This is a genomic window from Mucilaginibacter gynuensis, from assembly GCF_039541195.1.
In the GTDB taxonomy this organism is placed as follows: domain Bacteria; phylum Bacteroidota; class Bacteroidia; order Sphingobacteriales; family Sphingobacteriaceae; genus Mucilaginibacter; species Mucilaginibacter gynuensis.
Map to the genome: position 1 here is coordinate 57,672 of NZ_BAABFT010000007.1, position 115,343 is coordinate 173,014.

Annotated in this window: 118 protein-coding genes (1 of these 118 only partly in view); 69 read left to right on the top strand and 49 right to left on the bottom strand. The window is 44.8% G+C overall.

What is annotated here, in order from left to right:
* Nucleotides 1-361, top strand: the 3' portion of a protein-coding gene (locus ABD894_RS14705) for a lantibiotic dehydratase (protein WP_345211812.1). Its footprint begins 2,660 nt before the window's first position; only the last 361 of its 3,021 coding nucleotides appear in the window; its start codon lies off the left edge, out of view; the stop codon is at nt 359-361.
* A gap of 32 nt (nt 362-393) precedes the next feature.
* On the opposite strand, the gene ABD894_RS14710 is transcribed toward ABD894_RS14705, so the two are convergent.
* Together ABD894_RS14710 and ABD894_RS14715 are read right to left on the bottom strand one after the other, a co-directional pair.
* Nucleotides 394-1,116 (bottom strand): LytR/AlgR family response regulator transcription factor, encoded by a 723-nt coding sequence (locus tag ABD894_RS14710; protein WP_345211813.1) that lies wholly within the window; start codon nt 1,114-1,116, stop codon nt 394-396.
* A complete protein-coding gene (locus ABD894_RS14715; protein WP_345211814.1) occupies nt 1,113-2,201 on the bottom strand; it encodes a sensor histidine kinase in 1,089 nt (362 codons plus the stop codon). The genes ABD894_RS14710 and ABD894_RS14715 overlap by 4 nt, the downstream gene beginning before the upstream one ends.
* Before the next feature lie 75 nt (nt 2,202-2,276).
* On the opposite strand from ABD894_RS14715, the gene ABD894_RS14720 reads away from it, so the two are divergent.
* Complete coding sequence (locus tag ABD894_RS14720; protein WP_345211815.1) at nt 2,277-2,432, top strand: hypothetical protein; 156 nt, start codon at nt 2,277-2,279, stop codon at nt 2,430-2,432.
* 3 nt (nt 2,433-2,435) lie between these two features.
* Nucleotides 2,436-3,614 carry a hypothetical protein gene (locus tag ABD894_RS14725; protein WP_345211816.1) on the top strand — a complete coding sequence of 393 codons (1,179 nt, stop codon included), beginning with the start codon at nt 2,436-2,438 and terminating at the stop codon, nt 3,612-3,614.
* On the opposite strand, the gene ABD894_RS14730 is transcribed toward ABD894_RS14725, so the two are convergent.
* Nucleotides 3,559-3,798 (bottom strand): hypothetical protein, encoded by a 240-nt coding sequence (locus ABD894_RS14730; RefSeq protein WP_345211817.1) that lies wholly within the window; start codon nt 3,796-3,798, stop codon nt 3,559-3,561. The genes ABD894_RS14725 and ABD894_RS14730 overlap by 56 nt on opposite strands.
* A 123-nt stretch (nt 3,799-3,921) precedes the next feature.
* Between ABD894_RS14730 and ABD894_RS14735 the strand changes: the two genes are divergently transcribed.
* Nucleotides 3,922-4,182: a helix-turn-helix domain-containing protein gene (locus ABD894_RS14735; RefSeq protein WP_345211818.1), complete on the top strand. Its 261-nt coding sequence runs from the start codon at nt 3,922-3,924 to the stop codon at nt 4,180-4,182.
* A gap of 228 nt (nt 4,183-4,410) precedes the next feature.
* Here ABD894_RS14735 and ABD894_RS14740 read toward each other — a convergent pair whose 3' ends face one another.
* From ABD894_RS14740 to ABD894_RS14750, 3 genes are read right to left on the bottom strand one after another with little or no spacing between them, the layout of a single operon-like run.
* On the bottom strand, nt 4,411-4,734 hold the full coding sequence (locus ABD894_RS14740) for a hypothetical protein (protein WP_345211819.1): 324 nt from the start codon (nt 4,732-4,734) through the stop codon (nt 4,411-4,413).
* The gene (locus tag ABD894_RS14745; protein ID WP_345211820.1) at nt 4,731-6,092 is read right to left on the bottom strand and encodes a hypothetical protein; all 1,362 of its coding nucleotides are present in this window, start codon (nt 6,090-6,092) and stop codon (nt 4,731-4,733) included. Before ABD894_RS14745 ends, ABD894_RS14740 begins: the two co-directional genes overlap by 4 nt.
* Before the next feature lie 58 nt (nt 6,093-6,150).
* Nucleotides 6,151-6,723 (bottom strand): Crp/Fnr family transcriptional regulator, encoded by a 573-nt coding sequence (locus ABD894_RS14750; RefSeq protein WP_345211821.1) that lies wholly within the window; start codon nt 6,721-6,723, stop codon nt 6,151-6,153.
* A 266-nt stretch (nt 6,724-6,989) separates the two neighbouring features.
* On the opposite strand from ABD894_RS14750, the gene ABD894_RS14755 reads away from it, so the two are divergent.
* The 3 genes from ABD894_RS14755 (at nt 6,990) to ABD894_RS14765 (ending at nt 8,637) form a co-directional block, all read left to right on the top strand.
* The gene (locus ABD894_RS14755) at nt 6,990-7,847 is read left to right on the top strand and encodes an RteC domain-containing protein (protein ID WP_345211822.1); all 858 of its coding nucleotides are present in this window, start codon (nt 6,990-6,992) and stop codon (nt 7,845-7,847) included.
* A 64-nt stretch (nt 7,848-7,911) separates the two neighbouring features.
* The gene (locus tag ABD894_RS14760) at nt 7,912-8,145 is read left to right on the top strand and encodes a hypothetical protein (RefSeq protein ID WP_345211823.1); all 234 of its coding nucleotides are present in this window, start codon (nt 7,912-7,914) and stop codon (nt 8,143-8,145) included.
* A 180-nt stretch (nt 8,146-8,325) separates the two neighbouring features.
* A complete protein-coding gene (locus ABD894_RS14765; protein ID WP_345211824.1) occupies nt 8,326-8,637 on the top strand; it encodes a hypothetical protein in 312 nt (103 codons plus the stop codon).
* A gap of 1,276 nt (nt 8,638-9,913) precedes the next feature.
* On the opposite strand, the gene ABD894_RS14770 is transcribed toward ABD894_RS14765, so the two are convergent.
* From ABD894_RS14770 to ABD894_RS14790, 5 genes are all read right to left on the bottom strand, one after another.
* On the bottom strand, nt 9,914-10,288 hold the full coding sequence (locus ABD894_RS14770; RefSeq protein ID WP_345211825.1) for a GNAT family N-acetyltransferase: 375 nt from the start codon (nt 10,286-10,288) through the stop codon (nt 9,914-9,916).
* A 67-nt stretch (nt 10,289-10,355) separates the two neighbouring features.
* Nucleotides 10,356-11,318, bottom strand: a complete 963-nt coding sequence (locus tag ABD894_RS14775) for a proline dehydrogenase family protein (protein WP_345211826.1) — start codon at nt 11,316-11,318, stop codon at nt 10,356-10,358.
* Nucleotides 11,319-11,350: 32 nt separating this feature from the next.
* The gene (locus ABD894_RS14780; protein WP_345211827.1) at nt 11,351-11,740 is read right to left on the bottom strand and encodes a DUF4406 domain-containing protein; all 390 of its coding nucleotides are present in this window, start codon (nt 11,738-11,740) and stop codon (nt 11,351-11,353) included.
* Nucleotides 11,733-12,695, bottom strand: coding sequence for a nitrilase family protein (locus ABD894_RS14785; protein ID WP_345211828.1), 963 nt, complete (start codon nt 12,693-12,695; stop codon nt 11,733-11,735). Before ABD894_RS14785 ends, ABD894_RS14780 begins: the two co-directional genes overlap by 8 nt.
* Before the next feature lie 70 nt (nt 12,696-12,765).
* Nucleotides 12,766-13,557, bottom strand: a complete 792-nt coding sequence (locus ABD894_RS14790; protein ID WP_345211829.1) for a helix-turn-helix domain-containing protein — start codon at nt 13,555-13,557, stop codon at nt 12,766-12,768.
* Nucleotides 13,558-13,968: 411 nt separating this feature from the next.
* Between ABD894_RS14790 and ABD894_RS14795 the strand changes: the two genes are divergently transcribed.
* The 5 genes from ABD894_RS14795 (at nt 13,969) to ABD894_RS28175 (ending at nt 16,907) form a co-directional block, all read left to right on the top strand.
* The gene (locus ABD894_RS14795; protein ID WP_345211830.1) at nt 13,969-14,559 is read left to right on the top strand and encodes a Crp/Fnr family transcriptional regulator; all 591 of its coding nucleotides are present in this window, start codon (nt 13,969-13,971) and stop codon (nt 14,557-14,559) included.
* Nucleotides 14,560-14,604: 45 nt separating this feature from the next.
* The gene (locus ABD894_RS28170) at nt 14,605-15,042 is read left to right on the top strand and encodes an abscisic acid-deficient protein Aba4 family protein (protein WP_425562963.1); all 438 of its coding nucleotides are present in this window, start codon (nt 14,605-14,607) and stop codon (nt 15,040-15,042) included.
* Between the two features lie 23 nt (nt 15,043-15,065).
* On the top strand, nt 15,066-15,824 hold the full coding sequence (locus ABD894_RS14800; protein ID WP_345211831.1) for a hypothetical protein: 759 nt from the start codon (nt 15,066-15,068) through the stop codon (nt 15,822-15,824).
* Nucleotides 15,821-16,402, top strand: a complete 582-nt coding sequence (locus ABD894_RS14805) for a hypothetical protein (protein WP_345211832.1) — start codon at nt 15,821-15,823, stop codon at nt 16,400-16,402. The genes ABD894_RS14800 and ABD894_RS14805 overlap by 4 nt, the downstream gene beginning before the upstream one ends.
* A 334-nt stretch (nt 16,403-16,736) precedes the next feature.
* Nucleotides 16,737-16,907, top strand: a complete 171-nt coding sequence (locus ABD894_RS28175) for a DUF1810 family protein (protein WP_425562964.1) — start codon at nt 16,737-16,739, stop codon at nt 16,905-16,907.
* A gap of 243 nt (nt 16,908-17,150) precedes the next feature.
* Here the strand turns inward: ABD894_RS28175 and ABD894_RS14810 are convergent, their stop codons facing one another.
* Nucleotides 17,151-17,468 (bottom strand): hypothetical protein, encoded by a 318-nt coding sequence (locus ABD894_RS14810; RefSeq protein WP_345211833.1) that lies wholly within the window; start codon nt 17,466-17,468, stop codon nt 17,151-17,153.
* A 763-nt stretch (nt 17,469-18,231) separates the two neighbouring features.
* Between ABD894_RS14810 and ABD894_RS14815 the strand changes: the two genes are divergently transcribed.
* From ABD894_RS14815 to ABD894_RS28180, 5 genes are all read left to right on the top strand, one after another.
* On the top strand, nt 18,232-18,687 hold the full coding sequence (locus ABD894_RS14815; protein ID WP_345211834.1) for a hypothetical protein: 456 nt from the start codon (nt 18,232-18,234) through the stop codon (nt 18,685-18,687).
* A gap of 1,125 nt (nt 18,688-19,812) precedes the next feature.
* Nucleotides 19,813-21,369, top strand: a complete 1,557-nt coding sequence (locus tag ABD894_RS14820; protein ID WP_345211835.1) for a sensor histidine kinase — start codon at nt 19,813-19,815, stop codon at nt 21,367-21,369.
* Nucleotides 21,344-21,724, top strand: a complete 381-nt coding sequence (locus ABD894_RS14825; RefSeq protein WP_345211836.1) for a response regulator — start codon at nt 21,344-21,346, stop codon at nt 21,722-21,724. The genes ABD894_RS14820 and ABD894_RS14825 overlap by 26 nt, the downstream gene beginning before the upstream one ends.
* Before the next feature lie 48 nt (nt 21,725-21,772).
* Nucleotides 21,773-21,952 carry a hypothetical protein gene (locus tag ABD894_RS14830; protein WP_345211837.1) on the top strand — a complete coding sequence of 60 codons (180 nt, stop codon included), beginning with the start codon at nt 21,773-21,775 and terminating at the stop codon, nt 21,950-21,952.
* Between the two features lie 79 nt (nt 21,953-22,031).
* Nucleotides 22,032-22,127 carry a hypothetical protein gene (locus tag ABD894_RS28180; RefSeq protein ID WP_425562969.1) on the top strand — a complete coding sequence of 32 codons (96 nt, stop codon included), beginning with the start codon at nt 22,032-22,034 and terminating at the stop codon, nt 22,125-22,127.
* Between the two features lie 398 nt (nt 22,128-22,525).
* Here the strand turns inward: ABD894_RS28180 and ABD894_RS14835 are convergent, their stop codons facing one another.
* Nucleotides 22,526-22,891, bottom strand: coding sequence for a response regulator (locus ABD894_RS14835; RefSeq protein WP_345211838.1), 366 nt, complete (start codon nt 22,889-22,891; stop codon nt 22,526-22,528).
* 646 nt (nt 22,892-23,537) lie between these two features.
* On the opposite strand from ABD894_RS14835, the gene ABD894_RS14840 reads away from it, so the two are divergent.
* The 3 genes from ABD894_RS14840 to ABD894_RS14850 all read left to right on the top strand — a co-directional run bounded on the left by ABD894_RS14840 (nt 23,538) and on the right by ABD894_RS14850 (nt 24,591).
* Nucleotides 23,538-23,765 carry a hypothetical protein gene (locus tag ABD894_RS14840; protein ID WP_345211839.1) on the top strand — a complete coding sequence of 76 codons (228 nt, stop codon included), beginning with the start codon at nt 23,538-23,540 and terminating at the stop codon, nt 23,763-23,765.
* 106 nt (nt 23,766-23,871) lie between these two features.
* Entirely contained in the window at nt 23,872-24,162 is a 291-nt protein-coding gene (locus ABD894_RS14845; RefSeq protein ID WP_345211840.1) for a transcriptional repressor, read from the top strand.
* Between the two features lie 51 nt (nt 24,163-24,213).
* Nucleotides 24,214-24,591, top strand: a complete 378-nt coding sequence (locus ABD894_RS14850) for a PAS domain-containing protein (protein WP_345211841.1) — start codon at nt 24,214-24,216, stop codon at nt 24,589-24,591.
* 281 nt (nt 24,592-24,872) lie between these two features.
* Here the strand turns inward: ABD894_RS14850 and ABD894_RS14855 are convergent, their stop codons facing one another.
* Nucleotides 24,873-25,115 (bottom strand): hypothetical protein, encoded by a 243-nt coding sequence (locus ABD894_RS14855; protein WP_345211842.1) that lies wholly within the window; start codon nt 25,113-25,115, stop codon nt 24,873-24,875.
* Nucleotides 25,116-25,406: 291 nt separating this feature from the next.
* On the opposite strand from ABD894_RS14855, the gene ABD894_RS14860 reads away from it, so the two are divergent.
* The 6 genes from ABD894_RS14860 (at nt 25,407) to ABD894_RS14885 (ending at nt 29,968) form a co-directional block, all read left to right on the top strand.
* Complete coding sequence (locus tag ABD894_RS14860) at nt 25,407-25,862, top strand: ferritin-like domain-containing protein (RefSeq protein WP_345211843.1); 456 nt, start codon at nt 25,407-25,409, stop codon at nt 25,860-25,862.
* Between the two features lie 68 nt (nt 25,863-25,930).
* Nucleotides 25,931-26,260, top strand: coding sequence for a DUF3140 domain-containing protein (locus ABD894_RS14865; RefSeq protein WP_345211844.1), 330 nt, complete (start codon nt 25,931-25,933; stop codon nt 26,258-26,260).
* A 35-nt stretch (nt 26,261-26,295) separates the two neighbouring features.
* Nucleotides 26,296-27,603, top strand: coding sequence for a Gfo/Idh/MocA family protein (locus ABD894_RS14870; protein ID WP_345211845.1), 1,308 nt, complete (start codon nt 26,296-26,298; stop codon nt 27,601-27,603).
* 56 nt (nt 27,604-27,659) lie between these two features.
* On the top strand, nt 27,660-28,544 hold the full coding sequence (locus ABD894_RS14875; protein WP_345211846.1) for an AraC family transcriptional regulator: 885 nt from the start codon (nt 27,660-27,662) through the stop codon (nt 28,542-28,544).
* Nucleotides 28,545-28,555: 11 nt separating this feature from the next.
* Nucleotides 28,556-29,029, top strand: coding sequence for a VOC family protein (locus tag ABD894_RS14880; protein ID WP_345211847.1), 474 nt, complete (start codon nt 28,556-28,558; stop codon nt 29,027-29,029).
* Between the two features lie 39 nt (nt 29,030-29,068).
* Entirely contained in the window at nt 29,069-29,968 is a 900-nt protein-coding gene (locus tag ABD894_RS14885; protein ID WP_345211848.1) for a cation diffusion facilitator family transporter, read from the top strand.
* Between the two features lie 53 nt (nt 29,969-30,021).
* On the opposite strand, the gene ABD894_RS14890 is transcribed toward ABD894_RS14885, so the two are convergent.
* The gene (locus tag ABD894_RS14890) at nt 30,022-30,408 is read right to left on the bottom strand and encodes a DNA-binding transcriptional response regulator (RefSeq protein WP_345211849.1); all 387 of its coding nucleotides are present in this window, start codon (nt 30,406-30,408) and stop codon (nt 30,022-30,024) included.
* Nucleotides 30,409-30,472: 64 nt separating this feature from the next.
* A complete protein-coding gene (locus tag ABD894_RS14895) occupies nt 30,473-30,613 on the bottom strand; it encodes a response regulator (RefSeq protein ID WP_345211850.1) in 141 nt (46 codons plus the stop codon).
* An 83-nt stretch (nt 30,614-30,696) separates the two neighbouring features.
* Between ABD894_RS14895 and ABD894_RS14900 the strand changes: the two genes are divergently transcribed.
* The 6 genes from ABD894_RS14900 (at nt 30,697) to ABD894_RS14925 (ending at nt 33,470) form a co-directional block, all read left to right on the top strand.
* Nucleotides 30,697-31,134: a hypothetical protein gene (locus ABD894_RS14900; RefSeq protein ID WP_345211851.1), complete on the top strand. Its 438-nt coding sequence runs from the start codon at nt 30,697-30,699 to the stop codon at nt 31,132-31,134.
* 125 nt (nt 31,135-31,259) lie between these two features.
* Entirely contained in the window at nt 31,260-31,577 is a 318-nt protein-coding gene (locus ABD894_RS14905) for a polysaccharide deacetylase family protein (RefSeq protein WP_345211852.1), read from the top strand.
* 429 nt (nt 31,578-32,006) lie between these two features.
* The gene (locus ABD894_RS14910; RefSeq protein ID WP_345211853.1) at nt 32,007-32,222 is read left to right on the top strand and encodes a hypothetical protein; all 216 of its coding nucleotides are present in this window, start codon (nt 32,007-32,009) and stop codon (nt 32,220-32,222) included.
* A 152-nt stretch (nt 32,223-32,374) separates the two neighbouring features.
* The gene (locus ABD894_RS14915) at nt 32,375-32,755 is read left to right on the top strand and encodes an RNA polymerase sigma factor (RefSeq protein ID WP_345211854.1); all 381 of its coding nucleotides are present in this window, start codon (nt 32,375-32,377) and stop codon (nt 32,753-32,755) included.
* Nucleotides 32,742-32,996, top strand: a complete 255-nt coding sequence (locus ABD894_RS14920) for a hypothetical protein (RefSeq protein WP_345211855.1) — start codon at nt 32,742-32,744, stop codon at nt 32,994-32,996. Before ABD894_RS14915 ends, ABD894_RS14920 begins: the two co-directional genes overlap by 14 nt.
* Before the next feature lie 183 nt (nt 32,997-33,179).
* Nucleotides 33,180-33,470: a helix-turn-helix domain-containing protein gene (locus ABD894_RS14925; protein WP_345211856.1), complete on the top strand. Its 291-nt coding sequence runs from the start codon at nt 33,180-33,182 to the stop codon at nt 33,468-33,470.
* A 125-nt stretch (nt 33,471-33,595) separates the two neighbouring features.
* Here the strand turns inward: ABD894_RS14925 and ABD894_RS14930 are convergent, their stop codons facing one another.
* Entirely contained in the window at nt 33,596-33,910 is a 315-nt protein-coding gene (locus ABD894_RS14930) for a hypothetical protein (protein WP_345211857.1), read from the bottom strand.
* Between the two features lie 6 nt (nt 33,911-33,916).
* Nucleotides 33,917-34,591 carry a hypothetical protein gene (locus ABD894_RS14935; protein WP_345211858.1) on the bottom strand — a complete coding sequence of 225 codons (675 nt, stop codon included), beginning with the start codon at nt 34,589-34,591 and terminating at the stop codon, nt 33,917-33,919.
* Between the two features lie 11 nt (nt 34,592-34,602).
* On the opposite strand from ABD894_RS14935, the gene ABD894_RS14940 reads away from it, so the two are divergent.
* The 3 genes from ABD894_RS14940 to ABD894_RS14950 all read left to right on the top strand — a co-directional run bounded on the left by ABD894_RS14940 (nt 34,603) and on the right by ABD894_RS14950 (nt 35,501).
* The gene (locus tag ABD894_RS14940) at nt 34,603-34,977 is read left to right on the top strand and encodes a hypothetical protein (protein WP_345211859.1); all 375 of its coding nucleotides are present in this window, start codon (nt 34,603-34,605) and stop codon (nt 34,975-34,977) included.
* Nucleotides 34,974-35,138 (top strand): hypothetical protein, encoded by a 165-nt coding sequence (locus ABD894_RS14945; protein ID WP_345211860.1) that lies wholly within the window; start codon nt 34,974-34,976, stop codon nt 35,136-35,138. Before ABD894_RS14940 ends, ABD894_RS14945 begins: the two co-directional genes overlap by 4 nt.
* 63 nt (nt 35,139-35,201) lie before the next feature.
* Nucleotides 35,202-35,501 carry a hypothetical protein gene (locus ABD894_RS14950; protein ID WP_345211861.1) on the top strand — a complete coding sequence of 100 codons (300 nt, stop codon included), beginning with the start codon at nt 35,202-35,204 and terminating at the stop codon, nt 35,499-35,501.
* 6 nt (nt 35,502-35,507) lie between these two features.
* Here ABD894_RS14950 and ABD894_RS14955 read toward each other — a convergent pair whose 3' ends face one another.
* From ABD894_RS14955 to ABD894_RS14965, 3 genes are read right to left on the bottom strand one after another with little or no spacing between them, the layout of a single operon-like run.
* Nucleotides 35,508-35,705 carry a DUF2188 domain-containing protein gene (locus ABD894_RS14955; protein WP_345211862.1) on the bottom strand — a complete coding sequence of 66 codons (198 nt, stop codon included), beginning with the start codon at nt 35,703-35,705 and terminating at the stop codon, nt 35,508-35,510.
* 13 nt (nt 35,706-35,718) lie between these two features.
* Complete coding sequence (locus ABD894_RS14960) at nt 35,719-35,955, bottom strand: hypothetical protein (RefSeq protein ID WP_345211863.1); 237 nt, start codon at nt 35,953-35,955, stop codon at nt 35,719-35,721.
* Between the two features lie 28 nt (nt 35,956-35,983).
* Complete coding sequence (locus ABD894_RS14965) at nt 35,984-37,093, bottom strand: serine hydrolase domain-containing protein (RefSeq protein WP_345211864.1); 1,110 nt, start codon at nt 37,091-37,093, stop codon at nt 35,984-35,986.
* A 195-nt stretch (nt 37,094-37,288) separates the two neighbouring features.
* Between ABD894_RS14965 and ABD894_RS14970 the strand changes: the two genes are divergently transcribed.
* Nucleotides 37,289-37,579 carry a hypothetical protein gene (locus tag ABD894_RS14970; RefSeq protein WP_345211865.1) on the top strand — a complete coding sequence of 97 codons (291 nt, stop codon included), beginning with the start codon at nt 37,289-37,291 and terminating at the stop codon, nt 37,577-37,579.
* 103 nt (nt 37,580-37,682) lie between these two features.
* Complete coding sequence (locus tag ABD894_RS14975) at nt 37,683-38,816, top strand: alpha/beta hydrolase (protein ID WP_345211866.1); 1,134 nt, start codon at nt 37,683-37,685, stop codon at nt 38,814-38,816.
* Between the two features lie 114 nt (nt 38,817-38,930).
* Here ABD894_RS14975 and ABD894_RS14980 read toward each other — a convergent pair whose 3' ends face one another.
* The gene (locus ABD894_RS14980; protein ID WP_345211867.1) at nt 38,931-39,821 is read right to left on the bottom strand and encodes a hypothetical protein; all 891 of its coding nucleotides are present in this window, start codon (nt 39,819-39,821) and stop codon (nt 38,931-38,933) included.
* A 31-nt stretch (nt 39,822-39,852) separates the two neighbouring features.
* Complete coding sequence (locus ABD894_RS14985; RefSeq protein WP_345211868.1) at nt 39,853-40,749, bottom strand: DUF72 domain-containing protein; 897 nt, start codon at nt 40,747-40,749, stop codon at nt 39,853-39,855.
* A gap of 131 nt (nt 40,750-40,880) precedes the next feature.
* On the opposite strand from ABD894_RS14985, the gene ABD894_RS14990 reads away from it, so the two are divergent.
* From ABD894_RS14990 to ABD894_RS15030, 9 genes are all read left to right on the top strand, one after another.
* On the top strand, nt 40,881-41,468 hold the full coding sequence (locus tag ABD894_RS14990) for a Crp/Fnr family transcriptional regulator (RefSeq protein WP_345211869.1): 588 nt from the start codon (nt 40,881-40,883) through the stop codon (nt 41,466-41,468).
* 93 nt (nt 41,469-41,561) lie between these two features.
* Nucleotides 41,562-42,389 carry an NAD(P)H-dependent oxidoreductase gene (locus ABD894_RS14995; protein WP_345211870.1) on the top strand — a complete coding sequence of 276 codons (828 nt, stop codon included), beginning with the start codon at nt 41,562-41,564 and terminating at the stop codon, nt 42,387-42,389.
* Between the two features lie 897 nt (nt 42,390-43,286).
* A complete protein-coding gene (locus tag ABD894_RS15000) occupies nt 43,287-43,892 on the top strand; it encodes a diheme cytochrome c-553 (protein WP_345211871.1) in 606 nt (201 codons plus the stop codon).
* A 179-nt stretch (nt 43,893-44,071) separates the two neighbouring features.
* A complete protein-coding gene (locus ABD894_RS15005; protein ID WP_345211872.1) occupies nt 44,072-45,337 on the top strand; it encodes an MFS transporter in 1,266 nt (421 codons plus the stop codon).
* A 657-nt stretch (nt 45,338-45,994) separates the two neighbouring features.
* On the top strand, nt 45,995-46,288 hold the full coding sequence (locus tag ABD894_RS15010) for a hypothetical protein (protein ID WP_345211873.1): 294 nt from the start codon (nt 45,995-45,997) through the stop codon (nt 46,286-46,288).
* Between the two features lie 16 nt (nt 46,289-46,304).
* Nucleotides 46,305-46,730 (top strand): hypothetical protein, encoded by a 426-nt coding sequence (locus tag ABD894_RS15015; RefSeq protein WP_345211874.1) that lies wholly within the window; start codon nt 46,305-46,307, stop codon nt 46,728-46,730.
* Between the two features lie 132 nt (nt 46,731-46,862).
* Entirely contained in the window at nt 46,863-47,672 is an 810-nt protein-coding gene (locus tag ABD894_RS15020; protein ID WP_345211875.1) for an SDR family oxidoreductase, read from the top strand.
* A 173-nt stretch (nt 47,673-47,845) separates the two neighbouring features.
* Nucleotides 47,846-48,274: an acyl-CoA thioesterase gene (locus ABD894_RS15025; RefSeq protein WP_345211876.1), complete on the top strand. Its 429-nt coding sequence runs from the start codon at nt 47,846-47,848 to the stop codon at nt 48,272-48,274.
* A gap of 148 nt (nt 48,275-48,422) precedes the next feature.
* Entirely contained in the window at nt 48,423-48,605 is a 183-nt protein-coding gene (locus ABD894_RS15030) for a hypothetical protein (protein ID WP_345211877.1), read from the top strand.
* Nucleotides 48,606-49,253: 648 nt separating this feature from the next.
* Here the strand turns inward: ABD894_RS15030 and ABD894_RS15035 are convergent.
* The 4 genes from ABD894_RS15035 to ABD894_RS15050 form a co-directional block, all read right to left on the bottom strand.
* Nucleotides 49,254-50,489 carry a condensation domain-containing protein gene (locus tag ABD894_RS15035; protein WP_345211878.1) on the bottom strand — a complete coding sequence of 412 codons (1,236 nt, stop codon included), beginning with the start codon at nt 50,487-50,489 and terminating at the stop codon, nt 49,254-49,256.
* Between the two features lie 177 nt (nt 50,490-50,666).
* Nucleotides 50,667-51,449 (bottom strand): hypothetical protein, encoded by a 783-nt coding sequence (locus tag ABD894_RS15040; RefSeq protein ID WP_345211879.1) that lies wholly within the window; start codon nt 51,447-51,449, stop codon nt 50,667-50,669.
* Nucleotides 51,450-51,597: 148 nt separating this feature from the next.
* Entirely contained in the window at nt 51,598-51,963 is a 366-nt protein-coding gene (locus ABD894_RS15045) for a CoA-binding protein (RefSeq protein WP_345211880.1), read from the bottom strand.
* Between the two features lie 84 nt (nt 51,964-52,047).
* A complete protein-coding gene (locus ABD894_RS15050; RefSeq protein ID WP_345211881.1) occupies nt 52,048-52,956 on the bottom strand; it encodes an alpha/beta fold hydrolase in 909 nt (302 codons plus the stop codon).
* 237 nt (nt 52,957-53,193) lie between these two features.
* On the opposite strand from ABD894_RS15050, the gene ABD894_RS15055 reads away from it, so the two are divergent.
* Both ABD894_RS15055 and ABD894_RS15060 read left to right on the top strand, forming a co-directional pair.
* On the top strand, nt 53,194-54,489 hold the full coding sequence (locus tag ABD894_RS15055; RefSeq protein WP_345211882.1) for a glycosyltransferase: 1,296 nt from the start codon (nt 53,194-53,196) through the stop codon (nt 54,487-54,489).
* 130 nt (nt 54,490-54,619) lie between these two features.
* Nucleotides 54,620-55,495, top strand: a complete 876-nt coding sequence (locus ABD894_RS15060; protein WP_345211883.1) for an alpha/beta fold hydrolase — start codon at nt 54,620-54,622, stop codon at nt 55,493-55,495.
* 69 nt (nt 55,496-55,564) lie between these two features.
* On the opposite strand, the gene ABD894_RS15065 is transcribed toward ABD894_RS15060, so the two are convergent.
* From ABD894_RS15065 to ABD894_RS15100, 8 genes are all read right to left on the bottom strand, one after another.
* Nucleotides 55,565-56,212 carry a response regulator gene (locus tag ABD894_RS15065; RefSeq protein WP_345211884.1) on the bottom strand — a complete coding sequence of 216 codons (648 nt, stop codon included), beginning with the start codon at nt 56,210-56,212 and terminating at the stop codon, nt 55,565-55,567.
* Between the two features lie 43 nt (nt 56,213-56,255).
* On the bottom strand, nt 56,256-59,297 hold the full coding sequence (locus tag ABD894_RS15070) for a ligand-binding sensor domain-containing protein (protein ID WP_345211885.1): 3,042 nt from the start codon (nt 59,295-59,297) through the stop codon (nt 56,256-56,258).
* 188 nt (nt 59,298-59,485) lie between these two features.
* Nucleotides 59,486-60,421, bottom strand: coding sequence for a DMT family transporter (locus tag ABD894_RS15075; RefSeq protein ID WP_345211886.1), 936 nt, complete (start codon nt 60,419-60,421; stop codon nt 59,486-59,488).
* Nucleotides 60,422-60,431: 10 nt separating this feature from the next.
* Nucleotides 60,432-61,307, bottom strand: a complete 876-nt coding sequence (locus ABD894_RS15080; protein ID WP_345211887.1) for a helix-turn-helix domain-containing protein — start codon at nt 61,305-61,307, stop codon at nt 60,432-60,434.
* A gap of 81 nt (nt 61,308-61,388) precedes the next feature.
* Complete coding sequence (locus tag ABD894_RS15085) at nt 61,389-62,297, bottom strand: alpha/beta fold hydrolase (protein WP_345211888.1); 909 nt, start codon at nt 62,295-62,297, stop codon at nt 61,389-61,391.
* 187 nt (nt 62,298-62,484) lie between these two features.
* Entirely contained in the window at nt 62,485-63,528 is a 1,044-nt protein-coding gene (locus tag ABD894_RS15090) for a hypothetical protein (RefSeq protein WP_345211889.1), read from the bottom strand.
* 17 nt (nt 63,529-63,545) lie between these two features.
* The gene (locus ABD894_RS15095; protein WP_345211890.1) at nt 63,546-64,598 is read right to left on the bottom strand and encodes an LLM class flavin-dependent oxidoreductase; all 1,053 of its coding nucleotides are present in this window, start codon (nt 64,596-64,598) and stop codon (nt 63,546-63,548) included.
* A 5-nt stretch (nt 64,599-64,603) separates the two neighbouring features.
* Nucleotides 64,604-64,978, bottom strand: a complete 375-nt coding sequence (locus tag ABD894_RS15100) for a DoxX family protein (protein ID WP_345211891.1) — start codon at nt 64,976-64,978, stop codon at nt 64,604-64,606.
* Nucleotides 64,979-65,467: 489 nt separating this feature from the next.
* Between ABD894_RS15100 and ABD894_RS15105 the strand changes: the two genes are divergently transcribed.
* Nucleotides 65,468-65,737, top strand: a complete 270-nt coding sequence (locus ABD894_RS15105) for a winged helix-turn-helix transcriptional regulator (protein ID WP_345211892.1) — start codon at nt 65,468-65,470, stop codon at nt 65,735-65,737.
* Nucleotides 65,738-65,826: 89 nt separating this feature from the next.
* Here the strand turns inward: ABD894_RS15105 and ABD894_RS15110 are convergent, their stop codons facing one another.
* Nucleotides 65,827-66,726: a helix-turn-helix domain-containing protein gene (locus tag ABD894_RS15110; RefSeq protein WP_345211893.1), complete on the bottom strand. Its 900-nt coding sequence runs from the start codon at nt 66,724-66,726 to the stop codon at nt 65,827-65,829.
* 726 nt (nt 66,727-67,452) lie between these two features.
* Between ABD894_RS15110 and ABD894_RS15115 the strand changes: the two genes are divergently transcribed.
* Nucleotides 67,453-68,679, top strand: coding sequence for a DEAD/DEAH box helicase (locus tag ABD894_RS15115; RefSeq protein ID WP_345211894.1), 1,227 nt, complete (start codon nt 67,453-67,455; stop codon nt 68,677-68,679).
* On the opposite strand, the gene ABD894_RS28185 is transcribed toward ABD894_RS15115, so the two are convergent.
* Nucleotides 68,639-68,998 carry an MBL fold metallo-hydrolase gene (locus ABD894_RS28185; protein WP_425562965.1) on the bottom strand — a complete coding sequence of 120 codons (360 nt, stop codon included), beginning with the start codon at nt 68,996-68,998 and terminating at the stop codon, nt 68,639-68,641. The two genes, ABD894_RS15115 and ABD894_RS28185, sit on opposite strands and share 41 nt — an antisense overlap.
* Before the next feature lie 459 nt (nt 68,999-69,457).
* Between ABD894_RS28185 and ABD894_RS15120 the strand changes: the two genes are divergently transcribed.
* From ABD894_RS15120 to ABD894_RS15130, 3 genes are read left to right on the top strand one after another with little or no spacing between them, the layout of a single operon-like run.
* On the top strand, nt 69,458-70,972 hold the full coding sequence (locus tag ABD894_RS15120) for a glycoside hydrolase family 32 protein (RefSeq protein ID WP_345211895.1): 1,515 nt from the start codon (nt 69,458-69,460) through the stop codon (nt 70,970-70,972).
* Between the two features lie 18 nt (nt 70,973-70,990).
* On the top strand, nt 70,991-73,324 hold the full coding sequence (locus ABD894_RS15125; protein WP_345211896.1) for a LamG-like jellyroll fold domain-containing protein: 2,334 nt from the start codon (nt 70,991-70,993) through the stop codon (nt 73,322-73,324).
* A gap of 5 nt (nt 73,325-73,329) precedes the next feature.
* Complete coding sequence (locus tag ABD894_RS15130) at nt 73,330-74,922, top strand: glycoside hydrolase family 172 protein (RefSeq protein ID WP_345211897.1); 1,593 nt, start codon at nt 73,330-73,332, stop codon at nt 74,920-74,922.
* A gap of 98 nt (nt 74,923-75,020) precedes the next feature.
* Here the strand turns inward: ABD894_RS15130 and ABD894_RS15135 are convergent, their stop codons facing one another.
* The gene (locus tag ABD894_RS15135; protein ID WP_345211898.1) at nt 75,021-75,326 is read right to left on the bottom strand and encodes a helix-turn-helix domain-containing protein; all 306 of its coding nucleotides are present in this window, start codon (nt 75,324-75,326) and stop codon (nt 75,021-75,023) included.
* Nucleotides 75,327-75,528: 202 nt separating this feature from the next.
* Here ABD894_RS15135 and ABD894_RS15140 point away from each other — a divergent pair, with 202 nt between their 5' ends.
* Nucleotides 75,529-76,332 carry an HAD-IIA family hydrolase gene (locus tag ABD894_RS15140; RefSeq protein WP_345211899.1) on the top strand — a complete coding sequence of 268 codons (804 nt, stop codon included), beginning with the start codon at nt 75,529-75,531 and terminating at the stop codon, nt 76,330-76,332.
* 221 nt (nt 76,333-76,553) lie between these two features.
* Entirely contained in the window at nt 76,554-81,260 is a 4,707-nt protein-coding gene (locus ABD894_RS15145; protein ID WP_345211900.1) for an Ig-like domain-containing protein, read from the top strand.
* Nucleotides 81,261-81,341: 81 nt separating this feature from the next.
* Here ABD894_RS15145 and ABD894_RS15150 read toward each other — a convergent pair whose 3' ends face one another.
* Complete coding sequence (locus ABD894_RS15150; RefSeq protein ID WP_345211901.1) at nt 81,342-84,122, bottom strand: substrate-binding domain-containing protein; 2,781 nt, start codon at nt 84,120-84,122, stop codon at nt 81,342-81,344.
* A gap of 324 nt (nt 84,123-84,446) precedes the next feature.
* Here ABD894_RS15150 and ABD894_RS15155 point away from each other — a divergent pair, with 324 nt between their 5' ends.
* From ABD894_RS15155 to ABD894_RS15190, 8 genes are all read left to right on the top strand, one after another.
* Entirely contained in the window at nt 84,447-85,781 is a 1,335-nt protein-coding gene (locus ABD894_RS15155) for a sugar porter family MFS transporter (protein ID WP_345211902.1), read from the top strand.
* 19 nt (nt 85,782-85,800) lie between these two features.
* The gene (locus tag ABD894_RS15160) at nt 85,801-86,709 is read left to right on the top strand and encodes a carbohydrate kinase family protein (RefSeq protein WP_345211903.1); all 909 of its coding nucleotides are present in this window, start codon (nt 85,801-85,803) and stop codon (nt 86,707-86,709) included.
* 141 nt (nt 86,710-86,850) lie between these two features.
* Nucleotides 86,851-89,871 carry a SusC/RagA family TonB-linked outer membrane protein gene (locus ABD894_RS15165; protein ID WP_345211904.1) on the top strand — a complete coding sequence of 1,007 codons (3,021 nt, stop codon included), beginning with the start codon at nt 86,851-86,853 and terminating at the stop codon, nt 89,869-89,871.
* A gap of 21 nt (nt 89,872-89,892) precedes the next feature.
* Nucleotides 89,893-91,632, top strand: coding sequence for a RagB/SusD family nutrient uptake outer membrane protein (locus tag ABD894_RS15170; protein WP_345211905.1), 1,740 nt, complete (start codon nt 89,893-89,895; stop codon nt 91,630-91,632).
* Nucleotides 91,633-91,691: 59 nt separating this feature from the next.
* Nucleotides 91,692-93,881 carry a glycoside hydrolase family 32 protein gene (locus ABD894_RS15175; RefSeq protein WP_345211906.1) on the top strand — a complete coding sequence of 730 codons (2,190 nt, stop codon included), beginning with the start codon at nt 91,692-91,694 and terminating at the stop codon, nt 93,879-93,881.
* Between the two features lie 10 nt (nt 93,882-93,891).
* Nucleotides 93,892-95,106 carry a glycosyl hydrolase family 28-related protein gene (locus ABD894_RS15180; protein ID WP_345211907.1) on the top strand — a complete coding sequence of 405 codons (1,215 nt, stop codon included), beginning with the start codon at nt 93,892-93,894 and terminating at the stop codon, nt 95,104-95,106.
* Nucleotides 95,107-95,233: 127 nt separating this feature from the next.
* Entirely contained in the window at nt 95,234-97,147 is a 1,914-nt protein-coding gene (locus tag ABD894_RS15185; RefSeq protein ID WP_345211908.1) for a glycoside hydrolase family 32 protein, read from the top strand.
* A 541-nt stretch (nt 97,148-97,688) separates the two neighbouring features.
* Nucleotides 97,689-98,108, top strand: coding sequence for a DUF1810 domain-containing protein (locus tag ABD894_RS15190; RefSeq protein WP_345211909.1), 420 nt, complete (start codon nt 97,689-97,691; stop codon nt 98,106-98,108).
* 1,367 nt (nt 98,109-99,475) lie between these two features.
* On the opposite strand, the gene ABD894_RS15195 is transcribed toward ABD894_RS15190, so the two are convergent.
* Nucleotides 99,476-100,159 (bottom strand): DUF421 domain-containing protein, encoded by a 684-nt coding sequence (locus ABD894_RS15195; protein WP_345211910.1) that lies wholly within the window; start codon nt 100,157-100,159, stop codon nt 99,476-99,478.
* A 595-nt stretch (nt 100,160-100,754) separates the two neighbouring features.
* On the opposite strand from ABD894_RS15195, the gene ABD894_RS15200 reads away from it, so the two are divergent.
* Nucleotides 100,755-101,285: a 2'-5' RNA ligase family protein gene (locus ABD894_RS15200; protein WP_345211911.1), complete on the top strand. Its 531-nt coding sequence runs from the start codon at nt 100,755-100,757 to the stop codon at nt 101,283-101,285.
* A 35-nt stretch (nt 101,286-101,320) separates the two neighbouring features.
* Here the strand turns inward: ABD894_RS15200 and ABD894_RS15205 are convergent, their stop codons facing one another.
* A complete protein-coding gene (locus ABD894_RS15205; RefSeq protein WP_345211912.1) occupies nt 101,321-101,530 on the bottom strand; it encodes a hypothetical protein in 210 nt (69 codons plus the stop codon).
* Nucleotides 101,531-101,887: 357 nt separating this feature from the next.
* Between ABD894_RS15205 and ABD894_RS15210 the strand changes: the two genes are divergently transcribed.
* From ABD894_RS15210 to ABD894_RS15225, 4 genes are read left to right on the top strand one after another with little or no spacing between them, the layout of a single operon-like run.
* Complete coding sequence (locus ABD894_RS15210; protein WP_345211913.1) at nt 101,888-102,283, top strand: DoxX family protein; 396 nt, start codon at nt 101,888-101,890, stop codon at nt 102,281-102,283.
* Nucleotides 102,284-102,321: 38 nt separating this feature from the next.
* A complete protein-coding gene (gene fdhD, locus ABD894_RS15215; protein WP_345211914.1) occupies nt 102,322-103,185 on the top strand; it encodes a formate dehydrogenase accessory sulfurtransferase FdhD in 864 nt (287 codons plus the stop codon).
* Nucleotides 103,169-103,522 (top strand): DUF7009 family protein, encoded by a 354-nt coding sequence (locus tag ABD894_RS15220; protein WP_345211915.1) that lies wholly within the window; start codon nt 103,169-103,171, stop codon nt 103,520-103,522. The genes fdhD and ABD894_RS15220 overlap by 17 nt, the downstream gene beginning before the upstream one ends.
* A 1-nt stretch (nt 103,523) precedes the next feature.
* Complete coding sequence (locus tag ABD894_RS15225; RefSeq protein WP_345211916.1) at nt 103,524-105,830, top strand: FdhF/YdeP family oxidoreductase; 2,307 nt, start codon at nt 103,524-103,526, stop codon at nt 105,828-105,830.
* Nucleotides 105,831-105,944: 114 nt separating this feature from the next.
* Here the strand turns inward: ABD894_RS15225 and ABD894_RS15230 are convergent, their stop codons facing one another.
* The 8 genes from ABD894_RS15230 to ABD894_RS15265 all read right to left on the bottom strand — a co-directional run bounded on the left by ABD894_RS15230 (nt 105,945) and on the right by ABD894_RS15265 (nt 112,770).
* A complete protein-coding gene (locus ABD894_RS15230) occupies nt 105,945-106,328 on the bottom strand; it encodes a DoxX family protein (RefSeq protein ID WP_345211917.1) in 384 nt (127 codons plus the stop codon).
* A 10-nt stretch (nt 106,329-106,338) separates the two neighbouring features.
* Nucleotides 106,339-107,277 carry a zinc-binding dehydrogenase gene (locus ABD894_RS15235; protein WP_345211918.1) on the bottom strand — a complete coding sequence of 313 codons (939 nt, stop codon included), beginning with the start codon at nt 107,275-107,277 and terminating at the stop codon, nt 106,339-106,341.
* Nucleotides 107,278-107,378: 101 nt separating this feature from the next.
* Nucleotides 107,379-107,963 (bottom strand): Crp/Fnr family transcriptional regulator, encoded by a 585-nt coding sequence (locus ABD894_RS15240; RefSeq protein ID WP_345211919.1) that lies wholly within the window; start codon nt 107,961-107,963, stop codon nt 107,379-107,381.
* 295 nt (nt 107,964-108,258) lie between these two features.
* Nucleotides 108,259-108,507: a hypothetical protein gene (locus tag ABD894_RS15245; protein WP_345211920.1), complete on the bottom strand. Its 249-nt coding sequence runs from the start codon at nt 108,505-108,507 to the stop codon at nt 108,259-108,261.
* Nucleotides 108,508-108,937: 430 nt separating this feature from the next.
* The gene (locus ABD894_RS15250) at nt 108,938-109,204 is read right to left on the bottom strand and encodes a hypothetical protein (RefSeq protein ID WP_345211921.1); all 267 of its coding nucleotides are present in this window, start codon (nt 109,202-109,204) and stop codon (nt 108,938-108,940) included.
* Between the two features lie 786 nt (nt 109,205-109,990).
* Nucleotides 109,991-110,773 (bottom strand): hypothetical protein, encoded by a 783-nt coding sequence (locus tag ABD894_RS15255; RefSeq protein ID WP_345211922.1) that lies wholly within the window; start codon nt 110,771-110,773, stop codon nt 109,991-109,993.
* A 33-nt stretch (nt 110,774-110,806) separates the two neighbouring features.
* Complete coding sequence (locus ABD894_RS15260; protein ID WP_345211923.1) at nt 110,807-111,430, bottom strand: response regulator transcription factor; 624 nt, start codon at nt 111,428-111,430, stop codon at nt 110,807-110,809.
* Nucleotides 111,427-112,770, bottom strand: coding sequence for a sensor histidine kinase (locus tag ABD894_RS15265; protein WP_345211924.1), 1,344 nt, complete (start codon nt 112,768-112,770; stop codon nt 111,427-111,429). The genes ABD894_RS15260 and ABD894_RS15265 overlap by 4 nt, the downstream gene beginning before the upstream one ends.
* A 26-nt stretch (nt 112,771-112,796) precedes the next feature.
* Here ABD894_RS15265 and ABD894_RS15270 point away from each other — a divergent pair, with 26 nt between their 5' ends.
* Nucleotides 112,797-113,909: a carboxypeptidase regulatory-like domain-containing protein gene (locus tag ABD894_RS15270; protein ID WP_345211925.1), complete on the top strand. Its 1,113-nt coding sequence runs from the start codon at nt 112,797-112,799 to the stop codon at nt 113,907-113,909.
* Nucleotides 113,910-115,343 lie beyond the last annotated feature (1,434 nt).

A 115,343-nucleotide genomic window follows, 5' to 3' on the forward strand; every position in this document is an offset into this window, starting at 1 on the left:
AGCGATAATGCGGGATAGATTTCTCCTGGAATTTAAAGCTGATAAGAAAATGCGGATTAGCTTGGATCAAAAATATAGGACGCTTAAGACGGACCTGACGTCTATGCTGGAAGACGTTCTTACCGGCGGCAGGAACGATGTTTTAGTAAAGAAATTGAATTTGTTTGCCAGGGAGATGCAGGGGTTTAGGACTAACCAGTCATCGAGATCCCCCGAAAAAAATGATCAACTATTAGGTGACCTGGTGCATATGCAACTGAACCGGACATTTAATGAAATGCCCAGGCAGCAGGAATTGCTGGTTTACTATTGCCTGCATGAGTACTGGTTATCGGTGAAGGCCAGATCCCATAAGTATTGAGACGTCCGTCCCGGTTAACAGGCTGGGAGGGGTCATTTAGATTCAGGAAGAATATGCCCGGCCATTTTGTCCTTAAAATGTTGCCGGTAAGCACGACCGACCGGGATCCTGACTTTATCGTCAATCCAGACCTGTCCGGGTTCAATAACCCTGATACTACGATGATGGACGATATAGGAGTGGTGGATTCTGGAGAATTCCGCCCCGGGCAACCTTTCGAGGACTTCTGCCATGGACAGGTAGGTGATCAGCTTTTGTCCCGTCGTGAAAATCTCAATATAATTGGATGCGGCCTGTATATATAAAATCTCTGGGATATTGATTCTAACAAGTTTTCCCTTGATGCCGCTTTTGACAAATAAATATTCCGGCGAAGTGTTTTGCACTTCAGGTGCGTTCTTTCTCATTCGAATATTTTGTACGCAGGCAAGGAACCTATCGTATCTGATCGGCTTCAGTAAATAATCGGCTGCTCGTTTTTCGAACGCCTCCAACGCGTATTCGCGGAATGCAGTCGTAATCACTATTTCGATTCTTTGGGGGATCATTCCCGCGAGGGTCAGGCCTGACATTTGTGGCATGTCCACATCCAGGAACAATATGTCAGTTGGGCTAATTGTGCTAATTTCTTCAAGCGCAAATACAGGATTGGTGGATGAGCCTGCAAGCTTAAGGCCGGGAGTATTGAGAATATAGTCGCTCAGCACGTTGATGGCGTGATGCTCATCATCTATAACATAACAAGAAAGGCTCATAAATTGATCGATAAACGAGTGATAAAATGGGTTTCTGATTCGTCGACCTTCAATTTATAATTGCCTGGATAAGTGTGATCGAGCCGAATCCGGATATTAGAAAGCCCGATTTGCTTTCGGGGAGGTTCGTTACTTTTTTGTTTTTTAAGATTTTTCGCGTAGTAAGTCAGCACACCCTCACTGAAACCGATCCATATCCGTGCTGGTTGCTCGCTATCCTGCAGATTACCATGCTTGAACACGTTCTCCGTCAGTGTCAGCAAAACCAGCGGAATGAGGCGAAGGCCGGTAAAATCGCCATGAAAATTACAGGAAATAAATTGTTGCTGAAAACGATACCGGTTGATCTCGACGAGGTTTTCTATTTGCTCCAGTTCATCCTCAACGAATATTTTTCCGTCATCGTTATTGCTATCCAGGCTGAAGCGGAGGATATCTGCCAGCAAAAGGGCACAATTGCCGGCTTGCTCGGAAACCTTGTAAACGGAGCTGTGTATAAAGCTTAATGCATTAAATAGCATGTGGGGGCTGATCTGCTGTTGTAAATAAGCGTTTTCGGCAACAGCGAGACGGTTTTGCAGTTCCATTTGGCGGTTTTGTGTTTCCAGCCTAAGGCGTTCCAATTGTTCGGCTTTCTTTATGACCGCGTTCCTGTTCATTCCCACCCAGTAAAAGAAGGCAAGAATCGCAAAATAACTGAGACGGATCAGGCTTAGAATTAGAGTTGTACGGTCAGTTGCAATGCTATGAAAAGCGAAACCCCTGCCTTCAAGCAATGCGTCCAGTATATATTTAAAGGATAGCGAAATCAGAACCAACAAGATGAAATGGAATGCCTTCCTTAAGAAAAAAAGGAAATCGAACTTGAAGTTTCCATAGATGTGATGCGCCATCACATAAAAAAAGGAAATATTTATGCAGTAATAAAGCGCGTAATTAACGAGTGGTTCTAATTTTCCTAAAGAATATTGGATCAATGCTAATTCGTAATAAGCAAAAAGGAACCAGCAGCAAAAATGTTTTGCCACAGTAGATAAGGGAATAGCTTTCCAAAAGGAGTGAGTAAAAATAACTGACGTCGGCATAGGTAATCAGGTAGATGGCATAAAAAAAGCCATGTTCTTAAAAATCAATTTTAATTTAATAAAAAAATAACAAATATGAAAACATCAACAAAAAAACCATCAAAACTAGTAACAACCATTTTTTCGGCCTTTAAGAATGTTCACGATGGACAACCGGCAAGTTTGGAAACGGACCCTACAAATACCGTTACCCCAACACTGACCACTACGACACATTTTCATGCAAAATAGATCATGATGTCCTGCGAAGACCTTTTCCAATTAGAAAATGCTTTTGCGTTGCTCGTTAACCCTGAAACTACCCCGGGGAAAGCTGACCCCGTTCAGTCAATGGCCAGTGCAGCCAGTAGTATGTTTCGTTCATGGGAAAGGTCTTTGCTTTCCAATGCATCCGAACAAAGTCTCAAGCGATATTTTTCCCTGCACCTGGAATGCGTCGCTCATCTCCTACAAATACTGGATACGGTTTACAAAGATCCCTCATCCAATTCGCTACGCCATGTTCACTACACGGAGACGTCCCAAATTCTTTTATCCATTATTGATGAGTTGCTAAAACGACACCGTGGATATTTTAATTGTCGGATTCAGGCTCCTAATATATGGCAGGAAAAGTGGATTGGCAGCCATACTGATCTGTTGGATAGCGTGATAAATAGCGAGTTCAGAACCCTTGCCGGTGCAAATCTTTCGGAAATACTATACGTTTATTGCTCCGATCTGCTGAGCTCAACCATTAGTTATCACAACCTTTTCCATTCATTCATTTATACACTAAATCTTTTACAGGCATTACAAAGCCTGCATACTTCAGGCAGATTGAATCCAGAATCTCTTGCTGAAAAATTGTTATACCTGGATTTTAATTACCTTCCCTATGCCGTTGGTTTGCAGGACCAGATGCTGCATAAGGCTGGAGAATTAAGGGACAAAACAGAACAGTTGGCTTACTTTGAACAACAAAAGAGACTGGTCAGCTTACAGCAGAATACGGATGGTTTGAAATGCCAGACGCGGTGGCCATCATTGTCGACCATGTTGGGTGGCTGGCTGGACGAACAGATCAATAAGCTAGAATCTAAATTATTTCAGGAAGAGATCAACCTTCCTGTTGCGGGAAAGAAAGTTTTGTTGCAATTACCAGTGGCTCAGATCGCTTTTTTTGCCAGGCTTTTTGTTGACGGTAAATTACTAAACGGGCTTTCGCTTACAGAATTGTTTGACTTTATATCAAAAAACTTCAGTTCTAAGAAGCAGTCAGTCATTTCGCCCGGAAGTTTAAGCAAAGAATACTATAGCCCTGAACAGGTGACTGCAGGGCGCGTTCGAGGTTTTTTATTAGATATGGTTGCCTATATCAACCGCCATTTTTTTCCACTGCTGGCTGCAGGTATTGTATTAAACCATTTTTGATCAGGTACCTGCTCAGTTCGTGCAGCCAGGTGTAACTGAATAACGGATTTGCCAGTAATTTTTCCTCCCCCGATTCAATTATTTCTCTTAGTGTATCATAGCCCATTACTGCGCACTGCTGTTTAAACCCGGCATTAAAGTCAAGTGAAATGATCTTGCCGTCAAGATGCTCATCATTTTTCATTTGCTAACGATTGAATAAGTAAATATACCAAATCAATAGTAAATATACATATAAGTAGACTACATATATGTAGTCTACTTATAATTGGTTTTAGACGCCTGTTTTTTTCAGTTATTTTACCATATGACTGGCAGTTTTAAAGGTCCGAAAGATGAAAAGCTCTCCAAAGAAATAGTAAAACGACTTGGTGAAAGAATAAAACAGATCCGTATTCAATTGGGGTATGAAACTGCTGAAGCATTTGCCAATGCCCATGATATTCACCGTTCACAATACAGTAAATTTGAGCAGGGGCAGAATTTGACCTTTGTTACCATCGGCTTACTTATATCAAAGATGGGGGTTAAGTACAGGGATTTTTTTGAGGAGGGGTTTGATAACTGACAGTATCTGCAAGAGCTTTTTTAATTAAGACTTGCCTGATATGCAACCCTTTAGTTCTTTATATTATAAGAATCGTTAATACGATAATGCAATAAAAGGAAGCCGGGTTGGTTTCCTTTTATAGTATTAAGCCAGGTGGCAATTCGATATGTATGTAGTACATCTTCCCATTTAGAAAGTCGTCAAGCAATAAAAGAAAACGTTGCGTAGGCCTTAATTATCGGCCGCTTACTTTGTTGGTTCCTTATAAGGCAATGAGTAACGCTCGCTATGAAAGATCATTTGGTACCATTCCCAAAAGCGCCATGGTTTGATAGTGAAATTTCTGTACAGATTATTATCTCCCTGATCCTTTTCTGGATGCTTGCATAGGAAAAAACCATAACTTCTTTGGCATCCCCAGTAGGATTTTCCTTTACCGCCTTCCTCGCTATATGTAAAGGTTGCATCGATATTGCTGTAAGTATAGTTTTCTGTCAGAAAATAATTTATTGGTGGAAGATTAATTACTATAATGACGAGTATTAATATTACTAAAATTACTTTTTTCATGCTGCTTTATTACATGGTCCATTACTATTAGGCGTAGTGCCACCTTTTTTATTCACATTATTGGTATTCTGTTCCCGGATGCTTTTCCCGAGTCCGGCAGGGCACATGACCATTGGCGATCCGCCTGGGCCGCTCGGTCCTACAAAATTAAAAGAACTCGGCAAATCTATGCCTCCCTTCAAGCAGGCAATATCTACAAAAGTTGTGCAGTTGAATTTCAGCATATCATAGGTGGATGGTGGGTTAGCGATGTAATTCATAATTTTCTTAAAACTAGCTGCATTGATTGTATAAGTGATACTTACATCAAAATTTAGATCGCCACCATTATTGACTATTTTACTGGATCCTCCAAAAGCCGCCCGAGTCGTACTAGGATAATAACCTAACACTTGCGTAACCGAGCTGCTACCGTTACTTTTAGTGAGCCCGATCGCTGTATGTCCCACGCTATTTGGGCCGATGTTGAATTCCGTCCCCGGGAATGGTTCCTGGACGTAGACCGTTACCTTCATGGTAGCGCCCGCATCAGGAATATTGTCAAAGCAATTCATGAGTTCATTTGGCTTTACTTTGGTTCCTTTTTCACCCGGTAAATTCGAAGTAGGTGGAGGGGGAGTTGCAGGAGGGAGGTTTCCACCACCACCACCGCCGGTGACCGGTACTGATCCGAAACCGTCCGGTAGGGAAGGCGGGTTATCCTGCACGGTGGTATACGAGCATATCTTTTCAGAATAAATGACCAGTTCTCCTTCCGCGTTAGTATAGGATGATTGGTACCATGTACAGGTTTCGATCACACGAACCAGGTTAGTCGTCAGACTGTTGTTTTTAGTTCCCTTCGGTGTCCTACGGATCTCACCGGTCGCTTTACCGTTAGCCAGCACGATACCCGAAATCAAATGGTAGTCCAGGTCATATACAAATACGCGCCCAGTAAAATGGTCAAGACCGGCGTGTTCACCTTTTTGTAAACTTAAGAGGTCAGGTACGATTTCAAAGATGTAGGCGCTGATTTCTCCGGAAGCTAACCGGTAGAAAGCTAATTTTCGATAACCCGCTCTATACCCGCTCATCTTCGCCTGCCCTTTTAACGGGATCAGCCAGTAATTGCCGGATGCTTTTTGATGACTACTCGCTTTAATCCATTCCGGATCCCATTTGCCGTGATCTATGGATGAAGTATTTCCGGACGACCGGATTTTCCTTTCAGCATTCTGGTACCACTGCTTTGCACTGTTCAGCGTCAGGGTATCGCCCCGACTCGAAGCTGGTGCTGGATTATCAAGCGCATTTTCCTTCCGGCAGGCCACATTTACAAGCAGCAGGAATAAGGTGATAGAGGTGATCTTTTTCATAGGCATGGTACAAAGTTGGATGAAAATCCAGTTTGCTTTTTTGACAAAAGTCAAAAAGTCACTTTTTCCCGCGCACGCGGCTTAAGGTTTCCTGGCTGATACCCAGGTAAGAAGCGATCTGCCCCAGCTGTGCTTTTTGCAGGATACCGGGATGTGTTTCCAACAGCCTTTCATACCTTTCTTTAGCGCTCAGGGTGCGCAGCAAAATATTTCTTTCCTCTGCGAGAATATAGTACTTTTCGGTCAGCTGGCGGCCATGGAAATTAAATTCGGGATGTTCTGCGTAAATCCCCTGCAGCTGCTGCCAACTCATGGACAATAATTCACTGTCTTCCAGCAATTCTATGTATTCAGCAGCCGGTTTTTGTGTATAAAAGCTAAAGACGGAGATCATCAGGTCTCCTTTACCCATAAACCACGAAGTATACTCTTTGCCATCGGGCGTCAGGTAATAGGCACGGGCAAAACCGCTGTTGATAAAGTAAATATGCTTGCTTACCTGCCCGTCCTTCAGGAGAATCGTTTTCTTTCGGAAATATTCTTTTTTTACGCCTTCTGTAATGCGTTTTTGCAGGCGTTCATTTAAGGGTGAAATGAACGATAAGGTGTTGATCAGTAAATCGGTTTTCACGTGAAATTGTATAGGTTGAAAAATTTGACAATAGTCAACCCTTTCCGGTATTACAAGAATTTACTTTGTGTTAATCAAATAATGCTTATTAGTTAACGTTGGTTGGTTCAAAACTGTTGCCTTCACCGACGAATGATACGCTAGAAGCAAGTAAACTGGCATTTTTATGACAATTAGGACATGGTTTAGGCTGTTACAAGAATTTGACGAGAGTGCATAAGTTTTTAATTATTTCGTCTAAGGCAATATTTGATTTTACTTAAAATATGGAGAGCATACTAATGATCAATGAGTGGAGCCGCAAGGTTTTTGAACAAATGTTAGGAGAGCTGGAAAAAAGGGGCGAACTCGCAAGCGGTTCACTAATAATGTTAACGGAACGGATCAACATTATCCGGCAGTATTTGGTAGAACTACGCACGTACCTCGGCAGCTATTCCTTTGAATCCATAAGTGAGGAAATTCGTTTTTTTAAAGAAACAAAGCCAATGTTTTACAGCAGGCATATTTTTGAAGTCATGCACGCGCGCTTTCTCAAATCGATGCCTATAGGAACGGATGAGCAAGTTGGCCGGTACCTGGACTCCGAACTTATACGTGTTAACCTGTATTTTGAACGTTATTCCTTTTATTATGATTACTATCGTTATGGTGGGGATGAACTGGACCAGGTATACTTCCTGCGTGGACCAAAGGCAGCAATGGTTTATCAATCAGAATTCCCTGAATTATACACAGACCTATCCACGGGGCTGGATTATCTTTTTGCGAAATTTAGAGCTTACGAACAATTGCGGGAGATAATTTTGGAACAGATTTCCAGTCCTGGCCGTACGAACCCCACTAAGCATGTTGAATTTAAGGGTATGTTGAAGTGGACCGGTGCCGTGGTTAATATCGTGGAACTGGCTTACGGCATCTGGCTGACCGGGCAGATCAATAACGGTAACGTAAGCCTGAACCAGATCGTCCGCTGGCTGGAGGAAAGTTTACAATTGAAAATAGGAATCGTTCAGCGGCGTTTTACCGAAATTGAAAGTCGGAAACGAACCAGCCAAACCCAATATATAGAACAAATGCGGAAGGCTATCCTAGAGAAAATACACCAAGACAGTGCCAGGTGAGCCCGTTGTGAATTTCTGCAAACAAGAAATTAGGTTGACCGTTTTATCTTAAACTTAAATTGCTATGGAAACTCAAACGCCTGATAAGGAAAACATCAACAAGGACATCGTACCTGATTTTATAGAGGAGAATAATGACAAAGATAGCCTGCATAAAGACAAAATAACCGCTCATGAGCAGGAAAGTTTTCCGGAACTTGGGCGCCAAACGATAACGGGCAGTGCTACAGATAACAGTGACATGGAGACAGAGCCGGAAGATGATGGCGACCACAGCATTATTGGTCCTAAAGACTAAGGCTTAGCTATATGGGTTGTCGTGTTGTAATTTTTTAGTGGTATGCTTGGATTTAGCTATGGCTATTGGAAATGAAATAAATTTCTTTACGCCTGGCAGGAGCAGTGCAAATACAAATATATAGTTAAATGCCTAATCATAAAGGTCAGTTACCATTCACTCCTTTTACATTCATGTGCCATGCGGTCAACCACCTATTATCTTTTGGAAAACGCTCATCGTGACATTATCGTTCACGGGCAAAGCGGGCTGCGCGTCAATGTGTTTAACCTGGAGACAGAGGGATTTGAACCTAAAAGAGGGGAGATCCATATTTTTGGTGACGATCATGGTGAATGGCTGGCCTTTGAAACGGATGGATGGACAGTAAAGGACATTGACCTGATCAGCGGGGCAGTGCTTTGGTATGCCCGGTTGCTTGATTACCCAGAAATGGAAGTCCGGACGATGGATCCCCGTCCAGCTCACCGCTTGAGGATCGTGATCCATTAGTCTTTAATGTTTATTTCAAGGCGCATATGGTGATAAATGTAGTGGCCCTTATTAATCTCGACATTGCGAGAAGAAAAAGTCCCTTGCGCCCGTGCCAAAAGACTTTTAACCTAACCTATCAAAACGGTAAACAAGGTGCCTACCTATCATTTAAAGAGCAGTAATAAGGAAGAAATAGATATAATAAGTAAGATATGCTTAATTACTGACGACTTATACACGTCTTGGTGTTTATAAGCATTCATCTTGTTAATATATTGAAATCGATTTACAGACAGGGGCAATACCATAAATTGCAGCCATCTCACGTATAATGGTGACTTTTAATTTGCGTTAACCGGATGTTAAAATAACAATACCTAAGTTTGCTATGCAATGTATCCAAAACTGCATTGCGTGATAAGGTTTAGGTTTATATCCCCAGGCAGCGAGTGTTCTGGGGATTTTATTTTATAACTATTAAATGTGTATTACGTATAAGACACCATCGATATCGGAACAAATAATTTTGAAGTTTAAGGTTTAGGATGGTCTGCATTGGGGAGGGCATTCAGTTTTAAGGTTTTGTACAATAGTTCATAATTGTCCATAACAAAGAAATCTCCGGTCAGCGAGTGTACCGGAGGTTTTTACGACACTTTTTACAATAATACCCCGTTAATAGTTAAAATAACAAGTTTTAGCCGATCCGCAATTCAAAGGTGGTTTTCATAAAGCCACCTTTTTTATATTTTGGTCAATTGACTTTTATTTCAATGTATAAGCTTATGATTATCTTTATTTAAGCGGGTTTGCATATTCATCAGTGTGATATTCCATGATCATGACCGTGTTTATTCTTGAATCGTATCAAATTTCTTAATAAATCATAGAGTTTTATTTTAAATTAAAGACTCACCCTATGTAGTGTAAGGCTTGTGCAAATAAACTCAGCTGTTTCGTTGAATTATATGCCCAAACGCAGGCTATCTGGCCTTCACTAACTAATTTCCATTGTTTATTATCCTCAATTTCACTTCTTATCAGCGACGAGGCAAATAAGGGCCATTCCGCTACAGATTTAGTTCTTTAATATGCCGTCGCAATCTCATATAGTCTAAAAATTTCCGGCAAATCATCTAAGATGCTTTTGGTTATTTCCATTATTATAAGTCAATATTTATGTAAAACAGCTACATTAATTAATAGGCTGCTGTTTATTCAATAAGAGGTTCGATCATATTTTATTACAGCCGAGCGTCATCATCTGGTGAATATGATTAATAATGTTAGTCCATTAATGTTCAGTATTCCTTCTCAATTCCAGTACGGGATATGGTTTGCCAGCCCCATCGGTCAAATGCCGTGAAATTATTTGAAACCCCATATGCAAATAAAATCCAAGCGCCTTTGGATTCTGTTCGTTAACATCAACACGGGTAACACCTTTATCAATAGCGAAATTGATCAGCATTCTGCCATATCCTTTGTTAAAGTATTGTGGATCAATAAAAAGCATTTCGAGTGCTTCGCCTGAGATTCCAATGAATCCCCATATAACACCGTTTTCTTCAATATAATATAAGTCCAGCTCTTCCAGAAGATTATAGCTTATTAAATGCTTATAAAAGGTAATATCCTCTTCAGCCAGAAATTTATGAGTTTCCCGCACAGAAGCTTCCCATATTTTTAAAGATCGGGATGTGATTTTTTAGTGGCCTGAATAATTTGTGCGTTCATCAAACTAAACTATTGTTCCCAGGATCAATAATATCGTTAACAGCTGTGAAAAGGCTCAAGGGATTTTCAGCGATCCGGTTACATAAGTACAAATACCACTCTTTTCCATAAACGAAGTAAACCTTGGTAGGGTGTCCCTCATCTTTTAATTGCTTTAGTTGCCCGGGTTGAATACCGTAAAGCGACTCAAATTCATATTGACCCTTTTCGGCGTGGCAGGATGTGATGATCTTTTTTGCTTGTTGCTGAATATACGGATCATGCGTAGCAATAGCACACTTGTTTTTTTTAAGAAGTAGCTGGCTAAGAAAGTCGAGATAACGTTCGTTAAGTTCTTCACCTCTGGCAAGAGACAGACCGGGAGGGGTATCGAACGCACCTTTCACTAATCTGATCCGTCCCGGACATTTCATTACTTCCTGCAGATCGTCTTTACTTCTATGAAGGTAAACCTGTATGGTTATCGACAAGTTGCCGAATACCTTCGACGCAGCGAGGTAGGTGTTTAATACCCGGTCTGTTTTCTCTGTCCCTTCGGCGCTAATCGTCACTTCAATATTATTAGAAGCAGCCGCACTGCAAATAAGACTCAAATTTTCCAGGCAAAATTCCGATGATAATGTTAGCCCGATATGAGAAAGATCCAGCGATAATGCTGCATTTAGGCCGTCAGTATTGATTGCACTGCAAGCCAATAAAAATTCATTAGTTGCGCGCGTTGCTTCTTCCGTCGTCGAGGTATTTTCTCCCATAAACTCAATTCCGCAGCGATAACCAAGCCCATTCTGTAGGTGTACTTTGGAGAGTGTCTCTTCCAAAGTCTCGCCACCTATATAGCGATCTGCCGCTCTTTTTAGCACCTGGAACAATACATTAATATTTAAGATATAATTTTTAGCTTCTTGGTTTAAGGCGGCTTTACGCAAAGAAGCCGCTGTAGTATTCAATAGATTTTGCATCATTAATTCGTATTTATTGTGGTGCCGTAGTGCGTTTATTTATAAAAATCAGGTAGTTCTGCTATCGAGTGATAGATCAGCTTGCCTTTTTCATAGCCTTTATTTACCATTTCATCTGCTCCAGCAGATGATCCCCCAATGCGTAGAACAGCGTCACAGTGGTCAATAAGTTGCACAGCTACCGGGTGAAATATTTCATTGAATACTTCGTCACCGATCACTTTTGATCCTGTGGCTTCAATGAGCGGTAATGCAAACCACTCGCCCATAACCGGCAAATGGCCACAGCGATAGACCTCAAGTGCGGTATCGGTCATAGCGTTTACATTCGCCTGGATTAGTTTCGGATCATCATTTGTGCCTGATCTGTATGGGCCAGCTACCAGTACCATCATTTGCTTCATATATGTTGTTTTACTATTCATTGATATCATTATTGGTAAGCCATGCTACTTGTTGTTCTGAATTATGAGATGCGCCTATGATCGGTGCATATAAGTCCGGTCTTCTAGCATTTTTATATCGGTAACCGCCTGATCTCTGGAGATCCGTTTTATACAGCCCGGCAACCACAAATTCATTTTCAAGCGTTCTGCATTCGGCCATGATCTCTCCAAACGGGTTAATTATCATCGAGCATCCATTCTTTAACTGGTCATCATCCATGCCGATCGGATTAGAGAAAATAACGAAAATACCATTGTCATAAGCCCTCGCCGGCAGCCATTTCATTAACCAGTTACGGCCTTTATCCCCATCAAATTCTTGTCTTATTATTTCAGCATTATTTTCCTTGTCCCGCCAAAGCCCGGCGTCAACAAACCCTGCCCCAGGCCTTGGCGACGGTGTACACATGGTTACGTGCGGCATAAAGATTACCTCCGCACCCAATAAGGCGGTAGCGCGTACATTTTCAATAATATTATTATCGTAGCAAATCAGTATACCGCACTTCCAGCCATTTATTTCAAAAACTGTGTATGTGTCGCCGGGCAAAAGATGAGGATTAATAAACGGATGTAACTTACGATGCTTGGCAATAAGCCCATCACCATTAACACAAACATAGGTCTTATACAAATTATCGTTTACCTCTTTCTCAAACAGACCGGCAAGGATGACTACATTATAGCGCGCTGCGATGGCAATCAGCGCTGTAACCGAAGGGCCGTCAGGTATAAATTCTGAAAGCTCCAGCAGTGATTGCCGGCTCAGTTTTCTTGCAAAAGTATAACCAGTTATCGAGCACTCGTGAAACGAAACCACCTTTGCACCTGCACAGGCGGCCAGGCTTACGATGTGCTCTATTATTGATAGATTATAGACTTTGTCGCCGCTTGCATTTTCAAACTGTACAGTTGCTATATTTAAAGGTTCCATAGTTTTTTTCTGCAAATTTAGCGTCAGCACTGATGGTAGTATTGGATATTTCCGACAATTAACAAGTCTCTTATAACGTGTATAGATTTAGCGCTAAAGGGTCTGCCGCCCGCAGATAGGACAGCGGGGTTGTACCGGTAAAAGATTTGAAATGATTATTAAGATGTGCCTGATCATAATAACCCGCCTGTAACGCATGCTGAAGTGCCGAATTGCCGGGTTCTGCCCTTCGTATTAGTTTTAGGTAATTTGCAATGCGCAATAATCCCAACAACCTTTTCGGTGTCAAACCAATGTATTGATTGAATTTTCTTTCCAATTGTCTTTCTGTAAGAGGAAACGTTTTCATTATATCGGAAACACGAAGGTTACCCCGGCGTTCCTGTATCAACGCTAAGCAATGGATCATAATTTGATCTTGCACCGGTAACTGAACATGAAAGCGGCAGAAAAAGTCTTCCATTTCGGCAATCACTGATGAAGCATCAGTTTTCGCTTCAATACGTTTTTCTGCTGAAGCTTCCGGAAAAAGCTGGCTAAAATTAAAAATCCTGTTGTTGAGTAATTCGGCGCTCAATCCTGTCAGCATAGTTAGCGCATAAGGCTGAAGTACCGCTATGACCATTCCTGAAACTGGCGGAATTTCAATATCGACATACCGATCGAATATACCATACACCATCATTTTGCCATCCTGCTTATTTTTTTTGGATAGAAACGGTAAGGTGGAGTTATTGAGCGGCGCAACAATGCCCGGACTACCATCGGAAAAATAACGCATTGGCCTTGGCGCCCCGTTGGGATGATAGACCAAAAAGTGCCTGACCCAGTTTCGTACTTGTAATGAAGGCAGAATTTGCATATTGTTATTTATTTAACTTTACGGAATAAAATATTGATTTGTAACTACGCTCGCCAAAAGTATTACCTCAAGATATTACTCTGATGGTGATATGTTGGTCTTGACTTTATACCGCTCCGGTTCTTCCTGAGAACAATTGGAGTTAAAAAAATGAGAGTGGAGATATATAATTTCGTTCACATTGATCTGATTTTCCATTCAATATAAAGCCTCCAGGTTAATTAATATTCCCGTATATAATCTTATTTTGAGTCCGGAATTACTGAAAATCGGCGGAATATCTTGGTTTGATGTTGTTTAGCGGTGAGCGCATACAAATAAAATTAATATAATGGATATTCCCCTCTTTAAGCAGCTTAGTGGTTGACACAGATAACTGATTTCATTATCTTGTACCATCAATTTTAATAGATGGATCTGAAAACACTAAAATCCGCAGTAAGAAATCTCTGTCCAGAGATCGACGAAGACGATTTTAGCATATTTGCGTCCCATTTAAAAATCGTCGTATTGCCCAAGGGGGCTTTCTTTTACCGCGAGGGTGAAATACATAATGAAATCGCTTTTATATCGTCCGGAATTCTACGGTGTTTCTACTGGAATGATAAAGGCGATTTTAAAAATACGCGTTTTATTGCAGAAAACGATTACGCTGTAGATTACGAATCGCTGATGGATCAAAAGCCATCGCAACTTAACTTTGTTGCACTTGAGGATTCAAGTCTTGTTCTGATTTCCAGAGCAGATTTCTACAATGCGGCAGCCGTATCAAAAAAGTGGGAGAAGTTTGCAAGGAAAATGGCCGAACATGTTTTGCGGCGAACTCAAAAAAAATTAACCAGTCATCTGATAAAAACTCCTGAACAGCGCTACATAGATTTTATAAGAGAGCGTCCTGCCATGGCAGATAGAATTCCATTGTATCATTTGGCATCATACCTGGGTATTGAGCGGGAAAGCCTAAGCAGAATAAGAAAAAGAATTTCAAAATCACGAATGTAACCCAAGTCACATTATATATCCTGCCGGTTTTTCAAATTTTGCAGGATGACAAGCGAGAACTCATTTGCCGTACTTAGCATAATTTCCGGGCTTAACTGGTTATTGCTCATCCTTTTCCCAACGTGCTTATTAGTTAGACGACTGACACTTTACGGAACTGTCGCCTTATTGAGTTTATGCTATTTCTTATTAATGTGGAAGACAAATTACCTTTTTGTCACACAAGGGTTATCCTCATATCAGGCATACAAAACAGTTCTGGGCATTGACAATTTAGTTTTGGCCGGCTGGGCCCATTATTTAGCCTTTGATTTGCTCGTTGGGCTATATATTAATAAAATCTCGGAAGCAAATTCCCTTTCAAGGTGGTTGGTGGTTCCTATTATGGTCACAACATACTTTCTTGGACCAATTGGCTTTTTGGCCTTCCTGGTTGTCAAAACAGTTACAACTAATATCAAATCATTTTTTCACGAGTTATGATCACGATCAAAAAACTTCTACTTATGAACCCATTATTGATAGGTTTTGGCATTCTCAATTTACTTGCCGCTACGGTTCTTTACTTTTCTTACCCATATAACTATCAAATAGATCAAGGGGTCAACAGTTTGCTTAAACCTATTAAATTCGCTGTAAGCCAGTCTGCATTTTCCTTTACAATGGCCTGGATTCTATATTATCTTGAAGACAAAAAACGTGTACAAACATTTTCACGGTCTGCAGTAATAGTTTTAACCTTCGAACTTATTGCTATTACAGTTCAGGCCGTCAGAGGAGTACCGTCACATTTCAATAAATCTGGCTTCATAGGCATTATGGTCGCCATGTTAATGGGACTTGCAATTGTATGGCTCATGTTTCATACGCTTTATATCGGATTCTTATTTTGTCGGCAAAATAATATCAGATTACCACCTGCATTGGCGTTAAGCATTTGCATCTCTATTCCCGTTTTTTTTGTTTTCGCCATGGAGGGTGGCTTAATAGCTTACAAGCTTTCGCATACAGTAGGTGCCGTTGATAACGGACAAGGATTACCTATATCCAACTGGAGTATCAATCATGGAGATTTAAGAATTGCGCATTTCATTGGCATTCATTCTTTACAGATCATTCCACTTTTTGGATACTTGATAGCAAAAACGAAATATTCTCACGCTTTTCAAAAAATCTTATGCATTGCGTTCTCCCTTTTTTACATTCTCACCTGTGCTTTTCTTTTATATAATGCGCTTTTAGGCAATCCGTTATTTCAATCATGAAAATTCTGTTAAAATTTGCTTCTCTTGTTTCCTGGATGGGGCACCCCTTGTTCACCTCTGCACTAATGATCACGTTGATTAGCTTAAAACGATATCAATTCAAAGAAGCCTGTGTAATTGTGGCCATTTTGGTCTTCGGGGTTATCGTACCTGCAAACTTATATACCTTCTTAAAAGTAAGAAAAGGGTCATTCAGAGATTTTGATGTATCTAACGGTAAAGAACGATTATACTTCTATGTTGCGATAATTATTTTGATGAGCATGGGGACTGGAATGCTTTTATATTATCTGCCAAATACGGCCATAGCATCGGGCAGCGTGCTAACTGTTCTTTTATTTATAACAGCTTTTTTTATCAATCGATTTATCAAGGTCTCTTTACATGTGTCTTTGACCATATATTTTTCATTTATTATCGGACAATTCTATCCAGACCTTTACCTTGTGCTATTTGTTTTGACCATGTTGATCGCCTGGTCCAGATTGTTTTTAAAGCGTCACACCTCTAAAGAAATAATGGTGGGGACACTTGTGGGCATTATTTACGCCACAATATTGAATTATATTATAAAATAAAGAAGCGTTAGAAATCTATAACAACGCGGTGAAAATTATGAGTAGTATGGGGATCGAACTCTACAGCTGGATGATGACCAATTAAAGAATGGGTGCTCTATGATAATTAACCAGTTTGGAGAGCATGAACTGTATCTCATCCGGATCACGTCCATATTTTATGGCCGCCTCGCGAAAAGCATGGCGTTGCTGTAAACCGTCTTCGTAGGTGATTATGTCAATGCCAGGGGAACGCTCTACGGCCGGCCGGTTCATGCGCGTTAAGTCTCCGGCCAGCAGGGAAGACGATGGGCTGGCCTGCGGTAACAGTAATTAAAGCATTGAGAAAATAAGCATGCAACCGGAGTTTTTTCAACGGTATTTAGACGCACAGCAAAGTGTTTACGGGACTGCGCTGCATGAAATTCGCAGCGGACGGAAACGCACTCATTGGATGTGGTATATTTTTCCGCAGTTGAAGGGGCTATCATACTTGATTATAGTTCTTTCAAACTTAATAAAATAGATCAAATCATTCGGTTACCTATTTAATTATAAGAATATCAAATGTTTGATTGTGAAGCACACAAGCAAAAGCTAACGGACACCTACATTCCGGCAATCGAAAAATATGATAAAATTATAGTTTGCTAGTCACAGCCCCAATACAACAATACAAATTCTATCTTCGGCCAACCTGTTGCAGTTCTCGTTAAAAAAAGAGTGGTTTAATGTTAGATCCTTGTTGTTGATTCACTTGAGGTATATACTAATTAACAACATTTAACGTAGAAGTACTAATAGTCATTAGATACCGTTTAAAATGGGTTGAAAATTCGGTATGTTTTTTCGAGAATATCAACTTTAATTCATTATCAAAAACGTAAACCTTGATGGAATTACTTTGAATAACAACACCATACAAAAATCGTGTTTCGTTAATATTCCATTTGTCAGCTACTTTTATGTAACCACTGTATTCACCCTTACGGTAAAACATTGCTTTGTAGTATTTAGCTTCAATCGGGTTTAAAATTAGCTCATTTATAAACGCCTTGCGTTGAATGTATAAGTCTTCGGTTTTCATTGGTTTAAAAACTTAATAGGATAAACAACTACAACTTTCGGTTGTTTAACTTTTTGTTAATTTTTAAAAATATGAAAAAGACAATCTTGATGGCGTGCCTTTTAGCCGGGACCATAATCGCAGTGTATGTACCTATGTCAAAAATAGATGAGCATCCAGACACTGATATCATATTGGGCAAAGGCATAAACCCACATTTCATATTGAAATAATCCTAGTTAATTCTAAAACGTGTGATGTAAATAAGTACTCCTGCGATGGTTGAAATTACCAATACTGCTGCCATATGTTTAAAGCTTGGTTTAATATACAAAACTAAATCAGGTTTTGTTTAGATAAATTTTATTAAAAATCAGGAACAGAACCAAATTACTTGCATCATTCATTTTGATACCCGCATTGTTCTATGAAGGAAGTGATTGTCTAATCCAGAATGAAAAACAAAATGGAGAATTTATTTACCCGTGTATTGAACCTGAAATTGATTTTTAGTATGTTGTCTGCAAATGACAGAGATTGAATATTTGAACCGTATAATGGTTTATTTAAAACAGGAATTACCGCCCGTATATAGGGATAGGATAGTTATAAATGAAGGGGTATTAATTGTTAAATTGCCCGAAGATGTTTCTTTTAATGATACTTTTAATGTCCTACATCCTTTAATATTAAGTAATGTCCAAAGAGTAAGGAACAGGGAATATGATTTGAACTTTAGTGTTTGTAGTCCTAACCAGCTGAGGGACTTTAAAATATATAAGTAGTGCAGTCACAAGAACAAATTTATCAAAAGATGGTTACCACTTTGATTTTGTTTATGAAGTTTTTTACTACAAATATATTAGCTGTATTACTTTCAATTTCTACAATTGCAATAGGTTACAGTGTATTAATCGCTCTTTCCCAATTTTTTTTTGTCTATGTCTCCATGTGGGGATGTTTCTTCATAGCACCATTAATTTATTTTGGCTGCTTTGCCTTGACACGATTCAGTGTTATTAATGTTCCCTTAAAAATCTGCAAGTCAGATTCACTCGCACCAGGTCTTATAATAGTTACCTGCATGATGTTCTTCGGCGTATTCAATTTATTGATTTACGAAGAAATGAATGTTTATGAAATACCTAATTGGCATTTCATTATGATATTTGTAGCATTGATTTACGGAAGTTTATTGCAATTAGCCAAATCTCAATTGCTGATCAATTTACTTGATTAGGATAGTATTAGCTGCTCTTTTTCCCTGTTCACAAATAACTCCACTCAGCGTACCCCTACGCCGAGTGGAATCTGTTATGAGTTACATCCTGCCCGTTGACAGGCATAAACAAAGTTGAAAAATCTACTTTTAAAAATCAAGTTAGCCGTGCTTAATAGTTAAAAAAATAATCCCCGAAGCACTCGCTGTTCAGGGATTATATCGGCATCTTACCACAGAATAACCGATTGACGAAACAAATATGTGGGTTATCCACAGCTTGTTAATTAAACTTTAGGTTTAACATACTTCACCTGAAATTGTTGGCCCTATCCGTCTAGAAATTATGGATTTATAACTTCTATCATCAATACCATATTTTAATATCATTTTTAATTCCTAAAGATAACTCAACCTAAATATTATATCTTATTTTAATAAAGCAATAATCGACCTTATCTTATGAATTCTGAAATTGAAAAATTACAAGATTTATTAATCGGCACTTGGGAATACCAGCCTGATAGGTTCATAACATTTCCAAGTTATCAAACTAGTGATCAAGAGTTCGGGCATTTATTTTCCATCAAAGAGGATTTTTTTGACATACTAATATTTATACCGTCCATTGGTATCAATAGCGGTAAACTTGTATCCTATAATTACAGTTCCGTCACCATATTAAATACAACAACATCGGTGACTTATCAAGGATCATCCAAAGCTCCAGGATATTTTTTCTTGTTTTTTAACAATTGATATGTTTTTAGTTACATGAGTGAAGAATACAGGTTAAACGGTAAACCATATGATCCAAACTTGACAAAGTTGAATTTTTAAATAATGCGGAGAGGTAGAGTATAGCTTTGATAATCTAAAATCTATTACGGCTTTACCTAAGGTGTATTGAAGAATGAAGAAATGGGTTAAAGTTGAGAAATGTCAGTTAATTCAGTATCGGGAAAGCATACACTTTGTTTAAATATGGGGACACCGCTGACCAGTCAGTGTTTCAGACTTTACACCAATGTTTGAATTGCGCCAAGAATTTATGTGCATCTTAATTTAAATCCGTGTTTTCATTGATGCTTTATATGAATGGCAAAGCGTTTGTAACGTTCGGAAAACAAATAAAAAGGGTACAAATTGGATAGTTTAAAAAACGGGGAATTTTCATTTTCCAACGAGACAGTAAAAAAGGATCTTTCATTGCTGATCCAGGCATTGGATTCATCGATCTCCGGGGTCATTTTAACAGATAACCAGCAACCGGACAATCCCATCATCTATTGTAATAAAGCCTTTGAGCGCATTAGCGGATACCAGCGCCATGAGATCATCGGTCATAACTGCAGATTTCTGCAAAAAGAGGACCGCAATCAGAAACAGAGGCTCATCCTTAGAAAGGCTGTAGAAGACGGGACAGAATGTGTCGTAGAAATGCGTAACTACCAGAAAAATGGTACCCTTTTCTGGAACGAACTTTATATGTCGCCTATCAAGGATGCCCGTGGTAATGTTTGTTATTTCATTGGTGTGCAAAATGATATCACCCGTCGTAAGAAAGCGGAACAGGAATTACTGCACCAACAGTCGATCATGGAAGCGCAGATCCAAGAGCGCACTAAAAGCTTGCGGGAAAGTGAGGATTATTTGTCAAGTATCGTTCAGACGGTCAGGGAAAGCCTCGTGGTGCTAAATCCGGGTTTTAAAGTATTAAGTGTAAATGATCACTTTTTAAAAACTTTTAAGGTAACCAAGGAGGAAACCGAGGGTAAGCTGCTTTATGAATTAGGGAACGGTCAATGGGATATTCCCAAACTTAAAGAATTACTGGAAAATATTTTGCCGACTAATAACCCGGTGGAGGAGTTTGAGGTAGAACATGACTTCCCGCATATTGGCAAGAAATTAATGTTGTTGAATGCCCACCGCATAGAACTTGAAGGGCAATATAAAGACCGCATATTGATCGCGATTGAAGACATCACGGACAGGCGCGAAATTGAAAGGCGGAAGGATGATTTCCTGTCTATCGCAAGTCATGAATTAAAAACACCGCTGACGACGATAAAAGGATACGTCCAGGTCATGCAGCGCTTACTACCCGATACGGTCGGCGATAAATTCAAAGATATCCTGCGGAAAACCGGCGTGTATGTCGAGCGTTTGAATTCTTTGATCGCTGAGCTTTTGGACATGTCAAAGATACAGACCGGTAACATCGAACTGCACAAGGAGACTTTTGATTTCGACAGGGCTATACACGAAGCGGTCGACAATATTCAAAGCGCTACGAAAACGCACCGGGTCATCGTACGTGGCAAGGCCACGAACAGTTATACAGGTGACGAATCACATATTGTCCAGGTCATCAATAATTTGTTATCGAATGCGATCAAATATGCGCCGGAATCCGGGGAGGTGGAAGTTTATTTATCTCGGGTCAGCAACTTTTTGAAAGTATCCGTGTCAGATAAAGGTATGGGGATAAAAATAGAGGAGCAGAAAAAGATCTTTGATCGCTTCTATCGGGTCGGGGAGATACAGCAGCGTTTTCCTGGAATGGGTATCGGACTTTACGTCTGCGACCAGATCATCAAAAATCATGGCGGGACGCTTTGGGTGGAAAGTGAACCGGGCCAGGGTTCAACATTTAGCTTTACCCTACCTTTGGATGAAAGGAAGCCAGATGAGCAATAAAACGATTTTGATCTGCGATGATGATGAGGGGATCCTGGATATATTGGAGCTGATATTAGAAGAAACAGGTTACCGAATCATTCCGGTCAAAAATAGCCTGCAAATTTATGAGACGATCGAAAAGCAACAGCCTGACCTCATCCTGCTTGATCTTTGGATGCCTGTATTGTCTGGTGATCAAGTTCTGCGGACTTTGCGGAAAAACCCGGAAACACAAAGCCTGCCGGTGATCGTGATATCTGCAAGCCGTGAAGGAGAGAAAATAGCCAATGAAGCGGGCGCCGATTTCTTTATGGCAAAACCGTTCGACTTGGACCTGTTGGTTAACCGCGTGCAGGAAATAATTGCTGCATAAAATCATAATGGTACGGAAGATCCCGGCAAACGTCGGCGCATTTATGATGTGCTTAAAAAATTAGTAGACGCTAAAGCCCCTGCCCATGCCGTGGCCTGGAAGCGCACCGGAAGATCATCACCGGCAGGCTCACAGTTGCCGAAAAGTTTACTTAGCAATACCTGCTGCAAAAGCTGGAGAATTTTCATCTGGAACACTGTGAGAAGAAAAGAATTGGCAGCAGGGTAGAAATTAAAAACCTGACAGTGGAGCGCATGCCAACTATACGAATAAGGTCATTTACTTTAACGCCCTTGATACGGACCGGATCATAAAAACAGCTTGGAAAGGCAGAAGTCCGTTTGATGCCATCAAAATACAATTCTGTAGTTCAGACACAGGTGATTCAACTAATGCGAAATGAATGAGTTGTCCAGCTTTAAATGTGGCGGGCAAGAGTGCAGTGGAGATCCACCAACTTTCAGCAGCTGACATCGCAAAAGGAAATTAATTTCAAATGCAGCAGGAAAAAGCAAATAAGTCTGATTAAAATCAGTAAAAGATATAAACAATCCAGATGGCCGTCATCCGACAAGATAATTTAAATTGTCAAAATAGCTGTTACCCTCGACCAGCGGCGGCAAACCCTGGTTGAGACGGTATTCATATCAGCTAAGCAGAATTTAGCGATAAGGCACACTTAACTTGATGATTATGCCATTTCCCATGGAAAACTAGCTCAAGTAAAGAAGTATAGTTCTTCTTTTCGTATTCATATCAAAACGTTGTGTAGGTTCTCCGGTTGATTACATAACGGAAGCATCAACGCATTGATTGCAGCTGGGTTTTGACCAGCGCCAGAACTTCGGTCATATCGAACGGTTTTGCCAGGATCGCATCTGCACCTGCCGACTGGCCCGTTTCTTCCAGGTGCATGGTCGCCGACATGATTATTACGGGAATGTGCCGGGTTCGCTCATCCATTTTCAGTTCGCGGCAAAGATCGGCACCCCAGCAGGAACCCAAGCGGTGATCCAGGATGATCAGGTCCGGAAGATAAATCAGCGCCTGTGCAATCGTATCGTTTCCGGATGATTTGATTACGCGGTAATTTTCATCGTTGAACAGAAAAGTCATAATATCCAGGATGTCATTATCATCCTCGGCAATTAATATCGTTTTGGGCATAGCGTCAATCAAATGACGCAAAAGTACAATAATACCTGGGTTAAATAAATCAATTAGAAGTAAAATATGCCGATAGTTTCAACATGCAATATAGCCCGGATGGAAATATTCTGCGGCAGTCCTTTTATTTTTTGATGAACGGCGCAGGCTGCGGTAGCGTCCCGCATTTTCGATCAAATCATGGAAGTGAATTGCCGGCAAATGCAACAGCGGTGTCGTAGAAACGCTACGGGTATTCGTCAGATCTGGAAAGCGGTAACTGTCGTTTCGCAGACTGATGATTGATTGTCAAGATATGCATCTCATTTCAGGTAATAATACCGTCTTAAGGGCAGCCAAAACATTACGTTTTTCATCAGCAGTGACCTGCTACGTATTCAGCATCGTGCCGTTTGACGCCGCAGCGGCAAAAAGGTCTGGTCAATGGGTGCATTAGTTGGGGTCGCGGGCGTGGTGCACAATGTTGTAGCCTCTCCACATGTTGTCTAATTGATCAGTGCCGTAAAATAAATAATATTCCTGAAGGGAGTATGGATTTTACCCCTTTTGATGATGTATCTGCGATAATAAAAGACTCACACACCAATAATAGCCGTTGCCCGGTCGTTTACAGTGCCATTTTTTGGTTTTCATCACATCAAATACCATGCAATTAGTGATTGCCGATGTCGACAAAGCGGATTTTTACCTCGTGATATCAGGTATTCTAAATACCCGTCTGGCCGTTGACAGGCCAGCTATTGTTATCGTCATGAAATGTGTAGCGGTCGATACTTTTAATCTATGGTTAAAAATGAGCAGCAGGATCTGCCCGAAAGAGGTAACGGATCTGCTGAAGAAATGCCTGTCGGCCGCCAAAGACAACAAGGAATAGCTTCACCGGACAACCCATTTGTTCCTGGATTAAATACAGCCGGCAAACACAAGGGCCTATATTTTTGTAACTATAGTAGTTGCACCAATGAAAGTTCTTAAAGCATATGCTCGACAACGGTATATTTCACCATTCCGCTTCGTCCCGAAAAACCATCCGGGAAGATAAATCTGAAAGATTGAATGCCTCGATGATTGCAGTCATCAGGCTTTCAGCTGAACCTTTGAGTGCAGAGGATATCTTGTTTCATTTGCAGGAACAAAAAATTCCGATAAGCATCACGACCGTTTATAATCGCCTGAGGCAACTCGTTACTAAGGGCAGCGTGACCAAGCATAAATCATCTGGCGGGAGTTTTACCTACACGACGGGGGTAACGGAAATCGACAGGACCTGATAACGTGATTATTTTGTACCAGATATGCTCCCTTTCCACCTGATCCACCTGATGGCTGAAACAACGCAGCCGATGATCCTCCTGCGCGCAGATGCGCCACATTTTACTATCGTGGCCTACAATGAAGCTTATCAGCAGGCAACGAATACGCACCATCGTAATATATTGGGCTGGACCTTATGGGAAGCGTTTGATCCGGAAAGGGCCGGGGGAGGTGAAGGGGTTTTACTGGAGGCGCTGCTCCAGGCGATGGAAACCAACGACGCCTTCACGACGCTTCCATTTCATTATAATATCCCTGTTGTGCAGGATCAAATCTGGGAGGAGTGCTGGTGGCAGCTGGATGTGGTGCCGGTAGCGGATGAGGGAGCAGGCCCGGGCTATTTGCTGATCACCACGCATAAATTGAATGACCGGGTTGGTGAATAAAAAAGGGCGTACTTTAAATCAAATACGCCCTTTCATTTTTATCTGTTTTCATATTCGCCTGATCGATTTACGAAATCACTCTCCTAAAAGTTTTAGGTTGTTGTTGTAACAGTACCTTGATAATGGCAGTTTCGCCTTTACGGGCAGCTTGAATCAGTACGTCGTTATAATTGGTCATGATCGGATTTTAGAAGTAAAAGCCGGATCGTAGAAACTTACACCGTATGATGGTTTAATGCATAGCAGCAGTCTCATACAGCCTATCTGTTTTGAATAATGGATTATTGTCGGATTTTCCCGGTCGAATCCGCCTTGGTGCCGGTTATGGCGTGTCTACGTTTGCCCCCGGGGTGTTTCTTACTGCCGCTGGTATCTGCGGCACTGGAACCACTGGTGTCGCGCAGCGTATTTTCGCTGGAATGTTTTTTAGTTTTCCGGTGCTGTCCGCCACTGGTTTGCGCCATGCCCGACATCGTGCCGAAACTCAGCACAGTGGCCAGGATAATAGAGGTTGATTTTTTCATAAGATGAATGTTGAAGTAGTTAATAGCTGGTGATGAACTTTTAGTCTTTTTTACCAGAATTTTTTACGCAATTGGGGACGGTTTTGCCGTCTTTTCTTCTTGGTACCTTCTTTTTTGTAGCCTGTCCAGCATGGATCTTTTTTCTTTTTAGCGGCCATGGTCATTTAGGATTGGTGTTACCGTTTTACAGCAAACCTTGTTCCATTAATTTTAGGTTAAGATTTTAAATTAATCTTCATCTGGCACGGTATTAGGTATACGTTCAGCCTATCATTAAAAACAAAAAATAACATGGCAACTATAGCAAATGCAACAGGCGTACTGAACGACCTGATCGAAATTAATAATGACCGCGTAGCGGGTTTTGAAAAAGCGATCGCCGATATCAGGGACGAGAACATCGACCTGAAAGCGATTTTTCAGGGCTATGCGGAACAAAGCCGCAAGAATGGCCAGGAATTGGCCGCCATCGTCGGCTCTCCTGAAGAGGTAGAAACCGGCAACAGTGTTGGCGGTACGCTGCACCGTGCCTGGATCGACGTGAAGGCGCTATTTGGCGGCAGCGATCGTGCGAGTATCCTGTCGGAAGCAGAACGCGGTGAAGATGCGATCAAAAAAGCTTACCAGGATGCATTGACTGACGGTGGATTACCGGTCGAAACTTTAGCGATAATTCGCAATCAGGCGTCGGAGATCAATGCAGCGCATGACCAGATCAAAGCGCTGCGTGACGCGGCAAAAGTATAAATGAAAGGCAGGAGGATAGGGCCGCTTACACAAGTTAAGCGGACTTTTTTAGCCGTAATAATTTTTAGATGGATAAGCAGGAACAGGAAATAATTTACCAGGAATTTAAACAGGTGGTGAACATGACCGCTACCGAACTGGAAAAATGGCTGAAAACAGCAGAAGCGAAATCGGTCGGCTGGGATAGCGGTGACGGGGAGTCGATCGGTCATAAATCCGGTGAGCACATCACCCGGATATTGCATAAAAAGAAAGATGAACTCACCGCGGCGGATTATGAACATATGCGAAAAGTTCATGGGTATGTGAAAAGCCACCTGGTCCAAAAGCCCGGGCATCCGAAAGATTCCAACTGGGATTATTCCTTAAGAAACTGGGGTCATGATTATACCAAATAGCCGCCCATGACAGCACCACTTATAACAAGGAAATTATGAACACAACAGAACAATCCCTTTCTGGCTATAGCCGGCGCAGTTTTATTGAAACAGCCGGTAAGACCATGATAGCCACCGGCGTTATCGGGGCTTTACCTGCAGCGGGGGCAAAGGCGCAAACTTCTGCCTCCTCGGACACTAAGCGTACGGCCGACGCGATCAAGGTGGAACTGCCGCCGATCCATGCGGCCAGCGAAAAGCAGGATAAATGGCCGGCGATCTCGCCGCCGTCGAAACGCATCGGCTATGCCTTGGTGGGCTTGGGTAATCTTACCCTGCAACAACTGCTCCCTGGCTTTGCCGAGTGTAATTATTCCAAACCCGTTGCGCTGGTCAGCGGCGATGCGGCGAAGGCTAAAAAAGTAGCCGCCCAATATGGGATAGACCCAAAGAACATCTACAATTACCAGAACTACGACGAGATCAGGAATAACCCGGAGATTGACGCCGTGTATATTGTCCTGCCGAACAGCATGCACAAAGAATTCACCATCCGCGCGGCGAAGGCCGGAAAACATGTGCTCTGTGAAAAACCCATGGCGAATTCTTCTGCTGAGGCGCAGGAGATGATCGACGCCTGTAAAAAGGCCGGAAAAAAACTGATGATCGCTTACCGTATCCAATATGAGCCGCATAACCGGCTGGCCATGAAATGGACTCGGGAAAAGCGTTTTGGCAAGGTGAAACTGATCGACAGCGTCAATGTGCAGAATTCCGGGCCTTACGGGCAATGGCGGCTGAATAAAAAACTCGCGGGCGGTGGCTCGCTGCCCGACATCGGTTTGTACTGCAGCAATACCAACCGCTTCCTGACAGGGGAGGAGCCGCATACCGTGCTGGCCAGTATCTTTTCCACGCCGGGGGACGAACGCTTTAAAGAAGTGGAGGAAACCGTGATGTTCCAGCTGTTTTTCCCCAGCGGCACGGTGGCCAATAATGTCTGCAGCTATGGCGTGCACGACGCCAAACATTACCGCTGCTATGCCGATAACGGCGGCTGGTTCGGCCTGGACCCGGCATTCAGTTATGAAGGGCTGAAGATGGAAGCTTCACAGGTACAAGACGGTATGGAGGTTAAAATGGAGCCCAGCAATGGGGGCAGTAACCAGTTCGCGCTGGAGATCGATCATTTTTCGACCTGCATCATGGATGATAAAGTACCGTTTACGCCGGGGGAGGAGGGCTTGCAGGACCATAAGGTGCTGGAAGCGATCTACGAATCGGCCAAAACCGGTAAACCCGTAAAACTGGAGCGGATCGACAAGCTGGACGCGTTCAGGGGACCCCCGCCGGCAGAAGGCTAAGGAATATTGACCGGAAAACCTTATTTTGGCAGCATACCTGATGACGGTCATGGATCATGCAAAAAGCCAGTGAGCACTACCGCGCCCGGATCGACCGGGTGATCGATTATATCCGCACGCATACCCGGGATACCATATCCCTGGAGCAGCTGGCAGAGGTGGCCTGTTATTCTCCGTATCATTTCCACCGGGTCTTCCGCGCCGTGACCGGTGAAACCGTCAAAGCGTTCAGCAACCGGGATCGCTGCGAAAAAGCCGCCCGGCTGCTGCGCTTCTCCCATACCCGGATCAGCGATATCGCCCTGGCCTGCGGCTTTTCCTCGGCCTCCACGCTGACCCGCCTGTTTAGCCAATATTTCGGGGTCTCACCAGGGGCATACCGGAAAGGTTCGGAAATCAAAAACAGCAAGATCGGCAAAGACTTATTCCCGGTAGACGCCTATCATTGTGAGCAGGAATTTTCGGTCACGATCAGGCAGCTGCCCGAAAGGCAGATCGCTTATATCCGCGTAACGGACGCTTTCCGCGAAGGTGTCGTCCTGCAGGCGTTTGAACAACTGACCACCTGGGCCGGGGAGATGCAGTTATTGGAGGATGAAACCATCTTTGGCATGTCACCGGATGATCCGGAGGTCACGCCGAAAGCTAAATACCGCTACGAAGCCTGTATCACCTTGCCGGCGGGTTTCAGGGTGAGCAAAGATGCGCCGGTGGAGACGATGCGCCTGCCCGCCTGTAAGTACGCCGTGACCCGGGTATCCGGTGATCTGATCCTGGTCGGTCAGGCATTCAATTACCTGTTCGACCGCTGGCTGATCAACAGTGCCTATGAATGCGACCTGCAGCCCGGTATCGAAGTGTTCCTGGATAAGGAACATATCGGTGACTGGGCGCATTTTGAACTGGACATCATGATCCCGGTCAAAGCGTTAACACGATAGTCCTTATCAATATGAAAAAGTATGCCCTGACCCTGACATTGATCGCCGCGTCTTTCCTGGCGGGTTACGCGGTCAAAACCAGTGTAGATAAAAACGAAAAAGAACCTATGAAAAAAGTAACCGGAATCGGCGGGATCTTCTTTAAATGCAAAGATCCTAAAGCCATCAACCAATGGTATAACGAGCACCTGGGCTTTGATACCAGCCCGTATGGGACCGCCTTTGCCTGGCGGGATGCCGAAGATAGTACCAAAAAAGGACTGACGCAGTGGAATCCCTTCCCGGAAGACACGAAATACTTTGCACCCTCGGCCAAAGATTTTATGATCAATTACCGCGTGGAGAACCTGGAAGCACTCGTTATGCAGTTGAAAAAGGAAAACGTGACCATTGTCGACCAGGTGGAAACATTTGATTACGGCAAATTCGTGCATATCCTCGACCCGGAAGGCAATAAGATCCAGTTATGGGAACCGGCGGAATAAGCGGGCAAACAAAGGGGGACCTTTGCTGCTTTACAGCATATGCCTGTCTCGAAAACACCGATCTATACGGCCTTTGCCGCTAACCTGCTCATTGCCGCGACCAAGCTGACCGCCGCTGCTTTTAACGGTAGTTCGGCGATGGCATCTGAGGGTATTCATTCGCTGGTGGATACCAGCAACGAGGTGCTCCTTTTGCTGGGACTGAACCGGAGCAAAAGACCGCCCGATGACCAGCGGCCTTTCGGCTATGGCAAAGAGTTATATTTCTGGGCATTTATCGTTTCGCTGCTGTTTTTTGCCCTGGGCGGCGGGATGTCGGTTTATGAAGGTATCCTGCACCTGCAGCATCCGGAAACGATCCGCAAGCCGGTCTGGAATTACGTGGTATTAGGTATCGCGTTTGTTTTTGACGGTATTTCACTCATTACGGCCTTACGTGCTTTTAATAAACAGCGCGGCCGGACACCTTTCTGGCGGGCGGTAAAAAACAGTAAAGACCCGGCAACCTTCGTCGTGCTGTTCGAGGACCTGGCGGACGTGATCGGCATCAGCATCGCATTCGCAGGTATTTTGCTTAGCCAGCTGCTGCAAAACCCCCTCATTGACGGTATCGCATCGATCCTGATCGGTCTGCTGCTGACGGCCGTCGCGGTACTGCTCGTGCGGGAAAGCCGGAGCCTCCTGATGGGGGAAACTGTGGCCGCCGATGAACTCGCCGAGGTTAAAGCGCTGATGGAGCAACAGGCGGGCGTGCAAAAAACCATCCGGCAACGGTCCATGTATTTGGGGCCGGAAGAGGTCCTGTTACAGGCCGATGTTGTCTTCGAGCCGGCTTTACAGGCCAGGGAGATCGCAGGGATCATCCGGCGGCTCCGGGAACAGGTACAGCAGGCCTACCCGCATTACCGCCACGTGTTTATCGAGCCGGTGCTACCCTGAACGGGACAAGGGGATCTTCACACCAGGGTAGCGAGCCTTACCCGGAATCGTGTTCAGCGGAGCAGCGGGTGTGCCGGGCGGATGCCTTCCGGCAGACATCGCATGACCGTTTCGTAAAATACCAGCAGGTCAAAAGGCATTTCAATAAAATCGCAAAAACCATGTTGTTGGCAAAATGCCGAAACCAGCGAAGAGCAACCGGCGACGACCACCGGCAAACCGGGCATTTGCGAACTGATCTCCAAAAAAGTTTCCAGGCAGGCGGCGCCATCCAGCTGATGATCCAGGATCAGCAGGTCAGGTTTCCGCATAGCGGCGGCCCGGATCAAAGCAGGACCGGGCGCCGTGAAGGTATGCACGTCCAGCCCGTCCAGGTTAAGGATCATCTGCACGACATGGAGGATCTCCGGGTCGCACAATTGCACAAAAACCACTGGCATTGTTATTTCATTTAGGATGATTGGTTCTCAGGGGAAAGTTCGCAAAAGTAAATTTATACAACTTTTAGGAATGTTGCAAAAAAAAATGCGCGTCGATTCTGGTATAGCCGGAAACAATCGCCAGCAATTCCGCCAGGTCAAAGGCTTTGGGCAGCACGGCGTCTGCGCCGGCTGTTTCGTTTAGCCCCATGGTCGCCGACATCATCACCACCGGATATGGCAGGGTTATCCTTGAGCACACGACAAATAGGCGCACCCCGGCAAACCTGCAGCCGGTGATCCATCAGCATGAGATCTGCCAATAAAAATAATATTAAGGTAATAAGAGCCTTTGGAAAAGATGCTGTAAAACTTGCAGGAATAATGGAAGGTATTTCATATTTGTGCAGCAGCGCCGAAAGGCCCTGGCCGGTTTGTTTGTTTGTATGCTTAACTGAACTGAAAATGAACCCACTTGAACTTTCCCAAATCGCCGATCTCGGTGCGGCTGTCGCCCGGCTGACCAAAACTGATCTGATCACGGATGCTTCGGTGACGGCGGTTGCCAATCAGATCATTGTCGCTATCTCCCGCTTTGAGGTGGAAAACCGGCTGGGCCATCTGCTCCAGCAGATCTACCGGGCCGTTGACCAACATTTCCCAATCCGCAAGGAAAACCTGTCGCTGATCATCAAAGACCGGGACGGTAGCTATGAGCATTGTTTCAAGATCTGGCGATCATCTTAACCGTTTTCAAATTTGCCGCATCCCGGTGCCCCTGTCTGCTAAAAAAATGCTATGCAGCGCAAACTTGTGGTCAATGATTTGGTTTACAGTTATATGGCTACGTAAATACAAAGGGCTTGTTATCCATGCGCATTTTATTAACACCTGACTTACTCGATTTTCTGATCAGGCAGGGCTACCGGTATTGCCTTTGCAAGACCTATCCTCCTGACCGGGAAAAGGTCAGGCGCAGTATCGTGCTGACACCGCTGACACAGCGGGCCTGGCCGGCCGGCTGGTTAATGGATCACGATGCCTTGTTCGACCTCCGCAGGGAACCGGCACGCATGGCGGAAGGGATTGACGATTTCCTTGTCTTTGTCAATGTCCCTGGCTTTATTTTGCTGGCCTACCTCGATGCGGTGGTCAACCCGTTCGATTTTTCCGGTCACTACAAGGCATAAAAAAGGGTGTACCCGCCACACAGTATATACCCGATTTTAATTAAACCTGACTGATCAGGCGCGACCAAAATACGGATTTTTATTTTCCAGTTTCTAAGCGGTTCTGGAGAAGATACTTTCTTTCTTTAGGATTAATGTTATGATTCATCAACGCAAAAGAGACTTTTGGCGTTAAATCCCCAAAGTATTTTGAGCCTGGCCGGGACCAGTTTGCTGTTGCCGGAAATACCTTTGGTGTAGCCCGACACATGATATCATGGTAATACCGTCTCCCGGGCTGGCATTTACTGCTGCCAGTTTCCCTTCAGCCTTTCCTCCATTCTTTTTTTGGTATAATAAATATCCCGCAGGGACGGCTTAAAAGAAAAAGGGGCCAACTGAACGATCCTGCATGACGCATGTCTGACCGGTTGTTTAAAAACTACTTTCATGATCTGTAACTGTTATTTTGCTACAGCTAAAAGTATGCCAGACGGGGAGGTGCACGCTATACCGGGTACGCCTCCCCGTCTTTCTCCGTTTTCAGATCGCCTGCCCTTAAAACCATCGGGTGTGACCGTAAGTTTGGCTTACACCGCCAGGTTGGAGGATAGCCGGGTCTTTAAGGAAGCAGGATTTAAATACCCGCACCCTGCAGTTTTGTAACATTTGATTAAAACCCGTATCTAATCCCGCAAATTTGATCCATATTTATCCTTTTCCATGTCCGAGTTCGAACCTATCTATCAGCAGGATGCGCCCCAGTTTTACCGGGTTTGCCTGGGCTATACCAATGATACGGAGCAGGCGAGGGCCTGGTGCAGGAGACTTTTATCTCGGTCTGGAAGAATTTGGCTGGTTTCCGGAAGGAAGCGCAGCTGGGTAGCTGGATCTTCCGGATCGCAACCAACCACTGCCTGCGCGCGCTGGAGGTCGCCCGCCGTATGCCCCCCGGGGACATGCCGCTGCACCTGGCGGAGGTACCGGAGGAGTCACCGGAGGAAAAGCAGCGCTGGCTGTACCAGGCGATCGCAACCCTTCCTGAAACGGACCGTATCATTATTTCACTAGAACTGGAAGGACTGCCGCAGGCGGAGATCGCGGAGGTGGTCGGAATGAGTCCGGTCAATATACGGGTGAAGATCCACCGGATCAAAGAAAAACTGGCAATACAATTGAAGCTGTATGAACGAATTTAATCAACTCCGTACCCTTTGGCGAACCGCCGATACCGGCGCCCTGCCGGATTCCCATGCGATGCTGCGCCTGGTACGCACCTTCCGTACCCAAAAACTGCGAAAAAAATGGCTGGTGACCGGGTTGGCGGCACTTTTTTCAGCACTGATCATCGTCGTGCCATGCCTCGTACATTTTCACCTCCCCGGTACATACAGGACGGTTGTTTTTTGTTGGGCTCTCATTGCTTATAGAATTCAATAACTTATACCTGCTAAATACCATGCCGTTTATTTTTCGGCCGTCCCGGTCCAATGTTATTCAGGAAAGGTGTAGTATAATACAGACAGCGGGGATGCACTTCGGGAAATCAACTTATTTGCTGCACAACCGGTGAAACTTTCTGTCAATAAACCTGTGTCTTAGTCATTAATAAATATCTTTGACTTGGACATAAACGTAAAATTAAAAAAAGTGGCTGACAATATCCGTGAAGCGCGTTTGTTGCGGAACTATTCACAGGATTATATGGCCCTAAAACTCAACATATCCCAGAATGCCTATAGCAAAATAGAGCTGGGTTATACCCGGCTTACCTATAATCGCCTGGTGGAGATCGCCGAGATATTGAATTTTTCCGAGCAAAAACTGTTACCTTCTATGCCCATGAAACCGTGTCGGGAGTTGTTTCCATGTTCATTAAAAGCAACGGATACAAATTCACAGCAGGGCCGTTGAATCCATCGGAATATTTAGGCTAAGTATATTTAAAACCGTTGTGAATACTGTGTAGCGACGGGACATCCTGGTTTTTTCAGAACTTGCGGATATTTCAAAATTGCTGTTGCCTGCTATCTCGAAATTCACCTATCCGGATGTTTGCGTAAACGAAACTCCGGTCTCGGGTCTTCGGTTTGAATGGACATTTGTGGGTAATCGAGGTAACGCGCATACCAAAGCACGGCTTGCTGAATGACCTCGAAATGTTCACCGTTCCAGCCTTCGGTCTCAAAGGCCAGCCACTCGCCATGATCATCTCCAAAGATATGCAGCTCGCCCCTGGTTGGCTGGAATTGATCGACTTCCAGGCCAAATACATTGACTTTGACACCGGTTTCCGCATGAACGATGACATCGCGCTCCTGGTCGTTTAATAAAAAATAGCTGGTCGAATACATATTTGATCAAATAACCATGCCCAGCCTCGCGACCAAATTATCGTCCTGAAACAAGGCATGTTGGGTTTTCCAGCTGCCGTTAGCGGCCGGTAAGAGTAAGCCAACCGGTTCGTCATCGAAGTAAATTTGATACCCGCTTTGTTGCGGTACGAGCCGGACACGAATGACCTTGGATTTAAACGTTTCGATCACCATGATACTTCCATCAACCTGCAGGCCTTCTTTACCTTCGAAAGGGATCGTCGCAAAAACGTCTTCGCCCGCTTCGTCTTCTTCAAAGGTAAGCTCGGGCTCGAATTCAGCGTTAGTGAGGTATTCCACCAGCTGCGCCTGCTGCGCAAGGTTCAGGTCTTCCGGCTTACCGTCCCAGGTAAAGATCTGCGGGTTGGACAGGTCGACGTGCAGCATGCCCAGGTATACCCCGTGTGTATCGATATATGGTTCGGCGTCCCAGTGTCCCGCCTTTTCAAAGTGCGCGTCCACTTCGTCGTCGCTCATCGTATCAAAAGGCGTCAGGTCTTCCCAAACAGAATAATCACCATGGTCGATCAGGCCGCGTTCCACCTGTTCGTAATTGGATTGCAGCACCAGGTGACGGATGCCCTGTTCGGTCGCCAAGGAATAATCGATTTCTTTCCACATAGTGAACGAAGGTACAATAGCCATACCAATTGCCGCCATAACTATTTGAATTGTTTGGCTTTTACGCTATTTTGCCTGCGATGATGGAAGACAGGTTATCTCTATTATTTCCGGGTTTCCGGGTTCGTTCCCAGACGGCTGGTTGGCTGGTCGAAGGCGGGTTGCTGGGCTTTCCTGTAGCCTACTTGTTTCTGAAGCTGGACGATGAGGAAAAGTTGGACGCGGATTGCATCTGCCGCCTGGCTGAACAGATGCGCAAAATGGACCTCGCGCGGGCTTACCTTCTTCACACGCACCAGTTCAAAAAGAAAACGGCGGATTTGGCCGCCATACATGGGATTACCTTGCTGGAATCGTCCGCATTTTTAGCGGAAGATTGCCGCATTCAGCCGGGAATGCCGATAGCTATTTTTATCCCGCGTTGAAAACTGCCGAGGTCAAATTGGATGTTTATCTGAACAATCAAATGTCCCTGCATCCGCCGGACAAACTGGTCACCCGTCAGGAGGACGAGGGCATGGTTTCGCTGGATGGGGGCGCGACGGTGGCCCGGCTAAGCGACCATCTTGTGGCCCGCTATCTATAAAAGAAACCGAATATCGCAGCCTATGAAAAGCTCGATCTCCGTGAAGAAAGGATCTGGATCAGGATGAACGGCGCCTGGCTGCTGACGAATGTCCTGGTCGATTTTAAATGGAGCAAACCGGCATACCTGGTCTATCTGACACCGGACGAACTGGAGCAACTTAGCCCACACTGGCGCGGTAAAAAGATCAATAAAGATATTCCTTTGACGCCGGCACAGCTGCCATTGATGGACCATTGGGTCAAAGTAGGCAGCCCTTATGGCTGGCCGGTGAAGACAATCTTTCAGGCAGTCGGTCCTTTTGTTTTACCCCGGGACATGGCTGCCTGGATACCGGACCACATCAGCTATCACAGGGAATGACGGAATTTATTGGGGTTTATTTTCCGGCACTTCTTCGGGGTGGTGCTCGAAATGGACGCGTGCCTGTTTGAGCCCGGTAGCGATGGCTTCACCTTCATTACCGGTTGTTTTCAGCACTTCATTCGCGATCTCCGTGGCTTTTTCGCGGATATGTTTCGGTTGGTTCTTGTAGCTTGGCGGGTATTCTCCATCGTACCAGGGCATCGTTCCTCCTTATTTAAATCGTCACGTGAATGTTTTCCAGGTAAGGCAATAAGAACAGCGTATGTTCAAAGGCCCGGAAATGAATGATCAGGTATGACCGGCAATCGAAGAACACTTCGATGTAGGTCCGGTCCAGACTGTACAACCTGACGTACGCCCGGTCGGTGAACCGTTCGGCCAAAAAGGTCGCCTTTAATACCGTTTCGGTCTTATAGGTATAATCCAGGTTGTTGAAATCTTCTGAGCGCATAATCTTCACCAAGCAAATGGCGTGCCTTTTATGGTGGCGTAATGGTCGGAAGTTGCCAGGCCTGCCTAAATAAGATGGCGTTATAAGCTTCGTACACGCCGGAAGCACGATTATGGTTTTGGACATTTCGCAAGACAATGAGTGTTTTGTCGCGATCGATAAAACGGGCGATATGCGTGTCATATCCGCCCCAGGAACCATTATGCGCCACGCATTTTCCGGTGGTCGTATCACCGGTAACGATGCCCCAGCCAAAACCATAGCCGGCGCTGTTGCCGTTGTTGAGTTTGACCGGCGTAAACATCTGGCTCAGGGAATGGCTGCTGATCAATTTCGTGGTGTACAAAGCCCGGTCCCATTGCAGGAGATCGGCTGCTGTCGAATAAACGCCACCATCGCCGGCAATGCCGTCCAGGTATTTGACATACTGCCGGTCTTCGACTGCGTCCTGTGATACGGCCTTGCGGGTTTTTCGATCCATCACATAACCCAGCGCGCTGTTGGCTAATAGTTCGTGATGCGTTATCCGCGTCACAAAAACCCGGCTCCGGCGCATGTGCAGCGGACGGAAGATATGCCGCTTTAAAAATTCAGCATAGCTTATGCCCGACACTCTTTCAATGATCGAAGCCAGCAGGACATAGGCGGTGTTGGAATACGCCCAGTTTTCACCGGCCGCAAAATGAACGGCAGGCTGGTAGCGGGCCAGCAATGCGATCACGTCTTGATTCTGCGCGACATGGGACCTGTCCCAATGCGCTGCAAACCGCTCCTCGTAATCCGGCAGGCCGGAGGTATGCGTAAGGAGGTCTTTGATGCGTATATTTTTATAAAAAGACAGTTCGTTCAGGCAACTATCGAGCCTGGAATCCAGACTCAGTTTGTGCTGTTCTACCAGTATCATAATGGCGGTGGCGGTAAATTGCTTGGACAAGGAAGCCAGATTGAACAGTGTGTTGTTGTTCAGCGGGCGTTTATGCTCAATATCAGCATAGCCCAGGGATCTTTGGTAAACGATCTTACCTTTATCGGCAACCAGGATATGACCATTGAAGTCATCCTTTGCTTTCAGGAAATTAACAAGGGAATCGTAGCCGGTTTTCAGGGATTGACCTTCTGCGGCCTGACACATGATCATGAAAGCGATAATTAGCGGTCTTATTTGCACGGTTAAAATTAAGGTATTTTCAGGATATATTTAATGGGCGTTTGATCAGATTCGCTACCAGAAAAAAACAAACGTTGTCGCTGCTTGTCTTTATTAACAAATAATAACGTTATGATCAGCACCACCCCGGTTATCCTGCAAAAAGAGGATGGTACCTCTGAATAGATGGACATCGACCCGGTTTCTTCTGAGGAAGACGGGCAGACGATTTTCAACGGCGTATATATACTCACGGCTAGTCCTTATCACCCGGAAGGGGATTCCGCAGACGATGATGAACCCATGGACATTATCCCGGCGGGGGAGATCGCGATGCACCAGGACAATAAACATGAATGGGTATACGTCGGCAGATACCTGAACGAAGTAGAACAGGAGAAGATCGCCGAGGCTATTCAGGCATACGACGAAAAAAAGCCCTGGCTGCGGGAGGATAGCGATGATGTCCCTTTGTAGCCCTATCAGTTACACAACTTTAAGTTGTTCTTTTTCATGTTTGATCGGGGCAACCTTTAGGTTAACCCACTGTTAAATAGGATACATCTATTTAAAAAAAAACATGAAAATGAAACCATTTATGTACGCAGTGCTGGCCGCTACGGTCGCGCTGGCGTCCTGTCAGTCCAATGCCAACAAATCAGCCGGCGACAGTTCCGCTATTGATACCCTTGCGGTTGAAGCAGGCAATCCGGTATCCCTGAATAGCATTAGGCCCACAGGCGCCACACCGGCCTGGGCACCGGATATCCACCCGCAAATGCAGGCGGTGATGGAGAAACTGGCCGGCTATGGCGACAAACCGATCCCGCAGCTGACAGCTGTTGAGGCCCGTAAAAACCATACGCCGACTGATGCGGTCAAAGACCTGATGGCCCAATACAAGATCGCTGCGCCACCAAGTAATGTCGATACCTCCGGTAAGGATATCCCTGTAGCTGGCGGCACCATCCACCTGCGCATGTACACCCCGAAAAGCACCGGGCCATTCCCGGTGGTAGTGTATTACCATGGCGGTGGTTTCGTGATCGCCAACCTGGATGTTTATGACGCTTCGGCGCGTTCGCTGGCCGATAAACTGGGAGCCGTGGTCGTGTCCGTAGCCTATCGTTTAGCGCCGGAGAAAAAGTTTCCGACTGCCCATAACGACGCTTTTGCCGCTTATCAATGGGTGCTGGCTAACGCAGCGGCGATCAAGGGTGATGTTAAAAAGATCGCTGTGGCCGGCGAGAGTGCCGGTGGTAACCTGGCTTTGAATGCGGCGATAGCGGCACGCGATAAAAAGGTCGCTTTGCCAGTTCATATCCTGGCGGTTTACCCGGTCGCGCAGCCGGACATGAATACGCCATCTTACCAAAAATATGCGGCTGCCAAACCGCTGGATAAGCCGATGATGGCCTGGTTTGTCAAAAACTATTTGAACTCGATGGCCGAAGCGAAAGACCCGCGCATTAACCTGGTAGCGGCCAACCTGAAAGGCCTGCCGTCGAGCACCATTATCACCGCGCAGATCGATCCTTTGCAAAGCGACGGCGAAATGATTGCAGATAAGTTAAAAGCGGCTGGCGTGACCGTGGATACGAAAAACTTTGACGGTGTGACCCATGAGTTCTTTGGGATGGCTACTGTCTTACCGGAGGCGGTTGAGGCGCAAGCTTATGCTGTCGATCAGCTCAAAAAATCGTTCAGTAAATAGTTGAGGCCATAATGTTTGTACACCCGCGCCTTGAAAGGCTCGGGTGTTTTTGTTAGCACGTGTTTTATATAACTTTGTAAAGCAGCTTTCCATCATTACCATCGGTCGGATTGATCAATCTCGTGCCATCCGGCTGAAAACCAACAGGCGAACGCCGATCAGGTAGGGCATGATAAAGGGGATCGCCGGAATAGCTGCCAGATAACCTAAGGTCCCGAAGGGTTCAGGCAGGAAAGGCGGCAGTACGGCCAAAACGATGCCGGTCAGCGCAAAAACGATGTACCATCGACAGGCGCGGAGGCTTAAAACGCCTGCCCGTTTCAGCGAGATCGCCAACAAGAGGGCGCTGAGATAGATCAACGCTACTTCGACAACGGAGATCACGTAAAAAAGGGCTTTGACCGGCGGATACCAAGCTGGTTTTTCACCGGTGGGCAGGGTAACCAAATAGCGAAACACACTGGTCAGGTAATAGCCCCAGAATGCCATATTGATAATAAACAAAGGGATAGCCAGGCTCATTGCGGCAAATGCTAACATCGAAAAGGTTTGCTCTCCCTGTTCCTGCAATTTTGCCTTCAATAGCGCGAAACCCATAAGTGCAATGATGCCTCCGCCAATCAAAATACTATACCTGGCCTGTTGTTCGGTAGCGTATGCCAGCCAGGCGGCCATTGTCGCTGGTAGCGGTCCCATGCCGGCGAAAATGGAAAATAATAGCCAGGGAATGATCAGGAGCACACCGGCAGCGGCCCAAGCCCGGATGTTGTACTTTCTGCCAGCCTGACCAGGTCTGATCAGTCGCCAGACGGCTGCCGCCAGGATACCGGTGTTGATGAGCCACAGGGGGATATAGATCAGGTAGCTAACCTGGCCGATGCCAAATCCGATTATCGCGACCAATAACGGCAACAGGTATAAGTAAATCAATCCTGATTTTTGTAAACGATCCATGGTCATGTAGGTGAACACTAAAGCTATGAACTTTAGATGAATTAAGGCCATGTTTTAACAAATTTGCCCTTTGGGTCAGGTTTTATTTTCCGCTGATCAGTTCCGGCGCTTTAACTGCTATCCCCAGCCGGGTATTCAGTTTTTCAATAAAGTACACACAGGCCTGGGGCACAAAGCGCTCATTATTCTGGTGCAGGAAAAACCAGAGGCTTTGCAATCCCTGGTCGCCCCATTGGGCAATGCGCTCCACCCAGTTGTCGAGGCGCTGGTAGTCGGTGGGGTCGAGGTTGTTGCCGACGAAACGGATGAAGGCGTCGCCGGTCGTCAGCTCCATGTGCACACAGTCCCTTCGGCCGGTGGTATCGGAGATCACGGTACCGACATGCAGGCCGCGCAGCAGGTCAAATAGCTCTTTCCGGGCAGCGGTATCGGCAAACCAGTCCTTATGCCGGATTTCCACGCTCACTTTCACGGTGAGGTCCAATTCCTCCAAGAAGTTCCGGAGATTGGGAAGACTTTTTGGCGAAAAGTTGTCGCTCAGCTGTAAGAGCAATGGGCCCAGCTGCTCACCAAAGTCGCTTAAGCTCTGGTAGAACCTCGCCGTATGCTCCTCCGCATTTAGTAAGCGGCAGATATGGCTGATACTTTGGGGGAATTTCGGGCAGAATCTGAAATCCGGTGAGGCGGCTACCTGTGCGGTCCAGCGGCTGATCGCTTCCGCATCGTAAGCATTATAAAAGGTCGCGCCAAACTCGACGGTATTGAATTGCCGGCTATAGAGGCTCAGGAACTGATCAGCAGGTGCTTTGACCGGGTAGATGATCCCTTTCCAGTTCTTTTCGCTCCATTTCGGTGCGCCGATAAATATACGTAACGGATCTTCCGTGCTGTTTTGCTGCAGGGTGTTTTTCGTCGAATCCGTATCGGCGGTAAACGGAACCAATTCGAAGTTTTTCAATGATTCAATCATTAATTGCATATCGAAATAAAAGAGTTTTTATACCATTCCCCGTCAGTTAGCAGTTGTATGATAAGTCCTATCTTGAACTTAAAAAATAATCAGACATAAAAGACCCCGGTTGTTTTCCGATTGTTTTCTATTTTTGTTAGATGGGAGATTTTGACCAGATTCTTGCCTCCGTCGGAAAGTATATCGATCTTACCGACGATGAGAAAAAAATATTTATTTCAAAACTCCGGGTAAGAAAAATAAAAAAAAAGCAATTTATTGTACAGCCCGATTTTATTTGTAAATACCGGAGTTACGTGGTAAATGGTGCGCTGCGCTCATACATTATGTGTAACGATGGGCAGGAGCATACCATAGCTTTAGCAATTGACGATTGGTGGATCTCTGACTTCAACAGTTTTATTTATCAAACACCCGCAACCCTATTTGTCGAAGCTTTGAGCAACAGTACAGTAATTCAAATTACGTATGATGACGAGCAAAAATTGTTAGAAGAGGTCCCGAAATTTGAACGTTTTTTCCGCATCATCACCCAACGCGGATTTGCCTACCTGCAAAGACGAATATTGTCCAACTTGAGCAAGAGTGCAGAAGAACGCTACATTCATTTTTCTAAACAATACCCGGAAATTCTGCAGAAGGTGCCACAATATGCAATAGCATCCTTTTTAGGTATTACACCGGTTTATTTATCTCAACTTCGCAATCCTAAAACCGGAAAAAGTTAAACTACTTTAATCAAATTTCTTTATATAGCTGATTTTTTAACAGCATTTACTGTCGGAGTTTTGTGTTCTTGTTGATCATAAAATTAATTGAACATGCAAAACTCAAAAGATAAAAAAACAGTACCTGCGGGCGGTTCCGGCGGTATCATTAAAAAGAAAGTATTGATCGTTTTTGCCCATCCTGAGCCCACTTCGCTTACCAGGACGATGGTAAGTACGAGCATAGAAAAATTTGAACAGCTAGGTTACGAGGTCATGTTGTCGGATCTGTATGGCATGAAATGGAAGGCTGTTTATGACGAACATGATTTTCCGCAAAGGGTAAATGGAGATCGGCTCTCGTTTATCCATGAGTCCGGCAACGCGTATGCCACGCAAACTCAAACAACAGATGTGCTGGCTGAACAGCAAAAGTTGCTGGCAGCGGATGCGGTCATCTTTCAATTCCCTTTGTGGTGGTACAGCATGCCGGCTATTTTAAAAGGATGGATAGAAAGAGTTTACGCTTTTGGTTTTGCCTACGGCTATAAGAACGGTACAAATCAATTTCGTTTCGGGGAGGGAATTCTAAAAGGCAAACGAGCCTTAGTGTCAGTATACGCAGGCGGTCCGCAAGCGGATTACAGTCCAAGGGGTATTAATGGGCCTATTGAACAATTGCTTTTTCCTTTAACCCACGGAGCGTTATTTTATCCTGGAATGGAGGTACTGCCGACCCACGTCATCTATAGTTCGACATTTATTAAACCAGAACAAGTTGAAGATGAAAAAAGAGTATGGGAAAAGAGGCTGGAAGATCTGTTTACAGATGCACCTATCGCATACCGGGCGCAAAACGGTGGCGATTATCCAGACAGGCATGTGCTGGCGGCTGATGTTGATCCCCATAAAACCGGGTTACTCGCCCATATTGCAGATTAGAAAATGTATGTGAAAGGAGTGTGCACCTTCAGACAAATGCTGAATACTCCTTTTAAAAATTAGATAGTAAAAAAACATTGTATTTAGTAACTGCTATAGACTTAATGACGTTGCAAAGCTAGTTTTTGTGTTTGGTGCTGATTTATTGCTTATATGCCTCAACTTGTTGACATTAATTAATCTACACTTTGTGGATGCAAAAATGGAAGTTCAATTACTAAGTAGTAAAATTCATTTTAAGCCTCCCACACTGGAGATGATTAAAACCAATTCATTGAAAATTTAAAAACATTAAGTGGTTTATAACATTAGCTTTTCCACTGGCAAAGGGGACCTTTTTGGATAGGCCTATAGGGGTCATTTTGGTGCGTTTTATCCATTAGCTCACAGTGTTCGATCTTGCTTCCCTCTCGGTGACTCTAACGCTATCAAGAAAAAAATAACCAGTATTTTGGATAGGCCGATAGGGGTCATTTTGGTGCGTTTTCTCCAGCCGCAATAAAATGACATGGAAGCTGTTTTTAAAATTCTCAAAGTTTTCATAAATCGGTATCCATTATTGATTGAGTCACTCTTTAGTCGCAGATCGGTCGACCTATTGGCCAGTTGAATTGTGCTTTTTTTCTTAAATTATTCAGATGGAAGTTGGGACGCTAGCGGCGTCGTTTATCATGAATAATATATACTGCTTCGCCGCTGCTCTACCTCCATCACCATCTTAGTATACTGTGTAAAATATGGCCGATTTGAATAATCTGCAACTCCCTACTTTCGCTTAGATCATCAACATTACCGGTGGAATAAATACTCCACAGTTCCGGGCAACCCTTGACCGAATTAGGTGATAGCTTACGATCATATCATGAGCTTTCTTTGTGACCTAATCCAATCTGTCTAATGAAAAAGTACTTACTGATCTTTGCACCCGGACTGCTGATCATCCTCTTTTATATCTATTCCGGATCCTCAGTTTCGCCTTTGCGGCGATCTGCAAGGAAGTATTCCTCTGACACCAGTAGTGCCGCACTGATCAAAAGAGGCGAATATCTTGTAACGATTATTGGATGTAATGACTGTCATTCACCGAAATATATGGGGCCAAATGGTCCGGCCATAGATTCGTTAAATATGCTCTCCGGATACCCGTCCCATAAAAAAGTGCCCCCGTTCCCCACAGGAACTATAAAAAAAGGCCAGATCGTTCTTGCTGAAGGCGGCACCCTTGCAATGGGGCCTTGGGGAACCAGCTTTGCCGCAAACCTCACGTCTGACGAAACAGGTATTGGGAACTGGTCAGAGCCCCAATTTAAAAACGCGCTTCGTCACGGTAAATTTAAAGGGCTGGATGGAGGTCGGATGCTTGCACCCCTTATGCCCTGGCAGAATTTTGCGGTGATGTCAGATGAAGATTGTAGCGCGATTTTCAGGTACCTTAAATCGACCCGTCCATTTAAGAATGTGGTTCCTGAATTCAGGCCGGTAGCCGATAACGATAGCCGATAATATCCCAGAACATTGCCTCATCAAATTGCTAAGCATCTTAAGGTCTTCAACAAGTATAACGGGCTGAAAGATTTTCCAGCTTCGCCAATGCGACTTATGCCTTCCCGAAGATAATAATATTTAGTTCGGAGCCATTCACTTACCTGATAAGCCGATAATGCGTATCTAAAAATTAACAAATGCAACACTCAAATCCTAAGTTATCAAAATACAAATTGCCAGTAGCCGCTATCCTAGCGGCAGCACTTGGCTATTTCGTCGATGTATATGACCTGCTCCTTTTTAGCATCATCAGGGTGCCCAGCCTTCGCTCGCTCGGTTTAAATAGCGGATCGGTCACGCAAGAAGGGATATATCTATTAAACTTGCAAATGACCGGACTTATGGTAGGTGGGGTCTTGTGGGGCATACTAGGCGATCGAAAAGGACGTCTCACAGTATTATTCGGATCGATCCTGATCTATTCCCTTGCCAATATTGCCAATGGGTTCGTTCATTCTACTGAGGCTTATGCTGTATGTCGTTTCATTGCCGGCTTCGGATTAGCAGGTGAACTTGGGGCGGGGGTCACATTGGTAGCTGAATTGATGCCTTCCCGAAATCGTGGTTATGCTACCTGTTTTGTTGCTGTGGTCGGAATCAGCGGCGCTGTAGCCGCTTTTTTCACAGCAAAGCTTTTTGATTGGAGGATCTCTTACGTTGTTGGTGGTGCACTTGGAATAGCCCTGTTGCTGATGAGAATAAGTGTGGCTGAATCAGCGCTATTCCTTCAGGCAACTAAGACTAATGTAAAGAGGGGAAACATCATGATGATCATTGGTAATAAGGATCGCCTCCGCAAATATTGCCGCTGTATCATGATCGGCCTGCCGCTTTGGTTCGTCGTCGGTGTATTGATATCGTTATCACCTGAGTTTGGAAAAGCATTCAGAATAAACGGTGTTGTGAACGCCGGTACTGCGGTAGCCCTGTGTTATGGTGGATCAGTGCTTGGTGGAACGCTAAGCGGTCTTGCCAGTCAACTACTTCAAAGCCGGGTCAAAGCAGCTGTTGCCTTTACATTACTTTCTGCCGGTAGCGTCGTTGCATTCTTTTTAATGCAAAACGCCTCGCTGGCCGCCTTTTATGTGGTCACTCTATTTATGGGTATCTCTTCTGGTTACTGGGCATTATTTATTACCATGGTCACCGAGCAGTTCGGAACTAACGTTAGGGCGACCGTTTCCACAACAGTCCCCAACTTTGTCCGTGGCGCAGTCGTTCCTATGATGTTGCTCCTTAATTTCTTTACCACCTTTCTAAGTTCAATGGTTGTCGCAGCCATCATCGTTGGCATACTTTGTTTTGGAGTTGCATTGTGGTCATTAACGAAGGTCAAAGACACCTTTTACCTGGACCTGGATTACCTTGAGAACGATCTACATGAAATTAGAGAAAGTAAATGATACGCCGTGTTCAATATCAAACAATGTCATTCCCGGCAAATGAGTCACTCAACACGATTATTTAATTACCTCATGGTTGCTCTGAAGCCAGTATTCCAAGAAGTCTGGCGTGATGCTCGCTGGATATGCTAAAAGATCGACTAATGGTGTGTTGCCTCCTTATAGCGTAGAAGGCTTAATTTATAAAAAACCTCAATATACATCAGAGCGGGAAGATTGCATACAATTTAAATGCTTGGTTTCCTCCAAGACCTCTATTGATGACTATCAGCAATTCCAAACACTTTATGTCCTAAAGCCAATTAAAAAGATGTTGCAGAACTAGCTGGTGTAATCGATCAACTAATGTAAGATAGGGTGGTTTGCAGGACCCATGTTCCGTGTTTATTTCATATGCCGTTACGCAATCTACGGTATAACGGCCATATATTATAAAACCACCAAACACCTGCAACTCAAACTAAAATTTAAACATTCCAATCAATATTCACCGCTTTAGGGGATATGATACCCATCTTAAGGTATAGTTAACTCATGGCTCCGGTAATACTTTTGCAGCCACTATCGAACCATCAACAGTGTTTCATAGAACATCAATATTAAAAGAGCGTGCTGGTATAAAGGGCCGGTGCTCATTGTTTTATTAAAATAAGAAAAATGATAATAACTAGCGATCATATACCCGAGGGCTTCATAATTACCGCAAAAAATTTAGCTGTTGACCCCGGAGCAGAACAGCCTAGGAAGATATTACCTGAACAATTGGGCGAACAGATCGCGATTTTCCTCAGGACACGCCTGGAAAAACAGCCTGCCATCAGGGTTTCCCTAAGTATAGAGCATTGGGACCTGATGAACGAATTGGCGGTAACCAATTATGAAGTCAAGGCAGATCTCAGCACTACCCGAGGCAAAGATTATACCCGCAACTATTGGGTAGAAAATCAATAAACTATAACAGACCGTTATGAATTACTTTAAATTAAGTGCTGCCCTGATGATGGCGGCTTCCGCGTTCAATGCAGGTGCACAAATTAAACCTGCTGGCTATCCACAAAGCGCTGTAAATAATTATTCATCCATTATAATGCAGCTGCGTCCTGTGGCCATGCATGCGGATGAAAATACGGAGAAAGCTCAATACAGCATGGATGTTAGCAACATTCAGGAAATATTACCCTTTGCGATCGGTACAAAAACCATCTGGTTAAAAGCTGGAAAGAACAGTACTACCGCTACAGATCAGCCCGTAGTTGAACCGGAACGGCTTGTCCCGTTAATTATCGGTGCATTGAAGGAGCAAATTCTGAGAGTAGATAGCCTCGAACATGAACTACGCTTAATTAAAAGCAAAAATCCAGTGAGCAAAAAAACTGAAAAACTTTCCCGATAAAAAGGCCTAACCAGTGAACCAAAGGCAGTGCAGAAGGCTGCATGGATCATGCAGCCAACTCCTGCTGACCGTAACAGATATTTTAACCCAGGCAGAGAGCTTAATGGTTTCTACCGTTCAACAGATAAGAAGATGAAAAAAATAATATTAGTCACCGGTGCTTCCACAGGTATAGGGATGGCCACCGTTAGGGCTTTGGCCAAAGAAGGCCACAGGGTTTATGGCGTGAGCAGAACCATAACGAATAAACACGGCTATCCCTTTACTGCAATCCGAATGGATGTTACCGATAGCCGATCAGTCAAGGAAGTTATCAATAGCATCATTGCTAAAGAAGGCCGGATCGATGTTTTGGTTAATAATGCAGGGAACGGTGTCGCGGGACCCTTATATGACATGCCTGTCGAGGCTGCAAGGTCTCAGTTTGAGGTGAATTTTTTTGGTGTGGTAAGCGCGACAAGTGCTGTACTGCCTGGGATGATAGAGAGAAATGCGGGCCTGATCATTAATATCAGTTCCATTGCCGGACTTATCGGCCTTCCTTATCAAGGGCTATACAGCGCCAGCAAATTTGCTATCGAAGGCTATTCTCAAAGTTTAAGGATGGAATTATTTAGTACCGGAATCGATGTAGCTGTTATAAATCCCGGAGATTTTAAAACTTCTTTTACAGGTAACAGGCAGAAATTACCCTTTAGCTTTCCTAATGAAAAATTAGCCAATGATTTTAATGCCGCAATAAAGAGCATGGAAGCTGATGAGGATAAAGGAGGTGATCCGGCGGATGTAGCTGATAAGATATGTCATATCGTAGAAGCCGGTAAGCCAAAACAAAATTACCTGGTTGGTGCCATTGGACAAACGATCGCACCAACGCTCAAAAAGATATTACCGGGCAGGTTGTTCGTAAAATTGATGAACGATCATTACGGACTTCATTAAAAGTGGCAGGCAATATGGACTATGCGCTAATTGCCCGCCATTTTATTGACTTTCCCGAGATTGAACTTACTTGTGAAAAACGGCAAACAAAACTGCTGAATAAGTAGCCGTTAAGCCAAGGTTTTGCGTGATTTACAGAAATAACCTATCCACCTAATTTTAACAAATTTTTTATGTCCTATTCACAAATATATATTGCAAAAGAAGAACACATCGATGTTCAAGGTATCATGGATGGCCTCTATTACCCCTTTTACATGGAGTGGTGCCGTCACGACTTTATAAGAGAAGTTCTCGGATTTGATTTTGAAAACGAGGCCAGAAATGGCGTTTATATGGTCCTTTCCAGTTATTGCCTGAACTTTATCCGCTCTTTAAAAAAAGGCGATGAGTTCTCTGTCACCTGTGAGGTTTTCAGGGACAAGGATAAACTCCCAAAATTGCATTTTAAACAAACGATACTGCTGAATAAAAAAGTAGTAACTAAAGCGGTTTTCTCCGGTACCTGTATCCCCGCCGCCGGCGGTCGTCCTTATTTACCGGAAACGGTTCTGGAAAAATTAAAGGATGCATCAGAACTGGAAATATTACAAATGATCTGATCCGGGGAAGCCAAATATGATAGCTAGTGATTGAATCAGCGAATGTTTGATACCTAATGCTGATTATCATTGTTTAAAACAAAGCTTGATATACGGACTCAAGATCATCCTTCTCCTTTTTTATATACAGATTCACATCTAAGCCGCTATGATGAGCCATCATTTTTGCGATACACCATTTGTTGCGGATGCCTCTAAAAATCCACAAGATCACAACATAGTAGTAAATTTCAGGGATGACCACTTTTTCCGGACGGCTATCTGCGTGGCTACTCCTGCGTTTTACCGGGTACTTGAAAGGCAGCAATTTCAAAGCGACAAATGCTCGTAGAGAAAGGCACTAACGTTGCAGAAATACATTTGACCGGAATTACTACCGCCGCACCCCATTCTTCCTTTTTTCTACCGTATAATTAATCTCGTTAAGTATCGATTAAAAGCCTTTTCATCCTCTCCAAAAGTTCTGCGCTTTTTTCCGGGCATCCGTACCGGTACAAATGATACTTGATAATTGTTCGCTAGAGAATCAGCTTAAAGTTCAGGAAAAGTTTGACGGTAACCCTTTAACATACCGAGTACGAATGAATACATGTTGTTTTGAATGGGGCTGGAGGAAACCGGCAGTCAAAGCGAATATCAACTTCGATCCATCGCTTTCTCTAAACTACTTTTAGGAACGTATCACACGTCATACCAGCTATCATGGCGAAGTAACCAAAATGGAATTCTATGTCGATATAGTAAGTTTGAACAAAAAATAGGAAACCTAATATATTCAGCAACGCTAAGCACCAGGCGATTAGCGTTAGTATAATATCATCAGGCCGGTTCAAGTGGATAAATAGTATAATTCACTTGTCAAAGCGGTTTGATGTTGAAATTGTTTAAAGTGAATTTTGTAAGATACACCTAATAAAAAAACCCGCAATATCAATTGCGGGTTTTTCTTGTATTTCAACGTCGCTAAATAGAATCGGATCTAATTAGCTGCAACCTGCTCCAGTTCGCAGGCTTCGGCTAAAAGTGCTTCCATTTCGTCTAACATGCCTGGTATGGGATTATCACTAGTATTCGTTAGGCATAATGAACCGTTGCTACTGATCGCGCCAATCGTTTGCTCCATGCCCTTACCGGAACGCACCATGGGACCATAAATGGCTTTCAGCTTTAAGTCGCCAAAATCGGTATCGAATTTTACTCGGCCCAGATTAGTGACCATTAATTCCTGATTGAATGGCCCTTTCAATATCTCGATCATGTTATGAAGGTCTGAACTTCCGAATACGATGCCACGGAAAAAATTAATATAGTTTTTTACATGTTCTTCGGTGTCTGTACCTTCCAGGCCTGCTTTAGCAAGGCGGGCGATCTCCCAGAAAGACAATTCCTGCTCACCTTCGAAGTAAACGGCATGCGTGGTGATATTGAGACCATAATTATCATCCAGTTTCAGCGGTCTTCTTGAGCATATAGGAGAGATCAGCTCGATCTTCCGGTCGTTCAAATCAGCACGCATTCTTCTTGAAACGATCAATGCAGCCGCACACAAGGCTCCATGTACAGTTGTTTTTTCGAGTCTTGCACGTTCTAATATTCCCTGGCTCGTTCCTTCATCGATCCTTTTACTGGATATTTTCGGTGAGACCTTCTTGAAAACATTTGGCAATGATTGAACCTGGCCAGTGTTAGGGATCGCTATGTCTTCCGGAAGACCAAGCGTATCATCGTTTGATGGCTGCGGGTCCATCATCTGCAGTTCCTGCCCTGATACCGCTTTAATAATGTCCCGGAATAAATAACTGATCGAAGTTCCATCCGCAACCGCATGGTTCCCCGCCAGGATCAGCACAGTCGAATGAGGCTTTTGAACAAGTACTGCTCTTAACAAAGGACCTTTAGCAGTATCAAACCTAAGCGCAAGTTCCTTTTCAGCTTCCTGTTCCCATGAGTAATTGTCTTCAGCGTGTACGACGCGAAGAGGTATTGGCAGGTCGTCAACATGTTCAAACACCGGACGTGAGAACTCGTCAATTGTGATCTTCACTGATAAATTGGGGTGGCGGCGCTGAACTTGGTCTATCGCTTTCCGCCATTCCTCTGCGGGTTTCAGGCCATCTATTTCGCCGGCCAATACAAAGTCTTTTGAATCGATCTGATCCAATAACCAGAAAGTTTTTTCGAATGCACCTAAAGTGCGGTTTTGCTGTCTTTTCATTTTATCGTTATTGTTTAAAGTCTTACGGCCGTCCGGGCCGGTATTGAGGCCTGGCGTATGCAGCCATACGAACAGATTTATAATTGCAAATTTGGCAAAGGTCAGGTCCTGAAAGAATGGATATATATCGCGTTCTCAGGCACTTATTTCCCTTAATTCAATAGTTATTAAATGAATTTAATTGGATGAATAGGGCCTCGGTTCGCTGTAGATCAGGTCATCCATGATAACCATGTCACTGGTCGTGCCGTCCGTAACCCCGGCACTGATCGCCTTGTTACCGGTAATGATCTTGACATTGGTGATCTTATGACCTTTTGTATGAATACCCACAAATGAGAATTTTTTATCAGCTGCTGTTGGCCTGACTTTTCCCAACAGTGTATTTCCTTCATAAACTTCAACGGCTGTTGCACTTGCATTGTCAACATCCGAGAAGATCACACCGAAAGAATTAACATAGGCAGCGGTATTGGTTCCGGGAACAGTGAACATAAGTTCTGTTATCGTAGATCCTATCGGACTGAATGTTTTGCTTTTGCTAAATGCGCCGAACTGGCTACCTAAGGCGGGGTCGATGTCTGCGAAATTATTATCACTTACTCTAAAGGCGGTATTAGCCGGTAAGAACGATATGCCGCGCTTTCTCCCGTCAGCAGCATCCTTTTCTGTAGCATTGAAGAAATCTGACGGAAATGTATTCTTGTTCAAAAGATCTGCAGGGACGGCATCCCAATTGATCTCTCTTCGTCCGCCCGTAGCACCCGGGCTATTGTTTAAACTTTTACCTGCAAGTTCCCTGAAAGCAACAAGCTTACCAGCAATTGCCGAGCTATCACCTGAAGCAATTATCACATCGGCTTGAACCGGCTGATCATTGTAATCTCTTTCGTCTTTGCTGCATCCGACGATCGAAAGCCCGGCCAAGGCGATCATCACTAAATTTAATTTGTTTTTCATATTAATTTTTAGTGCAAAGATGCCGGACAGGCTGCCAGCCAACAATGACCAATGGCGGTAGGCAGGTCACTCAAACCGGGTACTTATCAGCAGGTAACCGGCCAGTACAATTGAGTTATAACTTACCTTTAGCCTCTATCCGGCCTGATCAATATTGACCTGTAGCCAAAAGAACAAGCGTACATGCGTTCTCAACGGCAATGCCTTGCTCTTGGGCCAACTCTTTCAGTTCTTCGTTCTCTGCTCCGGGATTAAAAATGATCCGTCTGGGTCTGGTTCGTAGAACATAGTCGTATAATGCAGTTTGATTATGTGGGGCGACGTAGATCGTGATCGTATCTATGTTGACGTGGATCTTGCCGGGAAGTTCAATGGGCGTTCCGGCTACAACGCCGTTAGAATGGCCGATGTTAATTATGGTATGGCCGTGGTCCAACAATCTTACAGCGGCCTTATAGGCATACCTTTCTTCGTTGCTACTTGCACCTAAAATAATGGTTGTCAAATTTTTCATATGATAAGATTTAATGTTAAAAAAGAAACAGGCACTGATAATCAGAATGCCTGTTCCATTTGATGTAAAATCGGATCTGATGCATTAAGATTTGGCGAACTTTTCAAGCTCGGTGTTGAATTTGTCCAATTCTTCTACGAACAAGGCGTGTCCGCTTTTCTCAAATTTTACGATGTAAGAGTTTTTCAGGCCTTTGTGCAATTGCTCGGCGAAAACGAAGTCACACAATTTATCCTGGGTACCGTGGAAAATGGCTACCGGTATTTTGATCTTGGCCAGTGAAGGACGCAGGTCAAGGTCACGCAGTGCCATGATGGCGCGTGCAGTTGCATAAGGTGAGGCATCAGCGCTCATGTTGACCAACCAGTTGGCAGTAGGGGCCGGCAAACTGGTCTCGGTAGCGCCGAAGGCTTTACCAAAACCTCCGATCACTTCCTGCCTGTTGGTCTCTAAGTTCCTGATCAGGCCGGCTGCACCGTCATCGGTAATACCGTAAGGATAGTCAGCGCGTTGTTTCCATGATGGTGCTGCTGCTCCGAATAAAGCCAGTTTGCTGATGTGGGCGCCGTTATATTTGGCTGCATAGTGGGTCACCACTGCGCCGCCCAGCGAAAAGCCGCCCAGTACGGCTTTTTCTATTTTCAGTTTTTCCAGCACTACCTTAATATCGTCTGAAAAGGTGTCGAAGTCGTATTTGCCATAAGGCCTGTCTGACTGGCCGAAACCTCTTAATGATATGCCGATCACACGGAAACCTTTATGAACGAAATACTGGTATTGGTACTCGTACATCGAATCGTTCAGCGGCCAGCCGTGGATCAGTACGATCGGCTGCCCTTCGCCAAGGTCGGTCACGTGCAGCTTTACATTCTTTTCTACTTCAATATACTCGTCACGGCCTGCAGATGCAGGTGTTCTTTTGGTCTGAGCATTTACACTTTGGCTGATGATCATTGAAGCGGCCAGGGCGATAGTTGAGATAAGTGTTTTCATTGTCTTAAGTTTTGTGGTTTTATGTTTTTTTGTTAATTGTTATTGTCGTTTGACATTACAAAGGTGCGCACTACACCGCAGCCAGGGAATGCACATTTGGCTGAGTGTGATGGAGATTTTTCCCAAAAGCGGAAATTGAAGACCACCTATAGTAGCTGCCCGATATTGGGGATGGATAAATTCCTGTTAAAAGGAGAATTTTGCATGAGAATATTTAGTATCAAATCAATAAGCAGGATGAAAGACGAACTCAGCGGAAAAAGAATATTATTTGCGAATGTTCCGACGGATGGGCATTTTAACCCACTCACCGGATTGGCAAAAGAGTTGCAGAAGAGCGGATGCGACGTACACTGGTATACTTCCAAAATATTCGGCAACAAGCTTGAGAGATTAGATATAGTTCACCACCAGTTCACTACAGCTAAGGAACTTAACGGCCAAAATATCCAAACGGCTATTCCGGAATTTAAAACAGCAACAGGCCCCGAAAAAGGGAAGCTCTATCTCAAGAATCTTTTTATTGACCGGGCTGAGGAATATTTTGAGGACATATCAGCCATTTATAATAGTGAATTCCGATTTGACTTAATTGTTGCTGACGGCATGTTTTCGGCGCTGCCCCTTGTTAGATACAAACTTGGCGTACCAGTTATCGCGGTAGGCGTCGTGCCTCTGATCGAAGATTCAATTGACACCGCGCCTGCAGGCAGGGGGCTACCCCCCGCCTATACGGATGAACTACGACAACATTATGCAGACCTGTATAAACAGAAATACAGGTTAATTGAAGATTTGATCGTCAAATACAGATCAGATCTTAATAATTATGGTGTGAAGATAAAGGGATCCTTTATTTTCGATTCACTAGTTAAAGAAGCTAATATCTATTTACAAATAGGTACGCCGGGCTTTGAATATAAGCGCAGCGACATGGGAAACAACATCAGATTTGTAGGTGCACTAAAGCCTTACAAAGCACCAGGTAATCAAATGTCATGGTTTGATGAACGGCTGAATAACTATAAAAAGATAGTACTCGTGACCCAGGGAACGCTTGAAGGTGATGTGAACAAATTATTGGTGCCGGTGCTACACGCTTTTAAATCTAAAGACATATTGGTAATAGCAACCACTGGCGGAAGCGGAACAAAAGAGCTCAGGGAGAAATATGGCGCTGAAAATATAATAGTTGAAGATTTTATACCATTCGACGATATAATGCCTTATGTATCTGTATTCATAACGAACGGTGGTTATGGTGGAACTATTCTAAGTATCAGCTACGGAGTACCTATGGTTTGCGCTGGTGTGCTAGAGCTTAAAAATGAGATCAATGCACGGGTTGAACACTTTGGATTAGGAATCGACTTGAAAACCGAAAGTCCGACCCCGCAAGCCATCTTTGCAGCAGCAAATTTAATCATGAAAAACCCTTCTTATCGCAACAATACCCTAAAGCTTAATGAGGAGATGAGGAATTATAATAGTCTTGATTTATGTAAACAATCCATAGAAGAATTGCTAAGATGAATTGTGTTCCAAGTGCTTATTCGATATTATGGCGAGGGAATTTAACCAATATCGAAAGTAATTAAGGAAGGGCCAGACAGCAATTGATAGCGCTGCAAGTATTTAAAAATAAGATAATAACGACAACATCATGAAAAGATTAACTCACCTGTTCTGTATCGTACTTATTCTTGCGACAACCGCCAAAGTACATGCGCAAAATTTTCGTAAAATGATGGATACTACCCATTACGGACGTAATAAAGCCGTTGGTAAATATGCAGATATACGAGGTATCAGGATGTATTACGAGGTATACGGTAAGGGGGAACCATTATTAATTATTCATGGCAATGGTGGCTCTATCAATAACTTCCTGTACCAGATACCTTACTTTGCGAAAAAATACCAGGTGATACTGGCTGACAGCCGCGCGCAGGGAAAAACCATTGACCATAAAGATTCCTTGAGCTACGAGATGATCTCCGACGATCTTGATGCACTTTTAGATCACCTGCGAATTAAAAATGCAAATGTCATCGGCTGGAGCGATGGCGGAATCGAGGGCTTGTTATTAGCGATCAACCATCCGGACAAAGTAAAAAAACTTGCAGTAACAGGCGCCAACCTTCGCCCGGATACAACAGCAGTAGACCCGTTTTTACAGAAAATGGTGATGGATGCATATCACAAAGGTGTGGATTCATTAAAAACAATCAATCAACCAGCAGTAGCTTTAAAAGATCATTTAAAACTGCTGCATTTATTAACTCATGAACCCCATATTAAGATCGAGGATCTGAAGAAAATTACCTGTCCCGTATTAGTCATCGGCGGGGATCATGATGTGATCAATACCCGTCACACGTTAGAGATATTTGAGAATATCCCCAAAGCTTATTTATGGATAGTTTCTGATTCGGGACATGCCACGCCATTAAATTACAAAGACCTCTTTAATAAGGTCGTCGGCGATTTCTTGAATAAGCCATACCGCTCAATTGAAAAGACAGACCGGTTAAATTGAGTGAGGTTCCGTGCTCATTTAAAAGATGTTTAGGCTATGATCTTAAATTAAAATAGCCTTCGGCAGCTATCAAACAAGCTTCTGATGTATCGCTTTAGCTACTACTTCTGTGAGCGATGCTACGTGTAGCTTTTCATAGATATTTTTCATATGACTGCGCACTGTTTCATAGCTGATACCAAGATCATGGGCAATCATTTTGTAGCTTAGACCGTTTACAAGAGCGGTAAGGACCTCTTTTTCACGTATGGTCAGTTTATAATCATCAATCGCATCTTGCTTTTTTCCTTTATAGCCTTGCTGCAAAAGATTTAAAACCCGTCTGGCGATGGAAGGACTCATTGGGGATCCGCCGCTTTGTAATTCTTTTATTGCATCCGTCAGGGAATTGGTCAATTGATTTTTTAATATATATCCGGAAGCACCGGCACAAATAGACTCGAACACCCGCTCGTCATCCTCAAACACCGTTTGTATAAGGATCTGAATATGGGGAAATTCTTTTGTTAATAATTTCACTGCCTGTATACCGTCAGTTCCAGGCATTTCAATATCCATTAAAATGACGTCAGGCCTCGACAACAGAACGTCCTGCACACAATTCTTTGCGTCACTGAATGTCCCGGCCATTTCAAATGCAGGATCTGTATTCAGTAGTAAAATGATACTGTTGCGAATGTTCTTGTTATCATCAAAAATTGCTACCCGTATGCTCATATTGATCTTTGGTTGTTAAGGGTTATTTGTAGAATTGCCAAGGTCAGATGTTAAATACAACAGAGATCCGCGTACCATGATCCGGTCTGCTGTTCCAATACAATTCGGCACCGAGTTCCTTTGCCCTTGAACTGATATTGGTTAAACCATTGCCTTCAAATGTGGAACGGGTATCTGAACTGGTATCAAAGCCAGTTCCATTATCCTCGATCAGCATTTCAATGACATAATGATGAAGGCGTATATCAACATTTAATTGACTACAGTCCGAGTGTTTAATGGCATTGGTGATAGCCTCTTTAATGATAAGGTAAAAGTTCTTCCTTGCTGACATCTCAAGTGTGAGCTTATGAATCTTAGCATCACAGCTAAATGTAAATTCTATGTTTTGGGCGGCGCACAATGGACGTGCATAAGATTGGATTTTTTGTATGATGCTGCTCACCTGATCATTTTTCGGATTGATCGCCCATACGATGTCTGCCATTTCAACAATGGTCTCACTTGCTGTACAACCAATGATCGTGAGCACTTCTGTCAACTTTTCTGGCTCCTTTTGCAACTGATAAACCTTCGCCACTTTACTATATACCGCTATGCTGCTTAGGGTTGAACCGATCTGATCGTGAAGATCCTGTGCGATCATATTGCGTATAGATTGCCGCTTCAGATATTCATTGATCCTGTACCGGTAGACCAGGTAAAGTAACCCGGTTATCAAGATCCCGGCAGCTACAAAAAAATACCATCGGCGGTAAAACGGCGGTTCTATGGTGATCGTAAGTGTCTTGATCTTATCGGTTTTATTCCCTTCCCAATTCGATGCTTTTACCTTAAAAACATATTTCCCGGGGGGCAAATTTGAATAGCTGGCAAAATTTTGGCGGTCAGCAACAATCCATTCGTTGTCAAATCCATCCAGCATGTAGGCAAATTGCACATGGTTGCTGTTATATTCAGGGGCAGCAAATTCAATGGAAAAATAGTTCTGAGTATGGATCAGCTTTATTTCTGAATGGTTGAGGAGTTGGCCATAAGACTTATTAAAGATTTTAAAGTCAGTAAAGTAAAGATTTGGCTGACTGGCTATTTTCGAAACGGCGGCGGGATCAAAAGTCACATAGTAATTTGTCCCGCCCGCATACAAAATACCATTGTTGTCGCGGTATATGTATCCTTTTATACCGCCATCATCCTTAACCTCCGGTAGATCGTAGCAGCTATATACTTTGTTTAGAGGACTATAAGCATGCAGGTGGCCATTCGACACCATCCATACGTTTCCATGCCTGTCTGTTTGAAGCCCTTCGGTCAGGTTATTTGACCCGTTGATATGGTCGAATGAAAAGTGCTTAGTGTCGAAGTGATGAAGGCCTCCCCCGTAGGTACTTATCCATAAGTTACCCGCGCCATCCTCCTTTATATCATAGATAGTTTTACTTGCTGTAAAAGAACGGTTATCAGATCGCCCATCAATGTATTTTATTGGTTGGCCGGTTTGCTGCCATTTGCCCAACCCGTGATGCTCTGTTGCGATCCAGATACTGCCGGCCTGGTCACGGTATAACTTTTTAACCGCATTCTCAATGACATCAAAATCGTCGGTATTTCCTTTTAAATGATCCGGCCTTAACACCCATTTTTGCTTTAGCAGATCATAATAGGTTAAGCCTGTCCCATTGGATGAGACGATCAATACCGGATGATGATCTACGCTGTCACTTATGATAGAAGTGATCCTAGAACTGGATGGCTTTTTCATGATGGGATCATGTGTTGAATCAGACAGCCTCGATAGCTTGTCTCTTTGTCGGTCATATTTAAATATCGATTGGTCTGTGCCTATATAAAAAACGCCATCTTTTCCATTGAAAAACTTGGTCACAGCCAAAGGAACACCACGGTAAGAAGTTCGCCTGAACTTGAACTGCCCGGTCTTATGCTCTCTGATGTATATGCCGTTATTCGCAGCTATCCAAAGATCCTCGTGGTCATCACGATAAAAATCATTGATCTCTACCGTTTTCCCGTTCGCATTGGCAGGAAGATAAAATTTCTGGAAAGGCGAATAAACCGGATCGTATATGCTGAGACCATTGTTTGTCCCGATCCAGATAATGCCTGACCGGTCGGTGACCAGGGTATTTACATGGTCGCTGGCTAAAGCGCCGTTGTTTTCTGAATGTCGGTAGGCAGTAAACTTTCCACTTTCTGGTTCCAGAACGGTGACACCGGTTTCTCTCCCGGCCAGCCATAAACGGTTGTTTTTATCCTCTGAGATAGAGACTACTTCACTGTTAAGCGGCAGCATCTTGCTATACTTATTTTCCCGTGACCTTCCTGGTATCGCGGCGCTTTGGAAAACTTGCAATCCGTTTTCCCTTGATGAGAACCATATCCGTTTTTTTGAGTCTATAAAAGCTGTGTTGACCGATCTGTATGCCGATCTTTTATCATCACTTTTACAATATTGCTCTAACACTGACTTAAGCGTTATCGTATTAATTATTAATGGGGAAGTACCTTCCCGACTGACCAAAAGCTGACCTTTATTAAGAAGTTCTATGGTCAATATTTTCCGTCTATTGCTTGGATCTACGCTCTTAAACTCATGTAGTTTTTTATTGAATCTAACTAAGAGGTTGCTTCCGGTTACCAGCCATAAGTTTCCGTTTCCGTCATCAACCATCTTGTCTATACGGTTGTCCGGTAAAGAGCCCGGCTGTTTCGGATCATGCCGGTATTGTCTGAATTTACCTGCAGCAGGTAAACGATGATCGTATCCTGTCAAACCGCCGTCAGCTGTAGCGATCCATAATATACCATGTTCGTCTTCATAAAGATCCGTAATGATATTACCGGAGAGCGAAGCGCTGTCGTCGGGACGGTTCCGGTAGATAGTGAACGAACGCCCGTCGTAACGATTGAGGCCATCTTCTGTACCTAACCAAATAAAGCCCCGTTTATCCTGTACGATACTGTTCACCTTGGCGTGAGACAGGCCGTGTTCCGGACCAAGGTGCCTGAAAAACAATTTGGGTTCAGGCCCATTGATCGCCATAGTTGATTGACTACCAATGATCATGGCAAAGCACATCAGTAATACATTACGGAATGTATACCTTAATAAGGAATATGTTTTTTGTCTGATCACGATTACCTAACATTATAAATCTCACCGAATTAAATCGATCCAAAATTAAACCCATGGCGATGGCCCATCTATCCCCAAATGCGGGTAGATTGTGAAGACTCCTCTTAAGATCTTTATGCTTAGTTTTTCAGGCTATGAAGTGTCATGCCCAGCATGACAAGTGCAATTCCTGTTATTCCGTAGATGTCGGGCAGGTCACTGCCCAGGAATATGACCTCACCAGCAAGCGCAAAAAGCACTTCCGTTGATTGGGTTGCTTCGACCGCTGCTAATTGTTTTTCATTTTTTCGCGCAAGATCAGTGGCAGAAAAAAATAATGCGGTTGCCATAACACCGGAAAATAAGGCAACGATGAATGTTTGTAAATATTGATCTTTAGAGGGTATAGCCTCCCCCGCGCTGATCTCATATAGATTGAGCATGATCCAAAAAGGCAGGCTACAAAGGGTCATTCCAAGCACCCGCTGATAAACAGTTAACCTGCCGTTGGTAAGCTGCATCATTTTCCTGTTGCCCAAAGGATAAGCGAAGGCTGCTACGAGCACGGGAATGACACCCTTCAAAATACTTTTAGCCGGAAGCGCCTCCGCATGCCTGACCTGCATCACAATGATACCCAACAAAATGATCCCCGAGAACAAGGCTGACGATCTGAACGTTTGCGGGCTTCCGGTTACATTACGATTGATCAAGGGGCTAAGAATAATGCCCGCGATGATCGTAAACTGCCAGGTACTGGCAAGCAACCATGAAGGTGTATATGCAGCGGAATAGGTAAGCGGCGCATAAAAAAGCCCAAAACCAACTGTACTCCAAATGATCCATTGAAGAAGATTTTTCTTCATCTCCCGGAACAACAGGCTGAGACCGTTCTGATACCAAACGATCAGCACGAAGAACGGCAGCATCCAATAGAAACGCAGCGAAGCACTCCATATCCAGCTCCCTCCATGAAGGGCCATTAAACGGTTAACGATAAATGTTACTGAAAAAAGAAGCGATGCAGCAAGACCCAGCCATAGCGCTTTATTTGAGGGCGAAATCATTGTATTCATTTTAAGAGGCCTAGGATGCTTGTTTGACAGGCGTGTTCATCAACAAATAACTTTCTCTGAAGCCTGAAGGCGAACGATCTGTCTTGATCTGAAAAATGCGGCTAAAATAGGCCGGGTCATCATACCCCAGTTCATAGGCGATCTCTTTAGCGGTTCTTTCCGTATAGACCAGTAGGCGTTTCGCTTCGAGTATGATCCTGTTTTTGATCACCTCACCAGGTTGTGGGAGATTGAGGCGTTTAAACTTATGGGTTAATGTCTTTGGTGCCAGATGCATCATTTCTGCATAATCTGCTACCGAGTGCTTTTCCTTGTAAAATACCTCGACCAATTGCACGAACTTCCTGAAAATCTCAAGGTCTTTATTTTCCACCGGATCATCTTCGTTCACGAATCGCTGCCGCCAGAAACGGGTGGATTTGATGAGCAACTGCTTTAAATAAGTGCGCAGCATTTCTTCCTGTGTCGGGTCCTTCAATAGAAATTCGTCATTGATCTGTCCGATCATGTAATGAATAAATGCAGCCTGCTCATTCGGTACAGGTGTCAGTCGCATGCGATTGAACTGACTGAAAAGCAAGCCGTCACAAGCTACCTGTTTATCGTTCAATTGGATGCAGTAAAAATCGCGGTTATAATATAGTAGGAAAGCCGAGCTGTCAGGTATGCTGTCGATGCGCAACAATTGATCCGGACTTATGAAAACCAGTGTAGGGCTTGTGGTCGCGAAGCTATCGATATCCACTTGGATATTAACCCCCTTCGGTATAAACAAGATCCGGATAAAATTGCTGTAAACATCTGTGTTGATCAGGGCCAATCCCTGAGAATCCAGCAGAACTGTTCCAATTACTTTCAGGCCGGTATCGTATATATTATTTTTCATGATGAAATCGTATCCTTAAAAATAGCTGAGGTTTCAAACTATGGCCTGCGGGCTCATTCCTGCAGGTCATAGTCTGGTGCATTAAGATCTGGCAAACTTTTCAAGCTCTGTGTTGAATTTGTCCAATTCTTCTACGAACAGGGCATGTCCGCTTTTCTCGAATTTTACGATGTAAGAGTTTTTCAGGCCTTTATGCAATTGCTCGGCAAAAACGAAGTCACACAATTTATCCTGGGTACCGTGGAAAATGGCTACCGGTATTTTGATCTTGGCCAGTGAAGGACGCAGGTCAAGGTCACGCAGTGCCATGATGGCGCGTGCAGTTGCATAAGGTGAGGCATCAGCGCTCATGTTGACCAACCAGTTGGCAGTAGGGGCCGGCAAACTGGTCTCGGTAGCGCCGAAGGCTTTACCAAAACCTCCGATCACTTCCTGCCTGTTGGTCTCTAAGTTCCTGATCAGGCCGGCTGCACCGTCATCGGTAATACCGTAAGGATAGTCAGCGCGTTGTTTCCATGATGGTGCTGCTGCTCCGAATAAAGCCAGTTTGCTGATGTGGGCGCCGTTATATTTGGCTGCATAGTGGGTCACCACTGCGCCGCCCAGCGAAAAGCCGCCCAGTACGGCTTTTTCTATTTTCAGTTTTTCCAGCACTACCTTAATATCGTCTGAAAAGGTGTCGAAGTCGTATTTGCCATAAGGCCTGTCTGACTGGCCGAAACCTCTTAATGATATGCCGATCACACGGAAACCTTTATGAACGAAATACTGGTATTGGTACTCGTACATCGAATCGTTCAGCGGCCAGCCGTGGATCAGTACGATCGGCTGCCCTTCGCCAAGGTCGGTCACGTGCAGCTTTACATTCTTTTCTACTTCAATATACTCGTCACGGCCTGCAGATGCAGGTGTTCTTTTGGTCTGAGCATTTACACTTTGGCTGATGATCATTGAAGCGGCCAGGGCGATAGTTGAGATAAGTGTTTTCATTGTCTTAAGTTTTGTGGTTTTATGTTTTTTTGTTAATTGTTATTGTCGTTTGACATTACAAAGGTGCGCACTACACCGCAGCCAGGGAATGCACATTTGGCTGAGTGTGATGGAGATTTTTCCCAAAAGCAAAATTTCACCTTATGCCTTTACCAATTTTTAAAAGATAAAGGCATAAGAAGCAGCTTCAATTTGTGTTCCTATAGAAGCGTTCAAGCTGCTCAACCCGATGTTTTACTGCCGGTGACGACATGGGCTCAAAGCGATAATCCTGCCTACCGTTTTTTGTAACCACGACCTGAAATGGTTGGTGCAGCACTTTTGTCAAGTGATAAATGGTCAGCAGCTCAGCCAGATCTTCGTGCCAGCTGGCTGTTGAGTATAACGAAACAAAGGGCATTTGGGCAAGACCTTTATATACACGCTCCGCCTCGTTAAGCGCGAACCGACGTCCGCTTGGTCTAAAAATGCTTTTGGCGGCCAGCGAGTCCGCGAACTGCCAGACGGGCAAGCGAAAATTTCCCCATATATTTTTAGCAAACTTATCCCTGAACTGATTAGCTACCGGGCGGCCCTGTATGGTATCTGTGCTGAGAAGGCCGACAGATCCGTCCACAACATGAGTGCCTTCATGAAGCATGACGTAAGTTAATGCACTTAACAGGCCCGCCTGAATTGAAATTGATATGGTCGAGTCGCCAACCGCAAAGCAAGTTCGTTCTTTTCCCGTTACCCAGTCGGAAATGCTTTGATGAAGGATACCAGCACGGAAAGTGATATGATAAAGTTTTGCACTTTCTTTGTTAGTAATTGGAGCGGTTAAAGCAGTATTGGGCATATTATCTAAAAAGCTGATGCTTTTTAAATGCTGTTTCAATACTCGCCGGTGTAAAGGCGGAAGCGCGGCAACAGCAGCAGCAACAATGTTAATCTCTTCTTCAGTCAGTATATGCGCTGTTGGTGACATACCGGCATCACGGAACATCTTGATCACACTGTCAGGCGTCTTTTCAATGCGTTTTTCTAACGGTTGATCCGGATCTAAACCATACTTTTTTTGAACTGATCGCAAGATCTTGGTATTATCAACTTGCTTACCCCTTTGCGCAAAGCTTTGTGAGGCAAACTGGCTTAAAATAAAAAGGCAGCTAAGAAAGCAGATACGTGATTTTTTCATGAAAATGCGATATTGATGGTGGTAGATAGAAAACAGATGTAAGCTAAACTCCATTTTTATATATTTATTTATTATTTTTTATCGATTAGCTTTCTGACTTCGGGAGCTACTTTGGTTGCTACCAGTTCGATAGATCGGGCAAGTTTATCAAAAGGTAGACCATTCATATCCATTTGCAACACATAGCGGTCGTGATCAAATAGCTCATACTGACGCATTATTTTATCGATCATCTCCTGCGGGCTTCCTATCGTAAGAGCCGTATCGGGGGCCGTCATTGCTTCAAAATCACCTCTGCCTATATGGTAATTTACACCCCGCAGCTTTTTCATTAGGTAAGCCATTGAATGGGAGAATGCTCCGTACATTTCTTCTCTGGCTTGTTTTGATGTTTCACCGACATAACTATGGCTGGAAACTGCTATTTTTAAGTCATTGACATCGTGACCTGCTTCGGCTGCTGAAGCTCTGTATATGTCAACTAAATGTTTGAATCTCTCGGCCGGGCCACCCAAGATCGCCAGGTTCATATGAGCTCCGGCTTTACCAGCTCTGGCTGCACTATCGGGAGAGCCGCCTACACCGATCCAAATTGGAATAGGTTTTAACGGGCGGGGTTCAATTTCTGCATCAATCAATGGACTACGAAACTTACCTTTCCAATTAACTACCGCATTATTGTTCAGTATATTGAGCAGTTCCAGTTTTTCAGAAAACAAGGCATCATAATTATTCAGATCGAAGCCAAAGAGAGGGAAGGATTCAGTGGTAGATCCTCTGCCTACAAGTATTTCCGACCTACCGTTTGATAATAGGTCTAATGTTGAGAACTCTTCAAACAAACGTACCGGGTCTTGTGTGCTTAATACGGCTACAGCCGTACTCAACTTAATGTTTTTAGTAACTTGTGAGATAGCTGAAAGTAACACCACCGGGGCAGACAGTACAAAGTCGGCAGTGTGGTGTTCTCCGATCCCTATCAGATCAAAACCTGCATCATCTGCAAGTCTGGCAGCCTCAACTATCTCTTTTATCCGTTGGTGCTGTGGCGTTTTTACCCCTGTTACAGGGTTAGGAACAATGTCCCCAAAAGTGTAAAACCCAAATTCAAATTTCTTATCCATGTCAATTATTGAATTTTATTCAGCAGTCTCTGTCTCAGTTCAGGAAAACGGATGTACGCAGTTAACCAGAGTATAATCTGAACGGCCACGGCCATTGCGATCGGTTGATGATGTTGCAAATGGGTAACGATAGCACCTCCCATATAAGCGATCAAAAGAAGCGATCCTAATACCCCGGTTCTTGGAGTAATGAACAGTACCAGCGAAACGATCTCAATTATTCCAATAAATTGGTAAATCCTTGCATCGATACCAAAAGATGCCGCTTGTTTTATTGCTGTCTCATTTAGGGTCAGCTTCAAAAATGCACTTAATGTGAAAATAAGCCCTAAAATGATCGTAAGTATTAATCCTGTGATTCTAATTGCTTTCAGTGACATATTTTCTGTTTTTTGTTTTACAAATTCTTGCTGTTTTCTGATCCGATAAGTTTAGCTCATCGTGTGCTTATTGAGTTGAAATATTTTTTACTATCGACCCTGTGACGATATCCACTATGCCCGGTTCAAGTCGGGAAATATGTCCAGCTTTAAGCTGACGCAAATTTCCAAACAAGTACTATACATTTGTTATGTGTTACAAAAAGGATAGTAGTTACAAAAAGAATACTATATTTAAATTGGCTTAATAATGCTGCGATGTCATTTCACTAGTAAAGTGGATAAGGATCATTGGGTATAGCCTTGTTGTTCATTGCAATTCCATGTTTTGGATCGATGTCCCGAACGTTGAATGAACACTATGCCTTAGTCAGGTCATACACATAGAACAGTATTAACAAAAAGATATTAAATGATGATACACTCAGCAAAAACGTGCAGTAAAGCTAAAATGGCAATAAGAGACACTTTGGATGTTGTTGGTGGAAAATGGAAATTGGTCCTGATAGCCGTTTTGAGAGGCGGAAGCAAAAGTTCAATGAGTTGGGCCGGGAGGCAGATATTTCTCCGCGTATTCTATCCAAAGAATTACAGGAAATGGAGATGGACGGTTTAGTCAACCGGGAAGTGTGCGATACAAAGCCTGTAACTGTTCAATATTCATTGACAGAGTATGCTGATACTTTGAACGAGGTTTTGTTCGCTATGGAAAAGTGGGGTTATTCGCACAGGCAGCACAATACCTCAGGAGATCTTTGATCAAAGAATCATTAACAGATAGACAGTTTTGTTCAAGCAGGCTGTTCGCTGCTTTGTCAGCGATACGCTATGCATCATTTAAACAATATCTATGCTTCTGATAATAAGTGGGGATCTCCCTTTGGGTTATTATTTTGTCCCAGGAATTTAGTTTTGAATGCTGAAGGCGAGTCCCCGGTTTTAATGTAAAATAAACGGCTAAAGTAGGCCGGGTCATCATATCCAAGTTCATAAGCAATTTCTTTAGCCGTCATGCTCGTGTGCACCAGGAGTCGCTTGGCCTCTAAGATAATACGATTTTTAATGACCTCGTTCGGCGGTGGCAAATTCATTCTTTTGAATTTGTGCGTTAGTGTTTTAGGTGCAACGAGCATTAGATCCGCGTAATCAGCAACGGTATGTTTCTCTTTGTAATGCGCTTCTACCAGTTGGGTGAAGTGACGAAAAGCTTCCGGGTCGTTATTTTGATCTGTTAATACTCCTTCAAAATGCTGCTGCTTCCACAACCGGGTTGATTTGATGAGTAATTGCTTCAAATAAGTGCGAAGCATCTCTTCATGGGATGATTCTTTTAACCTGAATTCGCTTTCGAGCTGGGTAAAAAGATAATTGATAAAGGTCGCCTCCTCCTCAGGTACGGCAGTCATCGGCATGTTATTGATATTATTGAATAATAAGCCATCGCAAGCTACCTCTTCGTCATGTATCTGGATACAATAAAAATCCCTGTTGTAAAATATGAAATAGCCAGACTCTGTACATAAACCTTCAATGCTTAGTACCTGATTAGGGCTGATAAAGAACAGCGCCGGCCCCTCGGTATCATATACGCTGAAGTCTACTTTAATCTTACAGCCTTTTGGAAGGTAAAGTGCTTTGATATAAGCCTTATAAGAATCGGAATTAATTAAATTCAGACTCTCTCCGTTCACGTGAAGCAAGCCTATCGTTTTAAGGCTGACATCAAAGATATTATTTACAAAAGCCATATAATAGGTTTAATGTTGTGGTCAAAACCGATAAAGTGACACTTATTGAGACCATTTTTTTGGATGCCTGGAAATCATAAACTGCCGTCGAATAGCCATTTCCTACACACATTTAGCCCTATTCTTAGAGTTATTTTATTCCGTGGTATTTTAGTAGACCCCTGGTCAATCACTGTAAAAATATGAAAACCGTCTTACTACGGTGACGAATATATACTATCCTTTTTGTAACTACTATTCGTTTTGTAATAAATATCAAACGTCATGAACTTGCTAGCCTACTTAGTAAAGTTATCCACATCCCGCCAACAAATTCATAACAAAAATAGCCTATTCAGGACGAAAAATTTGTGCTGATTTGTAACCAAAACATCGTAGCTTACTGATATCCAACTACGAATTACTTTCTGGATGCAAAAGTAAAAACTGCCTCATATTTTCGAGAAGGGCTTTCAGCATATACAAGCTTTCAGCCAAATCTGCATTGGCAAGGTGAGGTCAACGCATATTTTATGGTGCTGGATATATCCCGGTGAACAATTGCGTTGCTTTATGAGATTAAAATAGAACGATGTCAAAGCGCGACTTTTCGAGATGTATCGATTGTAAGTGAAATCGATAGCAATCAATTGTAGATACATGGACTGGTGTACTGTATATGATTTCGAAGTTATAGCTCAAAACATTTAATGTTATATTTAGGTCCAATTTAACCTAAGTATTATCATGAGCTACTTTTCCGATAACTATAGCAAAATTAATTATCCTATTAGTGATTCAAAGCTAAAAGGGCTACGCAATGCGCAAATAGGTGCGATTCATGCTATCGGTTCTCAATTCACCCTCTTTCCTAATGAGCCAGCATTGGTTATTATGCCGACGGGTTCAGGAAAAACGGCGGTTTTGAACTTATCGGCTTATTTATTAAGAGCAAAGCGCGTATTGGTTATTAGCTCAAGCGTTATGGTTCGCGGTCAGATTGCCAACGAATTCGGCACGCTTAAAACTTTGAAAGAGTCTAATGTTTTCCATAAAAACCTTGCCCTGCCGAAGGTCATGGAAGTTAAATCACCTATTAAAGATTTAGAGACGTGGAAGAATTTCAAGGTATTTGATGTCGTGGTAGGAATACCGAATAGCTTAAATGAAGGTATAAATGACAATTTTAAACCGCCTGTAGATCTTTTTGATCTTGTACTTGTCGATGAATCGCACCATGTCCCTGCATATACTTGGACAAATGTTGTTCAAGCATTTCCAAATGCTAAAAAAATATTTTTCACAGCAACACCATTTAGACGAGATAAAAAGGAGATAGATGGCAGATTGTGCTATAACTACCCCCTAACGAAGGCTTTTGAAGATAAAATCTTTGGTGAAATAGGGTACTATCCGGTAATTACAAATGACCCTGATCCCGATTTAGCCATCGCAAAAGCCACTGAAAAAATCTTCAACGAGGATAAAGCCAAAGGGTTTAATCATGTTCTAATGGTAAGGACAGAAACCAAAGATCACGCTGAAGTTCTAAACGTGTTATATGCGGAACACACTGAATTAAGATTAAAAAAAGTCGATAGCACTCAAACTTACCGTACAATCACCAAAACGATAGAGAAGTTAAAGGCCGGAGATTTGAATGGCATTATTTGCGTTGATATGCTCGGCGAAGGGTTTGACTTCCCAAATTTAAATATAGCTGCTATTCACAAGCCTAAAAAATCCTTGGCTAATACATTGCAATTCATCGGCAGATTTGCAAGAACAAATGCCGAGAATATCGGTGAGGCAAAATTTCTGGCAGTGCCCAATGATATCGAAATTGGTAAAATGATGCTTTACAAAGAAGGGGCCATTTGGAACGATATTATTAAAGATTTAAGTGAGGGCAAAATTCTTGAAGATGATAAGATTAAACCTTACGCCCCTGAATCAGATATTCAATGGCATTAATATGGTCCGCGTGAAAATGTGAAATAAAAAGAATGTCGATCGTTTCGCCCTTTCTGACCGAAGAATTTATTTTGACCTTCCTTAATTTGGACGTTAAAGTACTCGACCCGCAATCAAAAACGATCCTGTAAGGCGTTTGTGTTTCTGTAAAGGTTTCACTGAAAAAAGAGCCCTGACCAACCGGATGGAAAATTCGCTGCATGATGAAGATGTTTAGGTGATAAGTGTATGCTAAAGTAGCAAGGTTTATCTTAATCTCCAAAGCGGTGCGCCAAGGCTTTAATATAAAACAGTTTATTAGGTCGTTAACTCGGGTCATTTTACTGAATTCCTTTATACAGCTGACAGAAGCCCGGCCGCAAATGCCTCAAATCTACCTTGCGGACGCGCTTACTTACATTGACAGGGTATAGCGTTATGCTGTTTTTGAAGGCCAGCAAGAGTGAACGGGCTTGTTGCCGTATATCATGCAGATTTTCTTGTGGCGGGAACAGTCCACCCTTTGTAACTCCATCCTGAATGTTACAATAAAAATCTGTGTGCAGGCAACTCCAGCTTGATATGATACAATTTTGAATGTTTTTGACGGGATTTTAAACGCCTAAAACCTGACCAGACGATACCTTGCAGCCTTTAAACCAATCAAAGACCTGTATGAAAATTTTAATGCTGCTACGAGCGATCGCGTTTTTTGCGCTCCCGGGATATCACGTTGAAAAAGTTCGGCCTGTTTATTTGCTGATAAGAAACCAATAATTACCACTTTATAAAATACATTATGTTGAAAGTACTCAGTTGCATGGCCATGGTCGGCCTCATGCCCTTATTAAGCTGCGCGCAGCAGCGCCCCCAGCCAAGCACGGAAAAACACCGCCCGCAGATTCACTTCACGCCGGAAGAGAAGTGGATGAACGACCCGAACGGGATGGTCTATTACAAAGGAAAATATCACCTTTTTTATCAGTATTTCCCCGGCGGCACGAAATGGGGGCCGATGCACTGGGGGCACGCGAGCAGCAAAGACCTTGTTCATTGGGATCGCCTGCCTGTTGCGTTGTACCCCGACAGCCTCGGCCTGATCTTTTCCGGCAGCGCTGTCGTTGACTCGCTCAATACATCGGGCTTCGGAAAGGACGGTAAAACGCCGCTGGTTGCCATATTTACCCATCATGATATGAAAGGAGAGCGGGCGAAACGCAACGATTTCCAGAATCAAAGCATCGCCTACAGCCTTGACGAGGGCCTGACCTGGAAAAAGTATGCTGGTAATCCTGTGCTTAAAAACCCGGGCATCGTCGATTTTCGCGATCCGAAGGTGAGCTGGTATGCCGAGCAAAAGAAATGGATCATGACGCTGGCTACGAAAGACCGTATTACTTTTTACTCGTCGCCTGATTTAAAAGACTGGAAGAAAGAAAGCGAGTTCGGCGAAAAACTTGGTGCGCATGGCGGTGTCTGGGAATGCCCGGACCTGTTCCCGCTGATGCTGAACGGCAAGAAGTACTACGTATTGCTGATCAGCATAAATCCAGGGGCGCCAAACGGCGGTTCGGGCACCCAGTATTTTGTGGGGGATTTCGACGGAAGCAAGTTTACGCCGCTACAGGAAGAGACGCGCTGGATCGATTATGGAACGGACAATTACGCAGGTATTACCTGGGCGAATACCGGGAACCGCAAAGTTTTTATCGGCTGGATGAATAACTGGACCTACGCGAACGAAGTGCCTACCGAATCATGGCGCGGGGCAACTACCATCGCCCGCGAGCTTAAACTGTTCAATGACAAAAATGGCATCAGCTTAAGTACTGAGCCGGTGAAGGAACTCGCAGTGCTGGCGAAAGCTACAATTAATTTGCCAAAGGCGGTTCGTGCCGGCTTATCAAAGCCGCTGAACAAAACATCGCTTAGCGGTCCGTATAAGCTGCAATTGCAAACCAACGGCCTGGCGTCCTTCTCTGTCGTGTTGTCGAATACGGCGAAAAACAAGCTGGTAGTAGGATATGACAAAGCCGGTAACAGGTTTTACATTGACAGGAGAGCGGCCGGAAATAATGACTTTAACAAGGAATTCGCTAAAATTCATTACGCACCCCGCATTAGCGCTGGAAAAACCATAAGCCTGACGCTTTATGTAGATGTCGCTTCGGTCGAGCTGTTTGCGGACAATGGATCGAGCGTAATGACGGATATCTTTTTCCCTGAAAAGCCGCTTGGTCTGATCAGTGTACAGGCCCCGGCAGCATTGATTTTAAAAGATTTTAGCTACACACCGTTAAAAAGTATCTGGTAACCTAAAAAGACAAGATATATGAAAAAAATTGCTGCAGGATACCTGCTGGCATCCGCTGTGCTTTTATGTGCCGGTCTGCCGGCGAAGGCGCAGAAGGGCAACGGGCTTTCCGCTGTCTGGAGCTTTGATGAAGCTTCCGGGAAGCTGGTAAAAGAGCATGTCACCGGTCAAAGCGATTCCGTGCACTCCGTTTTCAACAGCGTGGCACCGTTCCAGGATCCTTTAAAGAGAAAGGGGATCAAAGGAGAGGCGCTGGTATTCGATGGAAGTACGAATTATATAGAGGTTGCCGAAAATGGGCCGAAGGTGCCACAGAACGGTTTTACGATCAGTGTTTGGATAGCGCCCAGGGCGTTCGAACATGGCGACGGCGGTAAGCTTTCTGCCATTATCAACAAGCAGGACAAATCTGCGAAAGCCGGTTTCGCTCTAGGCATGTTCCGGCACGGTACCTGGTCATTCCAGGTAGGCACCGGGGAAGAATGGATAGAGGTCTGGGATGAAAATCACCTGTTGCCGCAGGCGAAATGGTCTTTCCTGACCGCCACGTACGACGGCAATGCCGGGAAAGCATCAATTTATTTAAACGGTGCGCTGGTTTCTCAAAAATTCACGGAAAAAAACAGGCCGGTAAAGGAAGCTGCCGTTCCGTTGATCATCGGAAAGCACAACCAGGCCGAACTGTTTGACGGGCGCGGGCCCTGGCGACTGAATATGTTCAACGGCCTGATGGATGAGCTGCTGATTTTCGATCACGCGCTTTCAGACGCAGACGTGAGCCGCTACTACCGCGACTATCTGGCAGATCACGGGAATAAGGTGCCGCAGATCGCGTTCAGGGATATTAAGCTTGACCGAAGGCAGTACCTGAACGATCCCGAACGCCCGCAATATCATGCGATCCCGCCGGGACACTGGATGAACGAGCCGCATGCGCCGTTCTATTATAAAGGCAAATATCACCTGACCTATCAGCACAACCCTACAGGGCCTTTCTGGCACCAGATCCATTGGGGCCATTGGGTGAGTGACGACCTTGTTCACTGGTATGACGCGCCTGAAGCCATATCGCCGCGCCGCGATACGGTTGCGCCCGATGGTATCTGGTCCGGCAGCGCTTCATTTGACAAAAACGGTAATCCGTTCCTGATCTATACCTTCGGTAACTGGAGCAAGACGCTCAACCAGGGTGTCGCACTGGCCTTCCCGAAAGACATCAGCGATCCCGACCTGAAAGAGTGGATACCTGGTCCTGCGACCACGGTTGTCCAGCGTAAAGACCAGGGGCTGCAGGGCGAATTCCGCGACCCGTTCGTTTTCCGCGATACAGAAACCGGTAAGTGGATCATGTTGGTCGGTTCAGGCATCGAAGGAAAGGGAGGAACAGCGTGGTGTTATGAGTCATCGGATTTAAAGGACTGGGACCTGAAAGGGCCGTTCTTCCAATCTAACTACGAAAAATATCCTTTCCTGGGAAGTATTTGGGAACTGCCGGTATTCCTGCCGATCGGCAAATATAAGAACGGTGAGACCCGCTATGTAATGATCTGCAGTCCGAAAGGATTAAAAGAGAATGTGGAGATATATTACTGGCTTGGCCGTTATGACCGTGCCAACTATAAATTTATCCCGGACGAAGAAGAACCGCAATACTGGGATTATGGCATCAAAAGCAATATCGGCCCGAGTGGTATGATCGATCCGAAGACAGGCCGTGCACTGATCTTCTGTGTTGCCGCCTGGGCGCAGGGGCCAGGCTGGGCGAATTGCGCAAGCCTGCCAATGCATATCTTCCTTAATGAAAAAGGAGCGCTGGGTGTGAAGCCTATAGTCGAGTTAAATTCGCTTCGCGAGAAGCAGCTGTTGTCGTTAAAGAACAAAAGCCTGTCCGATGTGAACAACGCGCTTCGCAATATCAAAGGCGATATGCTGGAAGTCGAAATAGAACTGGAGTCCAGATCGGATAAGTTCGGCATGCTGGTGAGATCAACGCCGGACGATCTGGAAAATACTTTTATCTTCCATGACCAGGCTGCCAAAAAATTCGGCATCGACCTTAGCAAAACTTCGTTAAAGCAGCGCCGCATTAAAGACCCCTTGTCGGGTACGGACAAACGTGCCGACAAGATACGCCATTTCGACCTTGGTGGTCAGGCGCTGAAACTCCGTATATACCTGGACAAAGGTCTTATTCAGGCTTTCGCTAATGACAGTAAGATGGCTACCAACTGGATTCATCCGACGCGCGCGGATGCGCAAGGTTTGAAAGTGTTCGCTTCGAACGGCGAAGCTAGGATAAAGTCGATCAAAATTTGGCAGATGACGGCCAGTTACCCTAAAAATGAGCCATAACATATATGAAAGCATTAAAGATTTCCGCCTTAATTTTTTTGAACTGCGTATTCGTGGTCGGCGCCTCCGGCCAGTCACCGGTCACGGTGGCCGGACTGTTAAGCGATATGATCGATCCTGATGCTGTGGCCAGCTGGCCGCAGCATTCATTTCAGGTGAAACAAGCCAGCAGCTATGACCGCCGGTCCGTAGCTCCCGATACGGCAGGATGGGGCGCAAACGCGGACCAGGGGCAATATATCCGGACCGAAGAAACCGATGGACGGAAGGAACAGGTCATGCTGGATGCGGACGGTCCCGGCGCGATCGTACGGTTCTGGCTGACGACGTTTAAGCGCAACGCGACGATCAGGATCTATTTCGATCATAGCAAAACACCTGAACTGGTTATCCCGGCTTATGATCTGATGAAAAGCGGCCTGCCGCTCGGCAAGGCTTTGCTGAATCCTCACTCTTCTTACCAGGCAATCGAAAAAGGAGGCAGTACGCTTTACCTGCCGCTTCCTTTTGCAAAACATTGTAAAGTCACATTGGAGGACAGGGATACAGATCCGAAACAACCGCGCTATTACCAGATCAATTACCGGGTATATGCATCCGGAACCAGGGTTACTACTTTTAGAAAATCGCAGCTTAGATCATTGACGACTTTACTGGCTAAGGTTGATGCCAGCCTCTGGAGGCCGCCAACAAGGCAGGGAAGGCCAACAGGCGGGGTCAAAAGTATTTTGCCGGGCCAAAGTTATTCACTTAACCTGCCCGGCGGAAACCGTTCAATCCGTCAGCTTGCGATGACACTTAAAGAAAGCGATAAAAAAAAATACGCGCAGGCACTTCGTTCTACGGTACTGAAGATAGTCTTTGACGGCGAACAGACGGTCTGGTGTCCGATCGGTGACTTTTCTGGCAGCGGGGTTGGCGGAAAGCCAATTCAAAGCTGGTACAGGAAGGTAGATGCCAAGGGAACCATCATTGCCAGATGGGTGATGCCATACCGGTCGACAGCAAAAATAACCCTGGAAAACCTCGGTGAGGAAGCCGTTAATGTCGACCTCGCGGTCACCACAGCAAGCTGGAAATGGACAGACCGCAGTATGTATTTTTACACCGGATGGAAACAATCGCGGGAGGTTCCCATTACCCATGAAGAGGAAAAGGTAAAAGACTGGAACATGAGCACGATCACCGGCAAAGGCGTTTATCTGGGTAATACGCTGGCCGTTTATAATCATATGCACGTCTGGTACGGGGAAGGTGACCAGAAGATATGGGTGGACGATGATAAATTCCCCAGTGAATTCGGTACCGGTACAGAGGATTACTACAACACCTCATGGGCTCCGGTCGTGCTGTACCAGACACCGTTCGCGAATGCCCCCAGGGCGGATAATGAAGATTCGTTCGGCTACAATACCTTCACCAGAACGCGGATACTGGACGGCGTACCGTTCCGCAGCAGCTTTAAGATGGATCTGGAGATGCTCGGCTGGAAAACAGGATCGGCAGATTTTGCTGTGACCACCTATTGGTATGGATTCAAAGGCAACGCCTTTAAAAGCGGACCCATGAACGGAGAAGCGGCAGCGACCTTACCATAATATACCTTATCCAACATACTTCAATACTTCAGGGAATGGTCGTTTACGACCATTCCCTTTTTTGTTTAATAAAAGACCGGCGAAGACCCGGATGTCTGCTAATTGCCCGGTGCATGCGGACGGTTAAAGATCAATATCTGTTTTACTTTTTTTATGAATTTTGAAAAACCGTGAAAACTGATCACGGTACCGTATTTGGGTTTTGGCATGAGTATAAAAGGTGATATTTCCAGGATTTCGGCAATCTCGTAAATTCGTGTAAGGGTAATTTCGGACTCATCCCTTTCCATTTTTGAATAAGTCGACTGCGAGATATTCAGTTCGAAGGCCATATATTCCTGGTTATAGCCTTTGATAGTGCGTTGAATGCGGATCATTTCACCAATTTTTTTTGTGTTTTCCATGTTTTGTAAATAAGATTATTCCGCCCGGCAGGGAAACGGTTAACACCAAATTAACAGTTTGGGTATTTTCCCGAAATCCGAGGCCGGCAATGATAAAATATTGTACGCTTTTGAAATAAAATCGAAGAAGCGCGCGGGTTATTCGGGATAACTTGGCTCAGAAAACAAGTCCGGTCGGACTTTTCATTTCCCCTTAATTTATATGGAAAAGCAAATAGCAGCAAACAAACTTAAACAAGGACTCCTGATCGATATGGACGGCGTTATTTACAGCGGAGAGCAATTGATACACGGCGCAGACGCCTTTATCGGTTATCTGATCAGTCAACAAATACCGTTCGCCTTTATGACCAATAACAGCCAGCGTACCCCCCAGGAAGCGGTGGATAAGCTTAAGCGGATCGGCATCGACGTCGGCGTGGAACATATTTATACGAGCGCTATGGCGACCGCCAAATTTTTGAGTGATCAGCATCCGCAGGGAACCGCCTACGTACTGGGCGAAGGCGGACTGCTGTCCAGTCTGCAGGAACACGGCATCAGGCTGGTAGAGGCAGACGCCGAGTTCGTAGTATTGGGAGAGGGGCATAATTTTACGTTGCCGATGGTACAGAAGGCGGTCGACATGATCCTCGCTGGTGCGAAGTTCATTACGACCAACCGTGACCCGTCGCCGAGGAAACCGGGCTGGAACAACCTCGGCATTGCGGCGACGACGGCCATGATCGAAGAAGCGACGGGACGAAAGGCTTTTGTTACGGGCAAGCCCAGCCCGGTCATGATGCGGTCGGCAAGAAAATTCCTGGGACTGGAAACCGCCGGTACTACCGTGATCGGAGATACGATGGAAACGGATATCAGAGGCGGTGTACAAATGGGATATAAAACCATTTTGGTATTGTCCGGAATTTCCAATCAGGAAAGCCTTCAGCATTATGCCTATAAACCTGACCTGACCGTTGGATCGGTCGAACGTGTCAGCCTGCCTTTGAAATGGTGGGTATAGCAGGGTAGCCGTTGGTATGGCGGACCCGTTTTTATGCAATCTCCGGAGCGATCCCGCCGGGACGGTCGCCCGGGGATGTTTTAATTAACGGTTTATTATCTTCCCTAAGTTAAGTAGTTTGTTATTGAACGAAAACCATACGGTTTTGAAGGATTATTGAAAGCCCTTACGGCTCATACTGCGCAATTTTAGGCCGTCTAACCAACACCTAAATATTCATTATGAGAAAAATTCTATTAACAACAGTCATGTTGTCGGCGCTCTATTGCGCGCGGGCACAAACGCCGGTATTTTACCTGAAGTACAATGAGACGAACACGACCGCGACCACCAAGGAGGAGGTCAGCGGAACAAACCTTCCCGTCAATAACCAGTTCGGAAAACCGGAGCGTGTAACAGGTGTTACCGGTAACGGACTGAGGACCGACGGCTTTTCGACATGGGTGCAAACCAGTAAAAACCTTGGCCTCACCAATTCGCTGAGCCTGGAGACCTGGCTGGTACTCGAGAGTTATCCTGCTGACGCTGAAGTTCCCTATAACAGCCTGACCCCGTCGGCGATCATCAGCCAGACCGACGGCACCAACGGGTTTGCGCTGTTCATGAATGCCTTTGGCGTATGGTATATCACGGTCACGGTGAACGGGCAGAAATACACCTGCCAGGCGCCTGCGAAATTCCCCCTGTACAGCTGGACGCATGTTGCCGCAAACCTGGACGGTCCGGCGGGACAGCTGAAACTTTATCTTAACGGCGCGCAGGTCGCCAGTATCGCCACGCCTCAGAATGGTACGATCAACAGCGCTAACGTGCCCCTCATCATCGGGAAAGGCAATACTGACAAAACGGACGGTATCTTTCTGATCAATGCCATGAACGGTACTTATGATGAAACGAAGATCTATACATCCGCGATTTCCGCCGCCACGGTGACGGGAAATTATAACGCGGGTATCGCGTCGATCACGACGACAGGGGAGCAGGCGATTGCTGTTCCGGCCACGCGCTTCGCTTCCGATCTGCAGCGTCCCGCATTTCATGGCATGCCGCCTGCGAACTGGACGAACGAGCCGCATGGGATGGTGGAGTTTAACGGGAAATATCACTTGTTTTACCAGCGTACGCCAAACGGGCCATTTAAGACACTGATGCACTGGGGACATATGATCAGTACGGACTTCGTTAACTGGACAAATACGAAAGACGCGCTGATCCCTGAACTCAACTGGACGGCAACGACGGGTTATGATATGAAGGGTATCTGGTCGGGCGATGTGATCGTTAATAATGGAACAGCCCACGCCTTCTACACCGCCGTCAATCATTCCGGTCCGTTTAATCCGGGTATCGGCCATGCGACCAGCACCGATCCCGACCTGAAAGTATGGACGAAAACCACGCCGGTGATCGACAGGCAGTTTGTTAATGATTTTCGCGACCCGTACATCTTCAAAGACGGGACGACCTGGGTAATGATCATCGGTGCCGCCGTATCCGGTGGTGGCGGCCTGGACTGTTACACCTCCACCGACCTGAACAGCTGGACGCATAAAACCAACTTCAGTACAGTGCCGTATTCCTCCATGGATATCGGTTCGGTGATCTGGGAGATGCCGGTTTTCGAACCGTTGGGTAACGGCAAATATATCCTGATCGTGAACCCGATCGGCGGTTCCGTCACCAAGTACGGCCCCAAATATACACGCGGCGTTTACTGGATCGGGACGTATACGAACGGGCAGTTTACGCCTGATTATAACCAGCCGAAAATGCTGGACCTGATACCGGGACATCTTTCGCCCGCTATCGCGCGTAACGCCTCCTCACAGATGGTTGGTATCGGTATTGTTGATGAGCGGAGAAGTTCGCAGGCACAGCTGAATGCCGGCTGGGCGCATACTTTCAGTCTTCCGCGCACCTATTCTTTACTGGCAGATAATAAGACGCTGGGCCAGGCACCCGCTGCGCAAACGACATCGCTAAGGTCATCGGGCAGCCAGCAAACACTGACCAATATAAGTGTCAGTACTACCTCCAATGTTCCGGTCGCTGACGGCGCCAAAGCGGAGATCATCGCTACGCTGAACCCGGCGACACCAGCCAGCAGTTATGGACTAAATATCCGCCGTTCAAATGACGGGAGTGAAGTAACAAAGCTTTATTACGACGCTGTCGGGAAGAATATCATCCTGGACAAATCGATCTCCTCGCTATCCGGCAATGTGGAGGACAAGGTGTTATTAACGCAGCCTTACGACGAGGTAGCGTTTGGTAAACCGGCAACTTTCCATGTGTTCATCGATAACTCGGTCATTGATGTGTTCATCAATGAGAAAGCGGCTTTCTCTGCACGTATTTACCCGACGAAAGCCGATAGCAAAGGCGTACAACTATATTCAAATGGCGGGACGACGGTATTTACATCGGTAGTCACCTATGGTATCGGTACCAATGTCCAGATCGTTCCCGTTACGGGCGTCTCTCTTAACAAAACGTCGACTACCGTAGGAACGGGAGCAACCGAACAGTTGGTTGCCACCGTTGCGCCCGCTAATGCCTCTAACACCAATGTTACCTGGTCTTCCAGTGACAGCGCGGTCGCTACGGTCAGCGCGTCAGGCGTGATCAGCGGTGTAACGCCGGGGACAGCGACCATAACGGTGACCACGGTAGATGGAGCGAAGACCGCTACCATCGCGGTTACAGTTGTCCAGCAAAATTACCTTGCCTATGATTTTGAACCGGGGAACCTGACGGGCTGGACGGTGACGTCGGGCACTGCATTTTCGAATACGGGCGTAGTCACTGACCCGAACTGGGGCTGGGGCGGGCCGTTTACTTTCCAGGGGAATTATCATTACTGGGGGTATAAATCCGGCGGTGACACTGCTCTGGGTGAAATGAGAACGGCTAACTTCAACCTTGGCGGCGATGGTAAGATCACGCTGCTTATTGGTGGCGGTAATGATCTGACCAACCTGTATGTAGCGCTTTGCAATGCTGCGGGTACGGTGTTGAAAAAAGAAACAGGTCCGAATGATGAGGGCTATGTGTCACGTATCATCGATGCTTCCGCCTATATTGGCCAGAATTGTTTTATAAAGATCGTTGACAATACGGCGGGCGGTTTCGGACATATAAACGTAGACAACATCCGGATACCGGTATCGTCTGCAACGGTTCCGGTCACCGGCGTCACCCTGAACAAGACGACGACAAGCATCGCATCAGGCGCAACAGAACAACTGGTAGCTACCATAGCGCCATCGAATGCGTCGAATACGAATGTGACCTGGGCGTCAGGTAACCCGGCGGTCGCTACGGTTAGTGCAAGCGGCCTGGTTACCGGGGTTTCTGCAGGTACGGCAACAATTACTGTCACCACAGCTGACGGCGCAAAAACGGCTACCTGTACAGTTACTGTTGCCGCTACCCAGCAAGGCTACCTGGCGTATGATTTTGAGCCGGGTAATCTGACAGGCTGGACCATTACCTCCGGTACCGCGTTCTCGAACACGGGTGTAGTAACTGATGCCAACTGGGGTTGGGGCGGCCCGTTCACCTTTCAGGGAACCTACCACTACTGGGGACTCAAATCAGGTGGCGACAGCGCACTTGGTGAAATGAGAACACCGAACTTCACGCTTGGCGGCGATGGTAAGATCACGCTGCTGATCGGCGGCGGTAGCGATATCAATAACCTGTATATAGCCCTTTGCAACCCGGCAGGCACCGTGTTAAAAAAAGAAACGGGACCTAATGATGAGGGCTATGTATCCCGCACCATCGACGCATCTGCCTATATCGGCACAACGTGTTATGTCAAAGTGGTGGATAATACGAGCGGCGGTTTCGGCCACATCAACCTGGACAATATCAGGATACCGGTATCGACGTCGACCGTCGCTGTCACCGGCGTTACGCTGAACAAGACCGCTACCAGCCTGACGGTAGCAAAAAAAGATACACTGGTGGCAACCGTAAACCCTTCGAACGCCACTAATAAAGCGGTTACCTGGTCAACGAGCAACGCCTCCGTAGCCACGGTAAATCCGGCCGGTATCATCACCGCCGTAGCGGCAGGGTCCGCTAATATCACGGTCACCACGCAGGACGGCGCCAAGACCGCGGTGTGTGCAGTAACCGTGACCGCACAGCAATTTCTTGTGCTCGATTTCGAATCGGGGGATCTGAGCGGCTGGACGTCAACTTTAGGAACAGAATTTGTCGCCGCAAATGTCTGTACAGATGTGAACTGGGGCTGGGGCGGTCCTTTCAACAAACAGGGCAACTATCATTTCTGGGGTTTCAAGTCGACCGGGGATGCCGCTGTGGGTGCTATGAAAACGCAGAACTTCACGCTGGGCGGCGACGGTCAGGTCAGTTTTATGATCGGCGGGGGCAACAATATCAGCAGCCTGTACCTGGCACTATGCAGGGCTTCGGACAACGTAGAATTGCTGAAGGCAACCGGTGACGATAACGAGGCCTATACGACGAAAACCTTCAATGCCGCCAGCTTTGTAGGGACGTCATGTTACATCAAGGCCGTGGATAATTCCGCAGGCGGATTCGGACACATGAACCTGGATAATATTCGCATACCTGTCAGTTCAGGTTCGGGGATGGCAATGATGGCCTTGCCCGAAACCAATACGGCGCAAAAGAAAGCGTCTGCCGCGCCGGTGATCAGTATTTATCCAAACCCGGTTACGGAGCAATTTACGGTAGACCTGACGGCCGTGACAGACAGAGAGGCGGGTATAACGATCACCGATCTTAACGGGCACCCGATAAAAACACTGTCGGCATCAGGAGGGACGAAAGTGATACTTTCAGCCGCCGAACTGAAAATGAAAAAGGGGATTTATATCTTAAATGTCAGTTCACGGACGGTCAGCAAACCATTTAAGATCATCATCAACTGATCCGGGGAGTAAAAATGGTTTACTTTCCATAACTTATCAGCGTGCATGTTTGAAAGACATGCACGCTTTTTTGCTGAACTGTTACGTTCGTTGCTGTTTCTTGTATTCGGTCGGCGTGCAACCGTATTTCGCTTTGAATACCGTTGAAAAATAGTTCGGAGTCGAAAATCCGACCATATAAGTGATCATGGAGATCGTATGATCCTCATTCGTCAGCAGATACTGCGCTTTTTTCAGGCGCCTGTTCATAATGTAGTCCGTAATATTATAACCCAGTAAAGCTTTCACTTTCCTGTACAATTGAATACGTGACACGCCAATGGCTTTTGATATATCCTCTACATTGAGGTGCTCATTCGACAGATTTTGCTCGATGTAGCCCGCAAAATCGTTGATAAACTTTTTGTCAAGCGTTTTTGATACCGGTAGTCGGTCGTTAGTTTTGATCTCGCTCGTGTAGTGTTCCTTCAGGATATGACGGTTCCTCAACAGGTTGGTTATTGTTTCTAAAAGGAAAGGAAAATTAAACGGCTTGGTCATATAGGCATCCGCCATCGCTTTCATCCCCGCGATCTGATGCTCTAAGCTGATCTGGGCGGTGAGCAGGATGATGGGAATGTGCGAGGTTCTTATATCCGACTTCAGGCGCTCGGTCAGTTCGCGTCCGGAAAGTTCGGGAAGGACGACGTCGGAGATGATCAGATCCGGGACGTTCTCAAAAGCCTCGTTAACACCCGACCGGCCGTTCATGGCCGTGTAGATCTCGTAATGCTCCCCAAGTTTGCTGGACAGCAGGTGCAACAGGTCGTTATTATCTTCGATGATCAAGATAGAATGCTCCCTGGGCTCTTTAAAATTGTCGGTGGGGGTGCCTGTCGACGTAGTGGTTTCCAGTTCCGCAAAATATTGCGACGCTTGTTCGGAAATGCCTTTGGGGTCGATCACCTGTTCGAATTTCTCATCTTCTTTGAGATGTTTTTCACCCAGTGGAAGCTTGATCGTGAACACGGTCGATTGCCATTTTATACTTTTTACAGTTATGGAACCATGGTGAAGTTGAATGATCTCCCGCGTTAACGCCAGGCCGAGGCCGGAGCCCTTGGAAAGCCCGTTATCCGCCTGGTAAAAATGCTCAAAGATATGCGTAGCCTGATCGCTCGTCATGCCGATACCGTTGTCTTCGACATCGATCTGGACAGTATTGTTATAGACGTGAAGATGGATGAAAATATGCCCGCCGTCACCTACGAATTTGAACGCATTCGAGATCAGGTTAAAGAAAACTTTATCCAGCATATTAATGTCGAACCAAACGGTGCATTCTTTTTCCTGGCTGAATAATCTAAGATCGATGTTGCGTTTATGCGCTATATGACGAAAGTTACCGATAACTTCATTAATCAGATCGATAATATTGTTGGGCGACGCATGAATCGTCTGATTATCATATTCGATCTTACGGTAATCGAGGAGCTGATTAACCAGTTTCATGAGAATAAAAATATTTTTATGTGCCAGTTTTAAAAAGCCCAGTTGATCGTTATTAAGTTTCGCGGTATGAATGAGATCCTCGATAGGGCCGAGCATAAGCGTCAGCGGCGTTCTGAATTCATGGGAGATATTGGTAAAGAAATTAAGCTTGGCTTCGGTGGCCATTTCCGCCCTTGCCGACATTTCGATCAGCTCATTGCGTTGCTGGAGTATATGATCGTTTTTCGCTTCCAGGCTGCGGTTGATCTTACGGTTTTCCATCAGGAAATAGAAGGCGAGCCCCCCGGTAACTACCACCAGCACCAGCATGATGATCACGATGTTTAATACGGTCGCCTGACTTTTATAAATGGCGCGTTGCTCTTCCAGCAAATATTGCTGCCTTTCGATGTCTTTTTGCTGACTGTTAATGCGTTCCCATTGCATTTGCATTAACTGAACATTAGTAGAATCGATGACCAGTGACCGCAGGATGCTAACCTTTTCAAAGCGCTCGCGATTGAGGATGCGGAAGGCTGTTTGAACCGCTTCCTTTCCGCCGGTAGGGTAGAGTACGCTGGCCTGTATCATTTTGTTAGCGATCATTTCCAGTCCGCCGCCGGCACCGGGTAAACCATCGACACCCAAAATAAAGATAGGCCTATTAAGATTCATAACCTCCAGGGTACGTCGTGCGGATGCCGCCATGACGTCGTTGTGCGCGAATATAGCGTCCACAGATTTCAGCATGTCTTTATGTCTTGACAGCGCCCGGTCTGCGCTATTTTGTGTCCAGTTCCCGTTAAGTTTATAGAGCTTACGGATTCGTTTGGCAGCCGTCAGTGCATCGGCAAACCCTTTTGCCCTTTCGATAGCAGGGGAGGAGGCAGGCGAGCCGGTAATTTCCAGTGCATTGATCTGGCCTTTATTTTTGGATATAAAATAGTTGCCGGCCATTTTGCCGATCTGGTAATTGTCGGCGCCGACATACGCCGTAAAGTCGTTGGACGATGTTTTCCGGTCAATAACAACTACCGGTATGCCCTTCGCCAGCGTTTCTTTGACCACGATATTCAATGGCTGGGCTTCATTGGGAGAAATGATCAGCAGATCGACGCCTTTCTGCAAAATCTGTCTCACCTGTGCGACCTGCCGGCTGCTGTTTCCGCGTGCATCTGTGTAAACGAATTTCACGTCCGGATGGAGCGACAGTTCCATCTTCATTTCGTCGAGCATCGTCTTACGCCACAGGTCGTTTCCCACACACTGGGAAAAACCTATCGTATATACTTGGTTTTGTTTCTGGTCCCGGCAGCTTGCGATCAACAGGCATAAGATTCCGGCAAGCAGACAAAACGGCTTTCGGTTAAAATAATAAGAAGCGGATAACATAAGTTTATCAGGTTAATAACGGTGACAGATACGGTGGTCTGCCGAATCTTTAATAAACTTAGGGATTTTCAGCATTGCAGCCAAAAAACGGCCGGAACGACACAGCTGAAATCATGGGACGTCATGTATCAAATCTGTAGATTTTCTGTAATAATTTTGAACCTTTTGAAACTGCTGTTTTTTTGACATTTCTTAAAGTATTGTATTGCAGTTATTTATCAATGAGTGAAATCTGTACTATTTTGGTACGAAACTTATAACGGCCGCATAGCGTATCGCCTACCTTGCATTCCGATTAATAACCAATAATACACTAATTAATTTATGACGAAGAACGCTGTACTGGCCTGGTCTATGGTCGTAGCCCTCGGAGGCTTTCTGTTCGGTTTCGATACCGCAGTTATTTCCGGAGCAGAAAAATCAATTCAACAATTCTGGCACCTTTCGGTGTTCGAGCATGGCCTGACCATATCGATAGCCCTTATAGGTACGGTGATCGGCTCCCTGCTCGGGTCGCGTCCATCAGATAAGTTTGGCCGGAAAAACACTTTGTATTTTGTAGCCATAGCATACTTTCTTTCGTCATTGGGCACGGCCTTATCTAACGACTGGACGTTATTCCTGCTGTTCCGCTTTTTAGGCGGCCTTGGCGTTGGAACATCATCGGTAACCGCCCCCATTTATATATCCGAGGTTTCGCCTGCGGAGAAGCGCGGCAGCCTGGTCGGTTTATTCCAGTTCAACGTGGTGCTGGGCATCCTGATCTCGTACCTGTCGAACTACCTGATCAGCCAGGTAGATACGGATGCCTGGCGATGGATGCTGGGCGTACAGGCGGTTCCGTCGGTGATCTTCCTGATCCTGATCAAATTTATCCCGGAAAGCCCGCGCTGGCTGATATTACGCAGGGGAGAAGATGCCAAAGCGCTTTCCATATTGCGGATCATCAATCCGTTAAACTGTGATGACGAACTCAAAGCAATAAAAGCCAGTCAGAAAGCGAGCGAATCGGCAAATGCCGGCAGCGGCAACCTGTTCAACAGGCAATACCGGACGCCCGTATTCCTGGCGATGGCTTTTGCATTCTTTAACCAGGTGTCGGGGATTAACGCCATCATCTATTACGCGCCGCGCATATTTGAAATGGCCGGCCTAGGCGCACATTCGTCCTTGTTGTCGACTGTGGGTATCGGAATGATCAATTTCATCTTCACGCTCATCGCCATCAACATCATCGATAAAGTAGGCAGGCGCCTTTTGATGCTGATCGGCTCGGTGGGTTTGATCAGTTCATTACTGCTTGTCGCCTTTACGTTCTATAACCAAAGTTTCAGCGGTTTATCGATTCCTATATTCATCATGATCTTTATCGCCTTCTTCGCGTTTTCGCAGGGCGCTGTTATCTGGGTCTTTATCTCCGAGATATTCCCGAATCAGGTCAGGGCGAAGGGACAGACGCTCGGCAGTTCGACGCACTGGGTGATGGCTGCTCTGGTCGCTTTCTGCTTCCCTTATTTTGCTGAAAAGCTGGGCGGCGCGACGACCTTTTTCTTCTTCAGCGCAATGATGGTACTGCAGTTGATCTTTGTCTGGAAATTCATGCCGGAAACGAAGGGGCGTTCGCTGGAGCAGATCGGAACGAACATCATTTTACATTAAATATATATAACACGTGACTATGACACCTGCAATCTGTTTTGGGGAAATTTTATGGGATGTATTGCCTGCCGGTAAAAAGCCGGGTGGGGCGCCGCTGAATGTTGCTTATCATTTGAATAAGCTCGGTGTAAAAACCGGTATTATCAGCCGGATTGGCGAAGACGCTAACGGTAAGGAGCTGGAGAACCTGCTGACCGGTTGGGGGATACCTACCAGGTTCGTACAAAAAGATCAGGAAAATGCCACGAGTGAAGTGATCGCAAAATTCAACGGCAACGAGGTGACCTATGAAATCATAAGCCCGGTCGCCTGGGATTTTATCGCCGAGCGTGACATCGCAGACGTCAAGGCCGCTCGACCTAAGTACGTCGTTTACGGCAGTCTCGCCTCGCGTAATGAAACTACCCGTAATACGCTGTTGAACCTGCTTGAAATGGATACCATCCGGGTGTTCGATATCAATATGCGGCCGCCCTTTGTCAGTCATGAGCTGCTGGAAAGCCTGCTGTACCAGGCGGATATCGTTAAGTTCAACGAGTCTGAACTGGCGATGTCGCAGGTATTGTTCAAAGGATCCCTGGACGGCGAACTCAGTCGGGTCAGGTTTATCCAGAAAAAATTCGGCGTTCACGAAGTCATCGTGACAAAAGGTGAGTTCGGGGCATCCTATTATATCGGCGACGAGGCCTACCATATATGGGGTAACGAGATCAAGGTAAAAGATACTATCGGAAGCGGAGATTCGTTTCTGGCCGCATTCCTGGCCTCGCATTACCTGAACGAATCGCCGAAAGAAATTTTAAAAAACGCGGTGGCGATGGGCGGCTTCGTGGCTACGCAAAGCGGCGGGTGTCCGTCATATACGGTCGCCGAGTTCAAGGCATTTAAAGAAAAAATGTTTTCGGGCAAAGGCGGCTTCGGCAAATAAAGAAATATTATCAAAATGTAAACCCTAATAACAATTAATAATAAAGCCAATTTTCTAATTATGAGTAAATGAAAAATCGAGAAACCAATTACCAAGCACTTATCCCTAATAATTTAATATTCCAATTTTAACCTTTTGATTATGAGAAAACTACTACTAATCGTACCGTTGCTAATGTTGGCGGTACAGGTTTTCGCGCAGACTGCTTATAAGGGCAGGGTGACTGATGCAAAAACTAAAGAACCAATTCCGGGCGCCGTGATTTACGTCCAGGAGACCGCTAAATCCGTTGCTTCCGATGCGAATGGCAACTTTACGATCCAGGCGCAGCCTGGTAATACGGTTCGCATCACCTTTATCGGTAAAGAAACCCTTAATATCAAGCTTGTTGACGAACAAAGCCTGGCCGGTATCCGGTTGCAGGATGCCGATAAGGTCCTTGATGAAGTGGTCGTGACCGGTTATCAAACACAACGTAAGGTTGATATCACCGGTTCGGTTGCGGTGGTCAACATGAAAGATGTGGCCAGTATTCCGAGCGGTAATATCATATCCACGCTGCAGGGCCGGGTACCGGGCGTAAACATCGCTACGGACGGAACGCCGGGCGGTGTGGCTACCAGCGTCGGTATCCGTGGTATCACCACGATCAACAACGGAACGCCGCTGTATGTTATCGACGGTATCCAGACACGCGATAACATCGCCACCTTGCTGAATCCTAATGACGTAGAGTCGATCCAGATTTTAAAGGATGCGGCATCGGCGTCGATCTACGGAACGCAGGCGGCAAACGGGGTGATCATCATTACGACCAAAAAAGCGAAAAAGAATGACACCCGTGTCGACTTCAGCGCAAGGCTGGCCTCACAGAACTTCCACACCGGAATAAAAATGCTTAATGCGCAGCAATGGGGCGAGGCATACTGGGCAGCTTATAAAAACGATGGCGTAAAACCTGTACATGATCAGTACGGAAGCGGTGACGTTCCCGTAATACCCGAGTTTATCAATGGTGCAAAAACGATCAGATCAGGCGATACGGACTGGGCGAAGGAAGTATATAACCGTGCGACTTTACAGGATTATAACGTAACCGTTTCCAAAGGCGCCGAAAACGGTAGCTCGGTATTTTCATTGAATTACTTCGACCAGGACGGTTTGGTGAGATACACCAATTTCAAACGGGTAAACGTACGTGCCAACACAGACTACAGCTTTCTGAAAAACAGGTTGCGTATAGGCGAGAATATCAATATCACCAACTGGCAGGAGAAATTAAAGCCGGCAGGTATCGAAGAACTCACCATCGCACAGCACCCGTTGATCCCGGTGTATGACATCAACGGCGGTTATGCAGGGCCAACCCAAGGCCTGGGTGACAAGCCGAACCCGGTGCGTTTGCTGGATCAGCAAAAGCAAAACAGGTCGAATCAATGGCGGATATTCGGTAATATGTTTATCGAAGCGGAGCCCATCAAAAACCTGGTTTTCCGCTCCAACTACAGTGTGAATTACCGTACCGGCTTTTTCTCCACCTTCGAGCCGAAGTGGCATGAAGGTGACAGAACCGTAGACGTTAATGCGGTAACTGCCGAAAATAACTATGACAGACAATGGATCTGGACCAATCAGGTTACTTATCGCGTGAATATCGGCAAACATGCCATCAACGCGCTTGCAGGTGTGGAAGCAAAAGAAAACATGAATGAGTTCCTGAATGCCAGAAGGGAAAACTACATCATACAGGATATCGACTACCGCTATATCAGCGCGGGTGACGGCAAGCAGACCAACGGAGGCCTGGCTTCACGTACAGCCATCGAATCTTTCTTCGGTAAAATCGATTATGCGTACAATGATAAATACCTGCTGTCAGGAACAATCCGTCGCGATGCATCTTCAAGGTTCGGCGAGAACAATAACGCCGGTGTATTCCCGGGTGTTTCAGGTGCGTGGAGAATCAGTCAGGAAGAGTTTATTAAAAAGAGCACTTTTATCAATGACCTGAAATTACGTGCCAGCTGGGGACAGAACGGTAACGACCTGCTGGATAATGAAGCAACCTATACCAAATATTCGACGAATCTCGTTATGGGCGGTTACGACATCGGCGGTATCAACCGCGGCATTATTCCGAACGGTATCATCAAGGACCGCAGCGGCAACCCTAACGTAAAATGGGAAGTGTCGACCCAGACCAACTTCGGTTTCGACCTGAGTGCGCTGAATAATAAACTACAGATCACCCTGGATTATTTCGTAAAGAAAACCAAAGATATGCTGATCGACCGTCCTTATATCGCAATCATCGGAGAAGGAGGTTCTTTTGCCTACAATGGAGCTTCATTAAGCAACAAGGGGTTCGAGGGTTTGATAGGCTGGAGAGATAACATAGGTAAAGCATTTAATTATAATGTGACTTTAACCGGCTCGGTTTATAAAAACAAGGTGACGGATGTTCCGGCTGATATTTTCTATACCTATGGTGGTGGCAACGGCTCGGATAAAACGATCGTAGGCCAACCGCTGGGTTCATGGCTGGGTTACCGTACCAATGGTCTTTATACCACTGAGGCAGAATTGAACGACGGTGTTAACCAACCCGGAAAAGGGCTGGGAAGGATCCGCTACGTGGATGTGAACGGCGACAAGGTGATCAATGATAAGGACCGTGAATGGCTTGGGTCAGACCAGCCGAAATTTTTCGGCGGTCTGAACGTTTCAATGACTTATAAGGCATTCGACATGTCATTCTTTGTAAACGGAATGGTTCGCGATGCGTATAACAATTCAAAGTTCTATACCGATTTCTTCCAGTTATGGACAGGTAACCATGGCGACAGGCTGCTAGATGCCTGGACACCGTCAAATTCCGGCTCAACTATTCCTGCGTTAACCGCGGTTAACCTGAATGATGAAGGCAGGTTATCTGAATACTACATCGAAAACGGTTCTTACCTGAAATTGAAGAATCTTCAGATCGGCTATACCCTTCCGGCAGTTGTGGCCAACAGGTTAAAGTTGAGAAACCTGCGGGTATACCTGCAAGGTCAGGACCTGATCACTGTTACCGGCTACAAAGGGGCTGATCCGGAAGGACTGGGATATCCATACCCGCTGCCACGCATCTTCACCGCCGGCTTAAACTTTGGATTTTAATAAAATTTAAACTCGAAAACCATGAAACTTAAATATATAGTCATTGCCTCGGCATTACTGCTGACCGCATGTAAAAAAGATTTTCTCGACAGCAAGCCGCAAGGCAAGCTGAGTGACGCAGTATTGAATTCACCTGAAGGCATTGAAGCGCTGACCATTTCGGCTTACGCGGCATTGGCCGGGCCTGAAGGCAGCGATGGAACCTTCCTTTCCCCAACCACCAATTGGATCTACGGTGACGTTCGTGCAGGGACGGCTTACAAAGGCGGCGGCGGTATCGGCGATATAGGTGAATATACCGCCTTTGAAACCTTCCAGGGCGTATTTGCGACCAACCCGCTGCTGGACAGGAAATGGTTCAGCCTGTACCGTAGCGTACAGCGCGCCAACAGTGCCATCAAACAGCTTAATTCGGTAACTGAAGCGCAGGTACCTTTGAAAAATGTAAGATTAGGCGAGATGAAATTTCTTCGCGCTCATTATTTTTTCGAGTTGAGCAGGTTATTTAACAAGATCCCCTATTTCGACGAAAATGTGGAGATCGAGAACTATGTTAAGATCTCAAATACGGAATTCACCCGCGACCAGATACTTGAAAAGATCGCCGCTGAGTTCGGTGCGGCGGCAGATCTGCTGCCCGTTACACAGCCACAGCCGGGCCGCGCGACAAAATATGCCGCTAAAGCTTACCAGGCTAAAGTGACCTTGTACCGCGCATACAAGCAAAATGCGGATAATTCGGTGGCCAGTGTGGATAACGGTTTGTTAAACAATGTCGTGTCTTTATGTAACGAGGTGATCACCAATGGCGGTTATGAACTGCTGCCTGACTTTCAGCAGCTGGCAGAAGCCGAACATGATAACAGTAAGGAATCGGTATTCGCCGTTCAATACTCTATCGCCGACGGTACCCCTGCGGGCCGTATCAACTGGAGCAATTTGTTGAACGCACCGAGGGGCCCTTACAGTGGTGACGGTTTCTTCCAGCCGAGTCAAAACCTGGTTAATTCGTTCAAAACAAATGCGAGCGGTCTGCCGCAGTTTGATACTTATAACAATTCGAACCTGCTGACCCTGGCTGACGGCTTTGCCACAAATATTGACCCGCGCCTGGACTTTTCTGTCGGCAGGTTAGGTGTTCGCTGGAAAAATTATACAGAAACACCATATCAGGAGAATTGGGCCCGTGAACCGGCCACTTATGGTTATTACATGAATAAAAAGGCGTTGGTGTCACCGGAATCACCGTTTATGGTTAAAGGTTTTCCATGGGGCGGTTCGGCACTTAACTTCCATGTAATACGTTATGCCGATGTCCTGTTGTGGAAAGCAGAAGCGTTAATCGAACTGGGCCGTGAAACGGAAGCCGTTCCGCTGATCAACCAGGTTAGAGCAAGGGCAAAACAAAGCAAATATGTGCTTAGATGGCAAAATACAACGCCGACGGACTATGCTGCGAAATATGATATTGAGCTTTATCAGCCAGGGGTAAACTGCACATGGAACCAACTATATGCAAGGCAGGCCCTGCGTTTTGAGCGCAAGCTTGAACTGGGCCTTGAGGGTGAAAGGTTTTTTGACCTGGTTCGCTGGGGCGCTGCCGATGATGTACTGAACAGCTACTTTCAAAAGGAAAAGACGCTTCGTACGTACCTGCAAAATGCCAGCTTCCAAAAAGGAAGGGATGAATATTTCCCGATTCCACAGCCGCAGATCAATTTTTCAGGCGGTCTGTACAAACAAAATCCGGGCTACTTATAGTCGTCACAGCAGGCGCGGGAAACCGTGCCTGCTGTTTTTTATAACCAATTATAGTACCTATGAAACGAATAAAACTATTTGTACTTGGCGCCTCATGCCTTTTTTTTAACCAGAATATTTCCGCGCAGCACCTGTTTCATTTTGAGAAAAGCGATCTGAGTGATGACGGGAAACAAGAAAAAAAATTGTCCGTCGACTATCGCGGACGCAAAGCTGTTGCGGAAATAGTTCCCGCTTTGACAGGAAACGGTATGAGAACGGATGGCTATTCCACGGCTGTAAATGTCGGATTAAAACAAGTATTCGCACATGCGCCTTCTGTTTCAGGATATTTCGCGTTGGAGACGTATCCGACCGACACCGCGGCGTTTTTTTCGGTATCCAACAAAGAAGCGGGTAGCTGGATCAGCGCCTGTATCGATAAATTCGGTACGCCGATGATCGGTATCGGGTCCGCCGGTAATGTAAAATACTTTCCCGCCAACTTCAAAGTAAACAAATTCAGGTGGCTGCATATCGCTTTAAACGTCAGTAAAAATTCCGCCGAGCTATGGGTTAACGGCAAACGGGCCGGCCGGGCGGCAATAGATCAGGAAACCTATCTGTTAAGCGACACCCTGCGGATCGCAAGGGATACACGGCGCAAATTCAACCATGTTTTCCCGGTTACGGCGATAAATGGTATCGTTGACGAAATAACCCTGCAGGAGCAATCCTATTCATCAAAAAGCATAGCATTATTTCAGGTCAAAGGTATGGCCAAGGCGCCTGATCTTGGTGTGCCGTCCAGCCGTTTTGCAGGGGATTTCAATCGTCCGAAGTATCACCTGTTACCGGCAGCTAACTGGACGAATGAAACACACTCCCTTTTTCTTCATAATGGCGTGTACCATATTTTTAATCAAAAAAACGGAACCAATTTAACGCTTGACCAGATCAACTGGGGACACTATACCAGTAAAGATCTGGTGAGCTGGACAGAACAGGTGCCTGCGATCACCCCTGACCGGGACTACGATATGAAAGGTATCTGGTCGGGTCATGCCGTGAAAGACGAGAAGGGTACCCCCGTTCTTATCTACACGGGCGGCGGGAAGGATGCGTTCACATTCGATCTTGCCTATCCGGCCGACAGCTCTTTATTAACATGGGAGAAATACAGCGGAAACCCTGTAGTCAGCTCATCACCGGAGGAATTTGAGCGAAAAGACCCGCACGATCCTTATGTCTGGCGGGAGGGAAATGACTGGTATATGATCATCGGTTTCGGCGAGAAGGACGGTGAAAAACTGAAAGGTTCGCTGCTGCTCTATAAATCTAAGGACCTGAAGAAATGGACATACCTGCACCCTTTATTTACCGGCGATCCCGATAAAGATGATTCCGGTGTATTTTGGGAAATGCCTGTTTTTTGGAAGCTGAACGGAAAGTACATATTACTGGTCAACAAAGTGCCCTATAAAGGAAAGCCGGCTGTCGCATTATACTGGACGGGCGATTTCCGAAACGAAAAGTTCATTCCCGATTCCCCGGTGCCGAAGCGGCTGGAAGTCATCAACAGGCTGCTTTCACCGTCCGTTAATTTCGATGCGGATGGAAGAACAACAGCGATTGCCATTATTCCTGATGAAACAAGTGCCAGGGCTACGCAGTTGGCGGGCTGGACCCATTTATACAGCATACCAAGGGTTTGGTCACTAAAGAATGATACGATTTACCAGCGTCCGCACCCGGCACTCGAGACGTTGCGCGGGGAAGTGACACAACCGGCCGGTAAAACGGTCAGTCCGGGCGAGCCGTTCATTATCAGCTCGCAAAAACACCAGGTGGAAATCAGCGTCGACCTGACCCCCGGCGATGCAAAGCGTTTCGGCTTCCTGGTCGGGAAAAACCCGAACGGCAGCGAATTCAGCAAGATCTTTTTTGACCTGGAGAGCAACCAGCTGATCGTCGATCAGACCAAATCCACTCAGCGTAAATTTTATCCGCTTCAGGTTCGTAAAGGCGACTATAAGGTAGTTCGCGGTAAACCGATGAACCTGCGCCTGTTTATCGACGGGTCCGTCGTGGAAGGATTCATCGATAATAAGGAAGCATTTACCACGCGCCTGTTTCCCGCAGAAGCTGCAAGCAGCGACGTCGCCATCTATGCTGAAGAAGGAAGTATAAAGACCGGCAATATAAAAGTCTGGGATTTAAAATCCAGTCAAAACAAAACCAATTTCATCGTTCCCGTATCCGGGAAATAAATCAGATTCAATGAGAAGAATAGGGAGATATTTATTATTTGTTGCTTTACTGTCGTCGGCATTTAGCTGTAAAAAGGTTATTCAGGAAAAGATCTATGTGACCGAAGATAACGACACCAGCAGTCAGAAACTGCCTGAATATGTGATCACCAATTACGGTGCAAAGGGGGACGGCAAGACGGATTGTTCCGTCATTATCAATAATCTGATCAGCCGCCTGCCGGCCTCTGGCGGAACCATCGTTATACCTGATGGAGATTTTTTATTAAACAGCTCAATTATTGTTAACCGCAACTTTGTTACTATCCGAGGTTTAAATGCAGGGCTGCGGAGCAATGTCGACGTACCGCCATCCGGTATTATACCGCCGGGCGGCGGCAGTAAACTATTGCTCGGTACGGCTTCTATAGCTGTCAGCGTACCGGCGCTTCCGGATGTCAACGGCCGGAAAAACAGGGTGTCGGGATTAATTATTAAGAACCTGCTGATTTCAGGAGGAACGACAACAAAGGGTACCGGCATTAGCGTCGTGCAGGATAACGACGGCGTGCGTATCGAAGATTTTATCGGGATCAACCTGAATACGGGTATTTACCTGAACGCTGCCGATGCCGCCATTATCCGTTACTGCTGGATATCTGAATGCCGTAACAGCATAGAAATGCCTAACGGTATCCAAAACATGATCAGTAACTGTCAGCTGGGCGCACAGCCCGGCGGTATCACGGTAAAGCTGACTAACCAGGAGAACTTTATATTCACTGCTAATCATGTTTATCCGGACGGCGATGTGAACCTTCAGGTGAACAATTCGCGGTACGGAAATATATCGTCGAACAACTTCCAAAGTTATTACGTGGGGGTTGTCGAACTCAATAGCAGCAGCAACAACCTGATTAACGGTAATTTGACATGGATGAAGCTACCCGGGTCGCCGGGGAGACAATTACGTGGTCAGGATAATGATTACGGTGTTTTCAGGATCAACGGCGATTACAATATGGTCAGCAATAATACCATCAATTGCGACTGGGCAGCTTCCAGCGCGGACGCGGTAACCGTACGCTCGGAATCCGGGCTAAACAACAGATTTCAGAACATAAAGATCAGCGATACCCGCAGTCCGCGCGTATTTCTTGTCAACAGCGATTGCGAAATATTTAATTGTGTGCCGGCGCCGAAGGTTATTCAGGGAGATGCGTCGACAGTTTACATACAATATTGATTAAATCCTTCGGGACATCATTAAAAAAAAGATATCTATGAAAAATCTATCTGTTTTCCTAATCAGCATAAGCGTAGCCGCGCTATCGGTGCGGCCCGCACATAGTCAAAGCACTGACGGCAATGCGGTGGATACCGCGAATCTTTTCCGGGAATTACATCGCCCGCAATACCACCTCACACCGAAAACCGGCGGGCTTATCGATCCGACCGACCTGATCTACTATAAAGGCGAATACAGGGTCAACAACGGACTTGCCTCCAGTACCGACCTGATTAACTGGAAATTAGGCAAACGCGCCAGGTTATCCACCGATAAAGAGAGTCAGATGTCGGGCTCCGTCGTTTACGATAAAGATAACACGAGCGGTTTCGGCAAAAGCGGCAAAGGCCCGCTCGTCGCCATTTATTCCGGTCTGCAAAGGAGTAACCGCACGCAGTACCAGTGCATCGCTTATTCAAATGATGACGGTGCCAACTGGGAGATATATAACAGGAACCCGGTTATCGATCTGAATTCGACCGAGTTTCGTGACCCGCAGGTCTTTTGGCATGCGGATACAAAAAAATGGGTGATGGCGGTAGCCATGGCGGCACAGCAGAAGATCAGCTTTTACGGCTCAGCGAATCTTAAGGAATGGGAGCACCTGAGTGACTTCGGGCCGATGGGTGCCGTGAAGGGCGTCTGGGAATGCCCGGATATTTTTCCACTGTATGTGGACGGAAATAAGAACAATAAAAAATGGGTACTTGCAGTTTCAGTTCAGCCGCTTGCAGGACAATACTTCATTGGGAATTTCGACGGGAAAACGTTTAAAGCGGATAAGGAATTCGAATCGGCGCTTGGCAGGCTGAAAAGCGAAGAAGCCAGCAATCCGGGAGAGGTGCTCTTTGATTTCGAAAATGGTTTTGAAGGATGGAAAAACGAAGGAGATGCCTTTTCCGATAAACCGGAAACCGGGCCGGTCAACCTGCAGGGACCGGTTATCGGCTTTGAAGGTAAAAAGTTTGTGAACAGTTTTCACAACGGCGATAAGGGCGCGGGAAAACTGACCTCGCCGGATTTTACCATTAACAAAAACTATCTGAACTTCCTGCTGGGCGGTGGCGCGTATCCAAAAGACCTCCATGTCGACCTGCTGGTTGACGGGAAGATCGTGCGCACGATGAGTGGCGTCAATACGGAGGTTTTATACTGGAAGACATGGAACGTTGCCGAATTTGCCGGCAAAAAGGGGAGCATACAAATCGTTGATGAGGGTGACGGCGATTTTCGTCATATTCTCGCCGACCAGTTCACCTTATCCGACAAACCTGCCAGCACCGATTGGGAGAAAACCAGGTGGATCGATTACGGACCAGACTTCTATGCTGTGCGCTCATGGGTAGACAGTCCTGACGATTTGAATCACCGTACCTGGGTAGCCTGGCTGGGCAGCTGGTTGTATTTAAGGGAGATACCTACTTCGCCATGGCGGGGCGGACATACATTCCCGCGCTCGGTATCGCTGAGTTCTTTTCCGGATGGCATAAAGTTGATACAACAGCCTGTGGAAGCGATCGCAAAGCTTCGTACCGAACATTTCTCTTTAGAAAATAAAAAAGTTTCGGGCAACCATCGGATTCCTGGAGCGGCAAAATTGGAGAACACCTATGAATTGATTGCGGAGATCGATCTTGGTACGGCGACGGAAGTAGGTTTTACCATAGCCGGCAAGGGAGTTGAAAATACCGTATTATCTTATAAAGTAGCGACGGGTGAGCTTACGGTGGACCGCACGCATTCGGGTAATGTAGATTTCAGCCCTGCTTTCCCGGGTAAGTATACCGCTAAAGTCGATGCGGAGAACAGGAAATTAAAAATAAGGATGCTTGTCGACAGGTCTTTGATCGAAGTATTTGCCAACAGGGGAGAAGCCGCTATTACGAGCCAGATATTCCCATCAGCAGGAAGCAATGAACTGATTTTTTATGCCAGGCAAGGAAAAGCTACGCTTAACAAACTTGATCTATGGAAACTAAAATCAATTTGGAATAAATAACAGGCTTTGCATTTGAACTGTAGATCAATAAGTATTTGAAATCAAAGGTCAGACTTGCGCGATAGCCGTTGAGAAATAATATAAAGAACAACAAATCTCTTCACTATAATTGGTTTAATCTGGTAATAGCTCCTGCCCATCAGGAGCTTTACCTTTTTTCAATCAATAGTTTCAGTTGTAATTTAACACACCAAACTTTCATTGCCTTTATTAAATTCTTCTATCCACTGACCGTTTTGAAAAAATCGCCCTTGCCGGGAGTCGTAATCATACTACTCTCTAAGTAGAAACTGAAAGCAGATTCTATTCAAACCCTACTTAAATCAAAACCAGCTTTAGTGTGTTAAGGGTAAAAGGAGGAATTATACCCCGGCAGAACAGATATTATCCGCCATCTTATAAAACCAACCTCAAAAATAAGGGATAAGGCGACTGTGATCGCCCATGAGGTTTTGAATAACACAGGAAACGAAGGAGGATCGATTGCGACGGGTGAAACAGGTGCGGGCGTATTTTGCTAAGGAACACAAAAAAACAAAAGATGAATAACTATCCGGACCTGGATCGTTTTTTAAACGCGCAATACCGTGATTATGCAACAGCATTTACGGAAATCAAAAGCGGTCACAAAAAAGGCCATTGGATGTGGTATATTTTTCCCCAAGTAGACGGGCTTGGTTTCAGCAACATGGCGAAATATTATGCGATTAAAGGTCTGCCTGAAGCCAAAGCATTTCTCGCACACCCTATTCTCGGGCCCAGACTGGTGGCCATCAGCAAAGCTTTATTAACACGCAAAGGCGACAATGTCAGGGAAATAATGGGGGCGCCTGATGACCTGAAGCTGCGATCGTCGATGACATTATTTGCCTTTGTACCCGGGGCAGACCTTGTATTTAAAGCCGTCTTAGAGAAATACTATCTTGGTGAAAAGGATCAGGCCACCGTACAATTCATTTGAATTTTTTAGCGGAATTCAGGAATAAAGGGAAGGCTGTTCGTGTCCATTTGCTTTTAATTCGCTTCCAAAAATAGGGAGTTTATATAGAACATACGTTTAGGCGATCATTAACATTTCATGTGTAGCTAATTGTTCTTTTCATTCTTTCTTACTTGGCCAGTTCAATTATGAACGTTGAACATCTTCAATCTGCTATCAATTTCCTATTGCAGCATCTTGGCTTTAAGTTTCGAAAGTCATTTGGTTCATGTTAATTCGGTTTCGCCTTCAGGATACTAAGCATTAGAGTCAAATTTAATACAGCTACATAATCTTTCTATATTATTTTGCAGTTGCGGGCGTCATGGAAATAGCAAGGAAGTGCTTAGGTTAACCCTTATATATTTCCGGAATACCATTACTAATATCCTGCCCGTTATCTTCCAATTACTGATAGATACAAATAGTAACACCCGATCCCAACTTTTCCCAAACCATTTTTTTTGTTGTTCGTTAAAAGAGTTATAATGTTACCTTAAAAGATAGTGTCATGGTTGTTGCCCCTGCAATCGAAAATGAAAATCAGCTGGTGTGTCCTAAGTGTCAAGCTTTAGGCGTTAGAAGGATCCCGCGATCGCGTTTGGTCAAATTTATTCTTTCAGATAATATCAGGCGTTTTAAATGCTTCAAGTGCTTTTACTCATTTCACCGAAGAGTCAAGTAAGTGGAGTTCCTGAAGATAATACTATACATAGTGATTGTATGCCTTATCTATTTAATGTTTGAGGACCATCGTGACTAATTGCTGTCCCTGATATTATATAAGAAACTAACTTTTCCTTTTACATCTTTGTTAATTTTAGCATCAATTATCTGGGTAAAGCCATGTGTGGCTTGAAAATATGACCTTTTCACCGCGCAAAAATTACCGTTATTTTACTCTTTTATCTTAAAAAAAGCCCCCAAACACTCGCTGCCTGGGGACTTCAACCTAAACCTTATCGCGCAGTGTAGTTTGGATACGCTGCATTTCTAATATAGATTATGTTAAATTAAAACAACAATTTGTTTATCACTCAATAATCGAATTGTTTGGAATAATTTGATAAAAAAGCCTTAACCACCAAACCGGTTTTAAGGTCATATATTTAAAATTTAGGTTGTGATTAACTGACTTCGTAATTATAGTAAATCGTTCTATCAAAAGGGTAATTTAAAAATGTTGGTGATTGAATAAGTTTAAAGTATTATTTTGAATATGTTAATCAATTACCCGGGCAAAATCATTTTTGAGAACGAAAGTCACAACAAATTGAAGGCAGAATATTGATCCTTCCGGTGTTGTATATTTCGCGGTGATCATCGAAAGCTGCCGTGAAACCCTAAACCTAAGCGATCCGGCAAGTAGCGATGGCCTTCACCCATTCATCATGTCCGCAGCGTTCACAGGTGCAGTCCTGCTGTAGTGTTATGACATGACCGCAATAGGTGCAGGCGTAGTCGTCGCGTTTAGCGATGTTTTTCGATCGCTTAGCGTAAGGTTTGGGTAAAACGGGCAAACCCGGTTTGACCTCTTCGTCGCTGAAAAAGTAAAAACTGACCTGGCCGTTGGTTTCCAGTATAGCAGTACGCACCTGTCCGACATGTTCTATGCTGACCGCGCGCATTTCAGCGAAGAACTCGTCCTTAGCGAAGGTGGTATGGCTTTCTTCTTCCATGGTGAACATACCATCTTCGATAATATACATGGGATCACCCTCCAGGATACTTTCGATCTTTTCGTTCCGAGCGGCCAAATAAGTGATCAGGCGATAAATTCCCAGTATCAGGGCAAACACCAGCAAGGAGGGGAGGATGGCGACGTCCTTATTAAACATTGGGTCACCGGCGGCGGAACCCAACGCGATAATAATGGCGACCTCAAAGATGGTTAATTGCCGGACGCCTTTCTTTCCGGAAAGCCTTAATAGTAACAGCACAAACAGAAACATAAGGATCGTCCGCAGGGTAATTTCCAACGCGTAAGGTAGGTTTAGCTCATTAAAAAATATTTTTTGCCAGTCGAATTCCATAATAACGTGTTTTGCAATTCAACAGTGCAGCCGGCATATTGTTGCGTAAGAATTATTGGTTCAAGGAAAACCACGCTGCCTTTTTATAGGGTAGCAGCCAGATTGAAACCCTGACCCAATAAGCCTTTGAACAGCCGGCTGGTTTTATTTAACCACCGATTAACCTTGTGGATTGCAAAATCTTTCATGTTCAGGCCTAATTTACCCTTTACAAATAAAGTTGGTGATAGCGAACATTTGCGACAGTTCGGAGGTGCACCAGGGTACCCGGGGGAATCTGGATTTGTTTGCCGGTGGGATCCGGAAGTTTTCGGATCAGCGATCACGCCAAAGGTGTACAAGGCTTTTTAATTACCTGCGCCAAGCAGTAGATCCCTCATTAAAATGTACCTGGCTAGGAAGAGGATCGATCAAACGCAGTCTAAAAACACTTTTTACTTTTATTCGTTCTTCAAGTATACGTACAGGGAAAATTGAAACCTTCAAAGGTGTAAAGGAAAATCTGTCACGAAAAATTTGTGTGACCTCTGGAAAGTCGCTTAGCCGGCTCAAAAGACGTAAAAGGGTTGGAAGTGAGTATCTATTATTCAGAAAAATGTCGGCAACAGATAGAAATCCTTTGATATTGACCCTAAGAATGGATGCGCCAGGTCAGGCTTTCTTTGACCGCTTGCGCGACCGTTTTTTTCCTCCTGAACGCAATTTCCTCAAGGCGCACCTGACCTTGTTTCACCAGTTGCCGAACCGACCGGAGACCAGGGAACTCCTGTCCGGCCTTTTCATGGAACAATTTGAAATGACTGTCAGCAGCCTGCGGCATCTAGGCGCCGGCGTAGCGTATGCCATCGAATCAGCGGAATTACATCAGTTGCACCGGTTTTGTAGCCTGTATTTTGCGGCCGACCTGATCCCGCAGGACCGGCAACGATTCAGGCCGCACATCACAATCGAAAATAAAGTGTCTCCTGAAGCGTCCAGGCATTTACTGACCATTTTAAATAATACGTTTGCCCCGTTTATAGTACAGGCCATTGGCCTTGACCTGTGGGAATATCTCGGCGGCCCGTGGCAGCATAGGTTTGGCCATAATTTTAAAGTTTGCCATGATAAGCTAGACATGTCCTAATAAGGGCGTTTAAACCTGGCTTCGGTGGCTTCTTTTTACCCGTAAATAACTGCCACTACCGAATCGATCAAAGGCTGCGACATGTTCATCATATTTGATGCCGCATTTCGCCATCCTTCGTTGAATCTTTGAAATGTGTAGGGCGTTCCGTACATTGTAATTTTAACCTCAGCCGGCTTTTGGTCTACAACATAAAAATAGAAAATGCGGGTTTCCAACTGCGCGGCGAATCTGTCATTGCTCATGGCGTGCAAAGATATAATTGCTGAATAAAAAATAATCCATTGTGGATAAATGCAGAGACTTTACGGGATAACCGTCGACACCGGTTCGCTCATAGCTGGGGGGCATAAGGGACTTGGCTTGGCCAAAATACGGCAACCAGTAAGAAGTTGAAAAGCTGATTTGGCGTCTTTTTGGCTCAGATGAATATTTCTTAATACAAAGGGGCCAGGGATGGGTCCGGGGGTATCCGGTATTTTTTTTCTATTAAATAAGCTACCGTTATAATGCCGACTTTATAAGCACGGACTATTAACCATCTGATTAAGATACGTGCCTCCATATTGGAATAGTTATTGTCATTACTTTATAAAAAAATCATGAGCGGAAAAGATGTAAAATCAGTCGCAAGGATCTTATTAGGGGCGAACCTGATCTTAGCAGGTATCGGCCATTTGACCTTTGCAAGGAAAGGATTTCAGGCTCAGGTACCCAATTGGGTACCGTTGGCAAAAGATGACACTGTTATATATTCAGGAATAGTCGAAATTGCTTTAGGCAGTGCTATTGCATTTGCCCCTGAAAGCTATCGTTCGGTTATCGGTAAGATAGCTGCTGCGTTCTTTGTCGCTGTATATCCCGGAAATATCGCCCAATATACCCATAGGCGTAGTGCGCTAGGACTGAACACTGATAGCAAAAGATTGAGCAGGTTATTTTTTCAACCGGCTCTGATATATTGGGCATTAAAAAGTACCGGTAATAGTAATAATTGACAATTGGAATTCTTTAAATTTAAAGAAATATCGTTATCGTGAATAAACAGGTGAAGCAGCTTAGTATTTCAAAGATCGTTGGTGAACGCAGCATAATTTCCGACGATATTCTCGCTGTCGAGGAGCCGTTGGAGATACGGCTTGATTTCGGCCCGGTAACTGACAGGACTGTCAAGAATATTTCGGTCACCATGCGCACACCGGGAAACGATATGGAACTCGCCATGGGCTTCTTATTCACCGAGGGCATAGTTAAAAGTTTTGATGAGATCACTGAGGTGTTTCATCCGATTGCCCTTTGCCAAACCAATACAGGAAACGTGATACAGGTCAGCTTAAAAACCGGTACTGAGCCAGCGCTGCAAAACAGCGAAAGAAATTTTTATACTACATCCAGTTGTGGCATATGCGGTAAGGCTTCCATCAATGCGATCAGGACCACAGGTGCGACCATTATTAATTCGGACAAGCTAACGATCAGTAGTGAGTTGTTGCATCGCCTGCCTCAATTGTTAAAGCAACAACAGGCGGTCTTTGAGGAGACCGGCGGTTTACATGCCGCCGCTTTATTTGATAACAGTGGCCACTTGCTATTAGTAAGAGAAGATGTCGGAAGACATAATGCCCTGGATAAATTGATAGGCGCTGCGCTTACAAAAAACAGGATGCCATTGGATTACCAGATATTATTATTAAGCGGTCGTGCAAGCTTTGAGCTAATTCAGAAAGCGATAATGGCAGGCATCAGGATCATAGCTTCAGTAGGTGCTCCATCCAGCCTTGCGGTCGAACTTGCCGAAGAGTTTGGTGTTAGCCTTATTGGTTTTTTGCGCGATGGTCGTTTCAATATCTATACTTCACCACACAGAGTTTTACTACCAGCACATGAAAATACGTATTAAAGGGAATACCCTGCGCTATCGCCTGACCAGGTCAGAAGTAATTGCCTTAAGTCAAAACGGAAAACTAACCGATCAGACAGAATTTATAGGCAACACGCTAAGCTACTCAGTACAACGATCCGGAGAGGAGGCTATGTCTGCTGATTTTAACCATAATACGATATCCTTATATATTCCCGACAAAAAGCTTCAGCAATGGGCTTCGACTGACACGGTTGGTTTGGAAAATACCTGGAACGGAATTTACCTGCTGATCGAAAAGGATTTTAAATGTATTGACGGCGACGTTAGTGAAGATCAATCGGACTATTTCGAAAACCCGCATATTACCTGCTGAGATGGAAAAGAAAATACCCTCGGAACAAAACCCGGTGTCACCTGCCAAAGTTAAGCGTTCTACACCGGAAGATACCGCGGCGGGGGTCGAAGCGGTCGTGGTGTCGTTCGCTCACGTCTTACAGGAAGCCAATATTTTCAGGGCAAATTTAGCCCTGCTCAGATTAAATCAAAAAGGAGGTTTCGACTGTCCGTCCTGTGCCTGGCCCGATCCGGACGATGATCGGTCCGCTGTCGCCGAATATTGTGAAAGCGGCGCTAAGGCTGTTGCCGAAGAAATTACCACCAAAAGTTTAAAGGCGGATTTCTTCACAGAAAACTCCGTCTATGATTTGTCTTTGCTTGACGACTTTCATATAGGGAAACAGGGGCGCATTGCGCAGCCCATGTACCTGCCAGAAGGTGGTACACATTACCGGCCTGTCAGCTGGGATGACGCTTTTAAAAAGATCGGCGCTAAACTCAATGGGTTAGTTGATCCTGATAAGGCGATTTTCTATACTTCAGGCAGGACCAGTAATGAAGCTGCCTTTGTCTATCAGTTATTTGCAAGGGAATTTGGCACCAATAATTTACCGGATTGTTCCAACATGTGCCACGAATCTACCAGCGTAGCCCTTAAAAAACAATGTGGCCTTGGAAAAGCGTCTATCAAACTAGATGATCTTTACCAGGCGGAAGTCATCATTATCATCGGACAAAATCCTGGAACCAATGCGCCGAGAATGCTATCAGCGCTGCGCAAAGGAAAAGAAAATGGCGCAAAGATCGTTGCGATCAACCCTATGCGTGAAACAGGGCTGATCGGTTTTTCAGATCCACAAAAGATCAAGGGCATCCTGCATATTGATACCAAAATAGCGGACCTTTACCTTAAACCCAAAACAAACAGTGACCAGGCTTTACTTAAAGCCATGGCGAAAATGTTATGGGAAGAAGAGCGGAAAACACCCGGTACGGTGTTTGATCACCAGTTCATAGAGCAGCACACGACCGGCTACCGGGAATTGCTGGCCGATCTGGAGAAACAAGACCTTGATGATCTTTTAAATTATTGCTGTATTTCGAAAGATGAAATACAAGTGCTCATCAACCTGATCAAGCATAAAACCAAAATCGTTTTTTGCTGGGCTATGGGTATCACGCAACACAAAAATGCAGTGAATACCATCTATGATATTGTGAATATATTACTTTTAAAAGGGAGTATTGGTAAACCTGGCGCCGGAACCTGTCCTGTTCGCGGGCATAGTAATGTTCAGGGGGACCGCACTGTTGGTATCTGGGATAAACCTGAGCCTGCCATGCTGGATAAACTGAAGGATATTTACGGATTTGAACCCCCGCGCGAAAACGGGTATGATGTTGTAAAGGCGGTCAAAGCTATGCATGGAAATGATGCCAGTGTATTTTTCGCATTGGGAGGCAATTTCCTTTCGGCTACGCCGGACACTAATTATTCCGCAGAGGCCATGCGCCGGTGTGACCTCACCGTCCATGTCAGTACCAAGCTGAACCGCAGCCACCTGGTGCACGGAAAAGAAGCACTGATCTTACCTTGCTTAAGCCGTTCTGATAAAGATATTCATGACGGGAAGGAGCATTTTGTATCCACTGAAGGAACTACTGGTGTAGTGCAGTCATCCAGAGGAGTCCTTAAACCTGTGTCAGAAGATCTGCTAAGTGAAGTCCAAATCATTTGCCGGCTGGCGAAAGCGACTTTTGGTAAAAAAAGCAAAGTAGACTGGGATTTGTTTGAGCAAAACTATGATGCCATCAGGGATGATATCGGGAAGGTGGTCAAAGGATTTGATAATTATAACGAACGGATAAGAGTTAAAGGCGGCTTTTACCTGCCTAATGGGCCGCGCGAGCAAAAATTTGATACAGAAGTTGGCAAAGCTTATTTTATGGTCACCCCGCTTGAAAAATTGGTGATAAATGAAGGTGAGCTGATCATGATGAGCATTCGGAGTCACAACCAATTCAACACAACAATATACGGTTTGAAAGACCGTTACCGCGGTGTGGACAATCAGCGCCGGGTCGTATTCATGAATGAACACGATATGAAGCGGCAAGGCTTAAAAACTAATGATGTCGTAGACATCATCAGTAATTATAATGACGTAGTGCGTGTAGCTCCGAAATTTGTTGTCATCGCCTATGATATAGCAGAGCATTGCGTAGCTACATACTACCCGGAAACGAATGTATTGATTCCGGTAGATCACACCGCCGACGGGAGCAACCAGCCTGCGTCAAAATCTGTTATCGTAACGTTGAAACTAACGTATAATGATCATTAGGTTAAAAAAACTGTCTTGATGGACCTGTGGATTATGAATGAGTACTACATCAAACGATGCCGGTTTCCGGTCTTTTTTGTAATTAATCTACGATTTAAAATAGTTGGATGACGATCATACAATCCACCTTAGATCCACTTTTTGCAGCCTGTGATAAGTGACGTAGGAAATCAGCAAAAAAGATAAAGCGATTAGGGCTGAAATTAAATAACCTATAGGATCGCCAGTTGCAACATGGGCAATCAAACCGGAAATTACGGTAAACGCAAATCCTGCATATGCCCATTCTTTCAAGGCACCCTTGAACCATGGTATAAGCAATACCAATGCTCCAAGCGTTTTAGCAATAGCAAGCTCCACACGAAAGTAATCAGGGAAGCCAAGTTGCCTGCAGAGTACTTTTGCCTCATCATTTGTAAGATAAGCCCTTGCATTTAATAACATCCAAAGACTAAACATAAGTGTAAATAACCAATACAGGATTTTGATATTTTTCATGGTTAAGAGATCATAAGGTGACGACCAGACGTTTGCCCCCAGGTATATCGAGGTTCCATAAGCTGCTAATATCTGTTATCGGGACCTGCATCGTTTCGACCACTAATTTACCCTCGGCAGCGAGCGCGAACATTTCCGGAAGAATTGACGAAAACAGTTCTGCTATTTGTTCCCTGCTCCATGAGCCAAGACCAGAACCTGTCAACTGTATATCGGTGCTGCGTAAGCACGCTGCTGATAAATTAATGAGATCACCTGCCATACTACCTATGGAAATGTAGCGGGTACGGTTGGTAAAGCCGCCATCGCCTTTAAATGCGGTAAAGATCAGTTCAGCTGTACGTCCCCATAGATAATCAATCACAATATTTATCGGCGTTGCGTGATGAAGATTCCGTATAGTGGTTAGAAATTCGTCATCGCTCAGCAAAATCGAAACTCCTTCGTCGGCTCCCAGGTCAAGCAAGTCTACCAGCGACTGTTTGTTCCTGCCGGTTACTATGATCCTGCTGGCGCCATAATACCTGGCAATTTGTACAGCAACCCTTCCGGTAAAGCCGGTCGCACCGTTAATCAGCACTACATCGCCGGGTGATATATTCGCTTTGAATTTCAATCCCATAGCCGCACCGAAAACAGCGTTGGGTAATGCTGCCGCCGTAGCATCGTCGACGCCATCCGGCACTTCTACATATCGTCCCTTTTCAATGGTCGCCTGTTCCGCCAGCATGCCACTTACCCCGATGGCGTATACACGTGATCCGTTTGCCATGAGACAAACCCCATCGCCGCCAATAACCTTACCGCCTCCTCGCTGCCCGGAACTTGCATAATGTGTACCGCTGGCCACACCCTTATCAAAATGTTTAATGGCAACGGCCTTCACATTTACTAATATCTCATTTTCGTTTTGAGGTTCCGGATTCGGGACATCATTGTATTGTGGCAATTCACCTTTTCCATAAATTACTGCTGCTTTCATGTCATTGATTTTTATTAGACAAAGTTGCAGCATCCGGGAAGTCAGGGCAATAACATATGTTATCAAGTTCAAAAATGCAGATTTCCTTTAGCCAGTTTGCTTTTTATACGGCTGAGATGAACGGTACTTACCCCCAGATATGATGCAATATAACGCTGACTAACCCGCTGAATGATATGAGGTCGTTCATTTAATAGGCGCAGGTAGCGTTGTTCAGGTGTATCCCGTATAAAAGAAATGAATTCACCTGAATAGTGTGTCAGTCTGCGTGCCGTAATTTTCATGAACATCATCACAAAATCTTTTTCATGTGTCAGTTCTTCCAATAATTGTATAGCGTGCTTTTTTGAGAGGAGATAAACTACCGAGGGTTCAATTGTTTCTATCGTGTACGGGCTTGGTATGTTATTAATAAAACTATCCAAGGAACTTAGTCCTTCTTCTTCAAAAAAAAATTGTACAGTGGTTTCTTTCCCATTGTTGTTGAAGTAGGTACGAAGGCAGCCCTTCTCTATATAAATAGCGTATTGTGAGATAATGCCTTCATCAAGAACCTTTGTCCTCGCTGGCATTTCTAAACGTTTCTGCAAAGGCAGGTAACGATCCCAGTAGGAGTTCAAGTGAGGAAACTGTTTCTGAAACTGGAAAATCATTGGCCTGAAGTTTATGAAATACGAATGTCAGCTTTTGATTACCATTTACAAAACAATTGAGTAATCCATGATGACTTTGGAAGACTATAGACTATTTCTACCTGCTAGTAATGGTTGGAGCCGCAATAGGACTAAAGTCGAACTATTTTTTTTCGAAGATTAGAGATATTATAAATTTTTTATTCAATCTTTTTTTATTTTAGAAATGTTTATCAACACAAGACTTAATTTTTTCAATAGAATCAATCCGCAAGCAGCGAGTGCTTTGAAGATTTTATTACTTCAATGCCATCATCTATTTAGCAATTCTCAACGACCTGTGATGCTTGTTATTCCATAACGTGAATCTAAGATCATACTCACGATGTTTTAGTTTTGCCGTAGCATCAAATACTTTTTCTGAAACAAGTTTGAAAGTCTCGTTAAAGTCATCATCATCTGACACTTTAATAATAATGACGCCGTTACTTAAAACCATTAAATACCTATAATCAGACATTTCATTTTTCAGATATTCCAAAATCAATTGTAAATAATCACTCATAACTCCATCATTTTTTTCAAGAAAAAGCAATAACTAATCCTTTCTTTTAGAAGTGATTAGCCTTGAAGCTTCTTTGTCTATAATAGTAAAGTGACGATAAGTAAAATCAACCACATTGAAATACTTCAAATCGAGTTTTGGAAACTTACTATAAGTTTGACACCACCTTCTTTTACGGTAAAAGAGTGGTCTATTGGGCTGAAAATGGCTGAATTTCCTTCATGTTCCCGTTCTCCATTAAGGATATCTTCAAATAAGTTTAGGTGTGATTCCATTATATCGTTTAGGCGAAACATTAAGCTTATTTAAAATAACTAATGCTTTTATAAGATACAATTAGAAAATGTATCGGTTGGTGAACGAGGTTAAATTTCTACGGATGGGCAATAAATTGGTGCAACGATTACCGTGATATAATTCGCTAAACATGTTAAGTTCCTGCGAAGATTCTTGTGAAGTTGAACCTATTAGAATCTATTCCGTTTTGGATGACTAAATTTCTGTAATCGCAACTTAAAACCTTTCCACATATTATGTTCATCAACGGTAAAGTAATCAACAGATCGGGAGTATCTACCTCGATTATGCAGTGAGGGTCAACGTTGTCAAGTTTTTCAGGGGTTAAAGAAATTATTTGACCGTAAGCATTTTGCCACTCTCCAATCAAAAGTTCTGTAAGATTAAATTTGGCCATCATATAATTAATACGTTAATATCTTTATTAAGTTTATACTATACCAATTAGTTAGCGAAGATAATTCTTATTAGGTGAATTTTAAAGCAATATTTGTATATGATAGCTGCATCTACTGTGAATAACTTATCTTAGTTCTGTTGTAAATCAACATTTAAAAATTTAATAGGTTGAATCCCCAAGCAGCGAGTGTTTGGGGATTCTATTTTTCAATGCGTTTGTCTTTTTAAAACAATTAGGAATATTTGAGGTTATTTTATAACTACTATGGTCTTGCTGATTTATTGGTAGTAAACAGATTTTTATAAAATTACCCCCTTGTACAGCGATTGTTCAAGGGGTTTTTTATTTTGAAACCCTAACTTAACGCTAATCGTAATACTATTAAAATAAGTGTATTACTAATTTTCTAAATCTGATGTAGGGGTGGCTATGTAGATAGCCATCCTTTTTTATTACCAGAGCACCTTAGGCTTATCATTTGGATTGCAGATCTATCTACCTGGTAAAAGCACCGCAAGTAAAATCCGTCAGGATGTAAAATAACCATTCCTTTTATAATCATGACTAACGGGAATGTTAAACAACATTCCCGTTTTTTAATTACTCAATACTCGGTTTACAAGCAAGATTTTCACAGAGCTCAGCCTCGTCATCTTCAAAGGCAACACATTATAATCATCGATTGAACTCAAGCTGATGTTTTGATGGCTTGTGTCTGTAAAACTTTTGCAAATCACTGGATTGAGTGGCAATAAATATCAATTATAGTCCAATTCAATATGTTAACTAAAAATTCAAAGTGCCATCTTCTATAATTACTGTGCCCCTGGTTCCGGCTATAGGAGGAAGACTGCCGTTGAAAGTGCCTTGGATCTGTTTAGTAACGGGATCAAAGGTGGTAATGTTGACCGTAGCATTCCCATCTGTGGTTTTGCTGCCCCAAGTTCTGAAACCAATAGTGCCATCATAAGCAGATACATAACGGATAAATGATTTTGAAGTGGCATTGCATATAAAAGTGCCGGGGCCGGTTATCGCATCAAGCTGAATAGTAAGTTCAAAGGTTTTATAACCTAATTTACCAAAACTACCTTCACTCCTGAATTTCACAATGGTAAGCCTCTGATCGGTATAGTAGACTCTGGTTGCAAAACCACTTTTGAAACTGATCGGTATATCCGGCGTGGTGATGGGGTATTTATTAAAAACAAGGGCTACCGCGGTTTCCTGTTCCGCTTTGATCTCGATAGCCTGGTTTTCGATCGGCATGTAGCCGCTGACAGGCTCACTCATCAGGGCGTAAGTTCCGGCCTTTAATCCCGGGAAACTGAATTTGCCGGTGGTTGCGTCGGGTACGGTCCGCTGGATTTTGTCTGCCGGGTCACCGTCCTTCAGGATGATGACTGCCTGAACCGAACCGATGGGAGATACTGTCCCGCTAAGACTGCCGGTTTTCTCTTCTGGTTGCAGTGACGGGTTGTTTTTACGGCAAGCGCCCAGGCCGGCGCTGCACAATAGCAGGATAATAATTACCTTCTTCATCATGCGCACAAAAATATCGCCCGGCATGATTTTACACAATACCGCAAATTGGGGGATTTATCAGCTCAGCCATTTGTTTTGCCCGGCAACTTTCAAGGCGTCTGCCTTACTGTTTACGGCCAGTTTTTGATAAATGTTCTTGATATGGGTGCGAACGGTTTCTTTGCTGATAAACAGGTCGAGCGCTATCCTGGAATAAGTTTTCCCCTGGGCTATGCCCTGCAATACCTCTTTTTCTCTTTCAGATAGCGGCGAATCCTGCGGCCGGTTAAAGGATTGTACCACCATTCGCGCGATGCTCAAACTCATGGGCGCACCGCCTGCAAAGGCTTCTGCAATGCTTTTTACAATATCGTCCGTGTCAGAGTTTTTTACAATATAACCACCGGCACCTGCGCATAATGAGCGGAAAACCTTGTCGCTATCCTCCAATACGGTAATAATAAGTACTATACATTTCGGCCTGCGTTTTTTGATCTGCAGGGTGCCTTCTATGCCGGTCATCCCGGGCAGGTCAATATCCATTAGTACCAGCCCCGGTTCATCTTTTTCCAAGTGTTGCAGCGCCTGTTCGCAACTGCCATATTGGCCTGCTACTAAATAATCGGGGCAACTATCAATAACGGCTGCAAAACCCTCGCGGATCACGCTGTTGTCTTCTATAATCGTAATGCGTTTTTTCATGCGTTTGTGTTAAGATCAGTTACCCGGATGGTCACCTCGATCAGCGTTGCCGATGTTTGTTTGGCCAGGTTAAAGTCAAACCCATTTTTTTGGCAGCGGCGTTCCATGTTAGTCAGGCCATAATGCTCATGCACATTGTCGCTTTCCTTCCAGTTGCCATTATCGCGCAGACTATAGGTAATGCTGGCAGGCTGGCAACGCATCTCAAAAACAACCTCCTTAGCGCCGGAATGTTTTACCACGTTGGTCATTGCTTCTTTAAAAATGTAAATAATGTTCAGGGCTGCCGATGAGGGGAACTGTTTGTCGTGACATTCTTCTCCCATAGACGAGAACGCGATATCAAACTGGTTGTAATAGTTTTGCCCGTAGCTGGTAAGGTAATGAAACAACTCCTGCGGATCATCGCTGTTATGGTGCAGGTGCCATAAAAAATCCTTACTGCTGGCATACAAGGCCTTGCTGTTGCGGATGATGCTCTCTACCAGCGGCCGGGCTTCATCATCGGGCGTGAGTTTGAGTTTCAACAGCGAAGCCTGCCGGGTTATGGCCGAGAGCATGTTACCTGTTTCGTCATGAAAATCGGTGGCGATGGTTTCGCGCATGGTGTTTAATTGTTCGGTACGTTGTTTTACAGCTTCGTCCAACACGCTGATGCGGCGGTCCTGCAACAAGCGGATCTTGGCCCTGTCGCTTTCCTGGTCATATTGCAGGTAAGCCAAAAAGCCGCCAAAAAAAACAGTAATGAGCGCGTTCATCACCAGCGCGTAAAGCGGGCTGCCAAGCGCGCCGTCCACACCGGCCGGAAGGCCTGCATGCAGGGTTTGGTAGTAAATAAATCCAAATAGCCCCAGGTTGGTAAAAATCACCCACCAACCGTAACGCTTATCTGCCCAAACCGCCGCCAGCAGGTACATGTGTAATATGCTGACATTGGATGAATAGATATAGCCCGAACTCCTGATCCAGTCGTATATAATAAAGTAAGTAACCAGCGCTGTAATGGTCATCGGGATGCGGTAATGCCCCCAAAACTTAATAGACAGGATAATTGTGAGCACCAGGAAATCATTGATCAGGAAACCGATAACAGGTTTGCCTATCAGATGTATCACCGGCGGAAAGATCAGCATTAGCGGAAGCCCGATCATGGTAGTGCTGAGCACAATGCGTAACTCATTATACCTGGGGTGGGTTTTGTTGTGCTGAATGTGTTTTGGCAGGAAATAAGTAACTATCCGGTCGAACTGCATTTGCCCAAGGTACGTGTTTTTAAAACCCGGCGGTAACGGTAACAGCAAAATCCCCCAATCTGCGGTATTGCCCTGTAAATACACCATATCTACCTTTGCTTTACCATATCATTATGAAAAAATTAGCCCTATACCTTATCCTATTACTGGCTACGTTTAGTGCCTGCAAAAAATCAGAAAAATCCGGGCCTGATCAAATCGAGCCGGCAGTACCAAAGCTTGCTATCGAAGGCAGTATAATGCCACTTTTTGCCGTTGACCAGTTTGCCGTAACGGCCACAAATACGTCTACCGGCGTGAACACCACCGCGAAGCCTGGTGAGGATGGCGTTTACCAGTTTTTTGATCTGCCGGCCGGCGAATACAGCATTAATTTTCTTATAGCAGGCGCAAAAGTACAACCCAACGGCTTTTTGCTTACGCTGGAACCTGATGAGACCAGGTTTTTGGAAAGGGCTGATTTTAGAGGCAGTCCGCTGTTACAGCCGGCAACAGGTACGGGTACCATCGTCGGGCACCTGACCAATGTTGCCAGTAACATCGGTGTCTCAGTTTTGCATAAGGGCAATTTGCAAACTTATTCTGCAAAGACTGACGCGGAGGGGAACTTCACCTTTCGAAACATGCCCAGCGGCGATTATTACGGTACTATAAACATAGGCTTGGGTTACACGCCGGTATCTGGTACCAAATTTGAAGTAACGGTAGCTGATGGAGAGAGGGTAGATGCCGGCTCGTTTCTGTTCTACGATGATGCCGACCCCGGCTCGCCTAATTTTATTACTTATGAAATGGATGGCCGCAAACATTTCCGGGGCAAAACCGTTGGTGCAAATTATACCTCGCCAAATCTAAATTTGTGGACCTATGATACATGGATAAGCGTAAGCTTAGGCGGTGGTCCGTTAGGCGGCAATAGCTCAAAATCGTATCAGATGGATCGGCTGGATATTAAACTGGATGATGTGAAAGGCGCCGGTACTTACCCGGTTATGGGTACCGTACAATCGGTGATTCGCTATACCACATTTGCAAGACTATCAACCGGTCGCCCATCTTCCTATAACATGATTTGGGCAGGTACAGGTACCGTTACCATCACTTCAATTGATGTTGCAGCAAAAACAATAAGCGGTACGTTTTCAGCTACGCTTGTCCCCGAAAATGTTTTTGCAAAGGGCGACAAGGTGATCAGCAATGGCGCGTTTGCCAATTACAAATATTGATTGAACAAATTGTGTGTTTACAGGTTGAACTTTAATGACCGACCGTAAGCCCATCTACCTTAATTTTAGCTATCACAGTTAGCGTTGGTAATCAACGATTGTTTTTCATGATGATCAACAGTAAATGAAACGATCAAGTAATTACTCCAATTTAAAACTTTGACAGGAATAAGGTTTTAAAGAAAGAAACAGCAAAAGAGTTGCTTCTTAATTACTTTATGGAACAAAACTCATCCTGCAATCATCGGCGATTTTTTTAAATGGTTAGTCAATCTCTATAAAATATGTTTGCCAGTATATAGTCCATTTTCGGGAGGATGAAACTTTTACTATGGCATACAGTACAAACTATAGCTCTAATTTATAGGGTTTTGATTTGTAACATTGCGAACCTGATTTCTGTAGTTCGATCCAGCTCCCCCTGAATGGTGCTAGTAGCCCCAACAGGGCTAAACTCGAACCATTTTCTGCAAGATTTACAACTTTTTGCTAATATTTATTAATAGTTCGAGCCTAGTCTGGGGAGCGATAATATAATATTCCGGCAGGCGTCGACCGTTAAATTTTTATCATACTCCGTGCTGTACCCTCTGGGGAAAATTTGTAGACGCCTATTCATAATTTTAGTAATTGCTGCTAAGCTTTTAAACGATTTAAATGTCGCTTGAATGGGGTTCGATTCCCCCATAGGATACCCTAGACTCAAAATGACGACTTTAACTCAAAAACGCGATTTTAAGTTCCTTCTAAAACAAAATTATCTATTTACAGTGTAATAACGCATATTTTTGAAATTTGAGTTGTACTGTCCTCTTACAAACATTCATAACAACATGGTAAAAGTTTATTAGTTTTTTGTTACCTGAATATTTATAAGTTACTGAAGTTTAAAATACAATGAATTTCTCGATGAATAATTAGGGTTAAAATCATTTTAGTTCAATTGATAGTTTACAGAATCTATTAACGATACAGAAATATCGGGCTATTCAGAAGCCTGCATAAAAAATTCAAGTTAAATCCGTTTTCTGATGCGGCTAAGTGTCTCTCTCGAAACGCCTAAAAAAGAAGCGATCATATTTAGTGGTATCCGATAGGATATATTTGGATAGGTCTTCATGAAGTTCTGGTACTTTTCTTCAGCGGTGTAGCTGATATTGCTGAGTATCCGTCGCTGGCTTGCGTCAAAACTTTTTGCCTTAAGCTCTTTTGGCAAATGCACAACTTATTCCGGCAAGAACTTAGCTGCGCTTTTACCCTCTTTCGGGAAATTAGTTTGATTAGCCACAATGCAATCCTGTGGCTGCGCGGATACAATGCCTACGCCGGCGCATGCCAGTACTCCAAGAGCATCAGCGTTTGCAGCGGCACTCTTAGGAAAAGATACAGCGGAGAGCGCGGCACGAAGTGGATGGCATAAAAAGCGGGGCGTAT

Excerpts from the sequence above, each read along its gene's own strand:
- ABD894_RS14710 (WP_345211813.1), bottom strand. The coding sequence starts at position 1,116 with ATGAGCCTTTCTTGTTATGTTATAGATGATGAGCATCACGCCATCAAC.
- ABD894_RS14715 (WP_345211814.1), bottom strand. The coding sequence starts at position 2,201 with ATGCCGACGTCAGTTATTTTTACTCACTCCTTTTGGAAAGCTATTCCC.
- ABD894_RS14720 (WP_345211815.1), top strand. The coding sequence starts at position 2,277 with ATGAAAACATCAACAAAAAAACCATCAAAACTAGTAACAACCATTTTT.
- ABD894_RS14725 (WP_345211816.1), top strand. The coding sequence starts at position 2,436 with ATGATGTCCTGCGAAGACCTTTTCCAATTAGAAAATGCTTTTGCGTTG.
- ABD894_RS14730 (WP_345211817.1), bottom strand. The coding sequence starts at position 3,798 with ATGAAAAATGATGAGCATCTTGACGGCAAGATCATTTCACTTGACTTT.
- ABD894_RS14735 (WP_345211818.1), top strand. The coding sequence starts at position 3,922 with ATGACTGGCAGTTTTAAAGGTCCGAAAGATGAAAAGCTCTCCAAAGAA.
- ABD894_RS14740 (WP_345211819.1), bottom strand. The coding sequence starts at position 4,734 with ATGAAAAAAGTAATTTTAGTAATATTAATACTCGTCATTATAGTAATT.
- ABD894_RS14745 (WP_345211820.1), bottom strand. The coding sequence starts at position 6,092 with ATGAAAAAGATCACCTCTATCACCTTATTCCTGCTGCTTGTAAATGTG.
- ABD894_RS14755 (WP_345211822.1), top strand. The coding sequence starts at position 6,990 with ATGGAGAGCATACTAATGATCAATGAGTGGAGCCGCAAGGTTTTTGAA.
- ABD894_RS14760 (WP_345211823.1), top strand. The coding sequence starts at position 7,912 with ATGGAAACTCAAACGCCTGATAAGGAAAACATCAACAAGGACATCGTA.
- ABD894_RS14765 (WP_345211824.1), top strand. The coding sequence starts at position 8,326 with ATGCGGTCAACCACCTATTATCTTTTGGAAAACGCTCATCGTGACATT.
- ABD894_RS14775 (WP_345211826.1), bottom strand. The coding sequence starts at position 11,318 with ATGATGCAAAATCTATTGAATACTACAGCGGCTTCTTTGCGTAAAGCC.
- ABD894_RS14780 (WP_345211827.1), bottom strand. The coding sequence starts at position 11,740 with ATGAATAGTAAAACAACATATATGAAGCAAATGATGGTACTGGTAGCT.
- ABD894_RS14785 (WP_345211828.1), bottom strand. The coding sequence starts at position 12,695 with ATGGAACCTTTAAATATAGCAACTGTACAGTTTGAAAATGCAAGCGGC.
- ABD894_RS14790 (WP_345211829.1), bottom strand. The coding sequence starts at position 13,557 with ATGCAAATTCTGCCTTCATTACAAGTACGAAACTGGGTCAGGCACTTT.
- ABD894_RS14795 (WP_345211830.1), top strand. The coding sequence starts at position 13,969 with ATGGATCTGAAAACACTAAAATCCGCAGTAAGAAATCTCTGTCCAGAG.
- ABD894_RS28170 (WP_425562963.1), top strand. The coding sequence starts at position 14,605 with ATGACAAGCGAGAACTCATTTGCCGTACTTAGCATAATTTCCGGGCTT.
- ABD894_RS14800 (WP_345211831.1), top strand. The coding sequence starts at position 15,066 with ATGAACCCATTATTGATAGGTTTTGGCATTCTCAATTTACTTGCCGCT.
- ABD894_RS14805 (WP_345211832.1), top strand. The coding sequence starts at position 15,821 with ATGAAAATTCTGTTAAAATTTGCTTCTCTTGTTTCCTGGATGGGGCAC.
- ABD894_RS28175 (WP_425562964.1), top strand. The coding sequence starts at position 16,737 with ATGCAACCGGAGTTTTTTCAACGGTATTTAGACGCACAGCAAAGTGTT.
- ABD894_RS14810 (WP_345211833.1), bottom strand. The coding sequence starts at position 17,468 with ATGAAAACCGAAGACTTATACATTCAACGCAAGGCGTTTATAAATGAG.
- ABD894_RS14825 (WP_345211836.1), top strand. The coding sequence starts at position 21,344 with ATGAAAGGAAGCCAGATGAGCAATAAAACGATTTTGATCTGCGATGAT.
- ABD894_RS14835 (WP_345211838.1), bottom strand. The coding sequence starts at position 22,891 with ATGCCCAAAACGATATTAATTGCCGAGGATGATAATGACATCCTGGAT.
- ABD894_RS14840 (WP_345211839.1), top strand. The coding sequence starts at position 23,538 with ATGCAATTAGTGATTGCCGATGTCGACAAAGCGGATTTTTACCTCGTG.
- ABD894_RS14845 (WP_345211840.1), top strand. The coding sequence starts at position 23,872 with ATGCTCGACAACGGTATATTTCACCATTCCGCTTCGTCCCGAAAAACC.
- ABD894_RS14850 (WP_345211841.1), top strand. The coding sequence starts at position 24,214 with ATGGCTGAAACAACGCAGCCGATGATCCTCCTGCGCGCAGATGCGCCA.
- ABD894_RS14855 (WP_345211842.1), bottom strand. The coding sequence starts at position 25,115 with ATGAAAAAATCAACCTCTATTATCCTGGCCACTGTGCTGAGTTTCGGC.
- ABD894_RS14860 (WP_345211843.1), top strand. The coding sequence starts at position 25,407 with ATGGCAACTATAGCAAATGCAACAGGCGTACTGAACGACCTGATCGAA.
- ABD894_RS14865 (WP_345211844.1), top strand. The coding sequence starts at position 25,931 with ATGGATAAGCAGGAACAGGAAATAATTTACCAGGAATTTAAACAGGTG.
- ABD894_RS14870 (WP_345211845.1), top strand. The coding sequence starts at position 26,296 with ATGAACACAACAGAACAATCCCTTTCTGGCTATAGCCGGCGCAGTTTT.
- ABD894_RS14875 (WP_345211846.1), top strand. The coding sequence starts at position 27,660 with ATGCAAAAAGCCAGTGAGCACTACCGCGCCCGGATCGACCGGGTGATC.
- ABD894_RS14880 (WP_345211847.1), top strand. The coding sequence starts at position 28,556 with ATGAAAAAGTATGCCCTGACCCTGACATTGATCGCCGCGTCTTTCCTG.
- ABD894_RS14885 (WP_345211848.1), top strand. The coding sequence starts at position 29,069 with ATGCCTGTCTCGAAAACACCGATCTATACGGCCTTTGCCGCTAACCTG.
- ABD894_RS14890 (WP_345211849.1), bottom strand. The coding sequence starts at position 30,408 with ATGCCAGTGGTTTTTGTGCAATTGTGCGACCCGGAGATCCTCCATGTC.
- ABD894_RS14895 (WP_345211850.1), bottom strand. The coding sequence starts at position 30,613 with ATGATGTCGGCGACCATGGGGCTAAACGAAACAGCCGGCGCAGACGCC.
- ABD894_RS14900 (WP_345211851.1), top strand. The coding sequence starts at position 30,697 with ATGAGATCTGCCAATAAAAATAATATTAAGGTAATAAGAGCCTTTGGA.
- ABD894_RS14905 (WP_345211852.1), top strand. The coding sequence starts at position 31,260 with ATGCGCATTTTATTAACACCTGACTTACTCGATTTTCTGATCAGGCAG.
- ABD894_RS14910 (WP_345211853.1), top strand. The coding sequence starts at position 32,007 with ATGATCTGTAACTGTTATTTTGCTACAGCTAAAAGTATGCCAGACGGG.
- ABD894_RS14920 (WP_345211855.1), top strand. The coding sequence starts at position 32,742 with ATGAACGAATTTAATCAACTCCGTACCCTTTGGCGAACCGCCGATACC.
- ABD894_RS14930 (WP_345211857.1), bottom strand. The coding sequence starts at position 33,910 with ATGTATTCGACCAGCTATTTTTTATTAAACGACCAGGAGCGCGATGTC.
- ABD894_RS14935 (WP_345211858.1), bottom strand. The coding sequence starts at position 34,591 with ATGGCGGCAATTGGTATGGCTATTGTACCTTCGTTCACTATGTGGAAA.
- ABD894_RS14950 (WP_345211861.1), top strand. The coding sequence starts at position 35,202 with ATGAACGGCGCCTGGCTGCTGACGAATGTCCTGGTCGATTTTAAATGG.
- ABD894_RS14955 (WP_345211862.1), bottom strand. The coding sequence starts at position 35,705 with ATGCCCTGGTACGATGGAGAATACCCGCCAAGCTACAAGAACCAACCG.
- ABD894_RS14960 (WP_345211863.1), bottom strand. The coding sequence starts at position 35,955 with ATGCGCTCAGAAGATTTCAACAACCTGGATTATACCTATAAGACCGAA.
- ABD894_RS14965 (WP_345211864.1), bottom strand. The coding sequence starts at position 37,093 with ATGATCATGTGTCAGGCCGCAGAAGGTCAATCCCTGAAAACCGGCTAC.
- ABD894_RS14970 (WP_345211865.1), top strand. The coding sequence starts at position 37,289 with ATGGACATCGACCCGGTTTCTTCTGAGGAAGACGGGCAGACGATTTTC.
- ABD894_RS14975 (WP_345211866.1), top strand. The coding sequence starts at position 37,683 with ATGAAAATGAAACCATTTATGTACGCAGTGCTGGCCGCTACGGTCGCG.
- ABD894_RS14980 (WP_345211867.1), bottom strand. The coding sequence starts at position 39,821 with ATGGCCTTAATTCATCTAAAGTTCATAGCTTTAGTGTTCACCTACATG.
- ABD894_RS14985 (WP_345211868.1), bottom strand. The coding sequence starts at position 40,749 with ATGCAATTAATGATTGAATCATTGAAAAACTTCGAATTGGTTCCGTTT.
- ABD894_RS14990 (WP_345211869.1), top strand. The coding sequence starts at position 40,881 with ATGGGAGATTTTGACCAGATTCTTGCCTCCGTCGGAAAGTATATCGAT.
- ABD894_RS14995 (WP_345211870.1), top strand. The coding sequence starts at position 41,562 with ATGCAAAACTCAAAAGATAAAAAAACAGTACCTGCGGGCGGTTCCGGC.
- ABD894_RS15000 (WP_345211871.1), top strand. The coding sequence starts at position 43,287 with ATGAAAAAGTACTTACTGATCTTTGCACCCGGACTGCTGATCATCCTC.
- ABD894_RS15005 (WP_345211872.1), top strand. The coding sequence starts at position 44,072 with ATGCAACACTCAAATCCTAAGTTATCAAAATACAAATTGCCAGTAGCC.
- ABD894_RS15010 (WP_345211873.1), top strand. The coding sequence starts at position 45,995 with ATGATAATAACTAGCGATCATATACCCGAGGGCTTCATAATTACCGCA.
- ABD894_RS15015 (WP_345211874.1), top strand. The coding sequence starts at position 46,305 with ATGAATTACTTTAAATTAAGTGCTGCCCTGATGATGGCGGCTTCCGCG.
- ABD894_RS15020 (WP_345211875.1), top strand. The coding sequence starts at position 46,863 with ATGAAAAAAATAATATTAGTCACCGGTGCTTCCACAGGTATAGGGATG.
- ABD894_RS15025 (WP_345211876.1), top strand. The coding sequence starts at position 47,846 with ATGTCCTATTCACAAATATATATTGCAAAAGAAGAACACATCGATGTT.
- ABD894_RS15030 (WP_345211877.1), top strand. The coding sequence starts at position 48,423 with ATGATGAGCCATCATTTTTGCGATACACCATTTGTTGCGGATGCCTCT.
- ABD894_RS15035 (WP_345211878.1), bottom strand. The coding sequence starts at position 50,489 with ATGAAAAGACAGCAAAACCGCACTTTAGGTGCATTCGAAAAAACTTTC.
- ABD894_RS15040 (WP_345211879.1), bottom strand. The coding sequence starts at position 51,449 with ATGAAAAACAAATTAAATTTAGTGATGATCGCCTTGGCCGGGCTTTCG.
- ABD894_RS15045 (WP_345211880.1), bottom strand. The coding sequence starts at position 51,963 with ATGAAAAATTTGACAACCATTATTTTAGGTGCAAGTAGCAACGAAGAA.
- ABD894_RS15050 (WP_345211881.1), bottom strand. The coding sequence starts at position 52,956 with ATGAAAACACTTATCTCAACTATCGCCCTGGCCGCTTCAATGATCATC.
- ABD894_RS15055 (WP_345211882.1), top strand. The coding sequence starts at position 53,194 with ATGAAAGACGAACTCAGCGGAAAAAGAATATTATTTGCGAATGTTCCG.
- ABD894_RS15060 (WP_345211883.1), top strand. The coding sequence starts at position 54,620 with ATGAAAAGATTAACTCACCTGTTCTGTATCGTACTTATTCTTGCGACA.
- ABD894_RS15065 (WP_345211884.1), bottom strand. The coding sequence starts at position 56,212 with ATGAGCATACGGGTAGCAATTTTTGATGATAACAAGAACATTCGCAAC.
- ABD894_RS15070 (WP_345211885.1), bottom strand. The coding sequence starts at position 59,297 with ATGATCATTGGTAGTCAATCAACTATGGCGATCAATGGGCCTGAACCC.
- ABD894_RS15075 (WP_345211886.1), bottom strand. The coding sequence starts at position 60,421 with ATGAATACAATGATTTCGCCCTCAAATAAAGCGCTATGGCTGGGTCTT.
- ABD894_RS15080 (WP_345211887.1), bottom strand. The coding sequence starts at position 61,307 with ATGAAAAATAATATATACGATACCGGCCTGAAAGTAATTGGAACAGTT.
- ABD894_RS15085 (WP_345211888.1), bottom strand. The coding sequence starts at position 62,297 with ATGAAAACACTTATCTCAACTATCGCCCTGGCCGCTTCAATGATCATC.
- ABD894_RS15090 (WP_345211889.1), bottom strand. The coding sequence starts at position 63,528 with ATGGAGTTTAGCTTACATCTGTTTTCTATCTACCACCATCAATATCGC.
- ABD894_RS15095 (WP_345211890.1), bottom strand. The coding sequence starts at position 64,598 with ATGGATAAGAAATTTGAATTTGGGTTTTACACTTTTGGGGACATTGTT.
- ABD894_RS15100 (WP_345211891.1), bottom strand. The coding sequence starts at position 64,978 with ATGTCACTGAAAGCAATTAGAATCACAGGATTAATACTTACGATCATT.
- ABD894_RS15105 (WP_345211892.1), top strand. The coding sequence starts at position 65,468 with ATGGAAATTGGTCCTGATAGCCGTTTTGAGAGGCGGAAGCAAAAGTTC.
- ABD894_RS15110 (WP_345211893.1), bottom strand. The coding sequence starts at position 66,726 with ATGGCTTTTGTAAATAATATCTTTGATGTCAGCCTTAAAACGATAGGC.
- ABD894_RS15115 (WP_345211894.1), top strand. The coding sequence starts at position 67,453 with ATGAGCTACTTTTCCGATAACTATAGCAAAATTAATTATCCTATTAGT.
- ABD894_RS28185 (WP_425562965.1), bottom strand. The coding sequence starts at position 68,998 with ATGACCCGAGTTAACGACCTAATAAACTGTTTTATATTAAAGCCTTGG.
- ABD894_RS15120 (WP_345211895.1), top strand. The coding sequence starts at position 69,458 with ATGTTGAAAGTACTCAGTTGCATGGCCATGGTCGGCCTCATGCCCTTA.
- ABD894_RS15125 (WP_345211896.1), top strand. The coding sequence starts at position 70,991 with ATGAAAAAAATTGCTGCAGGATACCTGCTGGCATCCGCTGTGCTTTTA.
- ABD894_RS15130 (WP_345211897.1), top strand. The coding sequence starts at position 73,330 with ATGAAAGCATTAAAGATTTCCGCCTTAATTTTTTTGAACTGCGTATTC.
- ABD894_RS15135 (WP_345211898.1), bottom strand. The coding sequence starts at position 75,326 with ATGGAAAACACAAAAAAAATTGGTGAAATGATCCGCATTCAACGCACT.
- ABD894_RS15140 (WP_345211899.1), top strand. The coding sequence starts at position 75,529 with ATGGAAAAGCAAATAGCAGCAAACAAACTTAAACAAGGACTCCTGATC.
- ABD894_RS15145 (WP_345211900.1), top strand. The coding sequence starts at position 76,554 with ATGAGAAAAATTCTATTAACAACAGTCATGTTGTCGGCGCTCTATTGC.
- ABD894_RS15150 (WP_345211901.1), bottom strand. The coding sequence starts at position 84,122 with ATGTTATCCGCTTCTTATTATTTTAACCGAAAGCCGTTTTGTCTGCTT.
- ABD894_RS15155 (WP_345211902.1), top strand. The coding sequence starts at position 84,447 with ATGACGAAGAACGCTGTACTGGCCTGGTCTATGGTCGTAGCCCTCGGA.
- ABD894_RS15160 (WP_345211903.1), top strand. The coding sequence starts at position 85,801 with ATGACACCTGCAATCTGTTTTGGGGAAATTTTATGGGATGTATTGCCT.
- ABD894_RS15165 (WP_345211904.1), top strand. The coding sequence starts at position 86,851 with ATGAGAAAACTACTACTAATCGTACCGTTGCTAATGTTGGCGGTACAG.
- ABD894_RS15170 (WP_345211905.1), top strand. The coding sequence starts at position 89,893 with ATGAAACTTAAATATATAGTCATTGCCTCGGCATTACTGCTGACCGCA.
- ABD894_RS15175 (WP_345211906.1), top strand. The coding sequence starts at position 91,692 with ATGAAACGAATAAAACTATTTGTACTTGGCGCCTCATGCCTTTTTTTT.
- ABD894_RS15180 (WP_345211907.1), top strand. The coding sequence starts at position 93,892 with ATGAGAAGAATAGGGAGATATTTATTATTTGTTGCTTTACTGTCGTCG.
- ABD894_RS15190 (WP_345211909.1), top strand. The coding sequence starts at position 97,689 with ATGAATAACTATCCGGACCTGGATCGTTTTTTAAACGCGCAATACCGT.
- ABD894_RS15195 (WP_345211910.1), bottom strand. The coding sequence starts at position 100,159 with ATGGAATTCGACTGGCAAAAAATATTTTTTAATGAGCTAAACCTACCT.
- ABD894_RS15200 (WP_345211911.1), top strand. The coding sequence starts at position 100,755 with ATGTCGGCAACAGATAGAAATCCTTTGATATTGACCCTAAGAATGGAT.
- ABD894_RS15205 (WP_345211912.1), bottom strand. The coding sequence starts at position 101,530 with ATGAGCAATGACAGATTCGCCGCGCAGTTGGAAACCCGCATTTTCTAT.
- ABD894_RS15210 (WP_345211913.1), top strand. The coding sequence starts at position 101,888 with ATGAGCGGAAAAGATGTAAAATCAGTCGCAAGGATCTTATTAGGGGCG.
- ABD894_RS15220 (WP_345211915.1), top strand. The coding sequence starts at position 103,169 with ATGAAAATACGTATTAAAGGGAATACCCTGCGCTATCGCCTGACCAGG.
- ABD894_RS15225 (WP_345211916.1), top strand. The coding sequence starts at position 103,524 with ATGGAAAAGAAAATACCCTCGGAACAAAACCCGGTGTCACCTGCCAAA.
- ABD894_RS15230 (WP_345211917.1), bottom strand. The coding sequence starts at position 106,328 with ATGAAAAATATCAAAATCCTGTATTGGTTATTTACACTTATGTTTAGT.
- ABD894_RS15240 (WP_345211919.1), bottom strand. The coding sequence starts at position 107,963 with ATGATTTTCCAGTTTCAGAAACAGTTTCCTCACTTGAACTCCTACTGG.
- ABD894_RS15245 (WP_345211920.1), bottom strand. The coding sequence starts at position 108,507 with ATGAGTGATTATTTACAATTGATTTTGGAATATCTGAAAAATGAAATG.
- ABD894_RS15250 (WP_345211921.1), bottom strand. The coding sequence starts at position 109,204 with ATGATGGCCAAATTTAATCTTACAGAACTTTTGATTGGAGAGTGGCAA.
- ABD894_RS15255 (WP_345211922.1), bottom strand. The coding sequence starts at position 110,773 with ATGCCGGGCGATATTTTTGTGCGCATGATGAAGAAGGTAATTATTATC.
- ABD894_RS15260 (WP_345211923.1), bottom strand. The coding sequence starts at position 111,430 with ATGAAAAAACGCATTACGATTATAGAAGACAACAGCGTGATCCGCGAG.
- ABD894_RS15265 (WP_345211924.1), bottom strand. The coding sequence starts at position 112,770 with ATGGTGTATTTACAGGGCAATACCGCAGATTGGGGGATTTTGCTGTTA.
- ABD894_RS15270 (WP_345211925.1), top strand. The coding sequence starts at position 112,797 with ATGAAAAAATTAGCCCTATACCTTATCCTATTACTGGCTACGTTTAGT.